At 57.0% G+C, this 108,862-nt stretch carries 102 protein-coding genes, 2 tRNA genes and 3 pseudogenes (1 of these 107 running past the window's edge); 53 read left to right on the top strand and 54 right to left on the bottom strand.

The window, feature by feature from the left end:
* From ALTER154_RS20790 to ALTER154_RS20760, 5 genes are all read right to left on the bottom strand, one after another.
* On the bottom strand, positions 1 to 313 hold a 313-nt coding region (locus tag ALTER154_RS20790), incomplete at its 3' end, for an arginase family protein (protein ID WP_178126352.1).
* Positions 314 to 364: 51 nt separating this feature from the next.
* Complete coding sequence (locus ALTER154_RS20785; protein ID WP_160089931.1) at positions 365 to 736, bottom strand: EamA family transporter; 372 nt, start codon at positions 734 to 736, stop codon at positions 365 to 367.
* A 248-nt stretch (positions 737 to 984) separates the two neighbouring features.
* Complete coding sequence (locus ALTER154_RS20780) at positions 985 to 1,914, bottom strand: helix-turn-helix domain-containing protein (protein WP_160089929.1); 930 nt, start codon at positions 1,912 to 1,914, stop codon at positions 985 to 987.
* Positions 1,915 to 2,199: 285 nt separating this feature from the next.
* Positions 2,200 to 2,892: an IS66 family insertion sequence element accessory protein TnpB gene (gene tnpB / locus ALTER154_RS21090; RefSeq protein WP_256665675.1), complete on the bottom strand. Its 693-nt coding sequence runs from the start codon at positions 2,890 to 2,892 to the stop codon at positions 2,200 to 2,202.
* Positions 2,893 to 3,371: 479 nt separating this feature from the next.
* On the bottom strand, positions 3,372 to 4,409 hold the full coding sequence (locus ALTER154_RS20760) for an AraC family transcriptional regulator (protein ID WP_160089925.1): 1,038 nt from the start codon (positions 4,407 to 4,409) through the stop codon (positions 3,372 to 3,374).
* Positions 4,410 to 4,629: 220 nt separating this feature from the next.
* On the opposite strand from ALTER154_RS20760, the gene ALTER154_RS20755 reads away from it, so the two are divergent.
* From ALTER154_RS20755 to ALTER154_RS20705, 11 genes are all read left to right on the top strand, one after another.
* Positions 4,630 to 5,079: a nuclear transport factor 2 family protein gene (locus tag ALTER154_RS20755; protein WP_160089923.1), complete on the top strand. Its 450-nt coding sequence runs from the start codon at positions 4,630 to 4,632 to the stop codon at positions 5,077 to 5,079.
* 27 nt (positions 5,080 to 5,106) lie between these two features.
* Positions 5,107 to 5,937: a transketolase gene (locus ALTER154_RS20750; RefSeq protein WP_160089921.1), complete on the top strand. Its 831-nt coding sequence runs from the start codon at positions 5,107 to 5,109 to the stop codon at positions 5,935 to 5,937.
* Positions 5,934 to 6,908, top strand: coding sequence for a transketolase family protein (locus ALTER154_RS20745; protein WP_160089919.1), 975 nt, complete (start codon positions 5,934 to 5,936; stop codon positions 6,906 to 6,908). Before ALTER154_RS20750 ends, ALTER154_RS20745 begins: the two co-directional genes overlap by 4 nt.
* Before the next feature lie 37 nt (positions 6,909 to 6,945).
* Positions 6,946 to 7,734 carry an SDR family NAD(P)-dependent oxidoreductase gene (locus ALTER154_RS20740; protein WP_160089917.1) on the top strand — a complete coding sequence of 263 codons (789 nt, stop codon included), beginning with the start codon at positions 6,946 to 6,948 and terminating at the stop codon, positions 7,732 to 7,734.
* Positions 7,735 to 7,842: 108 nt separating this feature from the next.
* Positions 7,843 to 8,610 (top strand): SDR family NAD(P)-dependent oxidoreductase, encoded by a 768-nt coding sequence (locus ALTER154_RS20735; RefSeq protein ID WP_160089915.1) that lies wholly within the window; start codon positions 7,843 to 7,845, stop codon positions 8,608 to 8,610.
* Positions 8,611 to 8,659: 49 nt separating this feature from the next.
* Positions 8,660 to 9,673, top strand: coding sequence for a zinc-binding dehydrogenase (locus ALTER154_RS20730; protein WP_160089913.1), 1,014 nt, complete (start codon positions 8,660 to 8,662; stop codon positions 9,671 to 9,673).
* Positions 9,674 to 9,709: 36 nt separating this feature from the next.
* Complete coding sequence (locus tag ALTER154_RS20725) at positions 9,710 to 10,573, top strand: transketolase (protein WP_256665674.1); 864 nt, start codon at positions 9,710 to 9,712, stop codon at positions 10,571 to 10,573.
* Positions 10,570 to 11,538 carry a transketolase family protein gene (locus ALTER154_RS20720; protein WP_160089909.1) on the top strand — a complete coding sequence of 323 codons (969 nt, stop codon included), beginning with the start codon at positions 10,570 to 10,572 and terminating at the stop codon, positions 11,536 to 11,538. The genes ALTER154_RS20725 and ALTER154_RS20720 overlap by 4 nt, the downstream gene beginning before the upstream one ends.
* Before the next feature lie 97 nt (positions 11,539 to 11,635).
* A complete protein-coding gene (locus ALTER154_RS20715; RefSeq protein WP_160089908.1) occupies positions 11,636 to 13,243 on the top strand; it encodes an NAD(P)/FAD-dependent oxidoreductase in 1,608 nt (535 codons plus the stop codon).
* 13 nt (positions 13,244 to 13,256) lie between these two features.
* Positions 13,257 to 13,952, top strand: a complete 696-nt coding sequence (locus ALTER154_RS20710; RefSeq protein ID WP_160089907.1) for a nitroreductase — start codon at positions 13,257 to 13,259, stop codon at positions 13,950 to 13,952.
* A 40-nt stretch (positions 13,953 to 13,992) separates the two neighbouring features.
* Positions 13,993 to 14,970 carry an alpha/beta hydrolase gene (locus ALTER154_RS20705; RefSeq protein ID WP_160089906.1) on the top strand — a complete coding sequence of 326 codons (978 nt, stop codon included), beginning with the start codon at positions 13,993 to 13,995 and terminating at the stop codon, positions 14,968 to 14,970.
* A gap of 629 nt (positions 14,971 to 15,599) precedes the next feature.
* On the opposite strand, the gene ALTER154_RS20700 is transcribed toward ALTER154_RS20705, so the two are convergent.
* The 8 genes from ALTER154_RS20700 to ALTER154_RS20665 form a co-directional block, all read right to left on the bottom strand.
* Positions 15,600 to 18,083, bottom strand: a complete 2,484-nt coding sequence (locus tag ALTER154_RS20700) for an MMPL family transporter (protein ID WP_160090235.1) — start codon at positions 18,081 to 18,083, stop codon at positions 15,600 to 15,602.
* 99 nt (positions 18,084 to 18,182) lie between these two features.
* Positions 18,183 to 19,259: a YCF48-related protein gene (locus tag ALTER154_RS20695; protein WP_160089905.1), complete on the bottom strand. Its 1,077-nt coding sequence runs from the start codon at positions 19,257 to 19,259 to the stop codon at positions 18,183 to 18,185.
* A gap of 173 nt (positions 19,260 to 19,432) precedes the next feature.
* A complete protein-coding gene (gene lipA, locus ALTER154_RS20690; protein WP_160089904.1) occupies positions 19,433 to 20,407 on the bottom strand; it encodes a lipoyl synthase in 975 nt (324 codons plus the stop codon).
* A 51-nt stretch (positions 20,408 to 20,458) separates the two neighbouring features.
* Positions 20,459 to 21,244: an enoyl-CoA hydratase/isomerase family protein gene (locus tag ALTER154_RS20685; protein ID WP_160089903.1), complete on the bottom strand. Its 786-nt coding sequence runs from the start codon at positions 21,242 to 21,244 to the stop codon at positions 20,459 to 20,461.
* Positions 21,245 to 21,327: 83 nt separating this feature from the next.
* Complete coding sequence (locus ALTER154_RS20680) at positions 21,328 to 21,984, bottom strand: TetR/AcrR family transcriptional regulator (RefSeq protein ID WP_160089902.1); 657 nt, start codon at positions 21,982 to 21,984, stop codon at positions 21,328 to 21,330.
* A 46-nt stretch (positions 21,985 to 22,030) separates the two neighbouring features.
* Complete coding sequence (locus ALTER154_RS20675; RefSeq protein WP_160089901.1) at positions 22,031 to 23,275, bottom strand: NAD(P)/FAD-dependent oxidoreductase; 1,245 nt, start codon at positions 23,273 to 23,275, stop codon at positions 22,031 to 22,033.
* A gap of 97 nt (positions 23,276 to 23,372) precedes the next feature.
* The gene (locus ALTER154_RS20670; protein WP_160089899.1) at positions 23,373 to 23,600 is read right to left on the bottom strand and encodes a biotin/lipoyl-containing protein; all 228 of its coding nucleotides are present in this window, start codon (positions 23,598 to 23,600) and stop codon (positions 23,373 to 23,375) included.
* Positions 23,597 to 25,618, bottom strand: coding sequence for a thiamine pyrophosphate-dependent enzyme (locus ALTER154_RS20665; RefSeq protein ID WP_160089897.1), 2,022 nt, complete (start codon positions 25,616 to 25,618; stop codon positions 23,597 to 23,599). The genes ALTER154_RS20670 and ALTER154_RS20665 overlap by 4 nt, the downstream gene beginning before the upstream one ends.
* A 305-nt stretch (positions 25,619 to 25,923) precedes the next feature.
* On the opposite strand from ALTER154_RS20665, the gene ALTER154_RS20660 reads away from it, so the two are divergent.
* From ALTER154_RS20660 to ALTER154_RS20620, 9 genes are all read left to right on the top strand, one after another.
* Entirely contained in the window at positions 25,924 to 27,276 is a 1,353-nt protein-coding gene (locus ALTER154_RS20660) for an aromatic ring-hydroxylating dioxygenase subunit alpha (RefSeq protein WP_160089895.1), read from the top strand.
* Positions 27,277 to 27,280: 4 nt separating this feature from the next.
* Positions 27,281 to 28,174 carry an enoyl-CoA hydratase/isomerase family protein gene (locus ALTER154_RS20655; protein WP_160089893.1) on the top strand — a complete coding sequence of 298 codons (894 nt, stop codon included), beginning with the start codon at positions 27,281 to 27,283 and terminating at the stop codon, positions 28,172 to 28,174.
* 15 nt (positions 28,175 to 28,189) lie between these two features.
* Positions 28,190 to 29,347, top strand: a complete 1,158-nt coding sequence (locus ALTER154_RS20650; protein ID WP_160089891.1) for an acyl-CoA dehydrogenase family protein — start codon at positions 28,190 to 28,192, stop codon at positions 29,345 to 29,347.
* A complete protein-coding gene (locus ALTER154_RS20645) occupies positions 29,344 to 30,411 on the top strand; it encodes an acyl-CoA dehydrogenase family protein (protein WP_160089889.1) in 1,068 nt (355 codons plus the stop codon). Before ALTER154_RS20650 ends, ALTER154_RS20645 begins: the two co-directional genes overlap by 4 nt.
* Before the next feature lie 12 nt (positions 30,412 to 30,423).
* The gene (locus ALTER154_RS20640; protein ID WP_160089887.1) at positions 30,424 to 31,206 is read left to right on the top strand and encodes an SDR family oxidoreductase; all 783 of its coding nucleotides are present in this window, start codon (positions 30,424 to 30,426) and stop codon (positions 31,204 to 31,206) included.
* 11 nt (positions 31,207 to 31,217) lie between these two features.
* The gene (locus ALTER154_RS20635; protein WP_160089885.1) at positions 31,218 to 31,997 is read left to right on the top strand and encodes an enoyl-CoA hydratase/isomerase family protein; all 780 of its coding nucleotides are present in this window, start codon (positions 31,218 to 31,220) and stop codon (positions 31,995 to 31,997) included.
* A complete protein-coding gene (locus ALTER154_RS20630; protein ID WP_160089883.1) occupies positions 31,998 to 33,500 on the top strand; it encodes a class I adenylate-forming enzyme family protein in 1,503 nt (500 codons plus the stop codon).
* A 48-nt stretch (positions 33,501 to 33,548) separates the two neighbouring features.
* A complete protein-coding gene (locus ALTER154_RS20625; protein ID WP_160089881.1) occupies positions 33,549 to 34,394 on the top strand; it encodes an SDR family oxidoreductase in 846 nt (281 codons plus the stop codon).
* Between the two features lie 82 nt (positions 34,395 to 34,476).
* Positions 34,477 to 34,869 carry a nuclear transport factor 2 family protein gene (locus tag ALTER154_RS20620; protein WP_160089879.1) on the top strand — a complete coding sequence of 131 codons (393 nt, stop codon included), beginning with the start codon at positions 34,477 to 34,479 and terminating at the stop codon, positions 34,867 to 34,869.
* A 51-nt stretch (positions 34,870 to 34,920) separates the two neighbouring features.
* Here ALTER154_RS20620 and ALTER154_RS20615 read toward each other — a convergent pair whose 3' ends face one another.
* The 12 genes and pseudogenes from ALTER154_RS20615 to ALTER154_RS20565 form a co-directional block, all read right to left on the bottom strand.
* Positions 34,921 to 35,694 carry a tyrosine-protein phosphatase gene (locus ALTER154_RS20615; protein ID WP_160089877.1) on the bottom strand — a complete coding sequence of 258 codons (774 nt, stop codon included), beginning with the start codon at positions 35,692 to 35,694 and terminating at the stop codon, positions 34,921 to 34,923.
* Positions 35,695 to 35,891: 197 nt separating this feature from the next.
* Complete coding sequence (locus tag ALTER154_RS21420) at positions 35,892 to 36,605, bottom strand: methyl-accepting chemotaxis protein (protein ID WP_372239969.1); 714 nt, start codon at positions 36,603 to 36,605, stop codon at positions 35,892 to 35,894.
* A 156-nt stretch (positions 36,606 to 36,761) separates the two neighbouring features.
* Positions 36,762 to 36,953: pseudogene (locus ALTER154_RS21415) on the bottom strand (HAMP domain-containing protein); the annotation flags it as partial.
* A 1,221-nt stretch (positions 36,954 to 38,174) separates the two neighbouring features.
* Positions 38,175 to 39,605, bottom strand: coding sequence for an MFS transporter (locus tag ALTER154_RS20605; RefSeq protein ID WP_160089873.1), 1,431 nt, complete (start codon positions 39,603 to 39,605; stop codon positions 38,175 to 38,177).
* Positions 39,606 to 39,652: 47 nt separating this feature from the next.
* On the bottom strand, positions 39,653 to 41,047 hold the full coding sequence (locus ALTER154_RS20600) for an MFS transporter (protein ID WP_160089871.1): 1,395 nt from the start codon (positions 41,045 to 41,047) through the stop codon (positions 39,653 to 39,655).
* Between the two features lie 13 nt (positions 41,048 to 41,060).
* On the bottom strand, positions 41,061 to 42,380 hold the full coding sequence (locus ALTER154_RS20595) for an MFS transporter (RefSeq protein ID WP_160089869.1): 1,320 nt from the start codon (positions 42,378 to 42,380) through the stop codon (positions 41,061 to 41,063).
* A 105-nt stretch (positions 42,381 to 42,485) separates the two neighbouring features.
* Positions 42,486 to 44,102, bottom strand: coding sequence for a GMC family oxidoreductase (locus tag ALTER154_RS20590; RefSeq protein WP_160089867.1), 1,617 nt, complete (start codon positions 44,100 to 44,102; stop codon positions 42,486 to 42,488).
* A 17-nt stretch (positions 44,103 to 44,119) separates the two neighbouring features.
* The gene (locus ALTER154_RS20585; RefSeq protein ID WP_160089865.1) at positions 44,120 to 45,607 is read right to left on the bottom strand and encodes an aldehyde dehydrogenase; all 1,488 of its coding nucleotides are present in this window, start codon (positions 45,605 to 45,607) and stop codon (positions 44,120 to 44,122) included.
* Between the two features lie 57 nt (positions 45,608 to 45,664).
* Positions 45,665 to 46,906, bottom strand: coding sequence for a cytochrome P450 (locus tag ALTER154_RS20580; protein WP_160089863.1), 1,242 nt, complete (start codon positions 46,904 to 46,906; stop codon positions 45,665 to 45,667).
* Between the two features lie 70 nt (positions 46,907 to 46,976).
* Positions 46,977 to 47,714 (bottom strand): enoyl-CoA hydratase/isomerase family protein, encoded by a 738-nt coding sequence (locus ALTER154_RS20575; protein WP_160089861.1) that lies wholly within the window; start codon positions 47,712 to 47,714, stop codon positions 46,977 to 46,979.
* A gap of 9 nt (positions 47,715 to 47,723) precedes the next feature.
* Positions 47,724 to 48,509 carry an SDR family NAD(P)-dependent oxidoreductase gene (locus ALTER154_RS20570; RefSeq protein WP_160089859.1) on the bottom strand — a complete coding sequence of 262 codons (786 nt, stop codon included), beginning with the start codon at positions 48,507 to 48,509 and terminating at the stop codon, positions 47,724 to 47,726.
* Entirely contained in the window at positions 48,506 to 49,285 is a 780-nt protein-coding gene (locus ALTER154_RS20565; protein ID WP_160089857.1) for an SDR family NAD(P)-dependent oxidoreductase, read from the bottom strand. Before ALTER154_RS20565 ends, ALTER154_RS20570 begins: the two co-directional genes overlap by 4 nt.
* 282 nt (positions 49,286 to 49,567) lie before the next feature.
* Here ALTER154_RS20565 and ALTER154_RS20560 point away from each other — a divergent pair, with 282 nt between their 5' ends.
* The 4 genes from ALTER154_RS20560 (at position 49,568) to ALTER154_RS20545 (ending at position 54,792) form a co-directional block, all read left to right on the top strand.
* Complete coding sequence (locus ALTER154_RS20560) at positions 49,568 to 50,356, top strand: FadR/GntR family transcriptional regulator (protein ID WP_160089855.1); 789 nt, start codon at positions 49,568 to 49,570, stop codon at positions 50,354 to 50,356.
* Between the two features lie 275 nt (positions 50,357 to 50,631).
* Positions 50,632 to 52,728 carry an acetate--CoA ligase family protein gene (locus ALTER154_RS20555; protein WP_256665706.1) on the top strand — a complete coding sequence of 699 codons (2,097 nt, stop codon included), beginning with the start codon at positions 50,632 to 50,634 and terminating at the stop codon, positions 52,726 to 52,728.
* A gap of 16 nt (positions 52,729 to 52,744) precedes the next feature.
* Positions 52,745 to 53,869 (top strand): nitronate monooxygenase, encoded by a 1,125-nt coding sequence (locus ALTER154_RS20550; protein ID WP_160089853.1) that lies wholly within the window; start codon positions 52,745 to 52,747, stop codon positions 53,867 to 53,869.
* A gap of 8 nt (positions 53,870 to 53,877) precedes the next feature.
* Positions 53,878 to 54,792, top strand: a complete 915-nt coding sequence (locus ALTER154_RS20545) for a hypothetical protein (RefSeq protein WP_160089851.1) — start codon at positions 53,878 to 53,880, stop codon at positions 54,790 to 54,792.
* Positions 54,793 to 55,339: 547 nt separating this feature from the next.
* On the opposite strand, the gene ALTER154_RS20540 is transcribed toward ALTER154_RS20545, so the two are convergent.
* The gene (locus tag ALTER154_RS20540) at positions 55,340 to 56,029 is read right to left on the bottom strand and encodes a TetR/AcrR family transcriptional regulator (protein ID WP_160089849.1); all 690 of its coding nucleotides are present in this window, start codon (positions 56,027 to 56,029) and stop codon (positions 55,340 to 55,342) included.
* Positions 56,030 to 56,075: 46 nt separating this feature from the next.
* Between ALTER154_RS20540 and ALTER154_RS20535 the strand changes: the two genes are divergently transcribed.
* Positions 56,076 to 57,197: an alpha/beta hydrolase gene (locus ALTER154_RS20535; RefSeq protein ID WP_218585090.1), complete on the top strand. Its 1,122-nt coding sequence runs from the start codon at positions 56,076 to 56,078 to the stop codon at positions 57,195 to 57,197.
* A gap of 67 nt (positions 57,198 to 57,264) precedes the next feature.
* On the top strand, positions 57,265 to 58,902 hold the full coding sequence (locus tag ALTER154_RS20530) for an NAD(P)/FAD-dependent oxidoreductase (protein ID WP_306108838.1): 1,638 nt from the start codon (positions 57,265 to 57,267) through the stop codon (positions 58,900 to 58,902).
* A 348-nt stretch (positions 58,903 to 59,250) separates the two neighbouring features.
* On the opposite strand, the gene ALTER154_RS20525 is transcribed toward ALTER154_RS20530, so the two are convergent.
* Positions 59,251 to 60,024, bottom strand: coding sequence for a 2-oxo acid dehydrogenase subunit E2 (locus ALTER154_RS20525; protein WP_218585089.1), 774 nt, complete (start codon positions 60,022 to 60,024; stop codon positions 59,251 to 59,253).
* A gap of 535 nt (positions 60,025 to 60,559) precedes the next feature.
* Here ALTER154_RS20525 and ALTER154_RS20520 point away from each other — a divergent pair.
* From ALTER154_RS20520 to ALTER154_RS20510, 3 genes are all read left to right on the top strand, one after another.
* Positions 60,560 to 61,630 carry a hypothetical protein gene (locus tag ALTER154_RS20520; protein ID WP_160089847.1) on the top strand — a complete coding sequence of 357 codons (1,071 nt, stop codon included), beginning with the start codon at positions 60,560 to 60,562 and terminating at the stop codon, positions 61,628 to 61,630.
* Positions 61,631 to 61,638: 8 nt separating this feature from the next.
* Positions 61,639 to 62,763 (top strand): ABC transporter substrate-binding protein, encoded by a 1,125-nt coding sequence (locus ALTER154_RS20515; RefSeq protein WP_160089845.1) that lies wholly within the window; start codon positions 61,639 to 61,641, stop codon positions 62,761 to 62,763.
* Between the two features lie 394 nt (positions 62,764 to 63,157).
* Entirely contained in the window at positions 63,158 to 63,910 is a 753-nt protein-coding gene (locus tag ALTER154_RS20510) for an SDR family oxidoreductase (RefSeq protein ID WP_160089843.1), read from the top strand.
* 123 nt (positions 63,911 to 64,033) lie between these two features.
* On the opposite strand, the gene ALTER154_RS20505 is transcribed toward ALTER154_RS20510, so the two are convergent.
* Positions 64,034 to 64,687, bottom strand: a complete 654-nt coding sequence (locus tag ALTER154_RS20505; protein ID WP_160089841.1) for a TetR/AcrR family transcriptional regulator — start codon at positions 64,685 to 64,687, stop codon at positions 64,034 to 64,036.
* Positions 64,688 to 64,822: 135 nt separating this feature from the next.
* Between ALTER154_RS20505 and ALTER154_RS20500 the strand changes: the two genes are divergently transcribed.
* From ALTER154_RS20500 to ALTER154_RS21085, 3 genes and pseudogenes are all read left to right on the top strand, one after another.
* On the top strand, positions 64,823 to 65,596 hold the full coding sequence (locus ALTER154_RS20500) for an SDR family oxidoreductase (protein ID WP_160089839.1): 774 nt from the start codon (positions 64,823 to 64,825) through the stop codon (positions 65,594 to 65,596).
* Between the two features lie 25 nt (positions 65,597 to 65,621).
* Entirely contained in the window at positions 65,622 to 67,076 is a 1,455-nt protein-coding gene (locus tag ALTER154_RS20495; protein WP_160089837.1) for a coniferyl aldehyde dehydrogenase, read from the top strand.
* Positions 67,077 to 67,129: 53 nt separating this feature from the next.
* A pseudogene (locus ALTER154_RS21085) lies at positions 67,130 to 67,339 on the top strand (ATP-binding protein); the annotation flags it as partial.
* A gap of 1 nt (position 67,340) precedes the next feature.
* Here the strand turns inward: ALTER154_RS21085 and ALTER154_RS20485 are convergent.
* Positions 67,341 to 68,828: an acetyl-CoA acetyltransferase gene (locus ALTER154_RS20485; protein ID WP_160089835.1), complete on the bottom strand. Its 1,488-nt coding sequence runs from the start codon at positions 68,826 to 68,828 to the stop codon at positions 67,341 to 67,343.
* 88 nt (positions 68,829 to 68,916) lie between these two features.
* Positions 68,917 to 70,386: an aldehyde dehydrogenase gene (locus ALTER154_RS20480; protein WP_160089833.1), complete on the bottom strand. Its 1,470-nt coding sequence runs from the start codon at positions 70,384 to 70,386 to the stop codon at positions 68,917 to 68,919.
* A 113-nt stretch (positions 70,387 to 70,499) separates the two neighbouring features.
* On the opposite strand from ALTER154_RS20480, the gene ALTER154_RS20475 reads away from it, so the two are divergent.
* Positions 70,500 to 71,267, top strand: coding sequence for an enoyl-CoA hydratase-related protein (locus tag ALTER154_RS20475; protein ID WP_160090230.1), 768 nt, complete (start codon positions 70,500 to 70,502; stop codon positions 71,265 to 71,267).
* A gap of 41 nt (positions 71,268 to 71,308) precedes the next feature.
* Here ALTER154_RS20475 and ALTER154_RS20470 read toward each other — a convergent pair whose 3' ends face one another.
* Positions 71,309 to 73,504, bottom strand: coding sequence for an acyl-CoA dehydrogenase family protein (locus tag ALTER154_RS20470; RefSeq protein WP_160089831.1), 2,196 nt, complete (start codon positions 73,502 to 73,504; stop codon positions 71,309 to 71,311).
* 148 nt (positions 73,505 to 73,652) lie between these two features.
* Between ALTER154_RS20470 and ALTER154_RS20465 the strand changes: the two genes are divergently transcribed.
* The gene (locus ALTER154_RS20465; RefSeq protein WP_160089829.1) at positions 73,653 to 74,180 is read left to right on the top strand and encodes a thioesterase family protein; all 528 of its coding nucleotides are present in this window, start codon (positions 73,653 to 73,655) and stop codon (positions 74,178 to 74,180) included.
* 59 nt (positions 74,181 to 74,239) lie between these two features.
* Here the strand turns inward: ALTER154_RS20465 and ALTER154_RS20460 are convergent, their stop codons facing one another.
* From ALTER154_RS20460 to ALTER154_RS20450, 3 genes are read right to left on the bottom strand one after another with little or no spacing between them, the layout of a single operon-like run.
* Positions 74,240 to 75,451 carry a CaiB/BaiF CoA-transferase family protein gene (locus ALTER154_RS20460; RefSeq protein WP_160089827.1) on the bottom strand — a complete coding sequence of 404 codons (1,212 nt, stop codon included), beginning with the start codon at positions 75,449 to 75,451 and terminating at the stop codon, positions 74,240 to 74,242.
* Positions 75,452 to 75,470: 19 nt separating this feature from the next.
* On the bottom strand, positions 75,471 to 76,697 hold the full coding sequence (locus tag ALTER154_RS20455) for a cytochrome P450 (protein ID WP_160089825.1): 1,227 nt from the start codon (positions 76,695 to 76,697) through the stop codon (positions 75,471 to 75,473).
* Between the two features lie 21 nt (positions 76,698 to 76,718).
* Positions 76,719 to 77,039, bottom strand: coding sequence for a 2Fe-2S iron-sulfur cluster-binding protein (locus ALTER154_RS20450; RefSeq protein WP_160089823.1), 321 nt, complete (start codon positions 77,037 to 77,039; stop codon positions 76,719 to 76,721).
* Positions 77,040 to 77,325: 286 nt separating this feature from the next.
* On the opposite strand from ALTER154_RS20450, the gene ALTER154_RS20445 reads away from it, so the two are divergent.
* Positions 77,326 to 78,480 carry an acyl-CoA dehydrogenase family protein gene (locus tag ALTER154_RS20445; protein ID WP_218585087.1) on the top strand — a complete coding sequence of 385 codons (1,155 nt, stop codon included), beginning with the start codon at positions 77,326 to 77,328 and terminating at the stop codon, positions 78,478 to 78,480.
* A gap of 2 nt (positions 78,481 to 78,482) precedes the next feature.
* Positions 78,483 to 79,481: an acyl-CoA dehydrogenase family protein gene (locus ALTER154_RS20440; RefSeq protein WP_160089821.1), complete on the top strand. Its 999-nt coding sequence runs from the start codon at positions 78,483 to 78,485 to the stop codon at positions 79,479 to 79,481.
* 357 nt (positions 79,482 to 79,838) lie between these two features.
* On the opposite strand, the gene ALTER154_RS20435 is transcribed toward ALTER154_RS20440, so the two are convergent.
* Positions 79,839 to 80,021, bottom strand: a complete 183-nt coding sequence (locus ALTER154_RS20435; protein WP_160089819.1) for a hypothetical protein — start codon at positions 80,019 to 80,021, stop codon at positions 79,839 to 79,841.
* 802 nt (positions 80,022 to 80,823) lie between these two features.
* Here ALTER154_RS20435 and ALTER154_RS20430 point away from each other — a divergent pair.
* On the top strand, positions 80,824 to 81,129 hold the full coding sequence (locus ALTER154_RS20430; RefSeq protein ID WP_160089817.1) for a MobC family plasmid mobilization relaxosome protein: 306 nt from the start codon (positions 80,824 to 80,826) through the stop codon (positions 81,127 to 81,129).
* The gene (locus tag ALTER154_RS20425) at positions 81,119 to 83,443 is read left to right on the top strand and encodes a relaxase/mobilization nuclease domain-containing protein (protein WP_160089815.1); all 2,325 of its coding nucleotides are present in this window, start codon (positions 81,119 to 81,121) and stop codon (positions 83,441 to 83,443) included. Before ALTER154_RS20430 ends, ALTER154_RS20425 begins: the two co-directional genes overlap by 11 nt.
* Before the next feature lie 247 nt (positions 83,444 to 83,690).
* Here ALTER154_RS20425 and ALTER154_RS20420 read toward each other — a convergent pair.
* Positions 83,691 to 84,164 (bottom strand): annotated as a pseudogene (locus ALTER154_RS20420) (transposase); the annotation flags it as partial.
* 202 nt (positions 84,165 to 84,366) lie between these two features.
* Between ALTER154_RS20420 and ALTER154_RS20415 the strand changes: the two are divergent.
* From ALTER154_RS20415 to ALTER154_RS20395, 5 genes are all read left to right on the top strand, one after another.
* Positions 84,367 to 84,639 (top strand): hypothetical protein, encoded by a 273-nt coding sequence (locus tag ALTER154_RS20415; protein ID WP_160089813.1) that lies wholly within the window; start codon positions 84,367 to 84,369, stop codon positions 84,637 to 84,639.
* Positions 84,636 to 84,992: a helix-turn-helix domain-containing protein gene (locus ALTER154_RS20410; protein WP_160089811.1), complete on the top strand. Its 357-nt coding sequence runs from the start codon at positions 84,636 to 84,638 to the stop codon at positions 84,990 to 84,992. The genes ALTER154_RS20415 and ALTER154_RS20410 overlap by 4 nt, the downstream gene beginning before the upstream one ends.
* Positions 84,993 to 84,995: 3 nt before the next feature.
* Positions 84,996 to 86,015 (top strand): ImmA/IrrE family metallo-endopeptidase, encoded by a 1,020-nt coding sequence (locus ALTER154_RS20405; protein WP_160089809.1) that lies wholly within the window; start codon positions 84,996 to 84,998, stop codon positions 86,013 to 86,015.
* 80 nt (positions 86,016 to 86,095) lie between these two features.
* The gene (locus tag ALTER154_RS20400; protein ID WP_160089807.1) at positions 86,096 to 86,662 is read left to right on the top strand and encodes a C1 family peptidase; all 567 of its coding nucleotides are present in this window, start codon (positions 86,096 to 86,098) and stop codon (positions 86,660 to 86,662) included.
* Positions 86,640 to 87,434 (top strand): hypothetical protein, encoded by a 795-nt coding sequence (locus tag ALTER154_RS20395; protein WP_160089805.1) that lies wholly within the window; start codon positions 86,640 to 86,642, stop codon positions 87,432 to 87,434. Before ALTER154_RS20400 ends, ALTER154_RS20395 begins: the two co-directional genes overlap by 23 nt.
* Here the strand turns inward: ALTER154_RS20395 and ALTER154_RS20390 are convergent, their stop codons facing one another.
* From ALTER154_RS20390 to ALTER154_RS20380, 3 genes are read right to left on the bottom strand one after another with little or no spacing between them, the layout of a single operon-like run.
* A complete protein-coding gene (locus ALTER154_RS20390; protein WP_160089803.1) occupies positions 87,435 to 88,106 on the bottom strand; it encodes a uracil-DNA glycosylase in 672 nt (223 codons plus the stop codon).
* On the bottom strand, positions 88,103 to 89,317 hold the full coding sequence (locus ALTER154_RS20385) for a nucleoside triphosphate pyrophosphohydrolase family protein (RefSeq protein ID WP_160089801.1): 1,215 nt from the start codon (positions 89,315 to 89,317) through the stop codon (positions 88,103 to 88,105). The genes ALTER154_RS20390 and ALTER154_RS20385 overlap by 4 nt, the downstream gene beginning before the upstream one ends.
* Positions 89,318 to 89,337: 20 nt before the next feature.
* Positions 89,338 to 89,628 carry a DUF4031 domain-containing protein gene (locus ALTER154_RS20380; RefSeq protein ID WP_160089799.1) on the bottom strand — a complete coding sequence of 97 codons (291 nt, stop codon included), beginning with the start codon at positions 89,626 to 89,628 and terminating at the stop codon, positions 89,338 to 89,340.
* Between the two features lie 67 nt (positions 89,629 to 89,695).
* On the opposite strand from ALTER154_RS20380, the gene ALTER154_RS20375 reads away from it, so the two are divergent.
* Positions 89,696 to 90,022 carry a helix-turn-helix domain-containing protein gene (locus ALTER154_RS20375; RefSeq protein WP_160089797.1) on the top strand — a complete coding sequence of 109 codons (327 nt, stop codon included), beginning with the start codon at positions 89,696 to 89,698 and terminating at the stop codon, positions 90,020 to 90,022.
* A gap of 246 nt (positions 90,023 to 90,268) precedes the next feature.
* Here the strand turns inward: ALTER154_RS20375 and ALTER154_RS20370 are convergent, their stop codons facing one another.
* From ALTER154_RS20370 to ALTER154_RS20355, 4 genes are all read right to left on the bottom strand, one after another.
* Positions 90,269 to 90,880 carry a hypothetical protein gene (locus ALTER154_RS20370; protein ID WP_160089795.1) on the bottom strand — a complete coding sequence of 204 codons (612 nt, stop codon included), beginning with the start codon at positions 90,878 to 90,880 and terminating at the stop codon, positions 90,269 to 90,271.
* On the bottom strand, positions 90,877 to 91,326 hold the full coding sequence (locus ALTER154_RS20365; protein WP_160089793.1) for a hypothetical protein: 450 nt from the start codon (positions 91,324 to 91,326) through the stop codon (positions 90,877 to 90,879). The genes ALTER154_RS20370 and ALTER154_RS20365 overlap by 4 nt, the downstream gene beginning before the upstream one ends.
* 349 nt (positions 91,327 to 91,675) lie before the next feature.
* Positions 91,676 to 92,275 carry an MbcA/ParS/Xre antitoxin family protein gene (locus ALTER154_RS20360; protein WP_160089791.1) on the bottom strand — a complete coding sequence of 200 codons (600 nt, stop codon included), beginning with the start codon at positions 92,273 to 92,275 and terminating at the stop codon, positions 91,676 to 91,678.
* Positions 92,265 to 92,708 carry a hypothetical protein gene (locus ALTER154_RS20355; RefSeq protein WP_160089789.1) on the bottom strand — a complete coding sequence of 148 codons (444 nt, stop codon included), beginning with the start codon at positions 92,706 to 92,708 and terminating at the stop codon, positions 92,265 to 92,267. Before ALTER154_RS20355 ends, ALTER154_RS20360 begins: the two co-directional genes overlap by 11 nt.
* A 203-nt stretch (positions 92,709 to 92,911) precedes the next feature.
* Between ALTER154_RS20355 and ALTER154_RS20350 the strand changes: the two genes are divergently transcribed.
* Complete coding sequence (locus ALTER154_RS20350) at positions 92,912 to 93,172, top strand: helix-turn-helix domain-containing protein (RefSeq protein ID WP_160089787.1); 261 nt, start codon at positions 92,912 to 92,914, stop codon at positions 93,170 to 93,172.
* A 24-nt stretch (positions 93,173 to 93,196) separates the two neighbouring features.
* Here ALTER154_RS20350 and ALTER154_RS20345 read toward each other — a convergent pair whose 3' ends face one another.
* From ALTER154_RS20345 to ALTER154_RS20295, 11 genes are all read right to left on the bottom strand, one after another.
* A complete protein-coding gene (locus tag ALTER154_RS20345) occupies positions 93,197 to 93,493 on the bottom strand; it encodes a hypothetical protein (protein ID WP_160089786.1) in 297 nt (98 codons plus the stop codon).
* A 487-nt stretch (positions 93,494 to 93,980) separates the two neighbouring features.
* Positions 93,981 to 94,056, bottom strand: a tRNA-Thr gene (locus ALTER154_RS20340).
* Positions 94,057 to 94,304: 248 nt separating this feature from the next.
* Positions 94,305 to 95,579, bottom strand: coding sequence for a methyltransferase (locus ALTER154_RS20335; RefSeq protein WP_160089784.1), 1,275 nt, complete (start codon positions 95,577 to 95,579; stop codon positions 94,305 to 94,307).
* 35 nt (positions 95,580 to 95,614) lie between these two features.
* Positions 95,615 to 96,385, bottom strand: coding sequence for an ABC transporter permease (locus ALTER154_RS20330; RefSeq protein ID WP_160089782.1), 771 nt, complete (start codon positions 96,383 to 96,385; stop codon positions 95,615 to 95,617).
* Entirely contained in the window at positions 96,382 to 97,077 is a 696-nt protein-coding gene (locus ALTER154_RS20325) for an ABC transporter permease (protein WP_090254729.1), read from the bottom strand. The genes ALTER154_RS20330 and ALTER154_RS20325 overlap by 4 nt, the downstream gene beginning before the upstream one ends.
* Before the next feature lie 50 nt (positions 97,078 to 97,127).
* A complete protein-coding gene (locus ALTER154_RS20320; protein WP_090254731.1) occupies positions 97,128 to 97,880 on the bottom strand; it encodes an ABC transporter substrate-binding protein in 753 nt (250 codons plus the stop codon).
* Between the two features lie 19 nt (positions 97,881 to 97,899).
* The gene (locus ALTER154_RS20315; RefSeq protein ID WP_090254733.1) at positions 97,900 to 98,673 is read right to left on the bottom strand and encodes an ABC transporter ATP-binding protein; all 774 of its coding nucleotides are present in this window, start codon (positions 98,671 to 98,673) and stop codon (positions 97,900 to 97,902) included.
* Between the two features lie 257 nt (positions 98,674 to 98,930).
* A tRNA-Phe gene (locus ALTER154_RS20310) sits at positions 98,931 to 99,006 on the bottom strand.
* A gap of 153 nt (positions 99,007 to 99,159) precedes the next feature.
* Positions 99,160 to 99,432 carry an oxidative damage protection protein gene (locus tag ALTER154_RS20305; protein WP_090254736.1) on the bottom strand — a complete coding sequence of 91 codons (273 nt, stop codon included), beginning with the start codon at positions 99,430 to 99,432 and terminating at the stop codon, positions 99,160 to 99,162.
* Positions 99,429 to 100,502 carry an A/G-specific adenine glycosylase gene (gene mutY, locus ALTER154_RS20300; protein ID WP_160089780.1) on the bottom strand — a complete coding sequence of 358 codons (1,074 nt, stop codon included), beginning with the start codon at positions 100,500 to 100,502 and terminating at the stop codon, positions 99,429 to 99,431. Before mutY ends, ALTER154_RS20305 begins: the two co-directional genes overlap by 4 nt.
* Positions 100,499 to 102,733 carry an AsmA family protein gene (locus tag ALTER154_RS20295; protein ID WP_160089778.1) on the bottom strand — a complete coding sequence of 745 codons (2,235 nt, stop codon included), beginning with the start codon at positions 102,731 to 102,733 and terminating at the stop codon, positions 100,499 to 100,501. Before ALTER154_RS20295 ends, mutY begins: the two co-directional genes overlap by 4 nt.
* Before the next feature lie 376 nt (positions 102,734 to 103,109).
* Between ALTER154_RS20295 and hisB the strand changes: the two genes are divergently transcribed.
* From hisB to ALTER154_RS20255, 8 genes are all read left to right on the top strand, one after another.
* Positions 103,110 to 103,703, top strand: a complete 594-nt coding sequence (hisB, locus tag ALTER154_RS20290; RefSeq protein WP_160089776.1) for an imidazoleglycerol-phosphate dehydratase HisB — start codon at positions 103,110 to 103,112, stop codon at positions 103,701 to 103,703.
* Positions 103,704 to 104,342 carry an imidazole glycerol phosphate synthase subunit HisH gene (gene hisH / locus ALTER154_RS20285; RefSeq protein ID WP_090254742.1) on the top strand — a complete coding sequence of 213 codons (639 nt, stop codon included), beginning with the start codon at positions 103,704 to 103,706 and terminating at the stop codon, positions 104,340 to 104,342. It begins immediately after the preceding gene.
* Positions 104,343 to 104,603: a DUF2164 domain-containing protein gene (locus ALTER154_RS20280; RefSeq protein WP_160089774.1), complete on the top strand. Its 261-nt coding sequence runs from the start codon at positions 104,343 to 104,345 to the stop codon at positions 104,601 to 104,603.
* A 36-nt stretch (positions 104,604 to 104,639) separates the two neighbouring features.
* Positions 104,640 to 105,377 carry a 1-(5-phosphoribosyl)-5-[(5-phosphoribosylamino)methylideneamino]imidazole-4-carboxamide isomerase gene (hisA, locus tag ALTER154_RS20275; protein WP_160089772.1) on the top strand — a complete coding sequence of 246 codons (738 nt, stop codon included), beginning with the start codon at positions 104,640 to 104,642 and terminating at the stop codon, positions 105,375 to 105,377.
* Between the two features lie 63 nt (positions 105,378 to 105,440).
* The gene (gene hisF / locus ALTER154_RS20270; protein WP_160089770.1) at positions 105,441 to 106,211 is read left to right on the top strand and encodes an imidazole glycerol phosphate synthase subunit HisF; all 771 of its coding nucleotides are present in this window, start codon (positions 105,441 to 105,443) and stop codon (positions 106,209 to 106,211) included.
* 212 nt (positions 106,212 to 106,423) lie between these two features.
* Positions 106,424 to 107,380 (top strand): stealth family protein, encoded by a 957-nt coding sequence (locus tag ALTER154_RS20265; protein WP_160090228.1) that lies wholly within the window; start codon positions 106,424 to 106,426, stop codon positions 107,378 to 107,380.
* A gap of 340 nt (positions 107,381 to 107,720) precedes the next feature.
* The gene (locus ALTER154_RS20260; RefSeq protein ID WP_160089768.1) at positions 107,721 to 108,458 is read left to right on the top strand and encodes an ABC transporter substrate-binding protein; all 738 of its coding nucleotides are present in this window, start codon (positions 107,721 to 107,723) and stop codon (positions 108,456 to 108,458) included.
* Between the two features lie 97 nt (positions 108,459 to 108,555).
* On the top strand, positions 108,556 to 108,862 hold the beginning of the coding sequence (locus ALTER154_RS20255; protein WP_090254752.1) for an ABC transporter substrate-binding protein. Its footprint extends 449 nt past the window's final position; only the first 307 of its 756 coding nucleotides appear in the window; it begins with the start codon at positions 108,556 to 108,558; the stop codon falls past the right edge of the window.

Genomic DNA, 108,862 nt, shown 5'->3' with positions numbered 1-108,862 from the left:
CGTTGAGGTAAGCGAAAGGTGCCAAGTCGACCAAACAGTCTCCCCCTAGGATCACCATCCGGTCAGGCTGATGCTTTTGGATAAGGTGCTGCGCATGTGCTAGCTGCTCTAGTAATGCACTGCGAGCCACGATGCCGTTTTCAACCTGCAGCGGTTGCCCATCAGGTTTCGCTACATGTACTTCCTCAACCGGGCCATTTGTCTCTGGAGCGAGCCAAGACAGTAGTTGGGCGCCGAAGAAATACGGGGCATTGTTGCCGCCTTGCCATTGAGGAAAAAGCAAACGAAGGGTTTTATTGGAATTGCTAGCCATTGAGTTACCACCTTGTGGGCAGAAGTTGGAGTAAGGATTTTTCAGCGCCCATCAGGCGGGAGAAACTAATTTTGGTTTGGTCGATTCGGAAGCCTCGGCAGCGACGATTGAGAGGATGACGAGTACCAACGCAAAGCCATCAGTTACCTGAAGATGCTCTCCAAAAAACAGAATTGAGAAGAACGATGCCGCCAAGGGAATAATGGCAACTGCCATTCCTGTCGCACTGGCGGGTATACGCGTTACGCCTTTGAAAATGAGAACGTAGGGCACGGCCCAGACTAAAGCTCCGTAATAAGCCATGACCCAGCCATTGGCTGCTGTCAGCTGTAACCAGTCGAAGGAGAATCCCTGCACGATGGCCATAGGCGTTGTGAATACGGTTCCGGTGAGGCATAGCAGGAATACGGTGCTCCATAGCATCCTTGGCTATGGGATAGCTGATCCCGACCAGGGTGTAGTACAGCAAAACGTAAAAGTAGCCTCGGCTCATAACAGACCTCGATTTTCAGTTATGGCAGCTACAAAGTGATCCCGATAGCAATTGTTCGGCGTTCAGCCGACGCTTTTATGGATGAGCAGGGCTATGCGGTGCAGCCTCACTTTAAGGCTTGAGAGGAGGGGGGGCTTTGCTGTGAGTGACACATGCTGTGCTCAGATTGCCAAGTGAATTAGCTCTGACGCATCAGTTGCTGGGGGGTTATGCCGTAGGCTTGTTTGAAAGCTCGGCTGAAATGAGAAAGGTTGGTGAAGCCGAAGCTCAACGCTACCTCACTTACCTGGCTGAATTGACCGTTCAGTAACGCGTCATGACATGCGGACAATCGCTGGAGCCATAACCAGCGGTTGATCGTTGTGCCCTTAGGTGCAAACAAGCGGTTTAGCGTTCGTGGAGATATATGAACAGCTTGAGAAATGGTTTCAGCTGTAAGGTTGGGTTGGCTGAGGTTGGCAAGGAGGAATTCCTTGACCCTCATTAGCTGTCGATTGCTATGGCAAGATTGCTCCTCTACTGCAGAGCCATAAGCCGCCTCAAACGCTGTTGATAGCACATCAAGCAGAGCAGTGTTCACGCGCTCGTTTTGGGAGTCTGACTGCACTTGCGCGCCCCAGATCTCCATCAACATGGATTTAGCGAGTCTACCCAGTGGGGACTGGTTGTCTAATGTGCGGCTCAAGAATCGCTCAACGTATGGGATACGGTTCTGGAGAAGCGTGCGAGGCACCGCAAGCACAATCTGATCGTCGCCAGTGGGCAGAGTGCAAGTGTAGGGGCGGGCGCTATCAAACAGTACGATATCCCCGGGCCGCTGCTGCGAGACCCTGCCGGATTGACTTACATAAGCGACGGGGCATAGTGAAAGCGCGATGAAATAGTGATCACTATTGTCATCTTTCTGGCCTCGCTCATACTCGATGGGGTGTGACTGGATTCTGCTGAACGTCACCCCACCTTTGACTTTGACCTCTAGAGACCCATCGAACGGCTCATCCGTAAGCTTGCGGTTAATTGTCGGGGCATACGTTGAACACACAACATCCTGCCAGTAATCGAAGCGTTCTTTGGGCAGCAGGGAGCATGTCGGATAAACGATAGCCATTTCTTACCTGCCGTAGCCAAGCCTGACGATTTAGATACCTCACATTACCAGCAGCTACTCGGCGAATGCCATACACGTGGTCGGATGCGAAGATCAGCTGGCTTCAGTGAAAGGGCATAAACGCGGCTGAATGCATTTTGCGGGTCAGCCATGGTGCGTTTGTTGTGAGCGCTCAATCCCCCAGCGCACATAAAGTGCCAGAAGAATGAAGCATGCACCGACCGCATCCTGCGGCACCAACGCCGACTCTATCTGTAAGCAATCCTGTGATCACCTATGCCGATATCAAGATTTATCATCGACACGTTTATGGCGTTGATCAACTGACCTGCGTCTCCAGCCCTTCGTAGCACGTCGATGCCAATGAGAAGACTGACGCCCGCGTGGCTGCTGGCGACAATGATGATGGGGATTGGAACCGCCCAGGTGAGGCTGCCAAACAGTGACATAGCGCACATGCCGGCTGCCATCGTCATCAAGATCCTCCTTCACACGTTTGGATAAAATGAGATTGCTCGCGATGTCAGCGATGCCGTACAGACACAGAAGTAGCGTCACGCTCATTTCGCCGAAGCTAGTTTCCTTTTCCATGAAGGTAGCCAGTGAATCGCCCCGGACGCTTACGACTGATGGCCGCTCACAGACCGATATCGGGCTTGGGTGAAAAAGGAGTACCACGTTGCCTGGTTGGGCGAGATATCGGTCGCAACATTGCTCGGTATCCAGTTCCACCTCAGTACCATGGCGAATGCCAGGCCAGTGAAATTTGCCCTTGTTCAACCGGCGCGCCGCCAGCCATACTCCGAAGCCGTCATGCACCAGCACTTTCATGCGATTGGCGCGGCGGTTGGCGAACAGGTAAGCACAGTGCGGCTGCGCCGCACCGAACACCGCTATGACCCTGGCTAACGCAGTTTCGGTGCCTGCGCGCATGTCCATCGGCTCGGTGGCGAGCCAGATGGAGTCGATGCGAATCATCGCAAAAGGTCTCGAAGAAAGGTCACGCAGGCAGCAGCATTTTCAGTGGGCCAGTTCACTTAGACGGTGCCGCGCGGGTGCTGTATTTCGACGCAGATATTCGATGATGATGAGTGGGACTTTGCCCAGGCCAACGGCACGTGTAACGGAATAAATGCAGATTGTAGCGCTGTGCTTTTCTGCGCTTGCAGCCGAATCAATTTGTGGGCGAGGTTCGCGTTGAGGTTATGGCCGAGTGCGATGCTGGCAATCGAAGCGCCCGGCTGGCCACACTCTTGAATGGCTTGGGCTTTGAAGGACTTGGAATAGGAATGGCGTGTTGGCTGCATGAAATACCCGCTTAAAAAGCTAGAGCTGGTGTCCACTTAAATTTAAGTGCACACCATGTCTTGGCCTTGAAGGGCTGGGTAGATGACTTGGCAGGACGCATACGAGCGAACGGACAAAAATAACGAAAGTGCGGCTCACCCGCATCGAATTTATTGATTGTTAGCGGTGTCTGGCTCACCGCTGGAGCTGCCTTTGCGCCGCTCGCTGGGAGCGATGCCAAAGTGGCGCCGATAAGCGCGCGTAAATGCCGCCTGAGATTGGTATCCGACCTGCGCCGCAATGGTGCCGATCGCTAGATCGTCTTCGCGCTGTAGCAGTTTATCAGCCTCCAACATGCGCAAATTAGCCAGATAGGTCAGCGGTGGTTGTCCAATTGCTTGGGTGAATGCGGCCGCGAAGGTTGAGCGCGACATGCCGACGTCCACGGCGAGCTCGGCAACAGTCCAGTTTTTTTCGAGCTGTCGGTCCAACAGTCCAAGTGACGCGGCGATTGTTGGCACACTCAGCGTGGCGATATCACTCGCGTGCGCGATGGCTCGAGCATTGCCTGCGGCGTTAAATACGCTCCGCGTGGCATTGAGGAACAGTAAGTAGATCATCGTCGCGGTGAATGCGCCGCTACCGGCACCTTCGCAAAGGCCCTGTAGCAAGCGTCTATCTGATGTGAGTTGCAGGGTTTTATCGTGCATCAACATGAACGGTGGCAAGCGTGCGCTGAGCCTCGTGCGTTCGGGGCGCTCCAGTCCAAATACCGAGCACAGCACTAATGCGGATGTCGGCTCGCTGCGGCCGAGGCGGATTCGCGCCGGTTGATCCGAGCTTGTCAATTTTCGAAAGCCGCCAAATAGCGAGCTCCTAATGACTGCACGTGATCCGAGCAGTTTGTGGCGTGCTCCGTGCGGAAACAGGATGAAGTCGTGCGCCCCGGCTTGGTGTTTGTTTCCATTTGGATCCACAACGTGAAGATTACCTTCGAGCACGAAATAGGCGATCACACGATCGACCGACTCGATGCGGATATGAGCGCTATCTGCAATTTCCACCAGCGCCATCCCGGCGCGCTCCATGCGGACAGATAGAAGCAGATCAGTGAGCGTGGCGGTCATGGCGTACTCCAGAGTATGACTTTGCAGATCATCCTTAAGTTTTTGCACATCGTCCAGAGCGCCCGTAATTGATTTGCCCATCTGTGCGCTCAGGAGCAGCATCCATGAAGATTAATTCAAGAGGTGTTATTTGAAGCTCCTGTTTGTCATTTCGCTTGGCCACAAGGATCGCGGGTGTTCTGGAGGCCCCATGGTGCGTGCTCGCACGCCCCTGCAATGCCTTTTACGCAACTGAAAGCGCAACTCACCCATCGGTGGAAAAACTTCACCTCATATCCACTACATGAAGAGCCCATACGTAATGAGCACAACAGATATCAATCGCCAGATAGTCGAAAAATATTGGGATCACTACTTTCGCAAGGACTGGAAAAAAGTTGCGTTGTTTTACACCGACGACGCCAATTACACCGATGTCGGTGTTGATCCAGTCGGGGCGAATGGACCTGCGGAAATCATTGCACGGCTACGTATGGGCATCGATCCAACATCGAGTTACGAACATCAGTGTCGGCACATTATTGCTCAGGGCAACATCGTGATGACCGAGCATGTCGAGGTCTGGGGTTTCAAAACCGGTGAACGTTTTGAGCACGCCTTCGTGTCGGTAATGGAAATTCGTGACGGCAAAATTGCTCGCTGGCACGACTACTCGCACTGCGCAAATATCTTCAATAACGCACCCGCGTGGTGGCTCGAACATGTACGTAAGGGATGGCGCGACCAGATCATCCCGATCGATCAGCTTTAGATCCGACTAATCATTGAAGAATTCTAAATGAGCCAAGACATAGAACGTCTCAACGTGATTGCAAAGCAACTGCGGCGTCATGTGCTTGCTCAGGCCATTGGTGCCGGGCAGGGTTATGTGGGCCAAGGGCTGCAGAGTGCGGATTTGTTTACTGCGTTGTTCTTTCACGAAATGCATTGGAGCAAGACGTTGAAAGATGATCCGCGCCGCGATCGCTTTCTGCTTTCTACGGGCCACTATGCAATTGCGCTGTATGCCGCTTTCGCCGAGGCCGGTTTGGTCGCACATGCCGATTTTGCCAGCTACGGACAGGACGGCAGCGCGCTGACGCTCGGTGCTGAGCCCGGCCATGTTCCCGGCGTTGAATTCGCCGGTGGTTCGTTGGGACAGGGGTTGGGAGTGGCTGCAGGCCTTGCCTGGGGGCTGCGGTTCAATCGAAATCCAGCTCGCGTCTTCAACTACATGTCCGATGGCGAGGTGCAGGAAGGTTCGACCTGGGAAGCCGCGATGCTTGCCGGTGCGCAGAACCTTGGCAACTTGATCAATATTGTCGATGTGAACCGTACGCAGGCCGACGGCCCGCTGGTGTTGGAAATCGAACCGCTAGCTGAAAAATTCCGTGCCTTTGGTTGGTGGGTCGCTGAAGTGAACGGTAACGACATGGCGGAGCTCGTCGATGTATTTGCACGAGTCCGTGAAGATGCAACGAACGAACCGTCGCGACCAAAGGTAATCATCGCGCATACACGACTTGGCTATGGCGCGCCGTCGATTATGGAGTCTGAGAAAGCCCATTTCGTGCGTATCAATGATGAGCAGTGGCAGCGTGTGGCAGCCGAAGTTGAGGCGTTTATATGAGCAGAGAATCGATTACTGGCGCAGCGGCTCAGATGGGCATGCGCGCAGAGCCAGGAACATTCGGCAGGGTCTTGCTGCAGGCCGCTCAACAGCGTCCTGAAGTCGTCGCACTCACGGCCGACCTGGCCAAATACACTGACCTGCAGGCGTTTGCCGAAACCTATCCGACGCGTTTTCTCAACGTAGGAATGGCCGAGCAGAATTTGGTGATGGTGGCGGCCGGCATGGCGCGATCAGGTCTGGTGCCAGTGGCAACCACATTTGCCGCGTTCATGACACGGCGCGCGCAGGATTTCACCATCATGCAAGTGGCCCTACCGCGCGCCAACGTAAAACTCATTGGTGCTGTACCGGGCGTGATGCCGACTTTCGGTCCGTCGCATACCAGTATTGACGATCTGGCAATGATGCGCGCTGTGCCCAACATGGTGGTGATCGATCCCTGCGACATGCGTGATCTGAAAGAGGCGACAGCCGCGGCGCTTGCATACGATGGCCCGGTCTATCTGCGTCAGCCCTTTTTTAATGCGCAAAGCGCGGCCGTGACCAGTGAGCGCGAAGCCTTCCAAATCGGCAAAAACACACTGCTTTGCGCCGGTGGCGATGTAGGCATTATTGCCAGCAGTTTCATGGTTGGGGAGGCCTTGCAGGCCGCGCAACAGCTCGCGCAGCAGGGCATACAAGCGAGCGTTTTGAAAGTATCGAGCTTGAAGCCTTTCGATACGCGAAGTGTGCTTGAGCTGGCAGCGCGGGTACCGCGTTTGATTACGGCTGAAAATCATTCGGTTATCGGTGGGCTGTTTTCGACCGTGGCGGAAACGCTCGCGCGCGAAGGCTTGGCGGTGCGCGTTGAAGCCGTCGGTGTGCAGGATGTGTTTCCGATGTTCGGCTCGCGTGAGTATGTCGCTGGGCAACTAAACATGACGTCGGGCGAAATCGTGAAGCGCGCATTGTCGTTGTGCCGTATCTAAATCAGCGCATGTTTTTCTCGGAGATCAAGTAATGCGAATGGCAGGCAAGGTAGCACTGGTTACTGGTGGCGGTTCGGGTATCGGCGCCGCATCCGCCGCAACGTATGCGCGTGAGGGCGCCTCGGTCGTAATTGTCGATATCAACGCCGAGGCCGCCGCACGTGTTGCCGAGCAGATCAACATCAGCGGCGGCAATGCGTGTGCCTTGACGGCCAATGTCGGTGAGCTGACGGACATTGAAAACATGATCGCGTTTGCCATCGACGAGTTCAGCCAACTCGACGTATTGCACAACAACACAACCAATGCCGCATTGGGGCCGCTGGGCGAGGTCGAGACTGATCAATTTCAAGCATCGTTCGATATCGGCTTGCGCTCGTTCTGGTACGCCTCGAAACATGCGCTGAAACACATGGTGCCGCGCGGCGGCGGCACGATCGTCAACACCGCTTCGATTTCCGGACTTGCTGCCGATTACGGGCTCGGGGCTTACAACATTATGAAATCGGGCGTGATTGCGATGACACGCTCCATCGCGATTGATTACGCCCGCAAAGGCATCCGCTGCAATGCCATCTGCCCCGGCATTATTTTCACGCCACCTTTTGAATCGATGCGCAAAAACGCGCCGGAGCGAATCGCAGCAATGGCCGACTCAGTTCCGATGGGGCGCTTCGGCAACTCGCAGGAAGTGGCCAATGTTGCGTTGTTTCTTGCCTCGGATGAATCGTCCTACATGACGGGGACAACGCTGGTCGTCGACGGCGGTCGTCTCGCTTACACCGGCACACCAGGGCCTACTGGATTTGGGCCGGATTGGGTTTAAGCCAATGACTGAAATATGGCTAGTGACAATGCCGCGTGATTTTTCGAAGGCATTCCGTGTTGTGCCGCACGCTCGGTCACTTGCGCATTGTTGGCGGGAGTAAAAATTATGGCAAACGCATCCACGAATTCAGCTCATCGGCTCGCCGGCAAAGTCGTCCTTGTGACCGGTGCCGATAGCGGCATTGGCGCTGCAACCGCACGCTTGTTTTGCCGTGAAAGCGCGTGCGTGATCGCAACCGATATCAACACCGATCAATTGCAGTTATGGGCGGCAGGAGAGCCGTCAGTGTTGGCGCTGATGCACGATGTCACGCAGGCGGAAAGCTGGGATATCGTCATTCGGCAGGCGTTGGTTAAGTTCGGTCGTATCGATGTGCTAGTCAACTGTGCAGGCATTACCGGTGGCGGCGTTGCATTCGAAAAAGTCGAACTGACGAGTTTCCAGCATGTGCTCGACGTAAATCTTTCCGGGCCATTCCTGGGCATGCAGCGCGTGGTTCCACTCATGCGCGACAACGGTCGCGGTTCCATCGTCAATGTCGCGTCAATTTCGGGGGTTATCGGCAACGCGGGCACCTCCGGATACACCGCGTCCAAAGGCGGTTTGCGCGCGTTGACCAAAGGTGCCGCGATTGAGTTTGCCGCCGCCGGCGTGCGCGTCAACGCCATTCATCCCGGTTATACGCAAACGGCGATGACCGCCGGATATGTTGCCGACGAAAAGACTCACGCGATGATGTTGAGTCAGACCCCACTTGGCCGCCTTGGTCAGCCGTACGACATTGCCTACGCCGCTTTATATCTCGCCAGCGACGAATCGAGTTTTGTCACCGGGGGGGGATTTTTTATTGACGGCGGTATGACCGCGCGGTGAACACGCGCATACATCGCCACACACTGAAACAGCACGGGAGAAATACAAAATGCGCGCAGCTGTGACGACGGCCGCAGGGCCTTTGCAACTCGTTGATCTTGATGTCGTAGCGTTACGGGCGGATGAAGTGCGCGTGCGGGTCAGCTACTGCGGCATCTGTGGCTCTGATCTGCACTGGCATCGACATTTTCCCGATGGCACGGTGATGGGCCACGAAGTGGTCGGTGTCGTCAGTGAAACGGGGGCCGCGGTGAGCGGCTGGAGCGTCGGTCAGCGCGTATGTATTTTCCCCGCACAGGCCTGCGGCGACTGCGTGGCGTGCAACGCAGGGCGCTCCAATATTTGCTCGAAGCGAGTTTACGGTGTCGGCGGGCCGCGCAATCGCGGCGGTTATGCGGATAGCGTCATCGTGCTGGCATCGATGCTGGTGCGGATCCCAGGCGAATTGTCAGATCGCGCGGCGGCGATCGTCGAGCCGCTCACCGTCGGCATCCATGGTGTCGCTGTCGCTGCACTGGATAGCACGCAGCCGGTCGCGGTTATCGGCACTGGCACCATCGGGCTGATGACGCTGCTTGCCCTGCGGGCAAAGGGTTTCCAGCGTTTGCTGGCGATCGAAGTGAATCCGCAGCGGCGTGCGCTGGTGGAGCGTCTCGGCATCCCCGCCATCGGTACCGAACAATTAACCACCGCTGCGGTGGAAAAACTGGGTGCGCCGCCGCAAGCCATTTTCGAGTGTGCCGGTCATCCGACGGCGCTGACGCTCGCGATTGGATTGCTCGGCCCCGGCGGACGCATTGTGCTGATGAGCAATCCAGCGGAAGCGGTGCCGCTGCCACAAAGTGAATTGATGTTGAAAGAGGCACAAATTATTTCAGCAATTTTTTATCTGCGCGAAGAATTCGAGCAGGCGATCGACTGGCTCGCCAGCGGCAAGGTGCCGGCTGATGCCATTCCACTGTCGATCTTTCCGCTGGAGCAAGCCGGCATCGCCTTCGCCGAGCTGCTGCAAAAAAACACCCCGCATATGAAAGTGCTGCTGCAACCCGATAGCGCGCAATGACATGCGTATATTTTTTGAGTGTCTATGGAGCCGCTTGTGAACCCTGAAAATATTCTCGAACGCTACCGCAAGACCGATGCTGAAACATTGCGGCGCAAAGCCGAATGGTTGCGTCTGGAAATACTGCGCCTGATTCAAACATCGGGGCTGGGGCATTACTCCAGCAGTTTTTCCGCAGCAGAGGTACTCGTCACGTTGTACCAGCATGTTCTGCGTTTAAAAGCCGGCGAACCGCATTGGGAAAAACGTGATCGATTCCTGCTCGGTAAAGGTCACATTGGCGTGGCATTGTGGCCGTTGCTCGCCGAGCTCGAGTTTTTCCCCGCGAGCTGGCTCGATACCTTCGGTGCATTCGACAGCCACCTTACCGATCATCCCGACATGCACCGTGCGCCGGGCATCGACTTCAGCTCGGGTTCGCTCGGCCACAATTTGTCAGTAGGGCTCGGCATGGCACTGGCAGCGCGCCAGCGCGGTGAAGACCATCGCGTAATTGTATTGACCGGCGACGGCGAACTGCACGAAGGCCAGGTGTGGGAAGCGGTCATGGCAGCGGCTCAGCATCGCGCCGGCAATCTGATCGCGATCGTAGATGCCAACGGTTCGTGCGGCGATGGTCACACCGAAGAGGTCATGAGTATCGAACCGCTGGATCAGCGCCTGCGCAGTTTCGGTTGGAACTGTGTCGATGTAGATGGACATGACACGGCGGCATTGATGCGCGCATTCGCCGACCTGCCTGCACCGGATTCACACGTCCCAACCTGCATTGTCGCGCGCACCCTCAAGGGTAAGGGCGTTTCATTTATGGAAGCCGCGCCACGCGACTGGCATCTGGGAAATCTCGGGCCGAAGGATCTGCAGATTGCCCGCAACGAAATTGAGGTACGACTGTTATGAGTGATATGGCCGATCCCTTCAGCTTCAACACCGGCGCCGTCGAAAGTAAATACGGCGGTGCGGTGGGGCTCGAACTGCTCGCGATGGGCGAAAGTGATCCGGCGATTGTCGTGGTCGCCGCCGATCTCGGTGTCAGTCCGATCACTGGCGCCTTCGTAACAAAATATCCGCACCGTTTCATCGAAGCGGGTATCGCCGAAAACAATGCTATGTCGATCGCTGCCGGCTTGGCTGCCGGCGGCATGAAACCTTATGTGTTGCAAATGGCTGCATTCGGCGCGTTGAAATGTGCGGAGCAGATTCGTACCGACATGGCGTACACCGAAATGCCGGTGCGCATTCTGTCAGCGTGGACCGGCCTCGCAATGGGATTCTTCGGCACCAGCCACCATGCGCTTGAGGACATTGCTATTACCCGCGCGATTCCCGGTTTAACAGTGGTGTCGCCCTGCGATGACAACGCCGCGCGTGCCCTGCTGCGCACGACCGCTGATTTGCTGGGGCCGGTGTTTATTCGCCTGACCGAAGGCAATCACTATCCGGTGTACGCGGAGCCACCGGTGGTCAAGCATGGTCATTTCATCACCGTGCGCGAAGGCGACGACGCGACCATTATCGCCACCGGCCTCGGTGTGCAACTGGCGACCGGCGCAGCCGATGCACTGGCGCGTGAGGGAATAAATATCCGCGTGCTCGATGCGCTTTATTTGAAACCGCTGGATGAAGTTGCGATTGTCGATGCCGCGCGTACTACGCGCGCGATTTTGACGGTGGAAGAGCATGGCGTTATCGGCGGGCTGGGATCGGCCGTAGCAGAAGTCATCGCGCGCAATGGCATCGCCACCCGTTTGCAATTACATGGCTTACCAGACACGCGCCTTGCGGTGGGCAAACCTGCTCAGCTGTATTCACATTATGGGCTGACGATTGAGGGTGTAATCGAGCGGATGCGCGGGCTGTTGTAGGTGCATTGCAAATAGCGCTCAGGCGTAAGACTGGCACGGCAGCGAGTTCCGGTCAGTCGAGCTGATTTTTGTCATTCTTAGGTACAGGGTTTCGAATATGGACGACTTGATCGACGCTGTTGTCGTCGGCGCAGGCTTTGGTGGTATAGCCGCTCTGCAGGCTTTTCGGGCTCGTGGTTATCGGGTGCTAGTGGTTGAAGCAGGCTCCGGGCCAGGCGGCACATGGTTCTGGAATCGTTATCCGGGTGCGCGCTGCGATATCGATAGCCTGCAGTACTCGTTCAGCTTTTCACCTGCCGTCGCAACGAACTGGACCTGGAGCGAGAAATATTCTGCCCAGCCGGAAATTCTTAGTTACCTGGAATATGTAGTCGATCAGGAAAACATGCGGCCGGCCTTCCGGTTCAACACGCGCATCATCTCGGCGTATTACGATGAGCCCGCAGCGCGCTGGCATCTGCGCACGGAAAGTGGCGAAACGATCACGGCGCGTTTCTGCGTGATGGCGACCGGGACGTTGTCGACTGCAAATAAACCCGACTTCTCAGGTATTGAGAAGTTTCGCGGCGAGATTTATCACACCGGATTGTGGCCGCATTCTGGTGTAGATATGACCGGCAAACAGGTAGGCGTGATCGGCACAGGCTCATCGGGTGTCCAGCTGATTCCCCGCGCCGCCGAGCAGGCTGCACACGTCACCGTTCTGCAACGCACGGGGACTTATGTCGTCCCTGCGCAAAATCGACTGTTGACGGAGGCGGAAAACCAGCAGGCCAAGTCGACCTACCCGGAGCTGCGCCGACACTGGCGGGCGCAGCCCAACGCCGTTGGCATGAAATTTAGCGCACAGTCGGCGATGGCTGTAGACGAGACAACCCGCCACGCCGTCTTTGAAGCGGCCTGGGAGGCGGGCGGAGGCGACTTCGGCGTGTGCTTCAACGACCTCACGCGCAACATGGAATCCAATGCCAAGGCGAGTGATTATTTCCGCTGGAAAATTGCGCAGGTCGTCGACGATCCGCAAACCGCGCAAGCGCTAACGCCAAAATATCAATGGGGCAGCCGCCGCCTGTGCGTGGGCACGAATTACTACGAAACGTATAACCGTGCGAATGTCACCCTGCTCGATTTACGTCGTGATCCGCTTGAGCATTTCACCGCGAGTGGTGTCGTCGTTGGGGGCCGCGAATATCCACTCGACATGCTGATCATGGCGACTGGATTCGACGCGGTAACGGGCACGCTATTACGCATCGATATTCGCGGACGCCAGGGGCTGACCTTGCAGGATGCCTGGCGCGATGGACCACGGACGTACCTCGGCATGGCCATCTCCGGTTTTCCTAACCTGTTCATGATCAGTGGTGCGCAGAGCCCTGGCACGCTTATCAATATGGCAACCGGCAGTGAAGTAAATGCCGAATGGATCGCTGACTGCGTCGCGTGGATTGATAAGCAGGGCGCACGCGCCATTGAGGCCAGTCCCGAAGCTCAGTCGGACTGGGTGCGTCAGACCACCGAGATTGCCGAGCGCAGTCTGATGTCGAAAGGCGAGTCGTGGTGGACGGGGACAAATATTCCAGGCAAGCCGCGCGGGTATCTCGGCTATCTCGATTGGCTTGGTTACGACGCTCGCTGCCAGTCGGTGGCCTTGCACGAATACGAAGGTTTCATGCTCGAAGCCGAATCTTTAACTGTTGAATAACCTGAGGTGCAAGATGAGTGCAGCAGACCACGTTAGTGACAAAGGGCCGTATTTCAGCGCTATCGTTCACGGTCGCAAATCCGTGCGCGCTTTTCTGCCTGATCCGCTGCCGCAGAAGCTGATCCGCGAACTGTTGGCGCTGGCAAGCTGGGCGCCGTCCAATTGCAATACGCAGCCGTGGATGGTGCATGTGGCGAGCGGTGACACCATCGTCCGCCTTACTGAGGAGCTGACGCGTGATAGTGCGGCTTCGGGTATTACCCCGGAAGTGCCGTACAACGCGCAAGCTTATCCAGCGGCGCTCCAGACCCGCATGGTTGAGCATCTGGGCAATCAGCAACATGCTTTCGGCATTGCGCGCGAAGATAAGGATGCCCGCAACAAACTGCGGGACAATAATTTGCGCTTTTTCGGCGCGCCGCACGTTGTGTTTGTTTACATGCCCGACTTCGGCAATGAACGCGAGGCGGCAGATATCGGCATGTTCGCCCAGACCTTCATGTTGGCGCTCGAAGCGCATGGCTTGGCGGGAGTGCCGCAGACATCGGTCGGCATGTACGCCGCGCCGATACGCCGTGTTTTGAATCCCTCCCCGAATCACAAGCTTCTATTCACCATTTCTTTCGGCCGTGAAGATGTGGACGCGCGCGGCGCCCGCCTCGTGCAGGAGCGCACATCCGTCGACCAATTCGCGGTTTTCCATGAGTGATTCGCAGCGGCCATTGGTTGGCAACAGGAGGGAAGACGACATGCTTTCTCGTTCCGCTCATTTGATCGATCCGGCACTGCGTTCCGTCGTCGCTGACGTTCCATCGGTGACGCTTGATGCGCAGGCACTGCCGACCATGCGCGCGATGCTTGCCGCACGTTTCGGCACACCTGCTGCGACGCAAGACGATACGGTCGCTGTTGAGGTGATAGAAGTGCCACGGCCGGATGGCGGTGGCGGCATTCGCGTCGTCTGCTACCGACCGCGCGAAACACATTCTCCGCTCGCCGCGATTGTGCACATGCACGGTGGTGGATTCGTACTCGGCCTACCGGAAATGAACGATGCGCAGCATCGCCGTTTGGCGGCGAGTTGCGGCATCGCCATTTACTCTGTCGATTATCGGCTGGCTCCAGAAACAATCTTTCCCGGCGCACTCGACGACGGTTACATCGTGCTCGAATGGCTGCATGCCAACGCGCAATTGCTGGGGCTGGATCGGGCCCGCATTGGCGTGAAAGGCGAAAGTGCCGGCGGTGGGCTCGCGGCGGCACTCGCCCTGCGAGCACGTGACCACGGCGGCCCAGCTGTCGCGTTTCAACTGCTGACTTTTCCGGCGCTTGATGATCGCACCGGCAGCGAGCTCGATGCGCATCCTTACTGCGGCGAGTTTTTGTGGACGGGGCAGCTCAATCGCGCAGCATGGACATCGCTACTCGGTCGTGAGCCAGGAGGCGACACCTCCGCGCACGCTGCACCGGCCCGCGCGGACAACCTTGCCGGTTTGCCACCGACCTTCATTGCCGTTGGCGCGTTGGATCTCTACCTCGAAGAGGATATGGAGTACGCGCGGCGTTTGACGCGTGCGGGTGTCTCCGTTGAATTGCATGTCTATCCCGGTGCGATTCATGGCTTCGGTATCGTGCCCGGCTCTTGGATTGATAACGACAGTGAGCGCAATCTGCAAGAAGGCTTATGTCGCTTGCTCGCCGCAACATCGCCAAAATTGAATGCCTAATGTGACTGATGATCGCTGGGGTGCCCAGCGATTTAAACCGACGACAACGAATACCAACACGCGGTGCGGGAGCAATACGTGAAAGCAGCAGTAACGACCGCACAGGGGTGACTCTGCCTTGCCGATGTGAACACGCCTATCCTGCAGGCGGAAGCGGTTTCGACATCCATTGGCGCAAGCAATTTCCGCTTGGTATGGTAACGGGCCATGAGGTGTCATGGTGAATCGCAAAACTGGCGCCTGAAGTGAAAAAATTGGTCGTTGGGCGCGCGCATAGTACTTATGCCTGCGGCCCCTCGTCGGCCCCTCGTCGGCCCCTCGTCGGCTGCGACTTGGAACGCGGTTGTCTGGTCGCCGAAAATATTAGTGATACCGGTGGTACGGCGGAGTTCTTTTCTGCTGATATGGGCACTGTTGCCTGGAAAGTTTTGGGTCCTGGTAGATGGATTACCCTCACTCAGCGTGCAGGCTGCGCAACGAAAGCTGATCTCTACGCAGGCAATCGCCTTGCGCGTAATCAACGAGTTGTTGCTGTTTTGGCAATTACTGGTATGTAAGTTAGAAAAAGGCGAGTCAGCCATGCTGCACTCGCCTTAGTTGTTTTCTGGCTGCTTAGGTAGGCTCAGGGCCTAGACCACTACCTTGCTCGCACTTTGATGAATGCGTTGCTGTGAGTCGTGGTGCTCTAAAGCGGGGTGAGGTGAAACTTGGTCGAAATCCACGTCTTGGGCGGCTTTTTTGCGGTCCTTAAGAAGGAAGTGTGACAGTGCCGGAATCAGAACCAGTGCGCCGATCATGTTCCAGAGGAACATGAAAGTCAGCAAGATACCCATATCAGCCTGGAACTTGATAGGTGACCAAGCCCAGGTCACAACACCAGCAGCCATAGTCACGCCGATCAAGGCGACTACCTTGCCGGTGAACCCGAGAGCAAGCTCATAAGATTCCGCAAGCGTCGCACCGAGCCGCTGTGCGCGAAGCTGTACGCTTAGTAGGTAAAGAGCGTAGTCCACGCCCACGCCGACACCCAGAGCGATGACCGGTAAGGTTGCTACCTTGATGCCAATTCCTAGAGAGACCATCAGCGCTTCGCATAGGAACGAGGTGATTAGCAGCGGCACCATGGCCACTACCACCGCACGCCAACTTTTGAACGTGATAAAACACAGCAATATGACTGTAGCGTATAGCAACCCGAGTATTCGATAGTTGGCTTCCTTGACGACTATGTTGGTGGCCGCTTCGATACCCGCTGAACCAGCGGCTAGAAGAAACTTGGTGTCGCTGCTGTTATGGGTAGCGGCAAAGGTTTCTACGGTTTTAGTCACGGCGCTCAGTGTGTCGGCTTTGTGATCCTTGAGATACGCGATCATTGGGGTCACAGTGCCGTTTGCATTAATAGCACCAGGGGTGTTGACGATGGTCTGCGCGATAGCCTGGCCAACAGAGTTGGAACTCCGTGGGATGGTGAGCCATTTAGGGTTTCCTTCAAACAGGCCAAAGGCAGTTTGCCGAATGTTATCCGGGAGGGAGCTGGTTTCCAGCACTTCAGGTTGCTGCTTCAGGAGCCACGATAAGCGGTCTTGTTCGACCAACGAGGAATAGCTGGAGACACCATTCAGGGTGTTGGATGTCACGATCACGGCAAACTGGTCACTGGAAAGACCAAAGTGATCGTTGATATAAGCGCTATCTTGATTATAACGCGAGTCTGCGCGGAGTTCGGGTGCCCCTTTGTCCAGATCGCCAATCTTGAGATGTTTCAGGCTTACTGTGACAGCCGCCAGACCGACAACCAGAGATCCGACTACCAGAGGCAGGGCATACCGCCGCTTTGTGCAACGCACCAGCAGCGACCAGAGATTCAAGTGTTTTTTGTGGGCCTTCTCCGCGGCTATGACACTGCGTTTGGCGGCCTTCTCGCTTACCCCAATATAGGAAAGCGCGACAGGAATAAAAAACAGCTTGGTGAAAATGAGGATCAGGACGCCCAGGCTGGTGGTTAACGCCAGGGTTTGGATCACCGGAATGTCGATGATCATAAGTACGGCGAACCCGACAACATTGGTGATAAGCGCGGTCAGTCCTGCCATGAACAGTCTACGGAATGTGTAGCGGGCCGCGACATACTTATGCGTACCACGGCCAATGTCCTGCATGACGCCATTCATCTTTTGTGCGCCATGGGAAATACCAATGGCGAAGACCAAGAAAGGCACGAGGATGGTGTAAGGATTCAGGTTGTAGCCGAGCAACTGCATAAGTCCCAGCAGCCAGATCACTCCGCTCAGTGCCGTCGCCACCAGCAAGGTCGTACTGCGTACATCACGGGTATACAGGTAAATAAAGACAGCGGAGATAAGCGCCGAAAGGCCGAAGAACATCAAAACTTGCGACAACCCATCGATCAGGTCGCCAGTGAGTTTGGCGAAACCTATGATGTGAATTTTGTAGCTGCCTTTGAACTGAGCAATATCCGAGCCTGGTTGAGGGTGTTCGATGGGCTCCCGAATTTCACGTTCAAGGATGTCCGACAGCGTCTTGTAGTCGAGGTTTTCCCCGGTCTCTGCAATCTGGTCGAGAAGCGGAACCATGATCATGCTGGACTTGGAGTCAGAGCCGATCAGGTTACCGCGCAGATTGGCGCGAATAGCGTTGAGCTTGAACTGCTTGATAGACTCGGCGCTGCCATCGTAATCGAAAGGCATCACCGGGCCTCCTGTGAAGCCCTCCTCGGTGATCTCCGTCCAGCGCACTATAGGTGTCCAAACTGATCGCATCAGTGCTCGGTCAACGCCAGGCGTTAGAAATATCTTGTCATTGACGCGTTTGACGACCTCCAGGTACTCAGGGTCGAAAATATCGCCATCTTGAGTTTCCACAACCACCCGGATCGAGTTACCCAGACCTTTGAGTGAGTCCCTGTTATCCAGGTAATTTTTGATGAAGGGATGGTTCTGCGGAATCATCTCGTCAAAGTTGGCGTTGACCGTTAAAAGGCTTGCGCGGTAGCCGAACAAAATTGTAGCAATGGCGCAGACAATCACGACCCAGATGCGGTGATTGAAAACCACGCGCTCTAAACGACTACCCGAGTTTTTGTCGAAATCCATCGGGTCGCGAATTACCGGTAACGCACTACTATGAGCGTCGGTAGCCACAGGAATACCTCAATCGTGTAATTGGATTTGTATCAGTAAGGTCTGAGCAGATCAGGGGATACGGCTGACTGACTCCAGGTTCGCCCCTGCCGTTCCAATAATCACGACCTGATCTGTATTAACCGGAGTAATGCCGGTGAACATAGCAATGTGGTCGACCTTCAGTTGTTGGAAGGGGCTGTCAGAATTTTGTGCACCTAGTAACTGGCCCCCTTGGCTGACCACGAGAACTTGCCCGTTGTCGAGAACTGCACCACCGGTGATGGCGGTGTCGATACCTGACTCGACACTGGACCAGTTGGCACCGCGGTCGTCACTACGGTAGATAGTGCCTCTTAGGCCATAGGCGAGCACCACATCATTGTGAGCCAAGACACCAAAGAAGCTACCGGCATATCCGCTGGAAACAGCGCTGAAATGAGTGCTTTCTTTCGTCTTGACAAAGACCATGCCGCGCTCTGATGCAATGTAAACATCATCACCAGATTGCGTGATGGAGTTAAGGTGCAAGGACTCAGGGTTGTCGATTAGCTCTAGCTGCGGGGTCCATGTCTTACCACCGTCACTGGTGTGCATGATCTGATTGAAGGTGCCTACAACGTAACCGTGCAGCTCGTCTTCGAATAGCACGTCCAGCCAGGGTTGTTCAGGACCGTCCTCGGTGTTGAGCCTGACATCCTCGATGTACTTTTGTGCTGACTCGTCGCCGTTCTTCAACGCGGTTTCGTAGTGGTCGAGCATCAGGGGCCCAGCCGTGCGGCCGTCTGACTGCTTGCTCCAAGTTTCACCGCCATCTACGGTATTCAGTATCACGCCAGCGTGCCCTACGGCCCAGCCTTTTTTCGGGCTTGGAAAGCTGACTGCAGTGAGGTCGATATCGACAGGAGTACTGGCTTGCTTCCAGGACTTACCCTTGTTATCCGAGTAGAGGATATGACCACGCCAGCCGACGGCTACTAGCCGTTCACCAGCCTTGGTAATACCCAGGAGTTGAGTGCTGGCAGCCATTGTGGAGATTGCTGCGGGGCTGTCGAGCGGGTCGCTATATTCGGCCAATACCGAACTTACGGGCGCTGCAATCAGAATAGCGGCTAAGAGAGCGGGTCGAGTTATCAGGGCTGAAATCATAGTGATTCTTCTTGTTTTCTAACATGGATAACTAGGTTATATAATTTACCAAAAGTGCAGGAATGTAAATGCTGCTGGTGGAATGGTTCACGAACTGCTCCAGTATTCCTTGCTGCGGGTAGGGCAGGGCGGGGCGCTCTGTCCTTGAGTTATTCCGGTTCAAGGCTTAGCAGTCAAAGCGCTAAATGCCCGTGTGCCTGCTGCTCAGCATGGTAGGACGAGCGCACTAATGGGCCGGAGGCAACGTTCTTGAAACCCATTTTTCTGCCTTCTTCAGCGAACCAGGCAAACACATCCAGATGCACAAAACGCTGCACCGGCAGGTGGCTGCGCGACGGCTGCAGGTACTGGCCGAGAGTCAGCATGTCGATATTGTGTTCACGCATTCTATGCATGACTTCGATCACTTCCTCATCAGTCTCACCCAGGCCGAGCATCAGACCGGATTTCGTCGGCACATTCGACACGCGCTTTTTGAAGTTTTCCAGTAGATCCAGCGACCACTCGAAGTCCGAACCTGGACGCGCCGCCTTGTACAGGCGCGGCACGGTTTCCAGGTTGTGGTTGAACACGTCCGGCGGCTCCTGCTCGGTGATAGCCAAGGCTACATCCATGCGCCCGCGGTAGTCCGGTACTAGGGTTTCCAGTTGTACGTTGGGCGACAGCTTGCGGATTTCGCGCAGGCAGTTGGCAAAGTGCTGAGCACCACCGTCGCGAAGGTCGTCGCGGTCTACCGAGGTGATCACCACGTACTTCAGGCGCAGATCTGCGATGGCCACAGCGAGACTCTTCGGCTCGTCCATGTCGAGCGATTTCGGTCGGCCGTGGCCGACATCGCAGAACGGGTAGCGACGGGTGCAGATGTCGCCCATGATCATGAAGGTTGCAGTGCCACCGCTGAAGCACTCGCCGAGGTTGGGGCAGGAAGCTTCTTCGCAGACGCTGTGCAGCTTGTGTTTACGCAACAGCTGCTTGACCCGGTCAATCTCGGGAGACGCCGGTACACGTACACGAATCCAGTCCGGCTTCATCGGCAGCTCATCGGTGGGAATGATCTTCACCGGAATGCGTGCCATCTTCTCGGTACCGCGCAGCTTTAAACCGGTTTCCACCTTGATTGGCTTGCCGGCAGGTTCTGATGTAATCATATATCGGCCTATATGATTTCGTTGCTGCCCTGGCGCTATGGCAGGGCACTATCAGCGGCCGGTGTACGAAGGCTTCTGCTTGTTCAGAAACGCCTCGACGCCAATGGTGAAATCCTGGGTTTGCACACAGGCACAGAAACTGTCGCGTTCAGCATCCAATTGCTCTTTTAGTGTGGACTGCATGGATCCGCGCACTAAGCGCTTGGTCTGACCTAAGGCAAAGGTAGGTGCCTTGGCCAGTTTCATTAGCAGTTCTTCGCTGGCTTTGCCAAGCTGATCGACGGGGAGTACGCGATTGATCAGGCGCAGTTGTAGGGCTTCGTTGGCGTCGAATGGTTCGCTGAGCAGCAGTAGCTCTAGACTTTTACTTAGGCCAACCAGGCGTGGCAGGTGCCAGGACGCTGAGGCATCCGGGCTGGTGCCGATTCCGGTGTAAGCCAGATTGAAGCGGGTCCCTTCAGCCGCGAGTACGATGTCACAGGCCAATGCGAGGCTCACCCCAGCGCCGGCTACCACGCCATGCAGGCAGGCAACCACGGGCACAGGTAGCTGAGTCATGATTTCAATCGCCTCATGCAGTGGGTCAATCAGTCGCCTGGCTTTTTCTTGCGTGGCGCCAGCCAGAAAACTCAGGTCGCCGCCAGCGCAGAATGCTCGGCCTTGACCTTTGATAACGACAACACGCACGTTGTCATTGTCTTTGATTTTCAGCATGGCCTGAAGAAAACCTTGTGCCAGTTCAACGGTCAATGCGTTGAGTGACTCAGGTTGGTTCAGCGACACGCGAGCGATGTTGCCGTCGATTTCGAGAATAACGCTTGGGGTTTCGGCACCCATGATTTTTGTCCTATTTAGGTGTTTAGATCGAAGGCATATCACGCGGGTTTCGACGATTTAGCTCGTCGGCAAGATCAGCGATGCTACTCTTGAGGCTCAGTCGATAAGGCCTTGGAGTGAAGAGCTCCGGTGAGCGCCCCCAGTGTGATGTCGACCAGCAGTGCATTGCGCTTGGCGGATGGCAATGCACTCGGATTAAGCCAGGCGGGCAGGTTGTTCAACATGGCGACCAATAGCGGTGAAATAACAGAGTTCATTGCCGTATCTCTCATGCAGTACCAGCGACCAAGCAGCGTGGTTAAGTGCTCCTCGTATTGCTTGCGGAGAAGAAGAACTTCTGCCTTATGCGATTCGCTAAGGCAGTGAAATTCGTGCTCTGCAAGGTGGAAATACAGGCTCTTGTGCTCATGTAGCTGGAGGTGCAACTCGATCAACCGGGCTACGCCAGTTTTGGCGCAGTCCTGCGGCACGCCGTATGGGTTTACAAGGTCTAGGAGATCCAAGTAAATCGACTCAATAAGCTCGAATAGCAACTGCTCCTTGCTTTCTACGTGGTGGTAGATCGAGCCCGGACTAATTCCAATTCGGGTTGCCAGGTCACGCATGGTGACGTTACTGAAGCCCTTGCTGGCGAAAAGCTCTAGCGAGCAGCTACGGGCTCGGTCATAGCGCGAGTCGCTGCGGCAGTGCGGCAATTGCGAGGTGGCCTCCGTACTTGATAAGGCCAGTGCGTGAGGCATGCTCGTCTCCCAATTGCAACGGTGTGGATCGCCTCGCAGAGGCGGGTCAGGCTTTCGCCGTGGTCACAAGGGTCTTGAAGGGGACTGAGTCGTCAGCAAGGGCTGCAGGATTCAGCCTGGCGCGCTCTGCTACCAGTTTCTTGGAAAGCATAAACTCCTGCGGGCGGTTGACCGCGTCTACGGAGAGCAGGTGACCGTCTTTGAAGTAGAACACCGCGAATGAGCGACAGGACGGCTCATTCAAGTTTCCGCGTACGACGAACTCGTCGAACCCGGAGCAAATACCCACCACCTGCAGCTTCAGGTCATATTGATCGGACCAGAACCAGGGGACTGAGCGGTATGGGATCTTGTTGCCCATAAGGCTGTTGGCCGCGACCTTGCCTTGCTCTATAGCATTTGGGACGGATTCAAGGCGAATACGTCGTCCCAAGTATTCGCTTGGGTGGTTGGTGCAGTCGCCGGCGGCAACGATGTCCGGATCGGAGGTGCAGGCGTACTCGTCTACCAGAACGCCGTTGTCCACCACCAGCCCGGCAGACTCTGCCAGTTCGGTGTTGGCGATCAAGCCGATGCCGGCAACCACAATGTCCGCCTCGATACGGCTACCGTCTGTGAGGTGTACATGGGTGACCAGTTCATCGCCTTCGAGTGCTGCAACTTGTGCGCCGGTGCGTAGATCGACGCCGGCATCACGGTGTGCGCGCTCAAAAAATGTGGAAACTTCGGGTATCGTTACGCGGGCCAAAACACGTGGAAGACCTTCTAGTACGGTGACCTGTAGGCCAAGTTTCAGCGCAACTGCAGCTGTTTCCAAGCCAATGAAGCCACCGCCAATGATGACCATGCGCGCGCCGGGTTTGGCGAGTGCTCGAATACGCTCGATGTCGTCGATGGTGCGCAGCAGGAAAACGTTCGGCCGGTTCGCGCCCTCAAGTGTCAGTGGTCGCGCTCGGCCGCCTGTGGCAATCACCAGTTTGTGGTAGGCAATTGACCGACCATCGTCGAGGCTGACCTGCTTGTGTTCGCGGTCGATATGGGTGACGCGAACCCCTCCGATGAATTCGATACCAGCCTTCACCAGGCTGGTCGCTGGAATCACGTAGAGTTCCTCGGCGCTGACCGTACCGGCGAAATAGGCTTTGGACAGTGGCGGGCGACGATAGGGTAGATGAGGTTCGTCGCCGATCATTGTTACGCGGCCGGTATACCCAAGCTTGCGCAGTTCACTCGCCACTTCTCCACCGGCCTGACCTGCGCCGAGGATAACGATACCTGCTTCTTCACTCATGTTGCGTCCACCCAGTCTTAACTACTTGCGGATAGCTTGCGGTGCATCCGCTGCCAAGCCTTTATCAAGGTTTAGTAGCGAATGCACAGTGCGTTGCTCAATCGATTTTGCCAATCAGGTGGCCGATGGAGAAAATCTCTCCGGCCTTTTCCAAGATGGTCAGTTTGCCGGTGGCCGGGGACTCCACATCGAGTACCGATTTGTCACTTTCGATCGAGTAGATCACTTGGCCTTCGACGACTGATGCGCCGTCTTCAGCAATCCATTCGACCAGTTGCACTTCGGATACGGCATCGCCAGCGGCGGGGATTTTGAGCTCTGTCATTTCATGATTTCCTGAGTGGCTTTTACGATGGCGTCAGCGCCTTTGTAGTGGAGTCCGAGCAGGCCAGCGTGCTTAGGCACTGGCGCATAGGCACCGGCCACGCGCTGCACGGGTGCTTTGAGTTTGCCGAACAGCTCCTCATAAATGAGGGCGGATATCTCTGCGGCGGGGCCCATGAAGTCGACGGCGCGATGCGCAATCACTGCACGGCCGGTCTTGGCGACCGACTCGAGAACGGTTTGGCCATCCAGAGGGACCAGGCTGCGCAGGTCGATCACTTCGGCATTAATGCCTTTTGCCATTAGAGCGTCAGCAGCCTTGAGTGCGTCACCTACGGCCGGGCCGTAGGAAATGATTGTGACATCAGTGCCGATCCGGCGGATGGCTGCCAGGCCAAGCGGAATGCGGTATTCGCCTTCGGGCATCTCGGAGGTGCCGAACAGGTTCAGCATCGAGTGGATCAGCACGACAGGATCCGGATCGAAGATCGCCGAAAGTAGCATGCCCTTGGCGTCGGTCGGGTTGTTTGGATAGCAGACCTTGAGCCCTGGTGTGTGCATCAGCCACGCTTCGGTCGACTGCGAATGCTGAGCGCCGTTACCGGCACCGACCAAGGTCATCATGGTCATTGGCACGGACATTTGGCCGCCCGTCATATAGCGTGCCTTGGCGGCGTGGTTGACCATCTGGTCCATGGCGACTGGGAGGAAGTCCATCATCAACAGTTCGCCTACCGGCTTCATGCCAACGAGGCCTGCACCGACGCAAGCGCCGAAGATGCCTTGCTCGGCAATGGGCGTTGAGCGAACGCGATCGCCGAAGCGGGTCGACAGGCCGCGGCTGATACCGACAACGCCGCTGGCCGGGTCGGCAATGTCTTCGCCGAGCATGATGACCTGATCGTCCTGTTCCATGGCGATCATTAGCGCTTCGTTGAACGCATCGCGCATGGTGGCTTTGCGCATTGGGCCGGTCGGCACAGGCTGCGCGTCAGGACGGATGCGGCTGATGGGTTCGAACTTCGGGTCTTGGTAAACGTCGCTGAGCAGATCAGCTTCACTGAATGGCGCAACCGGAGTCTCAAGGACGGTGGCAATGTCGCGCGCTACTTCTGCGGCAATGTCCGCGTCAAGTGCTTCGAGCTCGGCTTCACTGGCGTGGCCATCGGCGATCAGTTGGGCGCGCAGGGCCGGAACTGGGTCTCGTGCTTTCTCTGCGGCAAGTTCGTCCGCATTCATATATGCGCCGGCGTCCGCAAAGTAGTGGCCGCACAAACGATAGGTAGTGGACTCAACAAAGGTCGGGCCATTGCCGCTACGCGCGCGGTCGATGGCTTCATTGAACACGCTGGCCAAGGCCTGTGGGTCGCGTCCGCTGACGGTTACGCCTGGCATACGGTAGCCGTCGGCCCGCTCTGCAAGCTTCTCCAATACCGAGTATTCGGACAGCGGAGTGGATTCGGACCAGCCATTGTTGTGGCAGACAAAAATGATCGGCAACTTCCACAGTGAGGCGAAGAGCATGGCCTCGTGAACGGCACCAATGCTGGTAGCGCCGTCGCCGAAGCTGACAGTGACTACTTTACCGGTTTTCTGCAGTTGCGAAGCCAGAGCCAGGCCAACACCGACGGGGGCGCTGGAGCCCACGATGCCGGTCGTCATCATCAGGCCGAGGTCGGCGCGGGCAACGCCCATACCGCCGCCCTTGCCGCCGCATACGCCTGTAGAGTGACCAATGCACTCGGCCAGAAGATCGCGCAATGGCAACCCGCGGGCGAGGGTGTCTGCCAGGCCGCGGTAGATGGTGACCATCTGATCATCAGTGCCTAGGCACTGCGCGAGTACCGACGGAGCCAGCTCCTGGCCGGTGACGGGGTAGAAGCTGAAGGAGATTTTGCCTGAACGCAGTTGCTTCGCGATGGCTTGTTCGGCCCCGCGAATGAGTGCGACCCGTCGATAAATAGCCTGCATTTCAGCTGCGGCAAGTAGGGGCTTTGCTTGGGTAGTTGGCGTCGACACGCGTTTATCTCCTATCGATAATTGCTCAGATTGATCCGATTCGAAGGTGCCTAGTTGAGGTCGTCCTGAATCCTATGAGGAGTAAAATACCCTCACTATTTTAACTTGTATACCTAATTTATCTATGATGATTTTTAGTCACGTGTGCGGCAGTAAGGCGGGCGTCCGTTTCGTGCTAATTCATCACTTGGCAGGATCAAATATCTTGTGCTGGATAACTTAGTTAACTATATTGGCGATGTTGGTCGGTTAGATACTCAGGCAGCAATCTGCCTCGGTAAGTGAGGCGGCTTCTAGGAGGGGAAATGTCCAGCAGAGAAAAGGCCAAAGAGCCCACAATCGGTAAGTGGCTGGCAAGCGATCGCAGAACCGCGTCGGAACTATTCGCGCGGCGTTCTGATGGCGACTTCGGTACGGATGACTTGCCGGTCGAGCGCTATATCAGTCGAGATTTTCATGAGCGAGAAGTCGGCAAGCTGTGGAGTAAGGTCTGGCAGATGGCGTGCCACGAGACTGATATCCCTGAAGTCGGCGACTACATTACCTATGAAATAGGCAGTCGCTCATTCGTCATCACTCACGCGGCTGAGGGTGTCATCAAAGCTTTTCCCAATGCGTGCCTGCACCGTGGCATGCAGCTGGTAGACGACCAAGGGCAGGCACCTGCATTTACCTGTCGCTTTCACGGTTGGTCGTGGAACCTCGATGGCACCATGCGGCGGATGCCGGAAAGCTGGGACTTTCCGCAGGCTGAACAGCGCAAGATGTGCCTCAAGGCTGTTCGTGTAGCGACCTGGGGTGGTTTCGTCTTTATCAATCCAGATGCTGATGCGCAACCGTTCGAGGAGTTCATCGGTGAACTGCCCGAGCATTTCAAGGCTGCGCCTCTGGAAGATCGCCGGATTGCCGTGCATGTGGCGCGCTTTATGCCTGCGAACTGGAAGGTGGCCATGGAGGCCTTCCTCGAGTCGTACCACGTATCGCCGACTCACCCGCAGTCGGTGACCGTATCCGAGTACGCCGAGACCCAGTACGACGTTTACGGTGAAAACCTTAGTCGCTTAGCGACCGTGGCCGTGGCCCCTGCCACACCGGCCATGCGTCAGATGACGCCGCAGGAGTTTGCTGACTACGCGGCAAAGGGTACCGGTCGCGAACCCATTCAGTTGGGTGAAGGTGAGACCTACCGCAGTGCCCTGGCTGAGCAGCGCCGTAAGGACGTTGCGGCAGTGCAGGGCACTTCGGTTGATCACCTCACCGATGTCGAGATGCTCGATGCCATCGAGTACTTCCTGTTCCCCAACTTTCTACCGTGGTACGGCTTCGGGCTGCCGATCGTATATCGCTTCCGTCCCAACGGTGATCGTCATGACAGTTCGATCATGGAGATCTACCTGCTCGCACCACGGGATCTGTCTAAGCCGCCGCCGCCAGCGGCAAAGATCGAATGGCTGCCTGACGACCGTCCATTTGCTGAACATCCAGGGCTGGGACGCCTTGGCACCATCTTCGATCAGGACTACGAGAACATTGTCGGCGTCTGGAAAGGACTGCACTCGACGGTCGAGAAGGGCTTGATCCTGGGGCAGTACCAAGAATCGCGGATTCGCCACTACCACCGTCGCATCGACGACTTCATCAATGCTCAAGAGAAGTAAAACTATGACCAATACTCCTGATAGCACCGAGGAAGATCTTTCTCAGAGCATTTTGTATGAAGTTATCGATGGCCACATCGCTCGCATCACGCTGAATCGCCCGCATCGCAAGAACGCCATCCTCACCCCAGACATGAATGACATGCTCTCGGCGGCGCTCACCCGCGCTCAAGACGATGACGAAATTAAGGTCGTTATCCTTGCGGGAGCAGGCACTGATTTTTGCTCCGGTGAAGACACCAAGAAGATGCCTGTCGAAGCCTTCGGTCTGAAGAAGGGTGGTCGTCTCGGGCAGTCCAAGCGCATGCGCGGGATTCGAAAGCTGCTCGACAGCACCCTGAACGGCACCATCTGGGGTGACAAAGTGGTGATCCTTGCAGCGCAGGGCGCAGTACTGGGCCAGGGCTTTTCCTTTGCGATGACTGCGGACATCCTGATTCTCACTGAAGACGCCTATGTCGCCCGCCGTCAGAGTCGCATTGGTTTTGCCGGATTCGAGACTCAATTGCCAATGACCATGCTGCGTCTGGGCTTGAACCGTGGCATGGAAGTTCTGCTAACCGGGCGCAAGATGAGTGCCCAGGAACTCAAGGACTGGGGCGTTGCTAACTCAGTCGTTCCTCGTGACAAGCTCGAGGATGAAGCGTTGCGTTATGCCCGCGCTGTCGCCGCGCACAGCACTGACAACCTGATGCTGGGCAAGCGCGCCCTGCAGCAGTACTTCCACGGCCTGGGTGTCAGCGCATTCCTCAATTTCGGTACTGTCGGCCATGCCCTGTTTTCCAACGTGGTGTGGCGCGAGGACGAAATGAACTTCCTCAAGGAGCGCGACAAGGTGGGTGGTCGTCAGGCCATGCAGAACCTCAATAAGGTCTGGGATGACCTAGGTTTCGACTAAGGCGGATTGACGACCATGGAACTGAACTACGGGACAGAGCACGACGACTACCGCGAGCAGATACGCGACTTTCTTTGCAATGAGTGGAAAGTGGGTGGCGATGTCGCTGAGTTTCGTCAGAAGGCGATTGCCGCGGGCTATCTCTATAGGGGTATCCCCAAGCGTTTTGGCGGCTCCGAACAGCCCTCGGATGTGATTCGTGCGCGCCTCATCGCTGAGGAGTTCGCAGCGGCAAAGGCACCTGCCGAGATCAAGGGCAATGGCGTACAGATGCTGGTGCCTACGTTGCTAGAGCGTGGCGCTGAGTGGCAAAAGGAACGCTTTATCGCTAAAACGCTGACCGGCGAGTATCGCTGGGCGCAGGGTTTTAGCGAGCCGGGTTCCGGTAGTGATCTTGCCAGCCTGCGCACTCGTGGCGAGTTGCGCGATGGGCAGTGGGTGATCAATGGACAGAAGGTGTGGACTTCATACGCCAAAGATTGCCAATACATGTTCGCTCTGATTCGTACTGAGCCTGCTGCCTCGAAGCACACGGGGATCTCCTACCTGTTGCTGGACCTCGATCAGCCGGGCATTGATATCCGCCCGATGAAACAGATTAATGGTGGCAACGACTTCAACGAAGTCTTCTTCACCGATGCAACTACCCCAGCCAACTGGATTGTCGGTGAGCGCGGTGAAGGCTGGAGCGTGTCCAAGTCTTTGCTCAAGCACGAGCGCAACATGCTGGGTGGCATCGATCGTTCCGAGGCGCTGTTTGATAGCCTGCTGGGTTTGGCGAAGCGGGCGGAGAAGGGTAGTGTGCCAGCGATCCAAGATCCTTGGGTTCGTGATCGTCTAGCGGCGCTGAAGGCGGAGCTGGAAGTGCAGCGTTGCTCCAGTTACATCCAGATGACGCGTGAACTAGCGGGGGACGGTGGTGGCCTGCTGCAAATGATGAACAAGCTTGGACAGTCGAACTACGCCGCAGCGGTGGCGGAGGTGGCGAATGCCATTCTCGAGGATGAGGGGTTGATTTCCCCTATCGGCAATCGTCGCCCGGGTAACGAGCGTTGGATCAACCAATACATGAACTCCATGGCGGCTGCGATTGCCGGTGGTACATCCAACATCCAGCGCAATATCATCGCCGAGCGTGGTCTCGGTCTGCCTCGGGAGAGTAGTCAAGAATGAGGTTCGATCTAGATGAACAGCAGCGCGCATTCCAGGACGCGGTAGTTGACTACCTGCGTGCCGAGTGCCCAATGAACCGTGCTTTGGCGCCGCATGAAAGCGCTGAAGTAGATTTCGCACTCTGGCGTGGCCTGATGGAGCTAGGTATCGGCGGCATGGCGGTGCCGGAAGAATACGGCGGCCTCGGTCTGGGGCTGCTGGATCTCGCTGTGGTGGCCGAACCGGTTGGCCGTTATGCGATGCCCGGCCCATTCTTCGAACATGCCCTTGCTACTCTGGCAATTACCGTCTCAGGTACTGAGGAGCAGAAGGCCAAATGGCTGCCGATGCTCGTGACCGGTGAGCTGCGCGCTACTGTGGCGCTGGCTGAGGGCAAGGGGCAATGGGCTGCGGATACCTGGACTCTGGATGGCGATCAGCAGCTGTCTGGCCGCAAGCAATATGTGCTGCATGCTGAAGGGGCCGACTTAATTGTCGTGGGCTTGAAAGGTGGCGCGCTGGGTGTTGTCGAGGGCAATGCCGCCGGCATTGAGCTGACTACGGTGCCCTCCACTGACGCTGGCCGCCGTTTGGCACATCTACAGTTCAACCATGTCGCTTTCGAACGCCTGGCACTGCCAGTCGGTGAAAGTGTTGTGGATGCTGGGCTGATTTTGCTAGCAGCCGATGCATTCGGTGGCGCTTCCCGTTCTGTGCAGCTCGCCGTCGAGTACTCCAAGGAGCGCGAGCAGTTCGGGCAGGCCATTGGTGCATTCCAGGCAGTCAAGCATCAACTGGCAGACATGGCGTTGATGGTTGAACCCTGCGTTGGCCTTTACTGGTACGCCGCTTACATGTTCGACACGGCTCCAATGGCTGCCCACGAAGCGGCGGCACTGGCAAAGGCGCATATCACCGAGGTTTACCCGAAGATCGCCAGACGCATGATCGAAGCTCATGGCGGCATTGGTTACACCTGGGAATATGGCGCGCATGTTTGGCTCAAACGCGCATTGTTCGATCAGGCCTACCTAGGTATGCCCCAGGCGCATCGCGCGCATATCGCCACGATGTCTGGCTGGTAAGAGAGGTTTTACATGACAGGCAAGACCGTATTCATTTCGGGTGGCACCAGCGGCATCAACCTTGGGATCGCCAAGGGCTTTGCCGCTCAAGGCGACAAGGTTCTGGTGTTCGGCCGTGACGCGGTCAAGGCAGAAGCAGCCGCGCAGGAAATTCGTGACGAGACCGGTGGCGTTGCCATGGCCGGCAGTGCCGATGTGCGCGATATGGAAGCCATTCGCACGCTGTTCGCGCAGGCCAGCGAAACGCTGGGGGCCCCGACTGTGGTAATTGCAGGGGCTGCAGGCAACTTTATGTCGCCTGCCGTCGGTATCTCTGCGAACGGCTTCAAGACCGTGATCGATATCGACCTGTTGGGCACTTACAACGTGTTCCGTGCGGCCTATGATTTTATCGTCAAGCCCGGAGCCTCGTTGATTGCCATCACCGCACCGCAGGCCGTGCAGCCGTTGCCGCAGCAGGTGCATGTCTGCGCCGCCAAGGCCGGCGTCAACATGGTGGTTAAGGTACTGGCTATGGAGTGGGGGCAGGCCGGTATTCGGGTCAATGCCATCTCTCCGGGCCCAATTCTCGGTACTGAAGGCGTCGAGCGCATGGCCCCGACCGAGGAAGACAAACTCAAGTGGAGCGCCCATACCGCTTTGCGTCGTTTCGGTACAGCCAGTGATATTGCCCAAGCAGCGATTTTCCTGTCATCCGCGCAGGGTACTTATATCACCGGCACCATTCTGGATTGCGACGGTGGCATGAAGCTGGGTGATGCCAGCGGTGACTACCTCACGCTGCCCAAACGCTAAGGATCTGACTCATGAGCGAACTCGTTCAATTTGAAGTGGGCGACGATCACGTCGCCACCATTACCCTCAATCGTGCCGATAAGATGAATGCGATCAACGCCGAGATGATGGTGGAGATCAAACGGCTATGGAGCGTGGTGCGCGACGAGGATCAAATCCACGCGGTAGTCTTCCGTGCTGACGGTAACCGCGCGTTTTCTACCGGTCTGGACCGCGTTCAGGGCTTCAAGTACCCGGATAATATCTGGAACAAACCTGACCCAGGCGAGAGCCTTGACCCAAAGCACCACAACGTGTGGAAGCCGGTTATTTGTGCGGTTAGCGGCATGTGTGCCGGTGGCGCTTTTTACATCGTCGGCGGCTCGGATGTGGTGATCGCGTCGGAGGACGCGACCTTCTTCGATCCCCACGTCGACTTCGGCCTAGTAGCCGCTCTGGAACCCATCAGCATGGCTCGACGCATGCCCTTGGGCGAAATTTTGCGGGTTTCCCTGATGGGGGTAGAGGAGCGCATGAGTGCACAGCGCGCCCACCAGATCGGCTTGGTCAGCGAGCTGGTACCCCATGAAGAGCTCTGGGCGCGTGCCCACAAGGTGGCGGCGGTCATCGCCTCCAAACCTTCGGTTGCCACTCAGGGCACCGTTCGGGCGATCTGGGAGTCCTTGGACGCCGGTCGTACTCAGGCGATGGCCCGTGGCATGAGTTATACGCAGCTAGGTAATCCTTTGGGCATCCCCCAAGTGGAGAACATGCTGCAGAGCGGCAAGCGTAAAACCTTCGAGGTTCGTTGAATGTCTGGAATTGCCGAACACATCATTCGCGCCACCGAAGCTGGCGGTTTGCTGACCGCTATCGATTTTGAAGGGCAGTCGCTGAGCTGGCAGGCACTGGCTGAAGCCGTGGCTGAACTGGATGGGCTACTTGGCGCAACAGGTATTGGTCGCGACGCAGTGATCGGTTTGCTCGGCCGTAACCGTATGGAACAGCTGGGTGGCTTTATCTCGACTCTGGGCGCTGACCGCGGCCTGCTGCTGATTAACGCTATTCGACCAACCCATATGGTGGCAGAAGAAGTTGCCGGCCTTGGGTTGGGATGCCTGCTGGGTAGCCGAGAGGACTTAACCGCAGACGTGCTAGCGGCTGCTCAGACTGCCGGTACTCTAGTGCTGGCAGTGGAAGTGCAAAATGGCCGCCTGGTTTACCAACAGCTGACAGCGCTGGCTGCGAGCGCTTTCCGTCTGCGTGAAGCGGGTACGTTGATCGAGATACAGACCAGTGGAACCACTGGCGCACCGAAGCGGATTCCAGTTTCCGAGCGAACCATTAGCTCGTCTCTGCGCGATGGCGTGCGAAGTGCCAAGGGTACGGTGGAGAACTTCGAGTTGAAGCCGCAAACTTCGCCGACGCTGATGTTCAGCCCGCTGGTTCACACCAGTGGCACCTTCAACACCCTGATGGCGGTGTTCGAAGTTCGCCCCATTGTGCTGTTCGAGAAGTTCGATGCTGACCTCTATCGTCAGGCGTTGGTGAAGTACCGTCCGAAGTTTGCCCCGCTGCCTCCTACCGCTATCAAGATGATGGTGGACAGTGATGCGACTCGCGAAGACTTTGCCAGTGTTCGTGCTGTGCGTGCCGGGACTGCACCGCTATCGGTGGAATTGCAGCAGGCATTCGAAGAGAAATTTGGCGTACCCGTACTGACGACCTATGGCGCTACCGAGTTCATGGGCGTAGTAACCAGCTGGACGCTGGATGATCACCGCGCCTATTCGCAGAGCAAGCGTGGCAGCGTGGGTCGGATTTCCAAGGGCGTGCAGGTGCGTATCGTCGATCCGGCTACTGGTGAAGAGGTGGCTGAGGGCGAGCAAGGCATACTCGAAGCCAAGCTGGATCGCATCGACGGCGGCAAGGACTGGATCCCTACCACTGACCTCGCCAGATTGGACGCCGATGGGTTTCTCTACATCGTCGGCCGCGCCGATGATGCGATCATTCGCGGCGGATTCAAAGTTATGGCGGGCAAGGTGGCGGACGTGCTCAAGCTGTTTCCAGGAGTCTTTGACGCCATCGTCCTCGGCATCCCTGATGAGCGCCTGGGGGAGGCTCCAGTGGCAGTGCTTGAGGCCTACCCAGGTGTTGTCCTGGATACAGCGGCGATCAAACTGTTTGCCAAGGACAGCCTCGCGCCTTACGAAGTGCCCGTGCGCATACACGTTGTGTCGAGTCTTCCGCGCACTGTCTCGGACAAAATCAGTCGGCCAGCGGTCAAGGAACTATTGGCGCAGCTCACTTGAGCATCGCGCAGCCTTCTCACGAGCTATTGAATTGTTAGGGATTAAGTAATGCAAGATATTAACGGGAAGGTTGCATTCATCAGCGGCGGCGCCGGCGGTATCGGTAGCGCCATGGCCAAGCAGTTGCTGGACGCTGGCGCGCGAGTAGCCCTAGCGGATCTCGATCTGGATCGTGCTCGTGCGGTTGCCGCAGAGCTCGGTAGCGTTGATCGGATAGTTGCCGTCAAACTGGATGTTACCGACCCCTCCAGTTGGGCTCAGGCCCGGGATGCTGCGCAAGCGGCTCTCGGCCCCTGCGACATTCTCTGCAGCAATGCAGGCGTTTCTTTCACGGGAACGCTTGATGAGATCAAACCTGAAGCATGGCGCTGGGTATACGAAGTCAACCTGTTTGCTTCGTTGCATGCCGTGCAGACCTTCCTGCCAGGAATGAAAGCTCGCGGTAGCGAAGGGCATGTGCTGTTCGTATCGTCGATTACTGCGTTGCACCCATTCGCTACCCAGGGTGTCTATAGCTCGAGCAAAGCCGCCTTGCTGAACTTTGCCAAGGTACTGAAGTTGGAGCTTGAGAGCAGCACCATCGGTGTCTCGATTATGTGCCCAGGGATTGTCGCCACACAGATTCGCGCCAATGCAATTCAGGCGAGGCCGGACGCATTGCGCGAGTCGGGTGGCGTTTCGTCTAGTCTGTCGACGCAGATGGGTATGGCGCCTGAGCATGTCGGCCGTGCGGCGATCGCCGGCATTCGCGACAACCAGTTCTACATTTTTCCGCATACGGATTACCGGCCATTCATCTCGGCAGACTACGACGCTATGTTGTCCGCGATGCAGACCCCGGCCGATCCTGACTATCACGAGCCGCAGCAGCTACTGAACCCTTTGCCACGCTGAATGCCGGAGGAGTGCAGCGCGTGATTGTTGCGCCTGCGTCCCGCGGCAAGAGCACGTTCTAACTCACCGAGGAGGACCGTCAATGGACACGCTTTTTAAGCTGAATGCGGAAAGCGAAATACGTAACCTGATTGCCCTGTATGCGCAAAATGCGGACGACGGTGATGCCGTCGCCTTTGCATCACGCTTCACGGCAGAGGGTACGTTGTCGGTCGGTGGGCAGGCATTTGTGGGCCGCCCGGCCATCCAAGCATGGTTACCCACGACCCTGCAGCAAGGTGCACTGCGCCACTTTATGATGAACATCTATTTAGCTGTAGACACGCGAGACACTGCGCGCTGCAGCCTTGACATGCTCTTGCTCAAGAAAATGGATGGCGAGTGGAAGCTCAGGATGACCTCGCGTTACGAAGACCGCTTGGTGCACACCGACGCTGGCTGGCTCTTTGCGCAGCGAAACATTCAAATACGCTGATCTCGTGTAAAGCCTGCTCGCCGAAACGGATGAATTCGTCGTTTATAGGCTTCAATCGACTCGTTCTAGATAATACTCGCGCAGGCACTGCACATCGACGGCTAGCGCTTCGCGGAGAAATCTTTCGGTGCTGCCCCACTCCTGCTCGATGACCTGCAGCGATGCCTGCAGATAGCCCGCGCGCACCTCCAGCAGGGGCATAGCTACCTCGGGCGCAATGCCCAGTGGCTCCAAGCGCGCCAGCAACTCTTGGATAAATTGCCGGTTGCAGTGGTTCGACTCCAGGTAATTGGCGAGGATTGCATCCGGTGCCACGTCAAGCGCAGATAACAACAGAAAAGTGGCAAAGCCAGTCCTGTCCTTACCTGCGCTGCAGTGATAGAGCAATGCGCTGCCCGTTTCTGCGGTTTTCATGAACGTGCCAAATGCAGACCGCTGCTTGATTGGAAAATCGCGATACATCTGTAGCATGAATTCGTCTATATCTTGGCGAGTGGCGCTGCTCAGGCGCGGCACCATTTCGTTCATATTCATGTTGCCGGCCAGCACCGGTAGTGCAGTCCAGTTGAAGGCGTTGGCAAATGTACTTTCTGCGGCGGACTTTTCTTCGCGGGTACGAAAGTCGATCACCTCGTGAATGCCCAGTGTCTGCAGCCGTGCGATATCGGAGGCGCTCGCCTTCCCAGGATTACCACTGCGGAACAGTCGCCCCGTACGCACGCGTCTGTTGTCGCTGTTGTGCAGGCCGCCCAGATCGCGCAGGTTGTGAATGTTGTGGAACGGTGGAGAAGAGCAGTTGGTAGTAGCTTCGCAAGCTTGGCTCATCTGGGATGTCTCCGTGGGCATGACAGCCAGTAGAGACGAAGAGGTGTGATTCGACATTTTTGCGTCCTAATTCGTTATTGCCTGCATGTCGCCTCTCCGTTGGCCGGAGTGATTGTTTACCCGAAGGCGCGGCCCCGCCCAATACCGCAACCCGCAAGCTTGCTGGAGCATCTTGAGTAGCCCCGGAGAGTGAGGTGTCACACCCGGAATGCACCGATCAGCTTCTTCAGTTCTGATACTTGCATTGTCAGATGCTGACTCGCCTGCTCCGTGCGGTTTGCAGCGTCTGCTGTGAGCTCACCGGACGCATTGATCTGCACAATGTTGCGATCGATCTCATTGGCGACAGCGGTCTGTTGCTCCGCTGCCGCGGCTATCTGCTGGTTCTGATCGACGATGTTGTTCACTAGGTCGAGGATGTGCGCGAGGGCGTGCTGCATCTGATCCGAATGAGTGACGGTGGTCTCTGCCATTTTGTTGCTGCTACTCATGGCACTCACGGCTTCACCCACGCCGCCTTGGAGTTTGGCAATCATCTGCTCGATTTCCTCAGTGGACTGCCGCGTGCGCTTGGCTAGGCTACGCACTTCATCCGCGACCACTGCGAATCCACGTCCCTGTTCACCCGCGCGTGCCGCCTCGATAGCGGCATTAAGCGCCAGCAAGTTGGTTTGTTCGGCGATGCCCCGAATCACTTCCAGCACCTGGCTAATTGCTTGGCTGTCGCTCGCTAATTGATTTATCACGCGTACTGAGCGGACGATTTCCTCAGCGAGGGATTTGATGCTGTCGACTTGGGCATTCAGCAGTTCGCGTCCGCTCACGGTTTCCCGATTCACATCCTGAGCGTTGCTGACTGCTTCCGCCGCGCTGCGTGCGACTTCCTGCACCGTGGCCGCCATTTGGTTCATAGCGGTGGCGACCTGATCGATTTGGTCGCGTTGCGCCGATGCTTCTTGATTACCGATACTGGAGACACTGGCCACCAGGCCGGCCTGATGCTCCACCTCCACAATGGTCTGGCCAACGCGCTTGATCAGGTCGTGTACCTTGGCGATGGAGATGTTGAATACCTTGCTCAGATCACCCAGTTCATCGCGGCTGGCTGTTTGTACGCTGACGGTCATGTCGCCAGCCGCTACGTTATCCATCACTGTGCTCAAGCCCCGCAATGTTCGGCGAATGGAGGCGTAAAAGCCGCTGTATAAGTAAGCGATGACCAGCAGCGTGGTTGCCAATGCGGCTAGTAGCACGAGCATCTCACGGCGATCTTTGGCCAGACGCTCGTCAAGTTTGCCTTCCAGATAGGAAAGGGTGGTCTGATTCAGTGCTTGGCCTTTATCCATTTGCGCACCGATCAGTTGGAATAGGTTCTGCCAGTTGGTTTCGAAATTCGCGGTCAACAGGATTTGCTGTTCTACGTGCGTGGCCACTTCACGGATCGAGGAGCGAACATCAGTGGCGGTCGCCCCTAAATTGGTTTGAGTATCTGGGTGCGCTTGAAACAGTTGCTCCAGTTTGGCCGCAACGTTGTCTTCAATCTGATCTAGACGGCTCAATTGCCCCTGTAGTAAATCACCGTCCGCCGAGCTCAACATGCCCACTGCAAGGATTGATGAAGCCGATGTACGGAGCAGGCCCAGCGATGCCGCTACGTCACCCTCGAGCCCGGTCACTACACTTGTGAACTCACGAACCAGCGGTTGGTGGTCAATACTCAGATTGCTGCTTGTTGCGATCGACTCAATCAGGCGTTGGTTATTAGTGAGTTGTTTCTGAGCCGTATTTAGCTCTGACTGCAATCCGGCAATAATTTCATCACGCAACTTAGCCAACTGATCCCCATCAGCACCCAGTTGATCAAGGTCGGTCAGCGTCTTCATGGTTTCGATGACTTTCTCTTTAAGCTGAGCGATACGCTTGTCGATGTCGCTGTTCTGGCGCGTTAGTGGGGCCTTGTCGCGGATAGCCAGCAGGCTGTCTAGATCCATCAGTTGGCGACGAGCCTGCAGACTGGTTTCCAGCAGCTTGAGGCTATTGCGTTCCACCCGGGTAGCGGTGAACTGCTCGTATGCAGTCAGAACTAGGGATCCGCTTGTCGCAACGAGGGCGGCAGTGAACAACGCACTGATCAGGCTGAACTTCAAACCGAAACTCAATTGGTTCATCAGGCGAATGGCTGGGTTGACCAACGTCTCCATTCAAATCTCCTTTTACTTTTGTTGGCGAGGTCGCTCTGACGAAACTTGCGACGGGGTTTGAGCGCTGTGGTAGTTTTGAGTGCAAACTCAGCTGATACGAGGAGACGGATAACTGCCCTCGTAACGCAGGACTTTCCAAGGCATAAGGGACTATTCCTTTGTGGTAGTTTGCTCGGCTGCTCTCTCTACTCGAGGTCATCAGCTAACCGGGATCAGAATGTTGCCTCGATTGCCCATGTCGCGGCGAGAACGACATTTGTGTATTGGCCGATCTTTGAGTCAGTGTTGCTCTGCGCCATAGCTGAGAGCCCCGCCATATATTTTTGATGATTTTGGCAGTAACCAGGCCGCTGCTAATGCGATCAGGCTGCACAGAATTAGGAACAAGAAGGCAAATCGGTAGGCGTCGGCGCTTGGCAGGGCCATTCCGCCGTCAGGTGTTGCCACGACAGAACTGGCCAAAAGCAGTGCTAATATCTGGCTTCCTAGCGCTGCGGTTGTACTCCTGCAAACCTGCGCAAGGCCCATGGCTTCGCTTGTTCGGCTCGCCGGTGCCGCAATGACCACCTGGTTGCTCGTGGCACTGAACAGCACGGTAATTCCGAAACTAAAGATGATTACGGTTGCGAGAAGCACCGACATCGAGCTTAAGGTGAACAGCGGTGGCAGCCAGGCCGTCAAAACCAGTGTGCCACCGACGAGCATCGCAGTTCGAGCGCCGTACTTGGCGGCGAGTAGACCGGCCACCGGGCCGGCGAGGAATCCCATGAAGGTTGCTGGTTGCTTGAGTAACGAGGCTGCGGTGGCACTTAGACCAAGTCCGGCGCCAGTCCAGTCGGGTTGCTGAGCTAGGCTTAGGATCACCGATGCACCGATCATGGGGCCGAGACCAATAGCGGCGAACACGAGGTTGGCCAGCAAAAACCGGCGCTCGGTGAACAGGCGTACGTTGATGAGTGGGTAGGGGTGGCGAAGCTCATGTCGAATCCACAGTGCCAGCAGCACGAGGCTGGTCAGCAGCAGTCCACCGCTTTTCGCTTGCAGCCATCCCGATTTGGCCAGGGTCAGCGAGAGCATCAATCCGGAGATGGCCGACACGAAGAGTATCCCACCCATCACATCCAGCGTTTCCTTGTTGGGCTGCGGTGTAGAGGCCGGTACGAAGATCCAGACCGTGACGAAGCCGAGTGCCGCGAGCAGCGCACTGAAATAGAACATGGCGTGCCAGTCGAATTGGTCGATGATGCTGCCAGCCACCAGAAAGGCAAGCCCCGAGCTGACACTCATGACGCCGCCCATAACACCGATATTGAACGATAAGGTCTTGGGTTTCATGTTTTCCCGCATTAGCCCGAGACACAGTGGTAGCACCGCGCCTGTCACTCCCTGTAAGGAGCGTCCTAAGATCACGCCTCCGAGATTGGTTGAGATCGCGCTAATGAGCGAGCCGAGTGTCGCGATGGCCAGCACGATCATCAGGATTCGCCGCCTCCCGTAGACATCGCCCAGACGTGCGAAGAGAGCAACGCTGCAGGCCGCGACCACGAAGAAGCTCGACAGTATCCAACTTACACCTGCCGGATCCCCAAAAGCGCGATTTAGGGTCGGCAGCGCCACGAATGCCATGCTGACTTCGAAGGTGCTAGTTATTTCAGCGATGGCTAGGGCCACCATGATCAGCCATACAGGAAATCGGGGTTGGGTATTCATAATTGCTGCTTCCATTTGGTGATGAGGTTTACTCAGGGCGGGAAGAGTCATGATTGGGGCGACATAGGCCCCCCCATCCTGAGAATGAAGTACAAGGACGAAAGTGCGACGAGCCCGCAGGTGATAATCGCTGTGGAGATTGCAGCAGTGTTCAATTGATCGCCGCCGGTCAGTTGCATCAAGGCTGTCACTGCAGTTAGGCCGATGACCTGAAAGCTTTGCTGGCCGATGGCGGCGAGGGTGGTTGCAGCCCCAGTGTCTTCAGGGCGCACGGGGTCAAAGGTTTTCACTGAGGCGATGCTGATAACCAGCGAACGGAAGAAGCCGAAGGCGAGTAGCAATGCGGCTATGCCTAGTAGTGGAGTGTCGGTAGTGAGATAGGCGCAGGCAATAAATGGCACAACGGCACCTAGCGTTCCGAGGACCATCACCGGCCTGGTGCCCCAGGCGCTCACCAGGCGATAAGTGAAAGGCCTGCTAAATAAGGAACCAATGGCCGTCATCAGGATAAGCGAGCCGGTTACCGACGGTGATTTATCCAGCCCTGACTGCAACAGCAATGAAAGTAGAAAGGGTGTGGCGTTCATCAGCAGACGCCACACCAGATCCGCACCGAGTGCTCTACGGAAAACTGTCAAGCGCAACAGCGACAACTTCAGCAGCGCATGCGGACGTCCGCGGGCATGAAGTACCGCACCTAGGCAGAGCAGCAGTCCGATAGCGACTGTCACTAGGCCAATTAGCCACTCTGCTTTGGACAGGGCAATCATGCCGAAGAAAAAGACCAGCAAGGCTAGGCAGGCCACCAGCATGCCGATCAGGTCGATTGGGCGGGGTGAGGTCTCACGGAAGTTGCCTACCAATAGGTGTAACGCCAGCATGCTCGCCAGTCCAAGTGGCAAGTTGATCAAGAAGATCCAGCGCCAGCTGGCATATTCGACCACAATCCCGCCAATCAAGGGGCCGAGCATAGGGCCGAGTAGGGCGGGAAGTACGAAGGTGGTGTAGGCCCGCACGCGATCTTCCGGCAGGAATGTACGCATGATCACTAAGCGCCCGACCGGAAGCAGTACGGCCCCTGCGGCTCCTTCAACAAACCGCGCAGCAGTCAACAGCGGTAACGAGGGAGCGATTGCACAGGCAGCTGATGCAATCACAAAAACCAAAATCCCGGCCAGGAATACATTCCGCCCACCAAAACGGTCGGCTAACCAGCCGCAAGGCGGCACGGCTACGGCAGAGCCGAGCAGGTAGGCAGAGATGGTTGCCGAAACCGCGAGCATGTCACTGTTTAAATCCTTGGCTATGGCCGGAAGCGCTACGGCTATAGAGGTCGCATCCAGTGTCTGTAGAAGGACAGCAATACCTAGAATCCATGGCGTCAAATTGTGCGCGCGACTTGCAGCAGGTGTCATGAAATCTGGCTCCAGTTTGCGCTGCACAAGTTGTCAATACTCATGCGGTGACCTGTAAGGCGTCCGGGCTGGCTTGGCTGGCCCGGATGTGCCACATAGCGCGAAGAATGAAGCCGAGTCCGATTACGCTGAACAGCGTTGAGGCGAACATGCCATAGGCAATAGCGAGGTTACCGGCCCATGGCGTTAGATGGTCGTTGATGATGCCAAGCAACAGCACCCCGAGGCCGTAGGAACCGAAGTTAAATGCAACCAGTAAAATCGACAGAGTGGTGCCACGCATGGCTGGTGGGCATAGCGAGGCGACTACGCTATAGCAGGTACCCATATAGAACTGAGCAAAGCAGGCGAGTAGCGAGATCAACACCACTGTAGTTGTGGTGCCGGGCATGATCAGGAAGGTCAGTGTCGCTAATACAATCGATAGAATGGTGCCGAACACTGGGCAAAGCAGTTTTCGCCACTCTTCATTGCGGCCCAGGTAGTCAGCGATGAATCCGGACCCGGCAGCCCCGATGCCTCCACACAGGCCGAGGGCGATCGAGGCAGCCAGCCCGGCTTGCTGAATGCTCATGCCATGCACGCGAATGAGGAAGCTGGGTGTCCATACTGTGATGACAGCAGGCACTACCGTGCAGCAGACCATGGCCATCAGGATGTTAAACAAGGCTCGATCCTGCCAGATATGGCGGAATACCGCTGATAATGGAATCGATGCCTGGTACGGACTGGGTGGATCAAATCGACCCCGCTGAGGTTCGAGCAGGGTTAAGCCGATAAGCGCGGCAATCAGCAGGCCAGGGACAACGGCGATGAAAAATGCTGCTCGCCAGCCATAGGTGACAACCACATAGCTGCCCCCGGTCAGTGCGAGAAAGGCACCAATGGGTGGGCCAAGGCCATACAGGCCCATAGCGGTTGCACGTAATTTACGCGGGAAAGTGTCGCTGATTATGGACAGGCTTAGGGGCGAGAAGCCGGCTTCGAATGCGCCGATTCCGATGCGCGAGAGGAACAGCAGCATTATGCTCGTTGCCATGCCGGCCATGCCGGTCATTAGGCTCCAGGCAATGATCAGTCCCACCAACAGGTTTCTGCGATTGAAGCGGTCTGCGAGCATGCCGATTGGAATGCAGGCCAGTGCGAACGGTACCGTGGTTGCCAGCCCGGCCAGCAGGCTGACGGTTGTGTCACTAATACCAAACTCGGCTTTGATCGGCTCGATCATGACCGAGATTATCAGTTTGTCCAGGGTATAGATGGCGTATCCGCATACCAGCAGAAACAGTACATACCAGCGTGAGCGGGAGTCGCCCGTTTCTGGCGCGTGTTGATCAGCGATTGCGTCGTTGTCGCGCATTGCAGCACCTCTTCGGGTGGCGTGAGTGCGACCGGAGCGCCAAGGGTATGGCGCTCCGGTCGAAGTACCGGTGACACGTAGACGACAGATTACCCTTGAGGGTTGTTAAGCCTGCGCGCCGATACGCTCGCCCTTGATGATGTCCGCAGCTTTCTCGGCGATCATCACGGTTGGTGCATGGGTATTGGCAGAGACCAAGCGTGGCATCACCGACGCGTCGACCACTCGCAAGCCTTCGATTCCATGTACGCGAAGGGAGGCGTCGACCACGCTGGACGCTGAGTCGATGCCCATACGGCAGGTGCCGACGGGGTGGTAAGCCGAAGCGCCTGCAGCGCGGATGTAGGCCGCCAACTCCTCGTCACTTACGAGCGCTGCACCGGGTGCGGTTTCGCTCGCGCGGATATCATCTAGGGCCGGTTGGGCAATGATCTCGCGGCACATACGTAGTCCCGCTATGGTTGCTTTCAGGTCGCGCTCATCAGCGAGGAAGTTGGTGAGAATCTCCGGCGCATCGTCGACGCTGGCGCTGCGCACGTGTACGTGTCCCCGGCTGTGCGGGTGGCACAGATTCACGCCTAACATCATCGCTGAGTCGGAGTTCATCACCACGGTTTTGCGGACTTCGTCGCGACCGAAGCTGAGTGGCATCCCCATGAACTGCAGCCCGACTTCTTGCCCGTCGACCTGGACACTGCCGTGGCCGCAAATTTGGGTTGGCGTGCCGTTCATGTGCCCGCGCTTGAACAGCAGGTAGTTGGCAGCGTTGAGCGCTGCGCGCCAGCCACTCAATTCTGCTCCCATACCGCGGATGTTTTTCAACGCCTGCACGACAAAGATCAGGAAGTGGTCCTGAAGGTTCTCGCCCACTGCCGGCAGATCGTGAACCACCTCGATGCTCAGATCGCGCAGTCGAGCACTTTGGCCAATCCCGGAGAGTTCCAGCAACTGCGGAGAACCTATGGCACCCGCACTGAGGATGATTTCCTGACCATGGGCAATCTGTGTTGCTCCATTCTGCTGGTAGCGAACGCCCGTGGCACGGAGGCCCTCCAGCAGTACCTTTTCGACTTTTGCAAGCGTTTCCACTTGAAGGTTCGGCCGATTCAACGCCGGCTCCAAGTAGGCTGCAGCGGAGCCGCAGCGGCGACCTTTGTGGTAGAAGAGTTGGGCCCGGCCGATACCGGAAGCCTGAGGGCCGTTGTAGTCCAAGGTAGAACCCACCCGGGACTGGCCAGCGGCCTCGATAATTTTGTGGCTTAACGGATGGAAGTTTGGGACCGGGTTGACCTTGACTGGCCCGCCCTTACCGCGCTGCCAAGGAGATTCGGCAGCATAGTGCTCCAACTGGCGCAGGTAAGGTTCTACCCCATTCCAGCCCCAACTTGGTAAGCCCTCATTGGCCCAAGCTTCGTAGTCATCTTTCAAGCCGCGTACATAGAGCATGGCGTTGATCGAGCTTGAACCGCCCAGCAGTTTACCCCTCGGGTATGGCATCTGCCGCTTGCCGAGGTGTGGCTCTTGTTCGGTCTCATAACACCAGTCGTAGCGTGGCTTGTTGAGCATTAGTGCAAAGCCAAACGCTAGGCTGACTTTCAGGGTGGCGCAATCGCCTCCGGCTTCAAGCAGCAGGACCCGGCATTGCGGGTCCTCGCTCAAGCGATTGGCCAGCACGCAGCCGGCCGATCCCCCGCCGACGATAACGTAATCGTATTTGTCCACGTCGGAATTCCTTGTGATCAGGCTTCGAGTGATTTCGGTACCGCGGCCATGTACACCACTTTGGTTTCTTGGTATGACGCCAGACCATCAGGTCCGCCATCACGACCAATGCCGGAACTCTTGAACCCACCGAACGGGAAGGTCGGATCGTAGACCCAACTGTTGTGGGTCATGTTGCCGGCATGAACCTGACGGCAAGCCTGGTACGCTCGTTCCGGGTCGTTGGTGTAGACCGCGCCGTTAAGGCCATAATCGGTATCGTTAGCGATGCGTATGGCATCTTCCTCACCCTTGTGCTTGATCAGCACGGCCACGGGGCCAAAGATTTCTTCGCGAGCGATCACCATGTTGTTGTCGCCGGAGAACAGGGTAGGGGCGATGTAGTAACCGCGATCCAGGTCAGCCGGCCGGCCGCCACCGGTGATCAGTTTGGCGCCTTCTTGGCGACCCTGGTCCATATAGCCCATGATTTTTTCGTACTGGCGCTTCATGGCTACTGGACCAAATGAGGTCTGTTGGTCGAAGGGATCACCGACCTTGAGTGCCTGCAGGCCAGCACTGATGGCTTCGGCAAATTCGTCGTGACGATGCTCTGGCACGATGATTCGAGTTAGGCCTGCACACATCTGGCCGGCGTTCATGGTGAAGTGCGGAATCAGGTTGGGCACGACTTGTTCTGGGTCGATGTCGTCCAGAATAATCGCCGGGGACTTGCCGCCCAGCTCCAGGCTGACACGCGCCAGGCGATCGCCGCAGACGGAGGCAATGTGTCGGCCTGCGGCGGTTGAGCCGATCAGGCTGACTTTGTTGACGTCTGGGTGGCGTACCAAGTGGTCACCCACTTCACGCCCAGCCGGTACAAAGTTGAACACGCCCGGTGGAATGCCTGCTTCCTCTAGGCACTCTGCAATTTGCCAAGCGAACAGTGGGGTTTCCGGCGCAGGTTTGAGGATGACCGAACAGCCGGCCGCCATAGCCGATGCAATGATTTTGGAAGACAGCGATGACGGAGCGTTCCACGGAGTAATGGCCGCGACTACGCCAACTGGCTCCTTGACGATAATCCCTACGCCATTGCCACGGCTTTGTGGGCGTACCTCTGACTCGCTGGTGTTGAGGATCAGATTGCCGTAGTAGGCGAATAGGGCGAACGGCGCGAAACCTCCAGGGCCAGCGAGGTTAACGGAGCAGCCCATCTCTGCAATCCAGCTCTTGGTGAACTCACCGGCGCGGCGTTGCATGATTTCTGCGACCGCAAGTAATTTAGCGCCGCGCTCGGCGTAAGACATACGTGCCCACGGGCCGAGCTCGAAGGCCCGACGCGCGGCTGCGACGGCTTTGTGGACGTCGGCGATCGACGCTTCTGGTGGCCGCGCGATTACCTGTTCATTGCCGGGGTAGACGACCTCCAAGCGCTTGTCGCCCAATGGTTTAACCCACTGGCCGTCAATGTAGAACTCTTCTGGATGGGCCAGCGTAAAGAAGTCTGTGTAATTCGTTTGCATGACACTTACCTGCGCTCAAAAGTTGATTTTTATGGTTGGAAACTAGGGCGTAGCGAACTATGCCCGGGTAATTTCGATCATCAACTTGCTGATGCCGTAGGCAATAAAGTGCGGCGGTCGAACGACGTTGTCTTCGCCATCGACAAGGCGAATCGAGGTTGTTTCTTCAAGTAACCGGCTCAAACCAATGCGCAGTTCGGCACGGGCCAGTTGATTGCCTATGCAAAAATGAATGCCATGACCAAACGCTAGGTGCTGGGTGATGGCCTTACGCTCGAGGTTGACCTCGTCGCGGTTCTCGTAACGCTTTGGATCCCGGTTGCCGGCGCCCCAACGCATATTGAGAATTGCTCCTTCAGGGATCGGCGTCTCGCCCACTTGGGTGTCCTTCGTGGCCCTTCTGAAAAGACCTTGGAGAGCAGCATCCAGACGTAGCACTTCTTCGTAGAAGTTGCGGATTTGATCGGGGTTTTTGCGTAGTCGATCCTGCAATTCGGGATCTTGTGCCAAACGCAGCACTGCAGCTGAAATGGTGTTGGTGGTGGTTTCGTTACCGGCGACCAGTAATTGCATCAGGATCGAGACCAGCTCTCCCTCGCTCAGGCGCTTGCCGTCCATCTCCAGATTGGCCAGGTCGCTGAGCAGTGTGCCGCTAGGCTGTTCACGTGTTTCGCGAATCATCTTGGCGAAGAACTTCTGCATCTGGATGACCACCTTAGTGATATCCAGCATTTCCTCTTCGCTCAGGCCCGGGCTGGCCTGTTGCAGCAGTGCATCGGACCAGCGCTTGAAATCTGGTCCCAGTTCTGGCGGGATACCCAGTTGTTCGGCGATCATGCGCACCGGCAGTGGAATAGAAAACGCCTGGGTCACATCGAACGGCCCGTTCGGAAATTTCTCGATCAGTGCATTGGTCACCGCCAGGATAGTGCCCTCAGCGGAGCGGATACGTAGCGCATTGAAGGCCTTGTCCACGAGGGAGCGATAGCCTGTATGAGACGGCGGATCGTTGGTTACCAGGGTGTCGACGTGCAAAAAGCCTTCATCGCGATACAAATCTGCGATTTTCTGGTTTACCGACTGCGCGCGGGATCCCAGTTGGCCGGTGTTGTTGGCGAAGGTATGAGGATCATCGGCAATAGCCTTCAAGTCGTCGTAACGAGTGATGACGTACATGCGGGTGACTGGGTCGATATAGATCTCTTTTTCTTCCCGAATCGTGTCATAGGCGTTAAACGGGCAAGCCATGATTTTTGGGTCGGTCATGGATATTGGGCAGCCGATTTTGTGCTTTTCCATTGTTGATCCTCATCTCTAATCGTTGGGTTGTATGGACCAGTTAAAATTCGCTGGTCGCTGATTAAAATAACTAGTGACCCAAGAGCTTTTGGGCTTCCTCTGCAAAGAGTGGATTGGTCAAGAATCCAATCTGGTAATCCAACGCTGCAATCAAATGCTGTTCTGGCTCTGTTACTTTTGCCAACTGGGTCAGCGCCTTTAGCGGCAGCCGAGAGAAGGAGGCATATTTGGCTGCCATTTCCAAAGCAGATTCGCGAGCATTGGTACAAGCAATCGCTAAACCCCAGCCTTCGGCCGTAAGACCGTCCACTTTGTCTGCTTGCAGTAGACGCCAAAGCGCTTGTTGGCCGCCTCGGCGAATGACGTAGTGAGTGCCGCCGGTAGCAGGGATCAGGCCCGCCTTGATCCAGCCTTGGGCTATCCAACCAGAGTTACCGATGAAGGTTGCGCTGCCGGCAAGTGCCAGATCGCAACCAAAGCCTACAGCCGCCCCATCGACAGCGGTGATGAGCGGTACTGGGCACTCTCGAATTGCACGAAAAACGCCTTGGAACTCGCCATAGATGGCGGTCTTCACAGCGTCCGCCCCTTGCTGCGCTAAGCGCACGATTTCCGGGAGATTCCCGCCGGCGCAGAACGCTTTTCCGTTTGCCGAGAGCACTATGGCCGCGATGCTTTCGTCAGCATTGGCTGCTTCAAGTGCCAAGCGCAGTTCGCGACCTTCTGTGGGGCCCAGAGCATTGCGTACTTCGGGCCAGTCAAGGGTGATCTCGACTACGTCGCCGTGACGTTGGGTTTGAACCGGCATGGGTACTCCTCATGAAATAGAAAAGCCACCGTCGATAATTAGTGTCTGTCCAGTGATGTAGGCACCTGCAGCGCTGACCAGCATTAGGACGGGACCGGCAATTTCGTTTGCATGGGCGGCGCGTCCAAGCGGAATGCGGCCCGGCGATACAAGTGGGCCGGTCGGCGATGAGTGCCCGGCCGTCTTCGGTTTTGGATCCAGCGGCGCAACAGTCCCCGGCAGGATGGAATTGATCAAAATGTTGTCGCTGGCATACTCGAGTGCGGCTGATTGGGTAATCGAGTCGAGTGCGGCCTTCGAGGCGTTGTAGGCAATCTGATCGTTGACTGCGGTGCGTGCGCCACCGATAGACGACAGGTTAACGATGTTCCCGCCATTGCCTGCTGTGCGCATCAGGCGCACGGCTTCACGCAGCACCACAAAGCAGCCCCACACGTTGACCTTCTGCATCGAGTGCCACTGGGCTTCGGTCACGCTGTCCAGTGCGTAGCGGGGATAGATACCGGCATTGTTGATGAGGATATCCAGACGGCCACAGGCATTGTCAATCTCATGGAACAGAGAGCTGATTGAGGTATCCGACTCCAGGTCGAACTCAACGGCAAAGCTGTCGTTGCCCAACTCTTCGGCAACGCCCCGTGCGCCCTGAATGTCCTTGTCGGCGACGATGACCCTGGCTCCAGCAGCGGCCAGCACGAGGGCTGTTGCCTTGCCAATACCCGCCGCAGCGCCCGTGACGACAGCGACCTTGCCGGTCAGGTCGAAGAGGTTGGCAAACACATTCGTCTGGCTCATGACAGGAGCAACCCGCCACCTTCCACCACCAGCATCTGGCCTGTGACGCGTCGCGCAACCGGCGATGCGAAATAGGCAACTGCGGTGGCGATATCGACCGGGTCATTCTTGCCCAGTGGGATCAGGGCTTCGCGCCGACGCTTGTCTTCGCCCACCTTGGGGTCGATCGCGCCGGAGCTGTGGGCCAAGTTAGTTTCAGTGGTGGTCGGGCCGGGTGCCACGCAATTGACCGTGATGCCGTGCTCGCCCAATTCCAAGGCCGCCGCTTTGACCAGCATTGGGATGGCCGCCTTGCTGGTGCAGTAGGCGGACGCGCGTTTATACGGTTTGCTTGCGGCTGTGGAAGCAATGGATATGATTCTGCCGCCCCGGCCTCCGGCGATCATCGCTTCGGCCGCTGCTTGGATGCAAAACAGGTTGCCACGGATGTTGATGTCCATGTAGGCGTCCCAATCATCAGCGGTGAGCTCAAGAATGGGTTTCATCACCTTCGACCAGCCGGCATTGTTGACGAAAATGTCGAGTTTGCCGAAGTGTTCCACGGTCTTTTGAACTGCCGCATCCACTGATGCGCGATCTGTTACATCTAGGTGGGCGTGTGCAACCGGAAACCCCAGTGCATCCAACTCTGCGGCGGTGCCTTCCACGCGATCGCTGATGTCGGTAAGCATCACCTTGGCACCGCGCTTGAGGAGCTCTTCAGTGATTGCGCGTCCCAGGCCGTAGCTCGCCCCGGTCACCAGGGCTACCTGGTTGCTCAGTTCAGATTCACTCACGTTGCATCCTCGCCTATTTGGATAACCTAGTTATCTATGTGTGCAATGTAGTGCTAAAAGAATGGGGATGCAATAGTGGGCTGGCCTGATATGCGAGTTGGGAGTCTAGGCGGGCCCTCAATTGAGCTGGACGCCAAAGGCCAGTAAATTCGCGGGCTGCGTCGTGGTGAGTTAGATAAACAACTGGCTAAGTTAGCTACTAAATGACATATTGGAAGCAATATATTTCTGGAGGTTACAATGGCTAAAAAGGCTAGCGAAAACGTAGGTAGGGGCGTTCTGATGTCTTCTATCGGAGACGATCTTCGCCTACCCAAGCTTTCGCATATGGTGGCAGGGCGACTGCGTGATCAGATTGCTTCCGGCAATTTGAAGGCTGGCTCGATGCTGCAGCCGGAAAGCAAATTGCTGGAGCTGTTCAGTGTGTCGCGTCCGACTCTTCGTGAGGCGCTACGGATATTGGAAGCCGAAGGGCTAATCAGTATTGGCCGGGGTATGCGTTCTGGTGCGCTGGTTATGGGGCCGAGTATCCAGAAAGTAGCCCAGTATGCGAATTTTATGCTGGCTGCTGACGGTGTCACCATGCGTGATCTGCATGAGGCGCGGATGTTTTTTGAGCCCGGCATTATCCGCTCATTGACGCGGCGAAGTGCTGAACTGGAAGGAGTTTGTGAGGAGCTCCGGGCATGCGTCAGCAGGCTCCAGCAGGGGCTTATTAACGAGCAGTATGTTGAAGTTGTAGCCGGCACCAACGATTTTCACGATTTGCTTGCGCGCGCCTCGGGTAATAAAACTATTGCAATGCTTCTGAGTGTGCTGCAGGTCATCTCCCAGGGTGTCTACTCGGTCAATCTCGTCGAGAAGGGTGAATCGACTGAAGCTTTGCACAAGAATATGACCAAGACCGTCTCGGGTTATGATGCATTGTGCAATCTTCTCGAAAAGGGCAAGGTAGATGAAGCGGCAGCCTTCTGGCAGCGCTACATGGAGCGAGCGCTTGAGTTCCTTGCTCGGACGAAGCTGGGTGAGCGTAAGCTGATTTCTAGCTCTGTGACTGCTGGATCCGCCTGAATCACTCCAAGGGCGGACGGCAGCAGCCACCCGCCACCCGCCCATGCCCTTCCTGTTATCTGCTAGACCGATTCAACGTCGGCCTGCGCCCTCTGAGTGCTGCACTCCGCAATCCCTCCTTTTCAGCGCGCCGATCATCTGGGTACTTTCAAGCTTGGAGGCGATAGTTCGTGCTGCTCAATGCGGCGCTCTAAGCGGTTTTGCTTGCTCTTGATTCTCAAGCTCATATCTCTATAACATAGGTAACTAATTTATATTTATGGGTGATATTGAGTATGGAGCTGCAACGGTTGTTTCGGCCGCGTTCTGTCGCGATTATCGGTGCTTCCGATAAAAACCCTTGGTCGGCCTTGGTTTCCCATAGCCTGAAATCCTTGGGCTTCAGCGGCCCTGTGCACCTAGTGAACCGCCGCGGTAGTGATGCTCTTGGTCAATCAACCGTACAGTCATGCTCTGAGCTCACAGGCGTGGATGCAGCCTTCATTGCTGTACCGGCTGTGGCTCTGCTGGATGCAATCGAGGATATGGCGGCCGGCGGCATTAAATATGGTGCTGTAGTGAGTTCCGGCTTTGCCGAAACCGGTGCCGCTGGAGCGGCGGATCAATCCCGCGTTTTTGCCAGAGCTTTGGAGCTCGGTGTCACGTTATTGGGGCCCAACAGCCTGGGCTTCTCCAACTTCGTCGACAACGTTTCACTCTCTGCCATTCCCATCAGACTGCCGACGCTGGCGCAGCCTCGTGTGGCGCTGGTGAGCCAGAGCGGTGCGACGGCAGCCATGATTTGCTCCTTCGCCCATCAGCAGGGTGTCAGCCTTACTTACTCAGTCGCCATGGGTAACGAGGCAATGGTGGATCTGGCCGATGTCATGCAATTTATGATTGACGACGAGGCTACGCGAGCCATTGCGGTATTCGCCGAATCGATTCGGGACCCGCAGCGATTTGAGGCAGCAGCACGCGCTGCCGCGATCGCCAAGAAACCGATTGTTATCCTTAAGATCGGCACCGGGGAGCTCACCGCCACGGTTGCACAAGCGCACACGGGCGCTCTGGTGGGGGATAACCGAGTGTTTCAGGCAGTGTGTGATGCCTACAACATCGTGCGGGTTTCTTCCCTAGAGGATTTGGTCATCACCGCCGACCTGCTGGCAGCCACAGGCCCAATTGATGCTGACAAAGGCTTTGCGCTGGTCTCCATCTCGGGCGGGGCCTGCGAGATATTCGCCGACCGCGGTGAAGAGCTGGGCATTCCGTTTCCGCAATTCGCCGATTCAACCTTGGAGTCTTTGTCCGGTGTGCTGGCGGATTTCGGTGCTGCGCATAACCCGCTGGATGTCACCGGTGCTGCCATGCGCAGCCCTGAAATTTACTCGGGTGCCATTAAGGCCATCAGTCAGGATCCGGGTATTGGTTTCATCGGGGTAATCGCCGAGATTCCGGCCTCAGAGCAAGCAGCGTCTCTCATGTCTGCGCGGGCCTTGGAAGAAATGTCCGTTGGGTTCAGCAGCTCGGGAGTGCACGGTTGTGTCATTCAGCAAGTGCTCAAGCCGATTACTGACTATGGTCGCAGCGTAATCAACGCCAATGGGCTGCCAGCAGTGACCGGTGGTTTGGATCATGCGGTACGTGCCATCAGTCATCTCTATGCTTGGTCGCGTAATCAAGGGCGCGTCATACCGAGCGAACGGCAGCTCTGCGTTGCCAGTGGGGTCAAGCCGGTAACGGAAAGTGAGACTCTGGCTTTTCTTGCGTCCGCCGGCGTTCCAGTTATTCCCCAGGAGATTGTTCGTACTCGTGCCGAGGCCGAAGCAGCTGCGCGCAAGCTCGGCGGCGCGCTGGTTCTCAAAATTCTGTCGCCGGACATCCAGCACAAGACCGAGGTCGGCGGCGTCCTCCTCAATCTGCAAGGTGTACAGGCCGTCGGTGATGGTTTTGAGCGCATTTTGAATAACGTTCGGGCCGCCAAATCAGAGGCGCACATTGACGGTGTCATCGTCTCGCCTATGCGCCGTGAAGGCACTGAGCTGCTCGTGGGTATCGCGCGTGATCCACTCTGGGGACTGGTGCTGGCGATTGGGTTGGGCGGGGTCTGGGTCGAGCTGCTGAACGACACCCAATTGCGGCGGCTGCCAGTGTCTGCCGCAGAGGTAAAAGACATGCTGGGCAGTTTGCGAGCCGCCAAGCTGCTCATGGGTTACCGCGGTGCTGAACCGGCTGATCTGAACGAGCTTGCCCGCGTTATCGCCGCGATTGGCTATGCTGCGTTGGCGCTGGGTGATGACCTGGATGCCCTGGAGATCAATCCCCTGCGGGTGTCGGGTTCAACTGTCGAAGCACTTGATGCGCTTGCGGTTTGGCGCGCGAATAAATAATAGAAAGGAAGCTATTATGAACAACGAACTTTGCCGCATGACGGGTGCTGAGTTTCCGCTATTTGCCTTCAGCCACTGTCGCGATGTTGTGGCCGCAGTAAGTCGCGCCGGAGGTTTCGGCGTCCTGGGTGGCAGCAGCTTTACCCCAGAAAGTCTGAAGATGGAACTGGACTGGATCGACGCTCACGTCGATGGCAAGCCCTATGGCATCGACATCCTGATTCCAGAACACCAAGCCGTTGCGTCTACTATCAGCTTCGAACAACTGGTCGAGAAAATTCCGGCCAAACATCGCGACTTTGTTGTGGCGTTGCTCGCCAAGCACAATGTGAAAATTGCGCCAGAAAACCTCATCAGTCAGCGGCGTCCACCGACCCTGTCGGATGTTGGCGAAGCGCTGATGGACGTCGCATTCCAGCATCCGATTCGGCTGATTGCTAATGCGCTCGGCATCGCGCCGACAGCAATGATAGAACGCGGTCGCCAGTACGGGGTGCCGGTGGCTGCACTGGTCGGTGCCAAAGAGCACGCCATTCGCCAAGTAAATGCGGGTGTCGACATCATCGTGGCCCAAGGTGGCGAGGCTGGCGGACATTGCGGTGAAGTGTCGACCCTGGTGCTCGTACCTGAGGTTATTCGTGCGATCAAGCCCATTCGTGAAGTCCCCGTATTGGCCGCTGGCGGCATCATGACTGGGCAACAAATGGCCGGCTGCATGGCGATGGGCGCGCAAGGTGCCTGGACCGGTTCGATCTGGTTGGCCACGAACGAGGCAGAAACCAGTGAAACCTTCCGCCAGAAAATGCTGCAGGCGACTTCCCGCGACACCATCCGCTCCACCGCCAGGACAGGCAAGCCGAGTCGCCAGTTGCGTTCAGCTTGGCACGATGCATGGGAGGGTTCGGATAGCCCAGGGGCGTTACCGATGCCATTGATGCCCATGCTCAGCAGCCAGCCACTTGCCGCAGTAGATCGCGCAGCTGACTCGGGTAACCCGCTGGCACGTGAACTGGTCACCTACTTTGTGGGGCAGGGGGTTGGCCTGGTTGACAGCATTCGCTCTTCGCGTGAGGTGGTGGAGACCTTCAAACTCGAGTTCGCCGATGCATTTGGTGGATTGTGCACGGCGTTGGAAGAGTAAGGCTGTACATGAGTTCGATTAATATCGCCGCTCTGGAAAGTTTCTATGTAGGCGGCACGCCGCGTCAGGTGCAGCATCGGATATTCGGAGCGGAAACCCAGGTAGCAGGTGCCATGTATGTACAGCGCCTGGCTCCTCAGAAGCAGTGCTTCCCGTTCCCCATAGTATTCGTTCATGGTGGCATGCACTCCGGCGTTACTTGGGAGACCACGCCTGACGGTCGTGAAGGGTGGCAAACGCTTTTCGTTCGTGCTGGCTTCGAGACGTTGGTGATCGACCAGGCGTGGCGCGGTCGCTCCGCTCCGGATTTGACCGGATTAAACCCCTTTGTTGGGGACGCGGAACCCGTAGGGCCGGTCTTTACCTGTGGCCTGGAGATGGGCGAACGCTTCGCGCGTGGTGGTGGACGCTTTCCGCTGGCACAGTCCCAGTGCTATGGGGCACAGCTCTGGCCGGACTTCGGTGTCCCGGGTGCTATTGCTGCGGGGACGCCAGGGCGCAGTGACCCTCGGGCTCTCGCGCCGCTGCTGGAGCTGATCGATATGCTCGGTAAGGTCGTATTGATCACCCATTCCCAAGGTGGTGATCTAGGGTGGAGGGCGGCGCTCAACAGGCCCTGCCAAGTCGTGGCGATTGTATCGGTCGAGCCGGCGCAGACCTGCCCCGGCCTAGATGACCCAGCATTCCCGGAAATTCCTGTACGTCTTGTCTGGGGGGATAACCTGCCGGAGCAGGCCCCTGCGTTGTCGCTCAAGGATGTCGAGCAGGCGAGGGAGTTATCTCGCAGGCACCCAAACATCAGCCTCGACTACTTGCCTGAGCAGGGCATCCTTGGCAACGGGCACATGCTGATGATGGAAGACAATAACCACGATATAGCGGCGCGAGTGAGTGCCTGGCTGTTGTCGATACGTTTCGAGTAATGAGGTAGCACCCGGGCGTAAGAAGTCGCGTCCGGCCGTTTTTTCCTGTGCCAATGTGGACTGCATCTAACCATCGACTACATCGAAGTTGCCCGCTGCTTCGTAGCAACTCTTAGTAGAGGCCTACCCATTCTTATCCAGGCTACCTCGCTATAAGAACCTCTCGTGAGGACATTGAGCTTTTGAAGATGCATCACGTGAATAATTATTGGAAGCTACACTTTCGGTGCCGCCCACTCCGGCTTTTCAGCCACGAACCTTGGCCGCAACCTCCCATTTTCCCTGAAGCTGCTGGCTGATCTGATCGGCCCTCTGTCTCGCGATCGGAGCTGATGGCGCTGTAACTACCCTATACGCTGCGGGCGGCAATTACACCGGCCCTTCGGGAAAAGGCTAGTAAAAAGGCCCTCCGACCAAAGTCGGCTGCGCGGAACATGCCAGCAACCTCGCAGCCTGCAAACGGTTATGGGAAATATCCGAAAAGATGACAGCGTTCACCTTCGCGTATAGCTAAGGCCATCAGGCCGGTGATATGCGCGCAGTCTCGTTAGCGTGGTTCGATTGCGTTGATAGCGAGTTGCTGCTCAATCCGGGAGAGTCGGGCGCTAACGTCTTCCATGCCTTTGTCGCGGTAGGCCAGCAAGGCGGGCATGACGAAGTCGGTTACGTAAGCCAGTACGTCGGCGGGGTTGTTTGACCATGGCGGCGGCAGCTGGCGGACGGAACTCGCATTTCGAACCAGCCATTCCGCCATCTGCTCCGCGCTTAGATCAGCGCGAAAGCTGCCGTCGCGCTGGCCGACTTGTAAGAGCGGAAGCAACGGGCTGGCCACAAGTTGTCTGGCGTTATCTGTACTGACGACCATGTTGGACAGGCGCATCAGGTCACTGCTTTCTTCGATCATTTTGAGGATCGGTGGATCGAAGTTGCGCCCGGAAATACGCGCTACCACCAGGGCCACCCGTGCAGTCACTGGCATCTCTGCGCCAGCGCTTTCGTTGATGGCTGCCGCAAACAGATCACGCGCGGCGCGAACGGCTAGCTCAACGGTTACGCCGTCTATGCCAGAAAAGTGGCGATAGAAGGTTCCGCGCGAAACGCCGGCTTCCTGCAGCACGTCCTCCACTCGGGTGCTGCGCAAGCCGTGTTGCTCGAAACACTGCATCGCGGCTGAAAGAATCAATTCGCGACTGCTGGTGGCTCGCCGTGGCTCGTAGGGGCTATTGGTCGCTACCATATACATAAAGCCTTATTTGTATTGTGCAAACAGTATTTGTTGACTAGTGTGTATCTATCAAGTCTACTTTAAGTTCAGAGTAATTTATACGAAATGGATTTTTTGTTCATTTAAAGTGCTGAGGTCGCTTATTGAGGGCGATGCGCTGTTCGAGCGCACCCTCTTCTTGTGGTGGAGGTCTCAGTGGTCCGTAAGTCTCGTCCTGTTGTCACTTCGAAAAGGATTGCTAAGCATGCCTCTAGACTCACCCAGCGCCGCTCTGGCGGAACTCTTTGCGAAGGCTAGAACCAAACCATTAAACGAGATGACCGCGCAGGAGGTCCGTGCAGGAGCCTCCAAGTTGCGGGCAATGTATGGCCAGGGGCCGGAGATGGGCAGCGTCCATGAAGTTGCCGTGGAAAGCGGTGAGCAGACCATCGAAGCCCGTTTACTTGTCCCTCAGTCACCACCGCGGGCGCTGATTGTCTATTTCCACGGTGGTGGTTGGGTGACCGGTCACATTGACGATTTTGACGTTCTGGCGCGCAAGCTGGCACAGCGCAGCAGTTGCGCTGTGCTGCTGGTGAATTATCGCCTGGCCCCAGAATATCGTTTTCCGGCTGCGATCGATGACGCGACGAATGCGCTGCAATGGGCCGCGACCCAAGGGCAGCTTTTGCTCGGGGCTGCTTCGCCACTGCCACTCATTGTCGCCGGCGACAGCGCGGGGGGCAATATCGCCGCTGTAGTGGCGCGTTGGGCGCGGGATAAAGGTCAGCCTGAGATCGCCGCCCAAGTGTTGCTCTACCCGGTTACCGATGCTGACTTTGCAAGGCCTTCTTATGTTGATCCGCAACTGCAGCCGCTGTTGACGGGCGAGATGATGCGCTGGTACTGGGATCATTACCTGCCCGACGCCGTGCAACGCCAGCACCCGGACGCTTCGCCGCTTCTGGCGCAGGACCTGCGTGGGCTGCCGCCAACCCTGCTGATCACTGCGGAATACGATCCGCTACGCGATGAAGGCGAGGCGTATGCGGCCCGGCTGGTCGCCGCTGGTGTGCCGACAGAGTTTGAGCGCTACTTGGGGCAGTTCCACGGTTTTGCCTCCTTCGTGAACATGCTGCCTGGCAGTGCTGCTGCCATCGAGCATATCGGCCAATTTATCGACCATAGGTTGGCTCGCTGAGCTGGCTGTCCAGTCAGGGGATATTCAAGTCCCTTGCTCCATTCCGCCTTATAAGGATTCTTTGAGCATGTCCGAACACTTCTCTTCCAGTCCGACCTCGATGTCGAATAATTCTGACCAGATCGATGCTGTTGTCGTCGGCGCCGGTTTCGCCGGTCTTTACTTGCTCCACAAGTTGCGTGGTCTCGGCCTGCGAGTACAGATATTCGACGCGAATGCCGATGTTGGCGGCACTTGGTATGCAAACCGCTACCCAGGCTTGCGCTGCGATGCCGAAAGCGTGGAGTACTCCTATTCCTGGTCTGAGGAGCTGCAGCAGGAGTGGTGCTGGAGCGAGCGCTTCGCGACCCAGCCGGAAATACTGAGCTATATCCAGCACGTCGCCGAGCGTTTTGACCTGCGCCGGCACATCCAATTCAGCACGCGCGTAACCTCGGCTAGTTTCGACGACGCCACGGACCGCTGGAACGTGCTCACCGACCAAGGTAACGCAGTCAGCGCCCGTTACTTCATCATGGCCAGCGGTTGCCTGTCCTCGGCTCGCCTACCTGAGATGGATGGGCTCGAAACCTTCAAGGGCGACAGGTACCACACTGTCGACTGGCCAACGGCTGGGGTTGATTTCACGGGCAAGCGGGTGGGCATTATTGGCACCGGCTCGACCGGCGTTCAGCTCATCCCGGTTGCCGCGCAGCAGGCGGGGCACCTGTATGTTTTCCAGCGCACACCCGCCTATGTGGTGCCGGCACGCAATGCGCCGCTCAAGGATGATTACGTCGACAAAATTAAGGCCGACTACATTGGTATTCGGGCGAAGGCGCGAGTGCAGGGCCTGGGCCTTCACCCACGACCAACCCAGTCGGCACTGGAGGTCAGTCCTGAGGTGCGGGAGCAGACGTTCGAGCAACAGTGGACCGTCGGCGGTCCGCAGTTCATGTTTACCTACAAGGACATGATGACGAGCAAGGAGTCCAACCAATACGCAGTGGACTTCTTGCATCGCAAGATCCGCAGCATTGTCACTCGTCCTGATGTCGCGGATGAACTTTGCGCCCATGGTTATCCGGTGGGTGCCAAGCGTATCTGTGTCGGTACCGATTACTACGAAACCTACAACCGCGACAACGTCACCCTGGTCAACGTACGCAAGTCGCCTATCGAAGGCATCGTACCGACAGGCATTCGTACACAAGACGGTGAATACGAACTCGATGCGATCGTCTTCGCTACAGGCTTCGATGCCATGACCGGCGCCTTGCTTGACGTGGACATCCGTGGTCGGCAAGGGCTACGTTTATCCGAAAAATGGGCAGCCGGCCCGCTGAACTATTTGGGTGTTGCGATCTCGGGGTTCCCTAACTTCTTCATGATCACCGGACCAGGCAGCCCATCGGTGTTCTCCAACGTTGTGCTCTCGATCGAGCAACATGTTGACTGGGTAACCGACTGTATACGCCACATGCAAGACCAGGGCTTGTCGCGCATAGAGGTAAAGGAGCAGGCGGAGGTGGATTGGGTCGAGCACGTCAATCAGGTGGCGAACTCGACGTTGATCCCGCAAGCCAACTCTTGGTACGTAGGCGCCAACATCCCAGGCAAGCCGCGGGTATTTATGCCGTATGTAGGCGGCGTCGGGCCTTTCCGGCAGAAGTGCGATGCGGAAGCGGAGAGCGGCTACACCAGCTTCGACTTCACCGCAGCCTGAAGTGAGCCATGCGGGCTTGACCCATCACGCTGCCGATCGCCACGCTCCAACGAGCTGGCACCCTCGGCAGCGTGAAGGTCTCGGGCCCTGGAAACTGAGTGCCGCCTTAATCGAATGCCTTAGCCCAACGCTTAGATGATGGGGCGTGATTGCCGCCGTTTTAGGTCGAGCAAGGCAGCACAAGAGAGAACCTGCGTGTAGGCACGAACGGAATTGGCATCAAATGCGATGCAAATGGCTTATCAATTCGGAAGCAAAAAAATGGAGGCAACTGAAGCTTGTGCTTTCAGTTGCCGTCCAGAATAAAAATGCCCTACACCGACGCTGCGGTACAGGGCGTTCTGCGTATTACGCAGCGCTCAAACTTTCAGGTTGTTCAATCAGTCGCTTGAAGGCGGCGAAGACCTGAGCGGCCACTACCCCGTCAACTGCGCGGTGATCCACTGAGACCGTGACATTCATCAGCGTGCCGACTTCGAGTTGGCCATTGCACGCGATTGCGTGTTCTACACCGGCACCGATGGCAAAAATCATCGATTGTGGTGGATTGATGATGGCGCTGAATTCCTCTACACCGAACATCCCCAGATTGGACACGGTCACAGTGCCGCCTTGGTATTCGTTGGGTTTCAGCTTGCCAGACCGGGCACGTTCGGCGAGGGCGCGTATCTCGCTGGCGATTTCTGCCGGTTGCTTCTGCTCGACATTGCGCACGATAGGTGTGATCAAGCCGCGAGGAGTGGCTACCGCGACAGCCACATCTACCTGCTGATGGCGCAGCATGGCCTTTTCGCCCCAGGACACATTGGCATCTGGTACTTCACGCAGGGCGAGCGCGACTGCCCGGACGATCAGATCATTGACGGAGGCTTTGACCTCGGCACCTTCGTTGATCTGTTTGCGCAAGGCGAGCAGGGCGTCGATTCTGCATGCACCCTTTACATAAAAGTGCGGAACCTGCTGTTTGGACTCGGTGAGCCGGCGGGCAATAGTCAGGCGCGTCATGCTGTGTGGCACGCTTTCCGGGGCTGCATTTTCGATTGAGTTATCCATAGCGTTCGCTGCTTTCTCTGTGATCACGTTGTTCGGTTTTATCTGTGTGTGGGCATTCGCAGTAATCACACAGGTAACTGTGTGTACGCAGATGCTCAAAGTATTACTCGCCGATAACTGCAGCTATTTAACTCGCGGAACTAATGACTGGTCGAAGTCGGCGGTGGTTTTGGCGGGCATTTATGCGGTTTCTCTGCGCCTGTCGGAATGCAAAACTTATATAACTAAGATAGCTATATGGCAAGGAAAATCTGCCCAAGTCTTGGAAGGACGCTGCTACGAAAATTATGGTTGACGTAGATATCTAGGTTGCCTACGTTAGGCTTGCTTCAGATGAATCGAAATTAATGAGCGGTACGATTGAGGTAAGCGTCGAGCTGGAGTGTGTCTCCACCTCGGGGCCATCAGAAATGCAGCCTGGAGATCATTCATGCTTCCGCCCGATGAGATGCCTCCCGCAGCGGGATGTCCGCTGAAACGTTGGAGCCGACAGTGGCTCTCCGATGTCTGTCGGCAAGGATTTCAAATCATATTGGTAACGATGGCCAATTCAGCCGCCAGGTGACGTTATGGCACCGATCTGTAGTCAGTACAGGGTGGAGAGATGGCTAAACAATCGGCAAAATTTCCGTACCGTGTCGTGCAATGGGCGACGGGTACATTGGGGCAAGAGTCCCTGCGGCAGATCATTGATCATCCTGATCTGGAGTTGGTAGGTGTCTATGTTTATTCATCCAGCAAGGCGGGGCTGGATGCTGGTGCTCTTTGTGGGCGGGATGCGACGGGCGTGGGTGCCACTAACAGCATTCAAGATATTCTCGATCTTGAGGCTGATTTTGTCCTGCACATGCCGATGCTGGAGCCGACATCGGAGGCTTCCGACCAAGATGTGATCGCTTTGCTGGCGTCAGGTAAGAACGTCATTTCTGTGCGCGGCTATTACTGGCCTCGTTGGCGTGGCGTCGAGTATGAGCGGCAGTTTCTCGATGCCTGTGCCCAGGGCAACAGCACGCTGCACGGCAACGGTATCTGTCCCGGCTTTGTCTTTGATCGGATTGGGCCTGCAGTCACGAGTTTCTGTACCCAGGTTAAATCAGTCAATTTCATTGAGTACTTTGACCTCCGCATGCGGCCGGCCCACACCATCTACGATGTCATTGGGCTCGGACACCCTCCCGGGACCATCACGCTGGATCATCAGAGCCCGCGGACGTTGACCGCGCTGTATAGCGAGATGTATCACCTGATGGCGGCGCAATGGGAAACCGAGGTGCTTTCCATCACGCTCAGTCTGGATTGGATTCCAGCGGAGCAGGACATCCAGATCAAGGCTGGTCTGATACCAGCCGGAACCTCACGAGCCACCATCTGGATCTGGGATATTCAGATGGCCAACGGCCTCGCAGTCAGTCAGAAATCTCATTGGTATGTCGACGAAATACCCGGGTGGGACAAGCGTAACGTCTGGATTGTTGATGTGGACGGCGAGCCTAACTTTCGAGCAGAAATGCCGCTTGAGGCGGTCGGTGCGGATGCCCTCACCAAAGGCGGCTATGACCCCAACGGGAAAGCCATCGCGGCGCTTTGCATCAACGCCATGCCGGAAGTTGCTGCAGCGCCTGCGGGGATACTCAAACCAACCATCTTCGCCCCCTGGCGGGCGCGCTTTCGCTGAGGTTCGCCATGGATGAAGAAGCCGTTGCTGACAACCCCCGCCGCCCCAGTACCGTACCTTGGCGGGTTGGGCTGCTTGTCGACTGGGCTCACCAGACGCAGCCAATGCTGGACTATGCCAATGCTATCGAGCTGGCTTTGGAGCAGGCTTGGCAGGACGGGTTGATAGACCGGCGTGTGGAGTTGGTGACGCGCAAGGTTCATGGCGGTCCTAGCGCATCCGCCCTGGATGTGCGTGCGGCATTCTGCGACCTGGCGTACGAACAACGCGTTCACGCCATTATTGGCCCGACTCTCCCCGACGATCTGATGGCCTGTCGCCACGAGATCGACCGCGCCATGGTGCCGGTGTTGTCTTTTGGTGGCACCCTTAATCTGTCCAGCCCCTTCCTGTTTCAGTTGCCTAATGGCACCTACGCCGACGAAATTCGAATGATCGTCCGCCACGCGCGTCAACAAGGCTTCCAGCGCGTTGCCCTGATTCGCGATGCCAGCATGATGGGGGATGAGTATGCCGTGACGTTCAACCAGGCCATGCGTGAGTGTGGTCTGCACGTGAGCGGCACGTTTGCCATCAGCCCTGCCCCGAGCCAGAACGCAGTGAATGACGCCGTGAAGGCGGCCCAGCTCAGTCAGGCGGATGCCTTGCTGGTGATTTCGGTGGCCATGCACCGTAAGTTCGTCCAAGCGTTAGACGCTTCGGGGTGGACTCCAGGCAAGTTCATGGTCTGTAATTTCGTCGCGGCAATACCGGGGTTCGATGGACCAGAAGCCTTTGAAGGTTGGGTCGGAATTGATCAGTTCGATGAGGCCAATCTGGTTTTCAACTCCATGGTTGATGCGTTCGAGAAACGCTTCGGCCGCTGTGCCGGTCACCCTTATCAGGCCATCGGCTACGACATTGGCCGCACGCTGGCCAAGGCCCTGTCGATGATGGCCCCGTCTACTCCTGAAGGGCTACGTGACGCCTTGGAGCGGGTGCGTATGTTGCCGGCTGCTGCGGGCGGGAAGGGCACGTTGATCAGCTTCGCCAAAAATGTTCGTCGGGGCTATCAGGGTAATTACTTGGTGTGCCGGACGGTTTCTGGCGGTGTTAACCAAGTGCTGGGCGGGCTGCTCGATTATTTGGACTGAGGGGTTTGTATGGCTCTCTTGGTAGCGCCGCTTTTTTCACTAGCCAACGGGCGTTTCGCTGAGAGCTAGTGCTTTGAGAGGCACAGCTATGCCCATTCGGATCTCAGTGTTCCGAGAGAAAAATTCAGCAAAGCTTTCTGGCGACTCTAAGCCATGAATGTATTGGCGATGTGGTTGAGGTGAGGCAGAGTTTTTCGACACGTACACCGAAGGCAGGTACGGCCTGGATGACATGGTTTCTCATGAGTTGGATCTGGACCAGATCAACCATGTCTTTGGCGTGATGCGCAGCGGTGACGTGGTGCGCTATGTGGTGGTTTACCCGGCCTCTAGATGAGTAATTCCAGTGCTTCCGGTACTGGAGAAATTTAGTCCTTTAAGCAGGGAGTTGGTTATGCACGATGTTCCGAATGGGCAGAAACTGCGCGGTAACGTGGCATTTATCACCGGCGGTGCAAGTGGTATCGGTGCAGCTATCGCGGCACTGTTTCAGGCGCAGGGTGCAAAGGTCGTGGTGGCAGATTTCGTCGTCGCCGAAGAGTCTTGGAGCGAATCGTGCCTGCGGGTGAGTCTAGATGTGCGCGACCCTGCCGCATGGGCTAAAGCTGTCGAAATAACATTGGCACGATTTGGTCGTTTGGATATTTTGGTTAATTCAGCCGGGATTTTTGCCATCGCACCTATCGAGCGCGAGACCGTTGAGGGATTTATGCGCATGGTGGAGGTCAACCAGTTGGGTGCCTTTCTCGGTATGCAGGCGGTGCTAGCGCCAATGCGTGAGGTCGGGGGCGGGGCGATAGTCAATATGTCCTCTGCTGCGGGGCTAACAGGCACTGCCCGGACAATTGGCTACTCCGCTACGAAGTGGGCTGTGCGCGGTATGACCAAGGTGGCAGCTCTTGAATTTGCCCCCTTCAACATCAGGGTCAACTCGATTCACCCCTCAGCGGTGGCAACGCCCATGATTGGGGCTGTTCCCGGCATGGCGGATAATGCAGGCAAAAGCACGCCATTGGGACGAGTTGCATTGCCTGAGGAAGTGGCTGAAATGGCGCTGTTTTTAGTTAGCGATTCCGGGCGCTACAGCACGGGTTCCGAGTTTGTTTGTGATGGTGGACTGACTGCCGGTCCGGCCCTTAAGACCTAAAGGTTTGTTGATTGCTCGGCTGAGGCTGTGTCCAATTTCCCTGGAAAGAAAGCCTATACTTAAGGAAGCGTTGCCATTCTTGACGAGTAGCGCGACGTTGGACAACGCCGATTTATCCCGCGCTTACCTTGGAGTCGCCATCCCCCGAATACCGGCAGCGCCAAAATTTACAATGAATTTCCGTGAAGCGGGGGTGCTCTGCCAAAGCGGCATGTCGATGCCGCCGCGGCGGTCGGTGAACAGCGCGAAATAGATCGCCTCAAATGCATCAAAGCCCATATCGAGACGCTTCCTGCTGGCGTGCGGAAGTGCCGCTACCAGTGCATCGACGAAGGCCTTTCGCAGCGGAGCATAGAGCGCCTCGGCGGCGGTGAGTAGTTCGCTGTCGGTGTTGGACGGTAGGCGTATTTGGGTTAATTGCACGGCAAACAGAATGCCTCGATCACCTTTCAGCACGGCGTTAAGAACGGGATTGCTATAGGCCTGCAAAACATCTTCCACAACGGGCTTTCCGCCGGTTTTTTTCAGCAGCGTCTGCAGGGCAGCATGCTGCAGATTGAAGGTCGCCTGCAGCCGTCGTTCCAGCGCTTTTTCGAACAACTCTTTCTTGGTTTTGAAGTAATAGGTCAGCAACCCCTGCTCGATACCGGCTGCTTCGGCAATTTCACGCTGTGTAGCTGTGTCAAAACCTTTGGCGAGAAACATTTCTTCGGCGGCATCAAAAATAAGCGCACGCATTTCTTCGCCGCGCTGTGTGGTTTTGCTTCTGACTGCCATACGAAAAATCCAAAATTACTGAAGCCGTAATTTTGCGGGTCTACGCGGATATTGCAATATTCATGTTGGCTTAAGTAGACTTTGTCGACTGACAAATAAACCTATAAAAATCACTGCGCAAACTGGAGGCAATCCATGGCATTTCGAGGAAAGGTGGTGCTCATCACTGGAGGCGGGTCCGGTATGGGGCGCGCTATGGCTCTGCGCTTGGCCGCAGCGGGCGCGAAGGTGGCCATCGCCGATCTCAACGAGGCGGGTATGGCCGAAGTGGTGGCCCAGCATCCGTCAATCGTGGCGTTCAAATGCAATGTCAGCGTTGCCGATGAGGTCGAAAGGCTGGTCGAGCAGGTCGAGCATACGCTGGGGCCAATCGACCGACTCGCGGCCGCCGCCGGCATCATGCCGGGTGCCACGATTGAAGACATGTCCGCCGAGCGCATAAATCAGATCATGCGCGTCAACTACGAGGGCACAGTGTATGCCGTCAAGGCAGTCCTGCCCGGCATGCGCGCACGCAATAGCGGTGACATCATCTTGTTCGGCTCACTGGCCGGCGTGGTCTTCACCAAGGGAATGGCCGCCTACAATGCCAGTAAGGCAGCCGTGAACGCCTTCGGTGAAGTGCTCGCCCATGAATTGCGTGGCACCGGCCTACGCATCACTACCGTGCGCCCAGGTGCGGTCAACACGCCGCTGATTGGACAGGCTTCGGACGCCGTAAAATCGTTGCGTGATGCAGCGGAAAAAGGCCAGATGGCGGCGCCGGAAGCCATCATCGATGCCATCGAAGCTGGGCTGGGACGCGGCAACCTGTGGATTTATCCGACCGTCGACGCGTGCTTCATACAGTGGCTGCGCCGTTTCTCTCCGGCGCTTGCCTGGTCACTGATGAACTATTTCGCAGCTTGAATTCCACAGCTATGGATACCCAGTCATGAACAAAATCATCGATACAGATCCAGCTAACGTACTGACCCAACTGCAGCAACGCTTCTCAGTCATCAAGCAGGCTGCAACGGCAGAGGGATTCACTCCGGTAGTCGTGCGCATCGACCGACTACGCCGGCTTGAGACCATCATCGTAGACAACCAGCGCGTGCTGGCTGAGGCAGCGATGGCCGATTTCGCGGGGCGTCCCATCATCCAGACGCGTATGGAAATGGTCGGTGCCCTGAGTTCCATTCGCGACGCGATCAAACATGTCCGTCGCTGGGCGAGGTCCGAGAAACGTCCCGTGCCGTTTCCGATGGGCCTGCTGGGCACGCGTGCCCATGTTTTCTATCAGCCACTCGGCGTGGTCGGCGTTATCTCGCCCTGGAACTTCCCGATCGTGTTGTCGCTGGGCGCACTCGCCAGCGTATTCGCCGCAGGCAACCGCGCGATGTTGAAGCCATCCGAGCTGGCGCCCGAAAGCTCGCGCGTGATGAAGGAGCTCATCGAACGCCATTTCGATCCCAGCGAGTTGACTGTAGTGCTCGGCGAGGCGGCGGTTGGCCAAGCGTTTTCACGCATGCCGTTCGACCACTTGTTGTTCACCGGCGCACCGGTGGTGGCGAAACATGTAATGGCGGCTGCCGCCGAGAACTTGGTGCCGGTTACGCTCGAACTTGGCGGTAAATGCCCGGTAATAATAGGTCGCAGTGCCGATATCGATCTCGCCGTCGATCGCGTGATGTGGGGGAAGATTCAAAACGCTGGGCAGATCTGCCTTGCTCCCGATTATGTCTTCGTACCACGGGAGATGGCGGAGTCGTTCATCGAGCGCGCGCACGCAAAAATTCGGGGGTGGTACACGCATATCAAGGACAACGATCAATTTTGCTCGATCATTAGCGAACGTCATTTCGCGCGATTGAACGGTTATGTCGAGCAGGCGCGCGAGCGCGGCGTGCGTATCGAAACCATTGATCCGGCCAAGGGTAACTTCACAGGGCAGAACAGTCGGCGTATCGCACCGACCATTCTGGTCGAGCCGCACGATGACCTGGACATAATGCAGGACGAAATCTTCGGCCCGCTGCTATCGCTAAAAACCTATGAATCGCTGCCTGATGTCATCGATTACATCAACGCTCGGCCGAGACCACTCGCCCTGTATTACTTCGGCAGTGACAAGGCCGAAATGCGTGACCTTAAGGAGCGAACAGTGTCCGGTGGCATGTCGGTCAACGATATCGCCTTGCATGCGGCCAACGAAAACCTGCCACTGGGCGGCGTCGGCAACAGCGGGATGGGGGCGTATCACGGACGTGATGGATTCCGGCAGTTCAGTCATGCGAAAGCGGTGATGACGCAGGGGCGGATCAGTCTCGCCAAGATGTTCTTTAATCCGCCCTATAGCGACAAACAGCAAAAGCTTCTCGATAGACTAATTAAGAAGGCATACTGACTTTTAGTCGTGGTCAGGGGACTTCAACCGTCAGCCCCTGACGTGACGCTGTTGCTGCAACCAAGGCACCTAGAATGGCGTTGACTTCCGTCACATACTCGGCCGTCGATGAACTGGGTTATCTGCCATTCAGTCAGGCCGGGTTTGGGCTGTTATACCATCTGCTTAAGCTGTACGCACACACCAGCGTAGCGATCACAACCAGCCTGAGTGTCGCCGAATGGTCGAGTGTGTTCGGCGACGCCAAGATGACTTGGATGCTTTTTACGTTGGTGCGTTGATGTGGAACCGCAGCAGCCCTTGTTCTTCATGCGTGATATAGCCGTCGCGACCGATGGGGTCTTGGCTCAGCAGCAGGTTGATCACTGCTTGATCATCGCCCGGTACCAAGCAAATAACCCGTTCCCCATTCGGTGTTCGGGCTACCACTGGTGCCTGGGAAGGGGTTCCGTTGCGGTCGTAGATAATGGTGAAGCTCTCGATTGTAGCGGCGCCCTGATAGCTTTCCAGCAAGCGTGACTGCGGTCCTGCAGCTGCGTTCGCATCGGCTTGAACATCGAGCATTTGCGGAGACTTAAGCGGTGGAGTGTTGGCGAGCACGATGGCGGCATGTTTAGTCACGAACTCGCCTTGGCCGTAGATCAGGGCGTTATGTCCCTTGTGCTCCCGCAGTTCGCGGACGGCAGCAGCCAGCGCATGAGTCATGTAGTTATTTGCTGGGCCACCGAAGAAGGTCAAACCACCCGCTAGGCTGAGTCGCTTCTCCAGCGGAAAGCCAAGCGTGCGGCGGGCCATCTTCGGAACTGTGGGAAAGCAGCTGTAAAACTCCACCAAGTCGATGTCGGACGGCTGCAGCTCGGCTTGCGCCAAGGTGCTTTGCAGGACCGCATCCTGCGCTGTGCTGTGATCGAAACGATCTCGGATCAGGAAGTCACTGGCTTCGTTGGCGCGGGCACCGCTCCAGATATAGATGATTTTGCTGGGTGGAATACCAGCGGCTTGCGCTCGTGCCAAGCTGGTAACGAGGATTGCGCCCGCTTGGTTCACCATCGGGTTAGCGACCATCAGTTTGCGATACGGATAGGCGATCATCCGATTGCTGTCGCTGTCTTCGATGATTTGTTCGGCACTATGCGGTTTGCCGAGCCACGCTGACGCGTTGCCAGACGCGGCATCTGCATTTTGGCTCCAGATGCGCGCCGACTCTTGCTGTGCCTGACTGAAGCTTTGCCCCCAGGTGTGGCGGGTGGCGTTCTCGTACAGTGGGTAGACGTGAGTGGGTTGAACCAAGCCATAGCGAGCGGCATGGGGCGTCACAAAGTCCAGAGCGGTCAGCGGCTTGGCGGTCGGATCCACCGGGCCCCAGTCGAGTGGGGGGCCGTTCTGCGCTGCGCGCGCGCGCGTGCGCATGGCTTCTGCGCCGCAGATGAGGGCAACCTTCGAGGTTCCAGCGGCAATGCGTTCCGCCACTTCGCCAAGCAACCGTACAGGCTTCTCTCCGCCGGCGACGCTTTCCTCGGCGTGGGCAGGAGAAATTCCCAAGTCGCTCGCCAGTAATTGCCCGATCTTGTCATATTGGCAACTCATGATCGCCACGACGTCGATGGAGTCAACCTGTTGCAGTAGGCCTGCCGCTTCAGCTCCAGCGATTCTCGCTGCCTCGGCCAGAAGTGCGCGGGGTTCTTGGAGGTTGTCGCGATCGATGCATTCACCGATGCCGACAATCACGGGTATGCGCTGAGGATCGATCATCCCGGCATTCCTTCTTGTAGTGGGAGGAAATTTGTCTGAGGGTCGCGCGAAAACGGCTGCCAGCAAGGGAGCTGACAGCCGTTCGGCGCTAGAGCATGGTGTACACGGACTTGGTTTCGAGGAAGGGCGCGATGCCTTCGAATCCGGATTCACGACCCCAGCCGGACTGCTTGTAGCCACCGAACGGCATGGCTTTGTCGAGGATGCCGTAGCAGTTGATCCAGACGTTGCCGGCACGAATCAGCTTGGCTGCACGGTGTGCGGTAGACACATTGCTGGTGTAGATACCGGCACCCAGACCATAAGGCGTTGCGTTAGCCAGTGCTTCCACTTCTTCGAGGCCGTCGAATGGCATGGCGGTAACCACCGGGCCGAAAATTTCTTCTTCGGCAATGCGAATGACCTTGCGCTCACGGTTGGCGAACACGGTGGGCGTGACGAAGAAGCCTTTATCGCCATGACGTTGGCCACCACACACGAGCTCAGCGCCTTCACTGATACCGCTTTCCACATAAGACAACACGCGCTGCATCTGCAGGGCCGAGACCAGTGGGCCCATTTGGCTTTGTGGGTCGAGACCGCTGCCCAAGCGCATGGCTGCACCGGCTTTGGCTACGCCCTCGATGACTTTGTCGAAGATGCCGCGCTGGATGTACAGGCGCGAACCGGCGAAACACACCTGGCCGCTGTTGGCGAAGATCGCCATGGCTGCGCCGGCGATGGCTTTGTCTAGGTCTGCATCATCGAAAATAAACAGCGGAGACTTGCCGCCCAGCTCTAGCGTGACACGCTTGAGATTGCTGTTCGCCGAGGCGTGGACCAGTTTCTTGCCAACCGCAGTGGAGCCTGTGAAGGTCAGTTTGTCTATGTCCGGATGGTCAGACATGGCTTGACCGGCCACATGGCCATAGCCATTGACGATGTTGATCAGGCCTTTAGGGAATAGCTGCCACTCGTCCAGTAACTCACCGAGGCGCACAGCAGACAAGGGGGTTTGCTCGGCCGGTTTGCAGATGATGCTGCAGCCTGCGGCAATAGCCGGCGCGATCTTGTTGACGAGTACACCCAATGGCGCGTTCCAGGGCGTGATAGAGCCCACTACACCGACCGGTTCAGACTGGGTGTAGGCGTGCATTTCGCGGCCGTTGCCGGAGATTTCTGCAGTCTGGCCATGTAGTTTGGTGACCATGCCTGCGTAATAGCGAAGGCCGTTGACTAGGCTGCCTACCGTGGCTTTGGCAAACATCAATGGCATGCCGTTATCGCGGACTTCCAGCTCGGCAAACTCGTCGGTATGAGCGGCGATTCGGTCGGCGAGCGTCCAGATGGTATTAGCCCGGTCATGGGCGGTCAGCTTGCGCCAAGCGCGTGAATCAAAGCACTCGCGAGCGGCTTGAGCCGCCGTATTGATGTCTTCGGCCGTGCCGGCCGCGACTTCTCCGATGACCTCACCGTTAGCCGGGTCGACCACTTCGATGGCCTCGGTGCCGGTGGAAGCGACGAACTCCCCACCAATGTAATGCAGACGACTTTTATCGATTTGTGTGTAATTCGACATTGCAACCCCGCCCTAACATAGTTAACTATATGTACTTATATAACCATAAAGATCTGGCGTCGGACTGGCAAGCCATATCGTGCGGTAATAATGGGAGGTGATCAGTGGACGAAATGCTGCAGGTAACGCGTGTGGGTGACCACGTGCTGTTGGTGAAAATCAATCGACCGGAAAAGCGCAATGCTATCAATGCCGCGATCGCTCAAGGGATTGGCGAGGCAGTCAAACTGTCTGAAGAGGACCCGCAGATTCGAGCGGTGGTGCTGTCTTCGACTGGCGATCAGAGTTTTTGCGCGGGTGCTGACCTCGCGGAAGTCGCATCGGGAAATCATGCTGCTTTGCTGACCAAGGAAGGCGGGTTCGCCGGGATCATCGAGGCGCAGCGCACCAAGCCCTGGATCGTTGCTGTTGATGCTCCGGCCTATGGCGGTGGCCTGGAAATTTGCCTCGCGTGTGACTTGCTGGTGGCTTCCAGTCGGGCCAGCTTTGGCCTGCCTGAAGTCAAACGCGGCATCTATGCCGGAGCCGGAGGCGTGTTTCGTTTGCCCCGGCGGATTCCACCGGCGATTGCATACGAAATGCTGGTGACGGGGGAGTCGATATCATCCTCACGTGCCTACGAGTTAGGGCTGGTAAATCGGCTGGTTGCGCCTGGCGAAGCCGATGCCGAAGCATTGCGGATGGCGCAGCAGATTGCCGAGTGTGCCCCGATAGCGGTGCAGCAGAGCCTGAAGGTAGCCAAACGCGCAGATGATTTGGATGAGACGGAGCTGTTCGCTGCGATGCGTGAGGCTGGCTGCTTGGTGCGAGAAAGTGCCGACGCGAAGGAAGGCACCAAGGCTTTCCTCGCGCGCCGCAAACCGGTGTGGGGCGGTCGTTAAAATAGGTTCTGGCGCAGGGTTATACCTGCGCCAGATACGCTCTAGCGGGGCAGCCCAAAGCCGCGCTGCGCAATCAGATTGCGCTGGATTTCTGCCGTGCCACCGCCGATTACCGCCATGATTGATGCACGGACATGTTGCTCAATCACGCCACCCATTGGCGCCGCAAGAGACTCTTCGGAAAGTGTTGCGCTGGTTCCGAACAGCTCCAGTGCAGTCTCTCCAAATCGTTCAGAAAAATCCCCGGTAAATAGTTTACTGATGGCACCCTCCAGTAGCGCCGGTTTACCTTTCTGCAGCATCTGGACGGAGCGTATTACAAGTAGCCGTGCGGCCTGGAGTTCAGCCGTCAGTCCTCCTAAGCGGTCGATGACGATCGGGTCATCACTACGATCTTGAAGCGCATTGGCCATGCTTTCCAACAGCCCTTTCAACCGTGCAACGTTGCCGCCCATAAGAACCCGCTCCGACGCCAGAGCAGAGGTGAGTACTCCCCAGCCGCCATTGAGTGGCCCGATGAGGTTCGCCGCCGGCACACGAACCTCATCATAGAAAACTGTCGAGAATGTTCGGCCGTAGAGCGCCATACCTGGCTTGATGTCGACTCCCGGAGCGTTGCTAGGCACGATGAAGAGACTGATGCCTGCGTGCTTGGGTTTCGCATCTAGATCGGTACGTGCGGCGAGAAAGATGTGAGTTGCCGTTTCGGCGAGCGTGGTCCAAAGCTTTTGACCCGTGATTAGGTAGTCGTCGCCATCACGGATGGCCTTGGTACGCAGAGATGCTAGGTCCGAGCCCGCTTGCGGCTCGCTATAGCCGAGGCAGAGCCGGGCTTCGCCACTGGCGATCAGGGGCAGGAATTGATCGCGTTGTGGCTGGGTCCCGAACTTGATAAGTGCGGGCGCGATAAGCCAACTGCCCGCTTGAGCGGGCGCAATCGGCACGCCAGCCCCGTGCATTTCCTCGACAAATGCCAATTGTTCCAGCGGAGAAAACTCCATGCCGCCGTGGCTCTTTGGCCAGTTGACGGCCAGCCAACCTTGCTTCCCAAGCGCGCGAATAAACACAGGGTCCGAATCGCGTTCGGCGAAGGGGCGTAGACGTGCAGTTTGCCGAGCGGCTTCATCCCAGTTCTTACCCAGCCAATTACGCACCTGGCCACGCAGGCGTTCAGCCTCAGTATCGCTTTGAAGTTCAGGCAGCGAACCCGCATTTTCAAGCAGGTATCTGCCCACTTGAAGGCGGGCTAGCGGGGCGCCACCCAGGCGGGTCATGTCTGCATGGATGCGGCGAAAGTGCCGTGGTAGCTCGTGCTCTTCGGCATAGCCAATAGCGCCGAATGTGTGATGCAACTCTAGCGCGACCTTGCGCAATCCAGGGCTGGCCAGAGCGAAGAGGGCAGCCGTCTCAAATGTGCCACTGCCACGCTGAAGGGCATTGGCGCAGTTTTCAATCATCAGGTCACAGACGTCCAGTGTCACTGCGCAGTCGGCTAACTTGTGCTGAATGGCTTGGTAATGCCCGATAACTTGGCCGAACTGTTCGCGGAGTTTGGCGTAGTCAATCGCAAGTTCGAACCCTCTGCGCGCGGCTCCGCTGGCGCGTGCCGCCAGCAGTAGCCTGGCAAGGCTGACCAGCTCGGTTGCCTGTTCCGGGGTCAGCGAAAGCAATTCGCAGCGAACGTCGTGCAGTGAAAGTCTGGCCAGCGAAGGTACCGCGAAGCCTGGGGTTGTCTCACATGTGAGGCCGGTTGCTTGCCGGTTGATTAAGGCCGCGCAAGTACCGTCATGGTTGAAGGCGAGGAGGTGTGTGGCAACAGCCCAGTCCTCAATATTCGCGAGGGCACCATTCGCGATTCCTGAGTCGACATGCAGCGTCCCTGCTTGGTTGTCGCCGTCAAATTGGGAGAAAGCAAGCGCGATGCGCATGTCGCCAGTCTGAATCGCCTCCAATTGTCTTTCTTGGTTACCAATGCGAGCGAGTAGGCGCGTGGCGATGCAGCTACCCAGCAACGGAATGGGCGCCGCTGCACGACCGCTTTCGTGCATGACCATAGCCAGGTCACACACATCTTCCATAGCGGCCACACCGTTCTGACAGAGTTCCACCCAGAGTGCGCAGAGCTTCATGGCGTCCGAAGCGCTGGTCACTGCATTCGCCATTGGCCAGATGCGGCGCAGGATCTCTCTCAGGGCATCCCGGATTAACAGTCGGTTGTCTGCGGCGTTGTCGTTCATGCTGAGCTCTTCTTGTAGTGAGAACGGCGAGGCAAGGCGGGGGCGATCAGCCCTGCGGTCGGTAACAGGCTACCAATAAATGCCTAACATAGATAACCTAGATCCCTACGTTTGCCGTGTGCTATTTTTTTGCTATGGACGTGAAACTATGAATGAAGAGCAATTGCTGTTGCCGCCATTGCCTACAGTTGTACCTATTGCGGCGATGGAGGGCGTCGTCGGGCAGGATGTTATTGATCTCAATGGCCATATGGGGGCCGCTAACTACTACCTGGTTTTCCAGCGTGCCTTGTACCCATTGTTCCGACCGTTAGGGTTTGGCGTACCTTACCGAGAGCGCGGATTGACTGTTTTTCAGCGCGAAGCACACATACGCTACGAGCGTGAGTTGAACTTGGGTGATCCGATTTCTATTCGCAGCTGGTTAGTGGGATACGACCACAAGCGCTTTCATCACTACCATGAGATGCGTAAAGGTCCGGATGGGCCGCTGGTTGCAACTATTGAATACGTTACTACCAATGTGGATTTGGCGACCCGTCGATCCGCGCCCTTTCCTGCCGACGTCGAGGCGAGACTGGCCGTTTTGAGTGAGGCTTTTGCGTCAGTAGAAATTCCCCCTGGCGCGGTACGTTTAATGAACCTGACAGCAAGCCCGCGCACGGCTTCGGAATGAAGGTAAAAAAGCCCGCGTAAGACCCTAGGGCTTACGCGGGCTGATGAAGCGTTATCAAGTCAGATTGCACCAATGCTCGAGAGAGTGCTGATCTCCTCGTTGCTGTAACCAAGTACTTGAGCCAGCACCTCGTCAGTGTGCTGGCCGATGGTCGGAGGCGCAGTGAACATGTCGACCGGGGTCTTCGACAGCCGTATCGGGCTTTTCACTAGCGGAACCTTGCCTGCGGTTGGGTGAGGGACCTCGAAGAACAATTCGCGGTGCAGGACTTGTGGGTCGTTTACCACTTCGCTGGCGTTGTAGATCGGAGCCACAACCACGCCTCTGCCGACGAGGTCGTCAAACAGTTCCTTGGTATGGCGCAGTTTGATCTTCGCTTCGAGCATCGATACCAGCAGATCCTGGTTGATGACCCGGTCCTTGCGAACGGCGAAGCGCGGATCTTCCTTCAGCTCTTCCAGGCCCAAGGCATCGCACAGTTTGCGGTAGTGCACTTCCGCGCCTGCTTGGATGTTCAAGTAGCCATCGGCGCAGGCGAATACCTGCGCTGGCGCTGAGCCAGGAGACTTGGTGCCAAGACGTTCGGGAATTTTTCCTTCCAGCGTCCATTCGATGGTGCGGGGTGCCATTGCCGCAACGCCTACGTCGAGCAATGCCAGATCGATGTACTGCCCGCCACCGCCCGAGTCGCGGTAGCGTAAGGCTGCGAGGATCGCCACGCTGGCATACAGGCCGGTCATCTCGTCAATGACGAATACGCCAACCCGCTGGGGGCCACCGTCGGGCTCTCCAGTGACCGCCATCATGCCGCTCATACCTTGGAATGCGGCGTCATAACCCGGACGCTTTGCGTACGGGCCCGTCTGACCGAAACCGGTGATCGAGCAGTAGATAAGGTTTGGATTGATTTTGGACAGGCTCTCATAGTCCAGGCCGTAGCGCGTCAGATCGCCGACCTTATAGTTTTCGATGAGAACATCTGAATCAGCCGCGAGTTTGCGGATAATCTCCTGCCCTTCAGGCTTGGTGATATCTAAGGTTATGGAGCGTTTGTTGCGGTTGGAGCAGAGGTAATGCCCTGACTCCGGCGTCTGCTGACCATTGGCATCCACGGCGAAGGACGGGCCGTAGCTGCGCATGTCATCGCCAACACCGGGGCGCTCGACTTTGATGACATCGGCGCCCAAGTCGCCAAGGGTTTGTCCGCACCAGGGGGCGGAAACAATCCGCCCCATTTCGAGTACGCGAAGACCTGCGAGTGATTTCGACATTGGATCAACTCCTTCGTGATCAAGCTGACTTCGGGGTCCAGCTTAGCCAGAGCTCGGAGACGTTATTGACCATGCCCGCACCATGTCGCGGCACAGTGCCAGGCTTGATTTGGAACTCCGGAATGCGCGGAAGCCACTCTTCTAGCCAGACTTTCAGCTCGCGGCGGGCAAGAATCGAGCCCGGGCAGCGGTGTGGGCCGTTGCCGAATGCGGCGTGGGGAATCGGCGCTGGGCGATTGAAGTCCACAGTCATCGGGTCCGGCACAGTGTCATCATCCAGGCCCACCAGTGCGGTAACGCCTTGCAACTGTTCGCCAGCTTTGAGCTGGACGCCGAGGAATTCGTAGTCCTTGACGATCAGGCGTGCGGTGTTTGAAACGCCGTGACGACGGATTAGCTCCTCGATAGCGTGAGGAATAAGTGCTGGGTTTTCGCGCAGCTGGCGAACATGGTCTGGATGGGTGGCGAGAAACTTGGCACAGAAGCCGAGCATGTTCTTGACCGTGTCCAGTCCACCACTGAGTAGCAAGGTGCACATGCCCACGACATATTCTTCGGCGATAGGCTCGCCCTTGATCTTGCTGTTCATGATCTTGCTGATCAGGTCATCGTGCGGTTCAGCTTTGCGAGCATCGACAGCACTCTGGATATAAGCTTTCAGGGCCAAGCGCGCACTGTGAATTTGTTCTGGGTGAGGGCTGCGGGCGATGGCGTCAGCGGGTGCCATCAGCTGATGGCGATCTTCCAACGGCAGATTCATCATGCGTAGGAACACTACGATGGGCAGTACCTTGGTGAATTCAGTGACGAACTCACATTCACCGTTGGCAGCGAAACCCTCGATCAGAGAGATGGTGGTTTGCTTAACCGTTTCTTCCACCTCAGCTATCACCTTGGGCGAGAATGCCGGGGAGACCAGCAAGCGCCATGGGCCATGCTCCGGCGGCTCGAAGTCTAGCGGCGGCGCTGGGAAGGGGCGAGGTACGTTTGGAATCAGCATGGCCTTCATGGAGAAGTGCTCATGGTCCTTCTGTACTTCTTCAATGTCCTTGCCGCGGGTGATCATCCAGTAGCCACCGTTGCGCGGGGTCCAGAAGATTGGCGGTGCCTCACGCTGGACGCGCTTCCACGCGAGGTGAACGTCTTCATTGGCACCTTCCAAATTGAAGATGTCCACGTCGTATACCAGTTCCGGAGGTACGTGCGCGGGGCGCTCGGTAAGCGCTGGAATGCTCTTGACTGTCATGGGTAAGCCTCTTGGCCGGTATTAGTATTGGGAGGCGGGCAGATGGATCACCAGACCGTCCATGGCGTCGGAAACGATGACTTGGCAAGTCAGACGGCTGTTGGGACGCGCGTCGACTGCGCAGTCGACCATCACCAGTTCCTCATCGGACGGAGCGGGGATTCGGTCAACCCACTCTTCGTCCACATACGCGTGGCAGGTGGCGCAGCTCAGACAGCCGCCGCACTCGGCGGTAAGTCCGTCGATGCCGCTAGCCAGAGCCGCCTTCATAAGGGAGTCGCCATTCTCGGCATCGACTTCGATGCGTTTGCCAGTGTGTTCAATGAAGGTGATTCGGGCCATGGTGTATCTCCTCACTAGCTTGCTGGGACTCGACGCTTCTAGGTGGCATCGAGGTTCTCTACGAAATTGACTTCGTGGCAGTGCTGTCAGCGAGGTCTATGTCGATAATGGTCAACTTATATACCTAAGTTTGTCAAGTCTGGCTTTTTGACCTTTTGAGCGCCTAATCCGTGGTTGTGCATAAGCGATCGCGACTTCTGTTTTGGTGCTGTGCGGGCTAGCCAGGTGCGCGCACACGCATTTATAATAACTAGGTTAGCGACGTTATCTATATGTGGGAGGGGCTGTGAATTTCTATCCTGGCGATGAAGAGAACCGCTACCGCGATCGTATGCGGGAACTGGCTGACACCTATGGCTGGCCGGAAATGAAAGCGTTACGGGAGGAGGTCGAGGGCTTACATATTGAGCGCTACTCGATGACCTTCCAGCGCCAACTGGCCGAGCATGGTTTGATCGGCCTTACATGGCCGAAGCCTTATGGGCAGGCAGCGCGTATCGATCAGCAGTTCCTAATGGCGGAAGAGCTGGAGTGCCAAGGTTTTCCCGGCTATGGCCTGACGACCAACCAACGCGGTGGCGGCATGCTGCTGCGCAGTGGCTCTGCTGAGCAGATCGCTGAACACTTGCCCCATGTGGTCGATGCGAGCTGGACCTATTGCCAGGGCCTTTCCGAGCCAGGCGCTGGCAGTGACCTGCTGGCATTGAAAACTCGGGCCGTGCGTGATGGTGATCATTACGTGGTGAATGGCGCCAAGCTGTGGACTTCCTCCGCGCACGTTTCGACCTGGTGCAGCCTGCTGGTGCGAACCGATCCTGAGCAGATTCGCCACCGTGGTTTGTCGCTATTGCTGGTCGACTTGCAGTCCCCAGGCGTGACCATCCAGCCGGTATGGGTGATGGGCGGTTGGCGGGTGAATGCGGTGTTCTATGACGACGTCCGCGTGCCTGCTGCCAATTTGGTCGGGGAAGAACATCAAGGCTGGAGCGTTATCACCGGCAATCTGGACGAAGAACGCGCAATGAGCTTTGGTGGCACAGAAACGCGCTTACTGTGCGCGCGTCTGATTCATCGCCTCTCGGAAAAAGCCGATGAACTTTCAGAGAGCGACCTGCAGACGCTAGGCCGCTTCATCATGGATCTGGAAGCCGACCGCCTGCTTTATCTGCGAGTGGGCCTTTCGGCTGCCCGCGGTGAAGACACCTCAGGCACAGGCCCGATGAGCAAAGTGCACGGCTCTGAATTGGCCCAACGGTTCATAGAATGGGCAGCCGAGTTGCTCGGCCACCAGGCGCTCTATCCCGATAGCGAGGATGTGCTTGCCGCAGACCTCGAACAACAACTGCGCGTGGCTACCGTACTCACGGTTATTGGCGGTACCAGTGAAGTACAGCGCAACATCATCGCCAATCGCCACCTCAACCTGCCGAGGAGTAACTGAGCATGCTGGACGAACGTTGGAGCGACGAAGTCGAAGAAATTGGCGATACCCTGCGTAAGGTCCTCGCCAAGCAGTGCAGCTCCGAGCAGATTCGTGCTGCCGAAGCCACAGAGACCGGCCTTTCGCAAACGCTGGCGCAGGAACTGACGGCCTTTGGGCTGGACGACCTGCAAGCAGAGCCAGAGCTGTTTGCGCGTATCGCTTATGAGCTGGGTCGCGCACTGGCACCGACGGCCTATGTTGAGACTATCCCAGTACTGGCGCTAACGGGTGCTGCAGGAGTGTCCGTAGGGTTTGACGGCCCAGTGCCGGCTGCGAACCAGCGGGTCGCTGTCAAGGGCGAGGATGGTGTCTATATCGAGGCACTACTCGGGGAGCCTCGGCGCACGGCTGCGGGCGATATCTTGGTTGAGCACCAGTCCGGTGTGGTTGCGGGCGAGCGATTGGGCGACTGCCAATTGGCTGATCGAATCTCTCGATATGCGACCTTTATCGACGCTGCACGCATGACCGGCGCCGGTCAGGCACTGTTGCAGTATGGTCTGGCATATGCACGCGAGCGTGAGCAGTTTGGCAAGATCATTGGCAGCTACCAAGGTGTGGCTAACCGCTTGGCCAATGCCGCGGTGTTACTCGACTCGGCCGAGTTGATGGTGCGCAAGGCGGCGTTTACCGCGAGCCCGGATGTTGGTGGTGACGGTACGCCTTCTACGGAGTTCGCCATCATGGCACGTACGAAGGCTGCCGATGCGGCGCGCTTGGTAGCAACCGCAGTACATCAGATTTTCGGCGGTAATGGCTTCGCCATGGAGTACGACGTACAGCTTTATAGTCGCCGTCTACGCAGCTGGGCCAATCGTGGTCGTCGTTCAGGCACCGATTTGGCTGACCTAGCGCGGACGATGCTCGATCCTGCGCGCCGCGATGCGGTACGTCTGCTTTGGCAGCACGACATAGGCCTGCCGCTGCCGCGCTGGGCGCGTGAAGCTGATGCGATCTGACGAAGACAGTCCGGCATGTCTAGCCAGGGATGCACCAGAATGATTGGCGCTGATCGCCACGCCGACCCCCGGTTTCCGTCTGGGGGGTATTTGTGGCGGACCCCGCCAATAGTGCTGCGTGAAGAGTGCCGCGGCCGGTATCACCGATTGAAGATGGCCTGCCAGTTTCTGCTAGCGTGGTCGTTGATGGTTCTTATGTTGCTTGGTGGCGAGCGCCCCCCCCACGCGGGCGCTCGATTTGAATCAGCATCGCCGCATGCTGTCCAGGCTTGCTTAGTATCCAGAAAGCCTCGCGTTAGCTACACATTCCCCAGTCGTTGTTATCACCTACTGTTGTGGCTCGCGTGGATGTTTGAGTCAGAGTGCGGCGTCTACGTTGGCAAGATGAAGAGAACGGATCTTCGAAATAGTCAGTGCTTTCAGGATTTTCTCTCTGATTGCCGAGTGGTCTGCCGTACTGACTTTCGTGCCGCCCACGCCGTTCCCCATCGCAACCAAAATCTTTATTTCCGATCGTATCATTTCGGTACGGTTTGTCATGGCAGCCTTCTCGCTAAAAGCGTCGTTGAGAAGTTTAGTGGCAATCTGACTCCCGTGGCTTGGTTTTCCCAGTAGCAACGCACCCGCGTCTTTGGCATCGGCAACCGGCTATTGGGATGGGGCTACAGGCCCACACCGTGCTCTACCTGTCAGACCAGAGTGATCACAGCGTGTAGTCGAAACGCGTGTGCCGAGTTTTTCCTTGACCTGTGTTGCTATCACTGAGGTGAGGGCGATGGCTCATCTTGCTTGTGCTTCTGAATAAGTTGGCAACCAAACTAACCATCACTGGATTCCATCCCTAAATGAAGTGCACGACGGCGGTCATGCGTGTGAGCAGAAGTGCTCTTCTAGCTGCTGGTCCATGATGCGTCTCCCATTTAGGAGCTCTCTTTCCGACTGCGGAGTGCAGGAGTCCATTTGGGCTCAGCGAGACCCAGGTCGGTTCCATTGATCCGAAATCGGAATTGCACGGCCGAATTGGGAATCTAATGATCCAAATTTGGAAAGAGAAGGCCCAATTGGGAATGACTCTACTGGTGAGTAACTGCACCGTACGCCGGAATATTCAGCACAAATTACCGAATTTCCGTCGATAACGACCAAGTTTCCTGAGCGATGTTTTTCAGCGAATTTTCTGTGGGATACTTTTCAAAGGTCGCGATATTTGCGAGCAAAGGCGTTGTACGTCACTCCGTTTCTCCCCACGCGGCCCGCTTTTTCTTCACTGCGTTTGAAAAAGAAAAGACGTCTTTAAAGCGTCAATAGCATTGACATAAAAATAATAAAAAAGGTGCTCATCATGGATAGAAAAACAGCGAGGCTGAGCCTCCGAATTACCCCGCAAGACAAACGAACCATTACCACTAGGGCTGCCGATTTGCGTCTCAGCGTCGCTGATTGGCTGGTCTTGTCCGCACTAGATCGCGAAATCATTCCGCCACGCTCCGTATGGGATGACGAATCGATCAGTCAGTTATCTCGTATAGGTAACAATCTCAACCAACTGGCGTATTGGGCGAATACAGGCATGCTTGTTGACGACTCCTCATTGCGTGAAATTGCAGTTGAGTTGCACGCTCTGCGGCGGCTGACAGATGATTTTTAAAGTCCGCAAGCACCGCTCGAAGCGACATTTGTGCAATCTGGTCAGATACCTGCTTCGACATGAAACGTCGAGCGAACGCGTGCTGCGACACGAGTCGCTAAATGCCCTGCCCATGCTGCCGGGCGAAAGCCCGCTCAACTATGCAAAACAGTGGTCTGAAGCCCTGTGGAGATTCACGCATCAGGAGCGCCGTGGGAAGAAACCACCGGAGGACTATTTCGCCCATTCAGTGATGAGCTTTTTTCCTGGGAATGATGAGCATGCTGCGGATCAGCTCACCGCTGAACAAGCGATTGAGTTAGCTAAAGAAGCTATGTCTGAAGTCGCGCCTGGGGAACGGCAGGTACTGTATGTCGTGCATGGCGATAAAGCGCACTTGCATGTTCATATCGTATTTTCTGTCGTCGAACGCGGTGGCCGTGTCTGGAATCCACGCATGGATTTTCGGCTCTGGGAAGCTGCCGCATCGCGATTAGAAATGAAGTACGGTTTGTACCGGGTGATGGTTGGCCGACCGTGCGGGGAGCCTGCTTGGAAAAAATCGCCAACCAGCAATGAACTGAACATGGCTCTTCGCACTGGAAAAACATCTGACCGAATGCTGCTGCAAGAGCTAGTCACCGCTGCACTCGCAGGAAAGCCATCTTTCCCTGTGTTTCTGCAGCGCCTGCTCAATGCGGGTGTTACCCCTATCCCTAATATTGCCAGCACGACTCGAGTAACCGGCATTTCTTTCCGGCTGGGAGATGGTCTGCCGATGAAAGGCAGTGATTTGGGCAAGGGATTTTCATGGCCAGCACTCGCCAAGAAACTGAACTTTGCAGCATCGCAACATCTTCATTTGCTTCGTCCGTTTGCAATCGAGCAACCTCAGCCGGGTGGAACGATTCAGTTTGAAGCGGATGTTGATGAGCCGACGCTACCGCCACTGCAACCGCTACCCAAGCTTCGCCGATTTATAGCGAAGCCTAGAGGTGACCAACACATTGATTGGGCCTGGAGAAACAAACCAACGCGAATCGCATTTATCGAGACCCCAAAAGTATATGTGGCGAGGTCGAACCATCAGGCTGCTTATGAAGGGATGGCAGAGCGTTCGCTGCAGCGTGGTTTGAAACGTGTGGGCGTCACTGGATCAGAAGAGTTTAGACGGAGGATGTGGTTCGAGTTATCTCTGCGCGGGATCACAGTAGTGGGTTACCAGCCAACAGAGGCAGATAGGAATCGATTGGAATGGTGGATAAATGAGCAAGCTACAAACGGCCAAGGAAATAACCCAGCAGGAAGCACAGAGCAGAACGGAAGAACTGTCACTCGCACTGTCAGTGAAGCTGGACCTGATGCGACAAGCGAAAGTATCGACGAGCGAAGAACTCGCAAAGACGATGTATCCGTTGCTCGAGGCAATGACCTCCTTGGCACTGGAAAATCAGGTGCTGATGAAGGAGATGCGCTCGCTGATGCGCGACGAAATTCTGCAGGTAAGGGTGGAGAAGGACGAACTGCGGGCAATGATGATGGAACTCAAAAGTCTGTTTCTAGCGTCGAACTCGAACCTGTAGAGCTGAACCAGGGAGTGCATCTCACGCCGAGCATGGGTCGAGTATCGCGCCTAGGTGAGGCTGCTTTGTTGCGCCATGGAGTGCACTCGGTACATGAGAGCGAAAGCTGGCAGGCGGTCATGGACATGTTGTGGGCGCTGGATCGTGGATTCGCTCGCTGGAGCATCACCTACAGCGTGCCGGGAGCATCTCAGCTAGGGGCGCTGACTAATCGTGACCAGGTTCTCCCCGAATGGGCGAATCTGCAGGTGCTCAACAGCCTGGGCTTTAACGTGCATTTATCTCTCACCTCGCAAAATAGTTGGCTGCATCTCGTCGGCGTGACCAGAGATGACCTCGACGCACTGAAAAGTCAGGGGGTTGTGCCGACAATTGAGTTCACGGCAGGTGGTTTTACCGAACTATATGTCCATGTGAATTATGGCTGTGAGAGCCGTCAGGTCATGGAGAGTTTGGCTGAGCAGATTCAGATAGGGCTCGAGGCGAGAGTTCGTGCGCATATCGGTAGCGTGTCATTTCCCCTGCCGGGATTTGACGGCTGGACCGATGGGCAACTGCAATCCTGCAGTGGTATCAGCTTCGACGGTAGGACGATGGGAACGCAGCTTTCGAGTCAGTTGAAGTTGCTGAAGGGAGAAGTAGGGCCGCCCAAAATACTAGGCGCTATACCAATGCTGCGTTCAGAGGCTCTTGCTGAGACTGACCCCGGCCGGCCTCGGCCCTCGGATGATTCTTCGCCCCCTGGTGCATGAGCCAGCCTGGCCAGTCGTTTGTACCTGATTTGCCCCGTCGACTGGCCGAAACCTGCCCGGGTTAGTCGGCTGCGACTGGCAACAATCGGCCCAGAGTGTGTAAAAACATCTACGCACCCTGGGGTCCTCAGCCTAGCGCTCCTGAGCGAGGTGTTTTCCCGAGCATTTGCCACGATCAGCTCCGAGAACGCATCAGAGCGTTTATGAAGCGCTTTGGCACCTCTTGGAGCAGTAAAAGCAGTGGCTTTTACGCCGTCATCGCCCTCAACAAGCCCTCGGTACCGATGATTTTCATCACCCGCTTCAAGTTATAGGCGAGCACATTCAAGCTCATCTCTGCACTCACCCCGTTCAGCTTTCGGGTCAGGAAGTGCGTTGCGCCCATCCATTGTTTCAGCGTCCCGAAGGGATGCTCAACAGTCCGTTATCGAACCCGCATTATCCCGGGCGCTTGGTTCAACCGACGCTGCATTTCCTCCAGCACCGCTTCATGCTCCCAGCGCCTTACTCGACGATTTGTGCTTGGCGTGCACTGGGTTTTCAGCGCGCAACTCTGGCACTTAGAACTCCAGTAACAGTGCATATTCATGCCTTTCTCAACGCTGGAGAATCGCCAGATCAGTGCCTCTCCCGCCGGGCAGGTGTATTCGTTTTGCGTCGCGTCATAAACGAAGGCATCTTTGTTGAATCGTCCTTCTGCCTTAGCGCTGGAGGTCACCGGCAGTTCCGGGTCAAATGCAGCACCGAATCGCCCCAGCCACGGCAAGACACAAATCACCTTTCAGCGTGGTATCAGATTGATTTCTCTTTAAACCCAGTTGTCCTATCGGCTTGTCAGTGGTGTTGAATTTCCCCAAAGCGCACTCCCTTTGACGTATTATTTTCGTACGTCTATTGTTTGTTTTTCTTACGAGAAATGTGCGATGGATATCAAAACGCAAATCGAACAGCTACTGGGTGCGTTCTGGGACAAGCGAGCGCAGGACATCGTCGATGATCCTTTGTCGACTGATGAGCTGGGGGCTCCTCTTGATTCCATTTCCGCTGTCGAAGCGTTTGTCGGTATCGACAAGCTGGTCCAGCGCAAACTGCCTGTTGAGCTGATCATTCGGCACGGGGGGTACGACTCGAAGGATCAGTTCGTCAGTGACATCACCGCCAAGGTTCTTCGGCATCTGAAGGACGAACCGAAATGACTGACGTGACGCATTCAGAGCGTAATGAATTTGGCGATCGTCTGCGGCAAGCCCGTGAGTACGTAGGGCTGTCGCAAGAGGAAGTCGCCACAGCCCTGGGGCTGCCTCGCCCATCTATCACCAACATCGAGCTTGGGGCCAGGAAGGTCGAGGCGGCCGAGCTCGGGAAACTGGCGAAGCTGTACCGTCGAACCTTGGAGTACCTGCTGACGGGCGTTGAACCTGCTCCAAGCGGGCCGGAACAACTGGCGTTCCTCGCACGAGCGGTAAACGGTTTGTCCGCTAATGACCTAGAAGAAGTCGCACGCTTTGCTGAATTTCTCAAGCAATCGGTGCGTAACCGCGGGGAGTAAGTCATGGCTGCACGCGACATCGCGATGGTGACAGCCAAGGTGGCTGCCGAGGTCTTCGCGTCCTCTCGCGCCATGGAGCGCATCGAGCAGGACGGCTACACACGCATCGATCCCTTTCGCATCGCTGCATGCGAGGGGGTCTCGGTTTTGTTGCGCCCTATGGAAAAGCTTCTCGGCGCCTTCATGCGTGAGGACAGCCCTGGCATTCTGGTGAACTCGGCTCGCCCTGCCGGCCTTATTCACATGACCTGCGCCCATGAATTAGGTCATTACTTCATGGGGCATCAGAGTGCGCTGGACGAAACCATCGACTACGGCGGCAAGGCCGAAGTGATGGAGCAGGAAGCTGAAACCTTCGGCTATCATCTGCTGGTTCCGCGGTCTTTGTTGGGCATCATCTGCAAGCGCAAGGGCTGGAACAAGACATCGTTGACCAATCCTCAGGTGCTCTATCAGATGTCTCTTCGGCTGGGCGTCAGCTACTCCGCTGCTGCCTGGTCGCTGGTTAGGCACAACATCCTTACGTACGACGTTGTTCAGGGGCTGTTGAAAGTCCAGCCTGCGTTGATTAAGCAGTCCTTGCTGCAAGGGCAATTGCCGGATGCCACGAAGGACGTCTGGCTGTTCGACGAATCCGATCAATCCTCTGTTCTGGAGCCTCGCCCGGACGATCACTTGGTGGTGCGCCTCAAGAGCCACGCGTCCGCTGGCTACCTTTGGGAAGCGGACTCGGTGGAGCAGTTGGCCGAGCAAGGTTTCACGCTAGTTCCGTTGGCAACCGCGAGCCCTGTTGCTCCCCGTTCTGTGGCGTTTGGCGCCGATTCCACGCTGGACTATGTGCTTTCGCCGAAACAGACGGATGTTGAAACCCCCCATCCCGTAACGCTTACCGAAGTTCGGCCATGGGTGGGCAAACAGGTCGGCGACGCCTCTTTCCATTCCTGGACTCATTTCGAGCCGATCACTGAAGGCCTTACCCGCGAGTCGAAGCGCGCGCTGATTCAGGAGGTTGCCGGTTCGTGATAACAGTCGAATGCCTGACTGACAGCTCTCCGGTCATGGCGAGAAATCAGGGGAACCGTCCGACGTGCTTGGCATTCGCCGTGACCGACCTGAATCGTCGCTTCGCGGAAGATGATCTCGGACCTGAGTATTTTTACCGCGCCACGGTTCAGAGAATTCCTGGCTGGAAACCCGGCGACGGTGTTCAGGCAGATGCGGCGGCCGAAGCTTCGCAGGCTGGACATGCCCTAGAAGCCCACTTCCCTTATCAGACAGTTGAGCCCGTCGTACCCCTTGAAGCCCTGCCGGACACTCTGGATCTGTTTGGTCATCCCATCTGTTTCTTCAATGCCTACGTTGGCCAACTGATCGATAGCATACGCATGGGTGTGCCGATCGGTCTGGCTCTTCGGCTCACCTATGACTTCTATTTGCCTGCCGATGGAATCATCCCTATCAGCCATTTGGTCCTGCCCGGAGCTATGCAGCACGCGGTGGTGGCGGTTGGTCTGGGGCATGATGCTCACGGCGAGACCTGGTTTTTGATCCGTAACAGTTGGGGAAAGGATTGGGGCCAGAATGGTCACGCCTGGATCCCCGCTGCATATATCGCTATGCATGCGACGTGCGCATTTGGAGTGGAACATGGCAGTCCTCATTCAGCATGACCGAGCGGTATCCGCCTGGCTGGCCGCGGCCCGCCATCTGGTGACGTGCCCAGACTACGTTGCTCGAAACCTAGTGTTGGAGATCACTTCGCCTGGGATTCTGGAGGCGCAGGACAGGGATGTCATTGGTACAGTCGATACCGCAATTCGCCGGCGCTGGCCGGGCCTCAGCGTGCAAACGGTAGCGGGCACCATTTTTCCGAACGAGATGTACCGCAGAGAAGGGCGTCCCGCATTCTACGAGTCCTACCTGAGCGCGATGGCTCGCGGGATGAAGGGCGGGACATGGGGCACCTATGCCTATCGGATGATGCGCAGAGTCAGTCGGGACGGCAAGACAGTCTTCAATCCGCTTGAGGTGATCGTCCGCAAGCTTCAGGCCTCCAAAACCGGACGCAGCTTCCAGGCGGTCTACGAACTGGGTGTGGTGGATGTCGAATACGACATTGAGGATGACGGATTCGGGTTTGAGTTGCCGTTGTACGATCCTGCCGCTGATCGAAACAAGCCGATGAATATGCCGTGCCTAAGCCATCTAAGTTTCAAGGTAACCGGTGACAAGCTGGACCTGACGGCGGTGTATCGATCTCATTGGTACGGCCAGAGGGCTCTGGGCAACTTGATTGGGCTGAGCAACCTGCATAAATTTGTCAGTGATGAGTCCGAATTCGAGCGAGGAGTTTTGACCTGCATCGCCACGCATGCCTATCTAGATGTGGAATCGTTGGGCGGTGCGAAAGCCGCTAAGCAGATGCTCGCGGCTTTTCCCTGATCAGAACAGCGAGCCCTGGCGTTTTGAACTGAACGTCTCCACCGGGATGTTGTACAGCGCGCTCATCCCGTTGCGGAAGTCTTTGATACCGCCGTAGCTGGGATGGCGAATGGCAACGACTTCGACATCGAAGCGGCTTGCGTAGTTATAGGCATCCCCGCCAATGGCCACAACCCGGCGCACCCCCAGCCACTTGATCAGTGTCTCGTTGAGCAGGTCGACCTTCTGCAGCTCGCGTGCAGTGAACTTGCGGTTGGTAAACGGATTGCCTGGCTCGTGCGGATGAAACGGAAACACGTTCCACAGCAGCGGCGGAAGTGCGAGCGCTCTGAGCACTGACCATATTTCGGAAGCGGTTCGCTCGACCACTGCAGGACCGACCGTTGCCTGCTTGAGGTTGGAGCCCGGATAGCGCGCCATCATTTCCGGCAGGTGGAATTCGTCGGTCAGTGCAAGCCCCGTCCGCCGTCCGCCGCGATAACCCAGATCGCGTCCCATCCAGATGGTGTCGACACCGATGTCGGTCGCAGCCTTGAGGTAGCCACGCAGGTTGCGCCGGCGCGCGGCGACAGCATCGCTGCGATCGTGAACGGGGCACTTGTCAGCGTAGGGATTGAACACGTTGTCTAGTTTTAGCTCAGACAGGGCATTCACAAAGGCGGTAGGGTTCATGGGTGCTCTTTCTTTTCTAAAGGTTCAAAGTGCATGGTGTGCTCGAGCATGTTGACATGTACGGTGCCGCGTCGATGCTTTTGTAATTCGCGAAAGACTTGGAACCCGGTGAGGATCGCTTTTTCCCACTGCCATAGTCTGCATGCCTCGACTTCGTAGCCTTCGACCATGCTTTTGATCTGTTTTAGCACGCTGTAATCCAGCGCGCCTGGCTCGGCGTCGATGTAAAACTTTCGGCTTTTGGCGTGGTTGAAGATCCACGTCGCGATGCCTTCCTCGATGATCATCGCGCGCGCACCGTCTTCGTTCTCATCTTTCTTCGAATCAGACTTGCGCTTGCGTTTTAGCAGCGCGCGCAGTACTGGCGACCAGCCCAGAAAGGCAACATAGGCCAGATGGAAAACGTCGTGAAAGCGGTAGTCATCCGGCTCGTTGCTGTTGTCGGTGAGCCGATCGCCGATGAACACCCCCCTCATGCTCTGCACAACGTAGCCGTTCTCAGGAGTACCCCGTTCATTGAACTCTATGGCTAATTCGGCGGGGAATTGTTCATGATCAGGGCACTCAAGATCAAACGGTGGGGGATAAACGGCTTCGTCGTCTGGCCACCGGCTGAGGATCTTGTTGATATTACTGCGTGCCACATCCTCGACTCTCAGGTCGAAACTGGCGCAGGCGATAGCGAGTTCGGCCAGGTGGACGCCCAGGTTCTGACCGCACGACAGGGGAGACATGGCCTGCATGGAGGCATAGGAGACCTCGACCAGAACACCAGCGCGGTTCGCCAGCTTGGCGAGCTGGGAGGAGCGATCGATGTCGTCCGGGCTCCTGCGCATCTCCATAAGGCTGTCGATATGCCGAAAGGTCACTGGCAATATAGGGGGCAGTTCGCACTCGCCAAACTGGGAGCGCAAATAGGCAATACAGCTGGCACCGATTTCATCCGGGCCAACATCCACGGCCGCAGCAATGTTAATCAGGTACCAGAGTGCGTCACCCAGCTCTTCGGCAGCTAGCTCACTGACGGATGTTGCCAGACTGTCACGGCCGACTTTTTTGACTGCTGAAAGCAGGCCGCCGACTTCACCAAAATAACCAAACTTCAGCTTCTGGTAGCCGCTTTCGTCGATCTGAAAGCGGTTAGTCCCGCCAGCCTTCAGGTGATATTGAGGGATTGATAGCGAGGGTAGCTGCGGCGTTGGTATCGGCATGGAAGGTCCCTCTCCATTGGTTAGATGCCGGAGAGGGCATCTCGATGAGCCTGGATCATCTCGGATCGTATCTGCCTTGCGCAACTAACAATTTTCTCCCTGTCTGCGCCATGTGCACCCATCGCCAGTGCTCGCGTCCTGACGGACTTTGTTACGTCGTAGTGAGGGTAGAGCGTTTTGGACTGGAACCAACTGCGTCTGAGTCCGAGCTTGTCCGCGAAGGCATGGAGTTCATCCAGCGAATCGGCAACCAGATGGTTCCACTCACGGCCGCGCCACTTGATTCCTTCTGCATCAACATAGACAGCCATGAAGCTCGCCTTGGGACGAAAAATGTGCAAGTATTTTGCACATATCTAGCAAAAAGAATCAACTGAAATGAATGCTTCAGAGCTCGGGAAAAGAATAAAAGCAGTGCGCTGTCAAAAGGGATTAACCCTGAAATGCCTGCAACAGATGACTGGCGTTCACTACACGCACATTTCCAAGATGGAGCGGGGTGGCTGCAAGCTGCTGAGCAAAAATTTGCTAAAAGTTTGTGATTTTTTGCATATTTCTCAACTGCCTCGCGATGAGCCTGCGCCACCTCAAAAGGTGGTCGACAGGGTTCAAGCGTTGATGCGTTTATGGCCACAAAGCGAAGGGCTGATTCGCCACTTCCTGGAAGGTGTTGAAACAGCACTGGAGAGCGGGCAGGCAAAATAGATAGATTGCGCCTATGCCGCAATCGGCTGAACCCGCATACAAAACGCCGGCATTGTCAGTAGGAAGTGGTTCGGGAAATCGACGTCGAGCGCCAGACCGCATTCATCCTTTGGCATGATTTCCGGGTGTGATAATCAGCGTGAGGTTTCTGGCGACTGGCTGAAGGCAGCGGTCAGCGCCTGTCTCGGATCTTTCTGAGAGACAACGTCAGTAAGCCCCCTTGAACACCCGCTGGCGGCCTTTGCGCTATCTCCAAGACGTTGGCCGACCTCGGTAACCCCGGACAGGCAGCGCCTTAAACCAAGCATCTACTTCAACTTTGAAGCCTTCCGAGAAGCTGCTGCGGTAGTTGCGTGAGGGGGGATAAAGGTCCTCTCCTGCGAAGTGTCGCAGGCGGTGAGGAATCTCGATCGCACTCACTCCCCAGTATACGAAGTCTTCTCCGATCAACACGTTGTCCGAACCTGTGTCCCGGATCAGGTTATCGTGGTTGGTCGCTCCGCCTGCGAGGCTGTGGTGCGAATCTTCCTGAATCCACGCACCAACTGCGCGATGATAGATATTGTCACCATAGGCCATGCTCTTGCTGGAATGCAGGTTGGGCCGTTTGATACGAAAGGTATTGTGGTCCCAGTAGTCCTGGAACGAAATCTTCTGGGAAACCCTCATCGCAAAGATGATTCTTCCCTCTAGGTGCAGGGCAGTGCTGCCACAGCCGACGATAATGTCCCCTACCTGAGCAGCTCTCCGGATCTGCGGTTTGCATGTGCCCAGTGTGCAGATGCCATGGAACGGGTTCGGTGCAAAGCCGTAATCCCTCACAAGCTTGTAAGAGAACACATTTGGTGCGTCGCTCATTGGCATTCGATCCGGTCGATGTCGCGTTTTGAGGCCGGGGTACCATCAGCCCGCTCCCAAATGTGGTCGCCCTGAATGGCGTCGCCAAGCCGGGGGCTGTCTATTTTGAGAACGGAGTTGGCGTGGTCGTCGAAGATCTGAGGTAGTGATTCGACGTTTTCAGCGATGACCACGATGGTTTTTCCACAGGCAACGGCATGGCCAGCAGCCCCTTCCAGATACTCGTAATCTTGCACCGGGACTAGGAAGATGCTGATCGAGGCATTCTCGATGCAGCTTTGTACTTCCTCGGACGCCGGTTGCCCTGCCTGGGCCGCTTCGACTTCTTCTTGCTCGGCTACGGCCATGCACACATCGAAGCCTTTCTCGTTCAATCGCTCAGAAACTGTTCGGGCTTCCCGATCGAGCCCTGCGGTGAAGACGATGCACGCTTTATCGCTACTCATGAGTGAAACTCCTCAAATTGCGCGTGTGTTAATCGATGTATTTCAGAGGGCAAAGGTCCGGCCGATACTTCGACAGGAGCTGCCGAAATGACGGCTATTCATCATCGTCATTACCTTCGCGAAAAGTGATCGCGTGATTGTCGAAGTCGGCCAATACGTATGCAAATTTTTGGTCTGCTGACAATCGAACGCTTACAGATTTTACGTAGCAACGTGGACTTCAAAACGATGCATGCGTTTTTACAAAGCCTGGGCCGTTCTCTGTCGGTCGCTTCTTCCGTGTGTGCTGGTCATGTCGGATGCAATTGACTGGTCAGCAGCAATGCGATTACTCACCGATGGCGCATTCTTATGGAAGTACGCCAAATTCGATCTGTCGAAGTAGACGCAGAATCTGGTTACGCCCGATATCAGAACTGATTATGCTGACAGGCGAAACAGCACCCAAGGCGAGCGCTGGCTGAGTAAGCCATTTCAGGCAAGACTGGGCGTTGTATTCAAAGAAGCGGAGTGCGGTATCCATTAACTCCATTAGGATCAGCGCTGAGTGCTCGGTAGGGACTGAGCAGCTAACCATTAGCCCTTCTGATGGGAGGTGCTCTGGGCAGCGGCACCGCAACCAACCATTGCGCTTTGTGATGGAGCCCAGACGGCCGCACTCTTCGCATATGAACGAAGAAAGCCCTTCAACCAAGTCGAAGATGGCAAGGGCACGGTCGTCAGCATTCCATGTATATATTCGTAGGCCACCGAATTTTTCTTTCACCTGGCGAGCGAATACTTGGTCTGCACCTGTTTCATCCACATGCTTTTGGATTAATCCGGCGGCTGCATCCAGTAGATCAACCCAGCCATCCAAACATTCGAAGCCGAAGCGGCCATCATTGGCGTATGGCGGGTAAATCTTGGGATGGCGAGAGGCCAAGGCAATGTCGAGTTCAGGCGTCATTTTCGCAGGCTCCTGAGGGCCAGAGTGTTTGGGACAAGCTGAGTTCTTCGGGCGTGCAGCCATTGAGGTAAGTGGCGTGTCCTTCAACCACATAGATGTATCGATTCCCCTGGGGGCCAGATACCGCACAAAGCTGTTCCAGCTTCTCCATTCGCCAATCACCTTGGTTATTTAACCAGGGTGGAGACACCAGCTTGATGGATACGACCTTTGCTTCAGGGGTATCCGACTGAATAAGCCCCATCAGGTATGGCACGGCGGGTATCAGTAATTGCTGGCGGCACGGGTACTCCGGATCGCCTTCTTGGAGGTATTCATGGGTTACGTAGAACCACTCGGAGTTATTCGACTGAGCAATGTATGCCCAGCGTGTGGTTTCCAATTGGAAGCCAAGAGGTGCGGCTAGCTGGGCATCAGGGTAGGTTTCGAACACGGTATTTGCACCTATGAGATTGGAGCGTGCTGCTGCTTGGAGGCACCTGAGGGTGCGCGTAAGGGTAGTAAGCGAAAAGTGCCCTTTGACGCGGATCGACTAGCGTCCAGCGTGGCGAATAGAAATAACTGAATAACTGTAATTCAGATAATCTGTAAGTTAGATATACATTCACGCGTTGTCAACTGCGGGAATGCTGCTCTGTGGAAAAATCGATTTATCGAGACGAGAACCTGGTGCTACTGCGTTTGATCAAGCAGTGCCGCGTAGAATCAGGTCTGACTCAGGCCCAGTTCGCCGAGGGGCTGGGTCGCCCACAATCGTTTACGAGCGACATCGAGCGAGGCCTGAGAAGGCTTGACATGGTCCAGTTGCGAGATATCTGCCACGTGCTGGGCCTCAATCTTGTCGACTTTGTGCAGCGCTTCGAGTCCGAACTGTCTTCAAAAGAGGCAGGAGAATAAATCCTGACTCTCCACTTTCTAAGGCTAGGCAGTGTTTTGCTGCACGCTTTCCCATGCCGCTGAATACAGCCCTGCAGCATCGCTGCACAGCAATCGGATCGCTTGGATGCACCCGCTCAGTGGCTCCCCGGCCAGTTCATTCAAATTGGGCGTGCCAGCGAGAGCGCAGAGCAGGCTGAGCACAGCGTGCTGGCGCTGCATGGCCTCGTCATAGAGTTCACTTGCTTGAGCGTCGCTGCGAAAGCCAATCAGGCAGTTGAATTCGTCTGCATGTAGCGGGGTAAAGCCATTGGGCTCTAGGGTGGCGCGGGGAGGGTGCATGAGTTGCCTCCTGGAGTTTCTGGTACCGCCACCCATCACTTCCACATGATGGGTGGCGGCTGTACACGGGTGTGGAAGACTGAGACTCCAGGTTCTCAGTGCGTCGAAGCGCCCCGTGCACAGCCACCATAAACATCGCCTTATGGTGCTGGTGATCCTGGACTCAGGTCTGTCGACCCGCCGAATCACACTATTCAGCTCTCTGGGGCTCTGCAAGTCCCCACTTTACGGCATTCAGGAGAAAAAGCTCTTCGTGGTGAATGATCTTCAAGATGACTAAAACGCTTCTGGAAATTTTCGGACAGAAAGAGAATTTGTCGCGAGGCTGCTTGGGCAGCGAATAATTCCAGACGAACGGTACGCCTACTGGCGCGCGCCTTTCCTAGCCGAGCAGTCATCAGGTGGCAAATCCCTACCCCAAACCTACCCCAAGCCGAATTTTGAGCACAAAAAAGGGCTACGTCTGCACGTAACCCTTTGATTTGTATGGTGCCGGCACCAGGAATCGAACCCGGGACCTACTGATTACAAGTCAGTTGCTCTACCAGCTGAGCTATACCGGCCTTTGAGGGTCGCCATTATATCCATTCATTTGGCTGAGTAAAGCCGTCTGAGCGTAGTTCTGTGCAGGCATTGTTATCAGTAGCTAAATCGTTATGCACATAAGCAGGGCGTTTGGCACGGACGTGCGCAGACTTTGTGCGCTGGTTCGCGGTATTGGCTAAGTCTATGTTTTTACAAGCTATATTTTCAGATTAAAAAATGCGCAGCTTGGCAAAATTCAGCTGGGGCGGGCTTTTGCGCGGTTTGCTCAGATTCTGTCAACAGAGTTATCCACAGATGCTGTGGGCAAGTTTTGCTGGCGTTCTGCCAGCAGTAGCAGGTTTCTCGGGCTCTGTTGGCGACTGCAAAAGGTGCCAAGGCGCACGGTGTAGCCGTGTTCCTGCAAGTAGAGGGCGCGGTCGAGCAGTAGCCAGAGCTCCAGTGGGCGGCGGAATAATCCGCGCAGCAGTTCCAGATTGCGCACCTCGGCCAGACGTTGCCAGCCTTGTTGTTCGAGCTGTTGCCAGTTTTGTTTCGCGGGGGTGGGCAGCTGTTTAAGTGCGGCGAGGTCTTGGCAGTAATTGGTAAACGATTTGTCGAGCCAGGCTGGCGGCAGGGATGGCGTTGGCAAGTACTCGTCGATACCACGAAGTTGGCGCTGCAACAGATCGAAGGCCAGGCGCCAGGCCATGGACTGATCGCGCTGCCGGCGAACGCGGGCGCCTGCAGTGACGGTTTCGCTCAGTGGGAGGCCGAGATCGTCGATAGACAGTTGCAGTGATGAGGCCTGGGCGCTTGCCGAAAGTGGCTGATAGCTCGCAGTGCTGATGCGGTTGTAGCAGCAGGGCGCCACGGCCACGTGCTGGCAGCCGGCCTGGCTGGCCAGTTGCAGTAGGCGCGTATGCAGTTCGCCGCAGGCATGCAGCGCCACGGGGGTGTGCTGCGCCTGCAGTTGCTTCGCGGCGTCGGCGGCCAGCACATCCTGCTCGATATGCTGCGCGGCGATGCCGAGTTTATGGCTGAGCTGTTGGCCACTGCTGACCAGCTGTGGGTTGTATTCCAGGCAGGTCAGGCTGCCGCCCGTGTGTGCCAGCATGCGGCCGAGGTGGCCTTTGCCGGCGCACCAGTCCAGCCAGTGTTGCGGTGTATGGGTAAAACTCAGGCTGCGGGCGAAGGCATCAATCTGTTGCCATTTGCGCCCCGGTACATCGCTGCTAAAGCGCGCAGGCAATACCGTCGCGGGTGACTGTGGCAGTTCACCAATTTGGCTTAGGTCATGAGCTTGGGCGGCCAGTTGCAGGAAGGGCGCAGGTGCTTGCAGCAGGTGGGGCTGGTTATGTGCGGCTTCGGCATGCTCCAGGCTTTGTGCCCTAAGCCAGGCGGCCAGTTGTGGGTGCTCGGCTTCCCAGGGGAGTGCGGGGTAATGCACAAATGGCCGTGGCCGCCATAGTGTTTGGTGTTCGATAAGAAAGCTATCTACTGCCTGAAAGCGCTGCAACAGGGCAACGTCTTGCAGGATCTGGGCGGGAGTTGTGGTTGGCATGATGGCGGTGCCTGAGGGTGCGAGCCCTCAGGCAATCAGCGGCCCTGGCAGGCGTCGACGCGCAGCCAGCGTTCCAGCAGCTTGAAGCCGTGCACCAGCAGGAAGGCGATCAGCAGGTAGAACATCCCCGCAGCAAAGAAGATCTCCACCGGTAGGTAGGTGCGAGCGATGATGGTGCGGGCCATGCCGGTGAGTTCCAGCAGGGTCACGGTGCTGGCCAGGGCGCTGGCCTTGAGCATCAGGATTACTTCGTTGCTGTAGGCCGGCAGGCCGATACGTGCGGCGCGTGGCAGGACGATATAGAACATCGTCTTGACGCGCGACATGCCTAGCGCACGAGCGGCTTCGATCTCGCCCGGCGGCACGGCTTGAATTGCGCCACGCAGAATTTCGGCAATATAGGCCGCGGTGTGCAGGGTCATGGTCAGTACCGCGCACCAGTACGGGGAGCGCAGATAGGGCCAGAGCGGGCCTTCGCGCACTGCATCGAACTGCGCCAGGCCGTAGTAGACCAGGAACAGTTGCACCAACAGCGGTGTGCCACGGAAGAAGAAAATGTAGCCATAGGGCAGGGCGCGCACATACCAGTGCCGCGACGCGCGGGCGATGCCCATCGGCAGGGCGAGAATCAACCCGGCGAGAACCGCGATACCCACCAGCTCCAGGGTCAACAGGGCGCCTTCAGACAGCCGCGGCAGCCACTTGATGATCACGTCCCAGTTAAGGGCGGTTAGGCCGCCCCACAGCGCATAAGCAATCAGCGCAATGGCAACCGACCAGGCCGCGATTTCAGAGATCTTTCTCATGACGCGCTCCTGACAAAGCCACGGCTGGAGCGTTTTTCAAGGAAGTGCATGCCGATCATCGCGAGTACGGTCAGGCCGAGATAGATAAAGGCCGCCACCATATAAAAGGTGAAGGGCTCCTTGCTGGCGGTCACGGCGATTTGCGAGCGGCGCATGATTTCTTCTAGGCCGATCACCGATACCAGTGCGGTGTCCTTCATTAAAATCATAAACAGGTTGCCCAGGCCGGGCAGAGCGATGCGCCACATCTGCGGGAGGATCAGCCGCCAGAAGATTCGTGGTTTGGACATGCCCAGCGCTTGGCCGGCTTCACGGTGGCCTTTGGGGATGGCCAGGATCGCGCCGCGAAACACTTCGGTGGCGTACGCGCCGAAGCAGATGCCGAGGGCAATGGTGCCGGCGGCGAAGGCGTTCAGCTCAAGGCTTTCGATGCCGAGCAGGTCTGCCAGGTTGCGCATCAGTTGCACGGTGCCGAAGTAGATCAGCAACACCCAAAGCAGCTCGGGAATCCCGCGCACGATGGTCGAGTAAGTACCGCCAAGCCATTGCAGCGGCTTGTACGGGGAAGTCTTGGCGAGGGCGCCAAGCAAGCCGAGCACCAGACCCAGGCACAGCGCGCTGAGCGCCAGCTTGATGGTCATCAGGGTGCCAGCAGCCAGGGCCGGGCCGAATCCGTAGAGGTCGAAATTCATAGGGGCTCAGAAGCCTGCGCCGCCTGGGCGGGCGGCGCAGTGCCGGCAGCTTAGTAGATGCTGAACGGGAAGTACTTGTCGTTGATCTTCTTGTAGGTGCCGTCAGCCACGATCTCGGCCAGTGCGGCGTTCAGCTTGTCGCGCAGGGCATCACCCTTGCGAACGGCAATGCCGATCTTGTCGTTGTCGAATACCGGGTCGCCTTTGAACTCGAAGCTCTTGCCAGCGTCGCTCTTCAGCCATTCCCAGTTAACGAAGGTGTCAGCCAGCACGCCATCGAGACGGCCCGAGGACAGGTCGAGGTAGGCGTTTTCCTGGGTGTCGTACAGCTTGATGTCGACCACGCCATTGAGGTTGTCTTCCAGCCAGGTGCCAGCGATGGTTGCGCGCTGAGCGCCGATCACTTTGCCTTTCAGGCTGGCTTTATCAGTCTTGAAGTCGCCGCCTTTCGGGGCGATGAACTGCAGCTTGTTGGTGTAGTAGGGATCGGTGAAGTCCACCGCCACTTTGCGCTCTTCGGTGATCGACATGGAGGCGATCAGGAAGTCGAATTTCTTCGCGTTCAGAGCCGGGATGATGCCGTCCCAGTCGGAGGTGACCACTTCGCACTCGACCTTCATTTTGGCGCACAGGGCCTGGCCGATTTCCACGTCAAAACCGCCGACCTGGCCACTGGCATCGATCAGGTTGAACGGTGGGTAAGCACCTTCGGTACCGATTTTCAGCTTGTCTGCGGCGACGGCGCTGGTGCCGAAGGCCAGTGTAGCGGCCGCGGCCAGCAGGATCTTCTTATAGTTCTGCATGCGTAGTTGCTCCGTGTTTTCAGTGATTGCTGGACATGAATTGTTTGCAGCGCGCCGAGTTGGGGTTGTCGAACACCTGCGCCGGGGAGCCCTGTTCTTCAACCAGGCCCTGATGCAGAAACACCACTTCGCTGGATACCTGACGGGCAAAGCCCATCTCATGGGTGACCAGTAGCATGGTGCGGCCTTCTTCAGCGAGTGCGCGGATCACATTAAGCACTTCTTGTACCATCTCCGGGTCGAGGGCCGAGGTTGGCTCATCGAACAGGATGACTTTCGGCTGCATGGCCAGGGTACGGGCAATCGCTGCACGTTGCTGCTGGCCGCCGGAAAGCTGATTCGGGTAAACGTGACGCTTGTCGGCAATGCCGACCTTGGCCAGCAGTGCTTCGGCCATCTCGATGGCTTCGGCCTTGCTCTTGCCGAGCACACGGCGGGGCGCTTCGATGATGTTGTCGAGCACACTCATGTGTGGCCACAGATTGAAATTCTGGAAGACAAAGCCGATCTCGCTGCGCAGGCGATTGATCTGGCGGTTGTCGGCGGCGATCAAATCACCATTCTTCGCGGCTTTGAGCTTGAGTTCCTCGCCGGCGACGATGATCTGTCCCTTGTGCGGGTTTTCCAGCAAATTGATGCAGCGCAGGAAGGTCGACTTGCCGGAGCCGGAAGAACCGAGGATGGAAATCACATCGCCGTCGCGAGCGGTGAGGGAGATGCCCTTGAGCACCTCAAGGTCGCCGTAGCGTTTATGCAGGTCGCGTATTTCCAGCGCGGGCGTGGCCTCGGCCATGGAGTGTCCTCTTATTCTTCGGGTGCGCTCAGGCGTTGCGTGGCCTTCCTGGCGAGGCGTCAAGCTAGCATAGCGTTTCGCTGACCGCCAAGCCGTTTACCGGCCAGGGCGTGCTTGCTCGGTCACGCTGTCGCTTGGCTGCAGTTGGCTGTCGCGCGTGCACAATTTCAGTGGGGGTAATCAGCGCTTGCCCGGTAAATTTCAGGCAATAAAAAACCCCAAGGAATTTAACTTCACTTGGGGTTTCTCGGTATTCATGGTGCCCAGGGACGGAATCGAACCGCCGACACGGGGATTTTCAATCCCCTGCTCTACCGACTGAGCTACCTGGGCCAACGGGGCGCTATTAGACGGATTTGAAGGGTGGGTGTCAAGCGTGAGTTTGAAAAATATTTAATTATTACGGGCGGTTAGCTGCGAACGGAGGTTTTGCGGGGGTGTGATGGCCAGCAGGAGTGTTTGTTGCTGCTGGCCAATGTGCAGCTGTTACGCGCTGGGCGGTACGTAGCCGTCGGCTTGGGCGTATTCCTCGCCGGAGAGGAATTTGTCCATCTCGACCTGGAGGAATTTGCGGTCTTCGGCGTTCATCATGTTCAGGCGACGTTCGTTGATCAGCAGGGTCTGGTGCTTCTGCCATTCGTCCCAGGCTTGCTTGGATACGTTGTTGAAGATGTCCTCACCTTTGGCACCTGGGTAGGGCGGGCGGTCCAGGCCGGGGAGTTCCTGCTTGTGTTTGCGGCACTGTACGGTGCGGGTCATGGCGTTTCTCCAGTATTTGCTGCGAGTGCATCGGCCGCGCGCTTCAGCAGTTTCTTCACTGGGGCGGCGAGGCCCAGGCGCGGCGGGGTGGCGAGGTTATACCAGAGCCAGTCAACCTCGGCCACGGCAGCAGGCGCGGCGTCGACCTGCACCAGCCAGGGCTCGATGGCCAGCTGAAAGTGGCTGAAGGTGTGGGTCAGGCCGCTCAGCTCGCGTTGTGCGCCGAGCTGCAAACCGTGTTGGCTGGCCAAGCTGTTGATAGCATTCGCGTGCTCCAGCTCTGGCAGGCTCCACAAGCCGCCCCAGAGGCCGCTGGAAGGGCGGCGGTAAAGCAGCACCTCGCCGTGGCGGTTGGCGAAGATTGGCATCAGCGTGCGCTTCTGTGGCAGTGCCTTGCGCGGTTTCGGGATTGGGTAGCGGATCTCCAGGCCGAGCAGGTGCGCCTGGCAGCCGCTTTTTAGCGGGCAGAGCAGGCAGCTGGGTTTGCTGCGGGTACACAGGGTGGCGCCCAGATCCATCATCGCCTGGGTGTAGTGGTTGACTCTGGCATGCGGGGTATAGCGCTCGGCTACATCCCACAGCTGTTTCGCCACCTTCGGCTCGCCGGGATAGCCTTCCTGCGCCACGTAGCGCGCCAGGACGCGTTTGACGTTACCGTCGAGGATCGGTGCACGCAGGCCCATGCTCAGGCTGGCGATGGCGCCGGCGGTAGAGCGGCCGATGCCGGGAAGTTCGGTGAGCTGGTCGACATCGCGGGGGAAGTCGCCGGCATGTTCGCGCATAACGATTTGCGCGGTTTTTTGCAGGTTGCGCGCGCGAGTGTAGTAACCGAGGCCTGTCCACAGGTGCAGCACTTCGTCTTCTGGCGCTGCGGCCAGGTCATTTACCGTCGGCAATGCGGCCATAAATCGGTCGAAATAACCGAGCACGGTGCTGACCTGGGTTTGCTGCAGCATGATCTCTGAGACCCAGACACGGTAAGGCGTTATGCCCTGTTGCCAGGGCAGATCCTTGCGCCCGTGGCTGTCGTACCAATTCAGTACTGCGTCAGAAAATTGCTCGGGGCTCATCGGTTGAATAGGCCTTTGAGTGCATCTTTCAGCTCGGGGCTGACTTTATCGCCGAGCTTTTCTTCAATCTTCTCATTGAGCTTGTTGCCTGCGAGTTTGGCAGCGACTTTACCCAGGCCGTCCTGGTCCAGGCGGCAGGCCTTGCCGCCCATCTCCAGCGGGCCGCGGCAGCGCACCGGCCATTCGATGCCGACATAGCGCTCGTTGACCTGGCAGGCCGGGTCAGGCATTTCGCGTTGATCGCCAGTGATGGTGATGCCGGCGCGGTAGTCGAGACCGAGGATGCGCAGGTCCAAATCGCCATTGCCGCTGACCGCCAGGCCCGGAATAACGGCCTTGAGATCGGGGTTGTGGGCCACGCCGTTGCGCAGGATCAGGCTGCCTTGCAGGGTTTCGAAGGGTGTGTCCTTGCCGCGTGGGTCGCTGCTCAGGGATTTGCGGTTGAGCGTGGCGATGCCGCGGCACAGTTGCTGTTCCAGATTGGCGTCGACCAGCACGCCGTCGTTGAGTAGGAAGCTGGCCTCGCCCGTCAGTCCGTCTATCCAGGCGCGCTGGCTGTTGCCGCTGGTGGTCAGGTTGGCGTTGAGGTCCAGCAGGCCTTTGACCGGTGACGGTTGGTCGGGCTTTTTCAGGAACGGCTCAACCGGGATGCTGCTGAGGTTTTTCTGCACTCTAAGCAGCGGCACGGCCGGGCGCACGTCGATGCTGGCCTTGGCGTCGAAGCTGCCGTTACCGATGTTGCCGCGCACATCCTGCAGCGTCAGCAGGCCGCCTTTGCTCTGTGCCTTGACGCTGAAGTTGTTGATCGCTTGTTGCTGAGCTGTGAGCTGGTCCAGGCCAATATCGAGCTGCATGTCGAGCTTGCGCAGTGTCTCGATCGGCAGTACTTCGCTGCTGCTCCAGGCGTGCTGGGTCGGTGCGTCGGGCAACGGCGTGCTGCCGCTCTGCCCGGCGCTGGCGACGCTGGCCTTGACCTCAGCCTTGCGTGCGGCGCCGGCACCCTTGGTGTCCTTGGACGGTGCGGGCAGGTAACGGTCGATGTTCAGCTGGTCGCCCTTGAGTTGCACGCGCAGAGCCTGTTTGGCGAAGTCGGCTACCGCCACTTGCCCGCTGAAGTGGCTGTCATCCAGGGTCAGCTTGAGGTCTTCGAAGGTCAGGCTGTTATCGGTGCCGCTGAGGCGTGTGACCAGTTCAAATTGGCTGAGGGTCTTGTCGTCATTCATCGGCGGCAGTTTCTGGCCGATGGTGGCGAGGAACTCGCGCAGGTTAAGCGGTGCGATGGACAGGCCGCCGCTGAGTTTTGGCTGCTTGTCGAGGTCGCGGACTTTCAACTCGCCGAGGACGCGCAACTGGTTGCCGGAGAGTTTCAGGCCGTTCCATTCGGCAACTTGAGCGGCCAGATCAACCAAAAGCTGGCCCTGTGCCGAGTAGGTCAGGGTCTGGCCGTCGAAAGGCTCGCCGGAGACCTCCCCGGAGAACTTGGCATCTTCCAGCTGATAGCGCTTGAGTGCGCGGTCGAAGCGCAGTTCGCCTTGCAGCTCGCTGCGTGCGCGCAGTACCGGTTTGTTGAGGCCGAAGAAGGCGCTGAGTTTGACCGGGATGCCCGCGCCTTCGCGTATCGCGCCGGTGGTCAGTTGGATACTTTCGGCACTGAATTGCTGGCCTTTCTGTGCGTCGTGGTAGTCGATGCGCGCGCTGTTGACGATCAGGCTGTCGATATCCAGTTTCAACGGCTGGCTGCTTTCGCCTGGCTCGGTGGCTGGTCTGTCGGTCTGTGCGCTATCGGTGCTCGGTGCTTGGGCGTCGGCTGTTCGAGTCGTGGCGCTGGCCGGTTTGCCGACATCTTCCCAGTTGCTGCGGCCTTTCTCGTCGCGCTGCAGGTTGAGGTTGAGGCCATCAATGCGGATGTCGCTCATCTGCACTTCTTTGTGCAGCAGTGGCAGCACGCGTACCGACAGGCCGAGCAGGCGCAGGTCGGCGAACGGTTTGTCTGGAGTGCTGACGCTCGCGAGGGTGGCGTCGGTCAGCTCCAGGCCGAGCCAAGGGAACAGGCTCCAGCCGATATCGCCCTTGAGGGTCAGCTCCAGGTTGGCCTTGTCGCGTGCAAGCTGGCGAATTTCATCTTTGTAATCGTTGGGATCGAACAGGTGGGTAAGGGCAAAGCCCAGCGCCACGATGATCAGCAAGAGCCCGAGAAAAAACAGGCCGAGAATTTTGCCGAGCGCTTTCATGTGCGAATCCTTGTTTCGAAACGGGATGGTGAAGAGCTGCAATTCGAGCCGGCGAGTATAGCGCCAGCGTTTTTACCTTGACCGCCGACAGTCCCGTTTACGCCGTGATTTTGCAAGCGGCTTTTGCAGGTGCGCAGTGTGGCTGACTCTGGCCGGGCCCGTCGCGCCTGGGCTTTCGAACCGTCTGCTCTGGCAGTTGGATAGGTAAGTCGGTGGCCGGTTCCCTGCTCGGGGTGAGTTTCCCCACGGGCTCGCGCAGGCTGCGAGGCTTCGGTTGGGCCATTAGTCTGTGCCTCTGATCGCCGCCGGTAGCCGCCCAGGCGGATGCCCGCCTATAATGCCAGCCTTTTTCCGTGGGCAATTTCTGGAGCTGGTGATGGCCGAACGTACGGCATCCGTCGAGCGCAATACCCTGGAGACCCAGATCAAGGTCTCGATCAACCTGGATGGGACTGGTAAGGCCAAGTTCGATATTGGCGTGCCGTTCCTTGAGCACATGCTCGATCAGATCGCCCGTCACGGTCTGATCGATCTGGATATCCAGTGCAAGGGCGACCTGCATATCGATGATCACCACACCGTGGAAGACGTCGGCATCACTCTTGGGCAGGCCTTTACCCAGGCCATCGGTGACAAGAAGGGCATGACTCGTTACGGCCATTCCTACGTGCCGCTGGATGAAGCGTTGTCGCGCGTGGTGATCGACTTCTCCGGCCGTCCAGGCCTGCAGATGCACGTGCCATATACCCGCGCCGTGGTCGGCGGCTTTGATGTCGACCTGTTTCAGGAGTTCTTCCAGGGCTTCGTCAACCACGCGCTGGTTTCGCTGCACATCGACAATCTGCGTGGCACCAATACCCACCACCAGATTGAAACGGTGTTCAAAGCGTTTGGTCGCGCCCTGCGCATGGCCGTGACGCTGGATGAGCGTATGGCTGGGCAGATGCCCTCGACCAAGGGCTGCCTGTAAATGCAGACAGTTGCAGTAATCGATTACGGCATGGGCAACCTGCACTCGGTGGCCAAGGCCCTTGAGCACGTAGGCGCCGGCAAGGTGCTAGTGACCAGTGATGCCCAGGTGATTCGCGAAGCCGACCGGGTGGTATTCCCCGGCGTGGGTGCGATCCGCGATTGCATGGCCGAGATCAAGCGCTTGGGCTTCGACAGCCTGGTGCGTGAAGTCAGCGCGGATCGGCCGTTTCTCGGCATCTGCGTGGGCATGCAGGCGCTGCTGGAGCACAGCGAAGAGAACGATGGCGTTGATTGCATTGGTCTGTTCCCCGGCAAAGTGCGCTTCTTCGGCAAGGACATGGTCGAAGACGGCGAGCCGCTGAAGGTGCCGCATATGGGCTGGAACGAGGTGGCGCAGTCGGTCAAACACCCGCTGTGGCACAACATTCCGGACCTGGCGCGTTTCTACTTCGTGCACAGCTATTACATCGAGGCTGGCAACCCCAAGCAGGTGGTCGGTCGTGGCCATTACGGCAAGGACTTCGCCGCGGCGCTGGCTGAAGGCTCGCGTTTTGCCGTGCAGTTCCACCCGGAAAAGAGCCATACCCATGGCCTGCAGCTGCTGCAGAACTTCGCCGCCTGGGATGGCCGCTGGTAAATGAGCCGAGGCAAGGCGAAACCGCCGATCATGACCTTGAGTGCCGAGCAGGAGCGTGAAGCCTGCCTGGTGCTCAAACGGTTCATGGCCGAGCGCTTTGAGCTGGAACTGGGCAGTTTCGAGGCCGCTGAGGTGCTCGAACTGTTTGCCCGCGAGATTGCACCGCACTACTACAATCGGGCGATTTTTGATGTGCAGGCTCACCTGAAAGAACGGTTCGAGAGCATCGAAAGCGACCTCTGGGCACTCGAAAAGAGCTGACCCACCGAATTCACACGACTTGAGCAGGTTCAACCGATGCTGATTATCCCCGCTATCGATCTGAAGGACGGCGCCTGCGTGCGTCTGCGCCAAGGCCGCATGGAAGACTCCACGGTGTTTTCTGATGACCCGGTGAGCATGGCCGCCAAGTGGGTCGAGGGCGGCTGCCGCCGTCTGCACCTGGTCGACCTCAACGGTGCCTTCGAAGGTCAGCCGGTCAACGGTGAAGTGGTCACGGCAATCGCCAAGCGCTATCCGAACCTGCCGATTCAGATTGGCGGTGGTATCCGCACCCTGGAAACCATCGAGCATTACGTGCGCGCTGGCGTCAGCTACGTGATCATCGGCACCAAGGCGGTGAAAGACCCGCAGTTTGTCACCGATGCCTGCAAAGCCTTCCCGGGCAAGGTGATCGTCGGCCTGGACGCCAAAGATGGCTTCGTCGCCACCGACGGTTGGGCGGAAGTATCGACTGTGCAGGCCACTGATTTGGCCAAGCGTTTCGAGGCTGATGGTGTCTCGGCCATCGTTTATACCGACATCGCTAAAGACGGCATGATGCAGGGCTGCAACATCGAAGCTACGGCGGCCCTGGCGGCGGCCAGCCGTATCCCGGTGATCGCCTCCGGCGGCATCCATAACCTGGGCGATATCGAGAAGCTGCTGCTGGCGCGTTCGCCCGGCATCATCGGCGCTATCACCGGCCGTGCCATCTACGAAGGCACTCTGGATGTGGCTGAAGCGCAGACCTTCTGCGACAACTTCAAGGGCTGATTCGTCTGCTCTGGCGGTGCGCGCCGCCTGGGCGGCCCCGCGATACCCTACGGAAATACCGATATGGCACTGGCTAAACGTATCATCCCCTGCCTCGACGTGGACAACGGCCGCGTGGTCAAGGGCGTCCAGTTCGAGAACATCCGCGACGCCGGTGACCCGGTGGAAATTGCCCGGCGTTACGACGAGCAGGGTGCTGACGAGATTACCTTTCTCGACATCACCGCCAGCGTCGACGGCCGCGACACCACGCTGCACACCGTCGAGCGCATGGCCAGCCAGGTGTTTATCCCGCTAACCGTCGGTGGCGGCGTGCGCACCGTGCAGGACATTCGCAACCTGCTGAATGCCGGCGCGGACAAGGTCTCGATCAACACCGCTGCAGTGTTTACCCCGGAGTTTGTCGGCGAAGCCGCTTCGCGCTTCGGCTCGCAGTGCATCGTCGTGGCCATCGACGCGAAGAGAGTTTCCAAGCCGGGCGAAGCGCCGCGCTGGGAAATCTTCACTCATGGCGGGCGCAAGCCCACCGGCCTGGATGCGGTGCTCTGGGCCAAGAAGATGGAAGACCTCGGCGCCGGTGAAATCCTCCTGACCAGCATGGATCAGGATGGCGTTAAAAGCGGCTACGACCTGGGTGTGACCCGCGCCATCAGTGAAATGGTCGGCATCCCGGTGATTGCCTCCGGTGGCGTCGGCAACCTGCAGCACCTGGCTGACGGCATCATCGAAGGCAAAGCGGCGGCCGTGCTGGCGGCGAGCATCTTCCACTTCGGTGAATACACCGTGCCGGAAGCCAAGGCCTACATGGCCGCTCGCGGGATTGTCGTGCGCTAAACCTCGCTGGCCGGCAGCCCTGTCAGCGAGTTGGCAGGTCAGTGAGCGTTGCTACCTTGTGCGAAGGGGCAACGAGTTGTGCGCCAGCGTCACCCCTTAAGCCGTTTCCCGTAAGGGCTGTTCAAACCGCTGCGCATCGCACTCAATGCCTTACGTTTGCCGTGCGCGTATGACGATTGTTGTGACTGCCCTGAATCAAAGCTGGATTAGACATGCAAGTTGATGCTGTTATTACTTGGGTTGATGGAGGCGACGCTAATTGGCGGGCCAAGCGTGAATATCACTCAGGTGAACCGCACCAAGACTTTCTGCCCTTTGCCAACGGCGAGGGCCGCTATCGAGATAACGACGATTTGTTGTTTTTGCTTCGCTCGATGGAGCAGTTCTGGGGCATAGACGGCAACATCTTTATTGTCACCGATCAGCAAGTACCGGGCTTTATCGCGGAGCACCCTCGGCTGCGCATCGTTGATCATTCGCAAATTCTGGATGCGCGCTATCTTCCGACATTCTCATCCCGGGCGATCGAATCGGCGCTGCACCATATCCCCGACCTAGCGGAACACTTCGTTTCATTCAACGATGATCAAATGCTAACCCGGCATGTTCAGCCCAAAGACTTTTTCAGCGCGGTTGGCGCTATGGTGTTCTTAACCCGAGAAGCTATTCCAACCAGTGATGCCGATCTGCAGCTGTCGGGTCATAACGATGCCAGTAACGCGCGGCACTGGATGCAAAAAAACTATGGCGCATCGAGCATCGCGTTCATCCCTGAGCACGCCCCCAAAGGCATTCGTAAGAGCTGGATGATGGAGCTTGAAGCGGCGCATCCTGATATTTTCGACGAAGTCCGTCAGGAAAAATTCAGGCGCAGGACAGGTCAAAGCATCCTGGCTAATTTATACCTTGATTGGTGTGCGACCCATGGACGAGCAGATATTGACTGGGAGCAGTGCCGCTACCTGTTCACCGATGATGTGGAGAATGACCGGGTGGCGTCGCTGCTTGACTCGCTCGGGCGTCATCTATGCATCTGCATCAACGACACGACTGACGACCGCTCAGACATCGCAAAAATGCGCGATAAGCTGGATCGAATACGCACAGAGCTGTTCCCGCGCCCGAGTTACTTTGAGTCATCACGCGGCTCCGCATCTGTTAGCTCATAAGCTCGCGCACCCTCAGATGTAATCGCGCCTTTATGGTCCCTAGTTGCGTAGACACCCCCAAACCTCATCATGTGCCGCCGCTAGGCGGAGCTACAAATACGCCCGCGTGCCCCCACTCATTTAAAAACGAAGCAATTTAACGGCTAGCTCGGCGATGTCTACATGTGGCCGCTGGTTTGGGCCTATCAACAGGCAGCCCTGCTGGCCACTGCTGCGGGCGAGTCGACAGCAAAATGTCGACTCGCCCGCTAAAATCAGATTGTCTGCGTTCGGGTTGATACATTCAGCATCCCGCTGCGCCCCTCTTTCTATAAATGGCATTTCTATACACGGAGTTCTTATGTCCGCTATCCGGCTATTCACCGCAGTGTGGCTGTTGTGTGCCGTCAGCTTTGCTCGCGCAGAGCCTTTGGTTCTGCTGACTGAAAACCTGCCGCCGTTCAGCATGGCGGCTAACGGCGGCAACTTCGCCAAGGATGCTGATGTTCAGGGCATTAGCGGCGATACAGTGCGTGCGCTGTGTAGCAAGGCACAGCTTGAGTGCCAGATGATCCTGCGCTTCCCGTGGGATCGTCAGTACAAGCAGGCATTAGAGAACAAAGGGTATGGGGTGTTTTCCACGATTCGTACGCCGGATCGTGAATCGCTGTTCAAATGGGTTGGGCCAATTGCCGTGAGCGACTGGGTGTTGCTGGCCAAGGCCGATAGCAGCATTACGTTGAACAGCCTGGATCAGGCCGGTGCCTACAAGATCGGCGGTTATCGCAATGATGCGATTTCACAGTTTCTGATCGACCGTGGCGTGACGGTACAAACCAGTCTGCAGGACAAGGAAAACCTCAACAAGCTGGAGAAGGGCGTGATCGACCTGTGGGCCACCGATGAAGTCGGCGGGCGCTACATGGCTAAGCAGTCGCCACTGGGTGCGCTCAAGGTGGTACATCGCTTTAACAGTGCTGACCTCTACTTGGCGCTGAATAAAGAGACCCCCGATGATGTGGTGCAGAAGTTGCAAAAAGCCTTGGACGATATGCGCGCTCAAGGTGGATTGACCGCTATCAAAGACGGTTATCTTTAACCCGCTGCTGTCGATCCCCTCGGCAAACCTGGGCTGGGCTTAGCCGGACGTGCTGGGTATGCTTGCATGCTTAGCCCAACTATCGATGTGAGACATCATGTTTAAACACTTACTAGCCGCCCTTGCCGGCACAGTTATGGTGCTTGCGGGCAGTGCTCGGGCCGAAATCGACCCGAACTACCGCATGGTTCTACTGACCGAGAATTTCCCGCCTTACAACATGGCGATCAACGGCAAGAACTTCGCTCAGGAAGACAATATTGACGGCATTGCCGTAGACATCATCCGTGAGATGTTCAAACGTGCCGGCATCCAATACAACATGACTCTGCGTTTCCCTTGGGATCGCATCTACAAGCTGGCGCTGGAAAAGCCTGGCTATGGCGTGTTTGTTGCGGCGCGTT

Origin of the sequence: Pseudomonas sp. 9AZ, assembly GCF_902506525.1 — a bacterium.
Lineage (GTDB): Bacteria > Pseudomonadota > Gammaproteobacteria > Pseudomonadales > Pseudomonadaceae > Aquipseudomonas > Aquipseudomonas peli.
Note: the sequence above shows the minus strand (reverse complement) of the source record. Positions and strands in the feature narration are given on the sequence as shown.

Bases quoted from the DNA above. Each gene is read 5' to 3' on its own strand.
- ALTER154_RS20785 (WP_160089931.1), bottom strand. From the start codon at position 736: ATGCTATGGAGCACCGTATTCCTGCTATGCCTCACCGGAACCGTATTC.
- ALTER154_RS20575 (WP_160089861.1), bottom strand. From the start codon at position 47,714: ATGCCGGTTCAAACCCAACGTCACGGCGACGTAGTCGAGATCACCCTT.
- ALTER154_RS20330 (WP_160089782.1), bottom strand. From the start codon at position 96,385: ATGAGAAAGATCTCTGAAATCGCGGCCTGGTCGGTTGCCATTGCGCTG.
- ALTER154_RS20660 (WP_160089895.1), top strand. From the start codon at position 25,924: ATGTCCAGCAGAGAAAAGGCCAAAGAGCCCACAATCGGTAAGTGGCTG.
- ALTER154_RS20370 (WP_160089795.1), bottom strand. From the start codon at position 90,880: ATGAGCGACGCACCAAATGTGTTCTCTTACAAGCTTGTGAGGGATTAC.
- ALTER154_RS20435 (WP_160089819.1), bottom strand. From the start codon at position 80,021: ATGACAAACCGTACCGAAATGATACGATCGGAAATAAAGATTTTGGTT.
- ALTER154_RS20480 (WP_160089833.1), bottom strand. From the start codon at position 70,386: ATGTCGAATTACACACAAATCGATAAAAGTCGTCTGCATTACATTGGT.
- ALTER154_RS20755 (WP_160089923.1), top strand. From the start codon at position 4,630: ATGAGCACAACAGATATCAATCGCCAGATAGTCGAAAAATATTGGGAT.
- ALTER154_RS20560 (WP_160089855.1), top strand. From the start codon at position 49,568: ATGTCTTCTATCGGAGACGATCTTCGCCTACCCAAGCTTTCGCATATG.
- ALTER154_RS20655 (WP_160089893.1), top strand. From the start codon at position 27,281: ATGACCAATACTCCTGATAGCACCGAGGAAGATCTTTCTCAGAGCATT.
- ALTER154_RS20320 (WP_090254731.1), bottom strand. From the start codon at position 97,880: ATGCAGAACTATAAGAAGATCCTGCTGGCCGCGGCCGCTACACTGGCC.
- ALTER154_RS20530 (WP_306108838.1), top strand. From the start codon at position 57,265: ATGTCCGAACACTTCTCTTCCAGTCCGACCTCGATGTCGAATAATTCT.
- ALTER154_RS20460 (WP_160089827.1), bottom strand. From the start codon at position 75,451: ATGTCGAAATCACTCGCAGGTCTTCGCGTACTCGAAATGGGGCGGATT.
- ALTER154_RS20700 (WP_160090235.1), bottom strand. From the start codon at position 18,083: ATGGATTTCGACAAAAACTCGGGTAGTCGTTTAGAGCGCGTGGTTTTC.
- ALTER154_RS20515 (WP_160089845.1), top strand. From the start codon at position 61,639: ATGGATGAAGAAGCCGTTGCTGACAACCCCCGCCGCCCCAGTACCGTA.
- ALTER154_RS20390 (WP_160089803.1), bottom strand. From the start codon at position 88,106: ATGAACCCTACCGCCTTTGTGAATGCCCTGTCTGAGCTAAAACTAGAC.
- ALTER154_RS20510 (WP_160089843.1), top strand. From the start codon at position 63,158: ATGCACGATGTTCCGAATGGGCAGAAACTGCGCGGTAACGTGGCATTT.
- ALTER154_RS20380 (WP_160089799.1), bottom strand. From the start codon at position 89,628: ATGGCTGTCTATGTTGATGCAGAAGGAATCAAGTGGCGCGGCCGTGAG.
- ALTER154_RS20550 (WP_160089853.1), top strand. From the start codon at position 52,745: ATGAACAACGAACTTTGCCGCATGACGGGTGCTGAGTTTCCGCTATTT.
- ALTER154_RS20695 (WP_160089905.1), bottom strand. From the start codon at position 19,259: ATGATTTCAGCCCTGATAACTCGACCCGCTCTCTTAGCCGCTATTCTG.
- ALTER154_RS20620 (WP_160089879.1), top strand. From the start codon at position 34,477: ATGGACACGCTTTTTAAGCTGAATGCGGAAAGCGAAATACGTAACCTG.
- ALTER154_RS20485 (WP_160089835.1), bottom strand. From the start codon at position 68,828: ATGATCGATCCTCAGCGCATACCCGTGATTGTCGGCATCGGTGAATGC.
- ALTER154_RS20450 (WP_160089823.1), bottom strand. From the start codon at position 77,039: ATGGCCCGAATCACCTTCATTGAACACACTGGCAAACGCATCGAAGTC.
- ALTER154_RS20730 (WP_160089913.1), top strand. From the start codon at position 8,660: ATGCGCGCAGCTGTGACGACGGCCGCAGGGCCTTTGCAACTCGTTGAT.
- ALTER154_RS20585 (WP_160089865.1), bottom strand. From the start codon at position 45,607: ATGCAAACGAATTACACAGACTTCTTTACGCTGGCCCATCCAGAAGAG.
- ALTER154_RS20780 (WP_160089929.1), bottom strand. From the start codon at position 1,914: ATGGCTATCGTTTATCCGACATGCTCCCTGCTGCCCAAAGAACGCTTC.
- ALTER154_RS20645 (WP_160089889.1), top strand. From the start codon at position 29,344: ATGAGGTTCGATCTAGATGAACAGCAGCGCGCATTCCAGGACGCGGTA.
- ALTER154_RS20280 (WP_160089774.1), top strand. From the start codon at position 104,343: ATGAGCCGAGGCAAGGCGAAACCGCCGATCATGACCTTGAGTGCCGAG.
- ALTER154_RS20680 (WP_160089902.1), bottom strand. From the start codon at position 21,984: ATGCCTCACGCACTGGCCTTATCAAGTACGGAGGCCACCTCGCAATTG.
- ALTER154_RS20705 (WP_160089906.1), top strand. From the start codon at position 13,993: ATGCTTTCTCGTTCCGCTCATTTGATCGATCCGGCACTGCGTTCCGTC.
- ALTER154_RS20265 (WP_160090228.1), top strand. From the start codon at position 106,424: ATGCAAGTTGATGCTGTTATTACTTGGGTTGATGGAGGCGACGCTAAT.
- ALTER154_RS20605 (WP_160089873.1), bottom strand. From the start codon at position 39,605: ATGAATACCCAACCCCGATTTCCTGTATGGCTGATCATGGTGGCCCTA.
- ALTER154_RS20520 (WP_160089847.1), top strand. From the start codon at position 60,560: ATGGCTAAACAATCGGCAAAATTTCCGTACCGTGTCGTGCAATGGGCG.
- ALTER154_RS20650 (WP_160089891.1), top strand. From the start codon at position 28,190: ATGGAACTGAACTACGGGACAGAGCACGACGACTACCGCGAGCAGATA.
- mutY (WP_160089780.1), bottom strand. From the start codon at position 100,502: ATGAGCCCCGAGCAATTTTCTGACGCAGTACTGAATTGGTACGACAGC.
- ALTER154_RS20635 (WP_160089885.1), top strand. From the start codon at position 31,218: ATGAGCGAACTCGTTCAATTTGAAGTGGGCGACGATCACGTCGCCACC.
- ALTER154_RS20675 (WP_160089901.1), bottom strand. From the start codon at position 23,275: ATGAGTGAAGAAGCAGGTATCGTTATCCTCGGCGCAGGTCAGGCCGGT.
- ALTER154_RS20375 (WP_160089797.1), top strand. From the start codon at position 89,696: ATGAATGCTTCAGAGCTCGGGAAAAGAATAAAAGCAGTGCGCTGTCAA.
- ALTER154_RS20760 (WP_160089925.1), bottom strand. From the start codon at position 4,409: ATGGGCAAATCAATTACGGGCGCTCTGGACGATGTGCAAAAACTTAAG.
- ALTER154_RS20405 (WP_160089809.1), top strand. From the start codon at position 84,996: ATGGCTGCACGCGACATCGCGATGGTGACAGCCAAGGTGGCTGCCGAG.
- ALTER154_RS20410 (WP_160089811.1), top strand. From the start codon at position 84,636: ATGACTGACGTGACGCATTCAGAGCGTAATGAATTTGGCGATCGTCTG.
- ALTER154_RS20455 (WP_160089825.1), bottom strand. From the start codon at position 76,697: ATGACAGTCAAGAGCATTCCAGCGCTTACCGAGCGCCCCGCGCACGTA.
- hisB (WP_160089776.1), top strand. From the start codon at position 103,110: ATGGCCGAACGTACGGCATCCGTCGAGCGCAATACCCTGGAGACCCAG.
- ALTER154_RS20640 (WP_160089887.1), top strand. From the start codon at position 30,424: ATGACAGGCAAGACCGTATTCATTTCGGGTGGCACCAGCGGCATCAAC.
- hisA (WP_160089772.1), top strand. From the start codon at position 104,640: ATGCTGATTATCCCCGCTATCGATCTGAAGGACGGCGCCTGCGTGCGT.
- lipA (WP_160089904.1), bottom strand. From the start codon at position 20,407: ATGATTACATCAGAACCTGCCGGCAAGCCAATCAAGGTGGAAACCGGT.
- hisF (WP_160089770.1), top strand. From the start codon at position 105,441: ATGGCACTGGCTAAACGTATCATCCCCTGCCTCGACGTGGACAACGGC.
- ALTER154_RS20720 (WP_160089909.1), top strand. From the start codon at position 10,570: ATGAGTGATATGGCCGATCCCTTCAGCTTCAACACCGGCGCCGTCGAA.
- ALTER154_RS20710 (WP_160089907.1), top strand. From the start codon at position 13,257: ATGAGTGCAGCAGACCACGTTAGTGACAAAGGGCCGTATTTCAGCGCT.
- ALTER154_RS20500 (WP_160089839.1), top strand. From the start codon at position 64,823: ATGGCATTTCGAGGAAAGGTGGTGCTCATCACTGGAGGCGGGTCCGGT.
- ALTER154_RS20440 (WP_160089821.1), top strand. From the start codon at position 78,483: ATGCTGGACGAACGTTGGAGCGACGAAGTCGAAGAAATTGGCGATACC.
- ALTER154_RS20325 (WP_090254729.1), bottom strand. From the start codon at position 97,077: ATGAATTTCGACCTCTACGGATTCGGCCCGGCCCTGGCTGCTGGCACC.
- ALTER154_RS20545 (WP_160089851.1), top strand. From the start codon at position 53,878: ATGAGTTCGATTAATATCGCCGCTCTGGAAAGTTTCTATGTAGGCGGC.
- ALTER154_RS20670 (WP_160089899.1), bottom strand. From the start codon at position 23,600: ATGACAGAGCTCAAAATCCCCGCCGCTGGCGATGCCGTATCCGAAGTG.
- ALTER154_RS20470 (WP_160089831.1), bottom strand. From the start codon at position 73,504: ATGAACGACAACGCCGCAGACAACCGACTGTTAATCCGGGATGCCCTG.
- tnpB (WP_256665675.1), bottom strand. From the start codon at position 2,892: ATGATTCGCATCGACTCCATCTGGCTCGCCACCGAGCCGATGGACATG.
- ALTER154_RS20475 (WP_160090230.1), top strand. From the start codon at position 70,500: ATGCTGCAGGTAACGCGTGTGGGTGACCACGTGCTGTTGGTGAAAATC.
- ALTER154_RS20570 (WP_160089859.1), bottom strand. From the start codon at position 48,509: ATGAGCCAGACGAATGTGTTTGCCAACCTCTTCGACCTGACCGGCAAG.
- ALTER154_RS20580 (WP_160089863.1), bottom strand. From the start codon at position 46,906: ATGGAAAAGCACAAAATCGGCTGCCCAATATCCATGACCGACCCAAAA.
- ALTER154_RS20540 (WP_160089849.1), bottom strand. From the start codon at position 56,029: ATGGTAGCGACCAATAGCCCCTACGAGCCACGGCGAGCCACCAGCAGT.
- ALTER154_RS20295 (WP_160089778.1), bottom strand. From the start codon at position 102,733: ATGAAAGCGCTCGGCAAAATTCTCGGCCTGTTTTTTCTCGGGCTCTTG.
- ALTER154_RS20345 (WP_160089786.1), bottom strand. From the start codon at position 93,493: ATGCACCCTCCCCGCGCCACCCTAGAGCCCAATGGCTTTACCCCGCTA.
- ALTER154_RS20750 (WP_160089921.1), top strand. From the start codon at position 5,107: ATGAGCCAAGACATAGAACGTCTCAACGTGATTGCAAAGCAACTGCGG.
- ALTER154_RS20425 (WP_160089815.1), top strand. From the start codon at position 81,119: ATGATTTTTAAAGTCCGCAAGCACCGCTCGAAGCGACATTTGTGCAAT.
- ALTER154_RS20395 (WP_160089805.1), top strand. From the start codon at position 86,640: ATGGCAGTCCTCATTCAGCATGACCGAGCGGTATCCGCCTGGCTGGCC.
- ALTER154_RS20385 (WP_160089801.1), bottom strand. From the start codon at position 89,317: ATGCCGATACCAACGCCGCAGCTACCCTCGCTATCAATCCCTCAATAT.
- ALTER154_RS20595 (WP_160089869.1), bottom strand. From the start codon at position 42,380: ATGCGCGACAACGACGCAATCGCTGATCAACACGCGCCAGAAACGGGC.
- ALTER154_RS20505 (WP_160089841.1), bottom strand. From the start codon at position 64,687: ATGGCAGTCAGAAGCAAAACCACACAGCGCGGCGAAGAAATGCGTGCG.
- ALTER154_RS20685 (WP_160089903.1), bottom strand. From the start codon at position 21,244: ATGGGTGCCGAAACCCCAAGCGTTATTCTCGAAATCGACGGCAACATC.
- ALTER154_RS20415 (WP_160089813.1), top strand. From the start codon at position 84,367: ATGGATATCAAAACGCAAATCGAACAGCTACTGGGTGCGTTCTGGGAC.
- ALTER154_RS20365 (WP_160089793.1), bottom strand. From the start codon at position 91,326: ATGAGTAGCGATAAAGCGTGCATCGTCTTCACCGCAGGGCTCGATCGG.
- ALTER154_RS20360 (WP_160089791.1), bottom strand. From the start codon at position 92,275: ATGACGCCTGAACTCGACATTGCCTTGGCCTCTCGCCATCCCAAGATT.
- ALTER154_RS20465 (WP_160089829.1), top strand. From the start codon at position 73,653: ATGAATGAAGAGCAATTGCTGTTGCCGCCATTGCCTACAGTTGTACCT.
- ALTER154_RS20430 (WP_160089817.1), top strand. From the start codon at position 80,824: ATGGATAGAAAAACAGCGAGGCTGAGCCTCCGAATTACCCCGCAAGAC.
- ALTER154_RS20495 (WP_160089837.1), top strand. From the start codon at position 65,622: ATGAACAAAATCATCGATACAGATCCAGCTAACGTACTGACCCAACTG.
- ALTER154_RS20315 (WP_090254733.1), bottom strand. From the start codon at position 98,673: ATGGCCGAGGCCACGCCCGCGCTGGAAATACGCGACCTGCATAAACGC.
- ALTER154_RS20625 (WP_160089881.1), top strand. From the start codon at position 33,549: ATGCAAGATATTAACGGGAAGGTTGCATTCATCAGCGGCGGCGCCGGC.
- ALTER154_RS20615 (WP_160089877.1), bottom strand. From the start codon at position 35,694: ATGAGCCAAGCTTGCGAAGCTACTACCAACTGCTCTTCTCCACCGTTC.
- hisH (WP_090254742.1), top strand. From the start codon at position 103,704: ATGCAGACAGTTGCAGTAATCGATTACGGCATGGGCAACCTGCACTCG.
- ALTER154_RS20630 (WP_160089883.1), top strand. From the start codon at position 31,998: ATGTCTGGAATTGCCGAACACATCATTCGCGCCACCGAAGCTGGCGGT.
- ALTER154_RS20555 (WP_256665706.1), top strand. From the start codon at position 50,632: ATGGAGCTGCAACGGTTGTTTCGGCCGCGTTCTGTCGCGATTATCGGT.
- ALTER154_RS20305 (WP_090254736.1), bottom strand. From the start codon at position 99,432: ATGACCCGCACCGTACAGTGCCGCAAACACAAGCAGGAACTCCCCGGC.
- ALTER154_RS20745 (WP_160089919.1), top strand. From the start codon at position 5,934: ATGAGCAGAGAATCGATTACTGGCGCAGCGGCTCAGATGGGCATGCGC.
- ALTER154_RS20735 (WP_160089915.1), top strand. From the start codon at position 7,843: ATGGCAAACGCATCCACGAATTCAGCTCATCGGCTCGCCGGCAAAGTC.
- ALTER154_RS20260 (WP_160089768.1), top strand. From the start codon at position 107,721: ATGTCCGCTATCCGGCTATTCACCGCAGTGTGGCTGTTGTGTGCCGTC.
- ALTER154_RS20715 (WP_160089908.1), top strand. From the start codon at position 11,636: ATGGACGACTTGATCGACGCTGTTGTCGTCGGCGCAGGCTTTGGTGGT.
- ALTER154_RS21420 (WP_372239969.1), bottom strand. From the start codon at position 36,605: ATGAACCAAATGGCGGCCACGGTGCAGGAAGTCGCACGCAGCGCGGCG.
- ALTER154_RS20335 (WP_160089784.1), bottom strand. From the start codon at position 95,579: ATGCCAACCACAACTCCCGCCCAGATCCTGCAAGACGTTGCCCTGTTG.
- ALTER154_RS20740 (WP_160089917.1), top strand. From the start codon at position 6,946: ATGGCAGGCAAGGTAGCACTGGTTACTGGTGGCGGTTCGGGTATCGGC.